Genomic DNA, 112649 nt, shown 5'->3' on the forward strand with positions numbered 1-112649 from the left:
TCCCTATTATGCTCTGGATGATTATGAGGAAAGCGTTTACGAAAACAAAATAAAAATCACCAATGTCCCATCGAAATGCACTGTGACAATTTTCAATCTGAACGGAACTATTGTCCGGAAGTTTGAAAACGATGATCCGCATAAAACATGCATTGACTGGGATTTGCGCAACACCGCAGGGAAACTTGTTTCTGGCGGCGTTTACATCATTCATGTTTATGCACCGGACATCGGAGAACGCAGCATTCGTTGGTTCGGATCGATGAAAACCGTTGTGGAGAGTGAGTTTTGAAAATACGAAATGCGAAATCAGAAATTTTATTTTTAAAGTTTTGATTTTCTGTTTTTCGCCAATCACTGGTATAATCGCACTTCCGGCGAATTAACAACGCATTTTTGTTTCTCGTGAAAATAAATTAGCGTGATTTTTTGACGAAAGATTTTGTATTTTGCCGGGGTTTTTCAACAATGTCGTTTATAAATTATAACCATGAATACACGTTTAACCGCTCTGCTAATAGCTCTTTCATCACTGCTTTTCTGTCCTGCTGCAAATTGCGGTGAGAAATCCATAAATAACCCCGGGCCTGATGCCGGCAAAACGCAGTATCTGAGGTCAGTCGCAGCTGACTGTCTGCCCGCATCGGCTTCGGCGGAGCTGAATATCGGTGGTGTGCGTGCCCGCATTAATAATGGCGGAGACATGTGGTGGGACCTGATTGGTGTGGCTCAATACGAAGTGCCCAAAGGCAGCGGAAGAAATGCGTTGTTTGCCGGAGCATTGTGGGTTAGCGGGACAGACCAAAACGGAAATATAAAAGTGGCTGCACAACGCTACCGGTCATTCGGAAATGACTTCTGGCCCGGGCCACTTACAATCGACGGAATGGCCACTACAGATGCCGGCGTATGTCAGGATTACAATTTTATCAGCACGATTTACCGGCAGGACGTGATTGATTTTGTAAACTATTTTGAGAATCCCTCTTTATTTCCCGGATATTCCATTCCGGCATATTTCTTCGAATATCCCGCGCATGGTAATTCATCCTTGGGACAATCACATTATCTGGCGCCGTTTTTCGACTATAACGAAGATGGAGAGTATGATCCCAATTCAGGCGATTATCCATACTACGACCTCAACAACAATCTTTGTCATCAACCCGATCCCACTGCAGAAGACGTTAATGGAACTACAACCGGTGGCGTTCTTTTCGACCAGGCACTAAAAGGTGATCAGACCTTGTGGTGGGTGTTCAACGACATGGGAAACACCCATACTGAAACCGGCGGAAGCGCTATTGGAATCGAAGTCAGGGCACAGGCCTTTGCTTTTGCTACCGGTGATGAAATAAACAACATGACTTTTTATTCATATGAAGTCATCAACCGTTCCAATCAAACCTTATATGATGCTCATATCGGCATGTATATAGACATCAGTAATGGAGGCAATTACGATGATTTAATCGGATGCGATGTGCCCCGGGGTCTTGGCTATGCTTATGGCGGAGATGATTTTGATGAAAGCTTCAATGGCGAATGGGGTTATGGCAACCAACCTGCTGCCGTGGGTATTGATTTTCTGAAAGGGCCCTATTTGGATCCGGATGGCATTGATAACGGCGCTTTTGTTCAGCATACAGACTCATCGGGAATGCTGTGGTTTGAAAACTGCAACGCCGCTGTAAACGGTAGTAATTTTGGCAACGGAATTATTGATGATGAATGTTACGGCATGAATTATTTTGTCAAAACCATTGAAGGTCAAAACATTCCAATTTTATTTCCTGAAGACGCACATGACTATTACAATAATATGCGCGCCTTATGGAATAACAACACCCACATGATTTACGGCGGGAATGGTCATCCAGCATTGGAAGGCTATGGCCCGGAATGCAATTATATGTTTCCGGGAGAAAGTGATATCTGCGATTACGGCACCGGAGGAATTCCCCCATATGGCCCGAAAAAATGGACAGAAGAAACAGCTGGGAACTTTCCCGGGGACAGACGTGTGATTCAATCGGCGGGACCTTTTACCATGCAGCCAGGAGAGGTAAATTATCTCACCGTAGGTGTTCCTTGGGCCAGAGCTGGCGCTGGTGGCGCTGCCGCTTCACTTGAACTACTGAAATATGCCGATGATAAATGTCAGGTGCTTTTCGACAATTGCTTCCGGCTATTATATGGTCCGGATGCCCCGGACATATCCGCGCAGGAGCTCGACCGGGAAGTAATACTGTATTTATCCAATCATGTGACCAGTAATAATTACCAGGATAAGTTCGAAGAAGTTGATCCCTCCATCGTTTCACCATCGGGATACAGCTATGACTCACTCTATCGTTTCGAAGGATATCAGGTTTTTCAGGTAACGGATCCTAACGTAACTTCGGCCGATGTGTATGATCCGGACAAGGCCAGATTGGTTGCTCAATGCGACATTGACAACGATGCCTCAACACTGGTTAATTATATTTTTTCGCAGGAAATGGGTTTGGTTGTTCCGCAAACTGAGGTGGAAGGCGCCAATGAAGGCATCGTTCATTCTTTCCGCATTCTGGATGACATGTTCGCAAGCGGCGAAAACCAACGGCTGGTCAATCATAAAAAATATTACTACATGGTGCTGGCATATGCACACAACGAATATGAGAAATACAGCGCTGACCCTGCAACGCAGTTTCCCGGCATTATGTCTTCAAACGGGCAAAAAAACCCTTATTTATCCGGTCGAAAAAATATCGATGTTTACACAGCAATTCCTCATGCACCGGCTCCTGAGTCGGGCGGAACAATTATTAACGGCACATACGGCGCGCAACCTGTCATTACACGCATTGAAGGCCAGGGCAACGGCGGAAACATACTTGAACTAAATAGCGCATCCAGACAAAAAATTATGGAGGATGGTTTTTCCGAAGAGCTCACCTATGAAGCCGGATTTGGCCCGGTGACCGTGAAAGTGATCGATCCACTGAATGTGAAAGAAGCCAATTATATTCTGAAACTGGACTCGACAAATGCATCATGGCTCGGAGAGGTCGATTCCTACTCGTGGATATTGGAAGAATATGACATGAATGACAATTTTGTTGCGGCCTGGTACTCTGATCATGACATCAGCAGCCCGTTTGAGCAGATCTTCACCGACCTTGGAATTGCTGTATGTTTTACAAACGGAAAAAATCCGGGAGACCTTTCTCATGAGAGCAACGGCTTTCTGTATGCCGATATCATTTACTCAGACCCTTCGAATAATTGGCTGGGAGGTGTTTCCGATGCCGATGGGCCAACAGCGTATAACTGGATTCGCAGTGGTACTCAGGATTCCGAAAACAGCATGTACGATGATCATGTTTATTATGGACAATATATTGATCCGCTACAATACTACGAAAAAGTCATTGCCGGTACATGGGCGCCATATCGTTTGTGTTCTTATGAGGATAACAATCCGGCATTGATGTCCATCGCGCCGTTTTTATCTACTGCAAATAAAATGTCGAATCTCGCAAGCATTGATGTTGTTCTAACACCTGATAAAAGCATGTGGACGCGTTGTCCCGTACTCGAAACCTGCGATGACGAACTGCTGGCACAAGGAAATGCCAGAAAACTCACACTACGCCATCATGCATCGGTCGATAAAAACGGAAACACACTCACTGCTGAAGCAATCTATGACGGACATGAACAAGGCATGGGCTGGTTCCCGGGATATGCCATCAACGTGGAAACCGGCGAACGACTGAATATTGCTTTTGGCGAAGACAGCTGGCTGGGCTCCGAAAACGGAAACGATATGATGTTCAATCCAACCTCAAATCTCGAAACAACGCTCGGAGAGCCACTTCTGGGAGGCAAACATTTTGTTTATGTTTTCGGACATTTAAATGATGACGTTACTTCCTGTTCTGCCTATGACGAAGGAACCTGGCTTTATTACATGATCGGACAGGAGAGCGGCACAGCATTACGCAATGCATTCGCCAGTGCCTTGTGGTGCTCCATTCCACTATCAGTCGATGGTGAACAATGGCTTGGCAACGAATGTCGTGTTCGGATCCGGGTTTCGAAAGAATATGCAAAAAACTATTCTACATTCGGTTCTGCCTCGCCGCAAAACGGGAACTATCCGATGTACAGCTTCAATACTTCATCACTGATGACTGTTACTAACGATCCAACCACGGCAACAAATGCACTCGACATGATCAATGTAGTGCCCAATCCCTATTATGCTCTGGATGATTATGAGGAAAGCGTTTACGAAAACAAAATAAAAATCACCAATGTCCCATCGAAATGCACTGTGACAATTTTCAACCTGAACGGAACAATTGTCAGGAAATTTGAAAACGATGATCCGGATAAAACAAGCATTGAATGGGATCTGCGGAATACAGCCGGGAAGATCGTTTCAGGCGGTGTTTACATCATTCATGTATATGCACCGGGTATCGGAGAACGCAGTATTCGCTGGTTCGGATCGATGAAAACCGTTGTGACGAATGAGTTTTGAAAACAAAAAAGATGTGAAAATTTGCGCCTACGGCGATGTGGCGCTTCGCGCATGTGGGAATATGAGATTCTGGTGAAGATTGGAAAAGCATAATTCTTGCGTCTAAATGCACAAAGCATAAGTGCCGAAGGCGTAAAATAAAGCTGCGAAGCACCACCAGATACGCCGAAGGAGTTAAATATCAATAGCCTTGGGCGAAGCCCCAGGGACAAGGTGTGCGAAGCACCTTTAAAAGCACAAAATACGTCGCGAAGCGACCTGTCACGATTGCTATCGTGAGCGTTGAAGAAGCCCAATCTCTGCAGCTACGTCTCAGTGCGAAATACTGATTGAAAAGCTATGCACGATTGCTAATCTGATCCTTAACTTTTTTTGTAAGCCCTTTATAAACCAAATCATAACTCCCATCAATCAATTGCTTCAATAATTTTTCATCAAAAGAAGTTGCTTCGTTCACATCAATCCAATGAATCTTGCTCATATGATAAGCAGGTGTAATGGAGGAATGGCGCTCCTGAAGCTCGATTGAATACTCCGGATCGCATTTGAGTGCAATCGTAAATTCGCCTTCAATATCTGTAAGTGCAAACATTTTTCCGCCGACTTTAAAAACAAGCGTAGTTTCATCAAATGGAAATTCCTCGGTGACACCCGGCTTCAGCAGGCAGTATTCGCGGAAAGTTTCAATATTCATTTATCGTGAAATCCAGGATTCGGGATTCTGCGGAACTTTTTCTTTCCATATTTCGAAATGCAGAACAGTAGCGCCTTCCTCATCGGTGTCGATGGCCCCAAGATTCTGCTTCGAACTGACGGTGCTGCCTTTTTTCACAGCGGCAGCCTTAATGTTTGAATAAACGGAAAGGTACTCGCCATGGCGGATCATGATCATGGTTGTTCCATTTGGCGCTGTGATAACTGCACTGACAGTGCCTTCGTAAACGGCGCGCGCACTGCTGCCTTTGGGCGATGAGATATCAATACCGTTATTTTTAACTTTAATATCGGGCAGCACCGGATGCGGATGTTCGCCAAATCTGCCTGTAATTGATCCCTGAGGAACCGGCCATGGAATTTTTCCTTTGTTGCCGGCAAACGTATTTGAAATACGCGTTTCTTCGGGTGTCATCTGATACGCGTTGGGCTTTGGAGTTCCGGACGAATTGGTAGCTTTTACAGTATTCTTTTTCTTTTTGCTGGCCTCAATTTCAGCTTCAATCATTTTCTGAATCTGTCGCTGTATTTCATTTGCTTCTTTCTGCTTTTTCTTTAGGTCAGCACGCAGTTTCGATTCCTGCTTCTTCAGATCTTTTACAACTTTATCTTTTTCTTTCTTTTGAGCAGCCAGTTCGTTTTTCTGATTTTCCTGATCCGATTTGAGACTGAGTTTATCGTTACGCATTTGTTCCAGATCGGACAATGCCAATTCAACAGCAGAGCGGGTTTCCGTAATCCGTCTCACCTGATTTTTTCGGATGGCCGAATACTCTTTGAAATAATTCATTCTTCGCCAGGCCATCATCACACTTCGTGAACTAAACAGGTAAACCAGTCTGTTGGCCGGCTTTCGGGTCAGATATGCAAAATAAACCATCCGCCCATATTGATCTTTTAAGGTCGACAATTCCCTTTTCAGCTGAGTTACGGATTCTTTTTTGCTATCGATTTCCCGCTCCAGCAGCGCCATTTCAGCCCCTGTTTTTGAAAGAAGATTCTCGTAATTACGAACCTGACTTTCGATAAGCTTAATCTGCTGCGTTGTTTTCTTGCTGTTTTTCTGTGTTTCTTTGATCAGCTTCGAAGTATTTGAAATATCTTTTTCAATGCTGGCTTTCTGATTCTGCAGTTGTTTCTTTTTGTTGGTCTGCGCATAGCCAATATTCATACTCAGCACAGTATAAACAATGCAGAACATCAACACCCGAAAGAACACTGAACCTGATTTCATCACTTGTTATTTTGTTGCTGATCCATCGACGAAAAACTTTCAGGAATCATAAATGGCACTGTGATTTCCTCGTCCACACTCACTTTTTCGAAATCGATAATCACCTTCATTTTTTGATCAGCTTCAACATTCACATCGATCTGGTGAGCCAGAAATTGATCATCGAAAGCAACAAATGCGGAATAATCTACAACCAACTTACTATTCTCTTTTGAAATTTCTTTAATCTGCTGTCGAACAATTTTGAAATTATCCGGAGCTATCCACAAATCCTGCACCAGCACACGATCCATGTCGCTCTGATTTGCAACATAGTTCTTCAGTTTTTTTCTGCCCGGTGTTGCAATTTTATAAGTTTTGGCATCTTCACCAACCTTGAAAATATTGTTTTCGTAATACGAGAAATCATTGCCCGTAACCAAAGCCTGCAGCATATCGAAATCAAAGGGCGTTTTGAGCAAATCGTTGATGAGTTGATAATCTCCTTTAAAATAGGTTTTGTTCAGCCGGTTAATCATTTTCACACTGTCGGGAGTAATACTGACGCGAAACGCTTCAATCCCAATTACAGCCGACAAGGAGAGCCAAATCGTACGATCTTTGATAATCCGCATGCTGCCACCAAAACTCAGATTGGTTTTCTCCGATTCAACCTTAGCCTGAAATTTAATATTCATGGTTCGGAAGTCGAATTGAGCATCCTTCATTTTCGAAAAAATAAATTCAACTCCGGTGTCGCGCTTCACGGTTTCCTTAATTTCCTTCTTCGCTTCCCGCCCTGTTTTACAAGCTGAGAAGAAGGCAATCGTAATCAAGAGTACCGGCAAAAGAAATTTACTCATAATACTTTTTGTCAGTAATTTTTTTATCAATCCATTTTCCAGCACCGCCCAATTCGCGCGCCATGAGCCAATAACGCAGTGCTTCATCTGTGTTCTTCAAAAAATACAATACATCGGCATAATGTTCCAGCAATGCTCCATCATCGTCACCTCCCAAACTCATTGCTTTGCGATAAGCTTCGGCCGATTCGGAATACTGTTCAAGCCGAAATAAAACCAATCCGAAAGTATGCTGAAACTCTGATTTGTCCTCATTTCCGCTGAGTGCTTCTGTTATCAGCTGCTGAGCTTTAGCAGTGCTTTCTCCACGCAGTGCAAGTGAATAGGCATATGCATTTTTTGCAACAGCATTGTTCTGGTCGGCCTCGATGAGTTGTTCAAACATTGCATCAGACTCACTGTTGCTGTTGGTTTTCAGATACGCCTCAGCCAACAGATACATCGCTTCGTTTTTCATTTCCTTATTGCTCAGTTGCATATCGGAAGCAAACTCCAGCGATGATACAGCCTCAATAAATTTTCCAGTATGATATTGTGCCGATCCTAGAAAAAACCAGACTTTACTCTGCTCAGGAAATAATTCTGAAGCGTTCGTAGAATAGGCAAACAACGAGTCATATTGCTGATCGTCGTAATATTCATTCATCACAAGATCCCAGATTGCGAAAACGCTTTTGTCCAACACCAGCGATTTTTTCCACATCATCAACGCTTCATCCTTGCGGTCATCTTTGTTTAAAAAATCAGCATACATCGCCCAGGCCTTCGCTTCAGTTGGATGCACACTCACGAGTGTATCGAGCATTGGATAAACAACGGTTGAATCACCATACACATTGCCGGCTCGATAAATATTCAGAAATAAACTAATTTTTTCATCTATGCCTGTTGCAGACGATCCAATGATGGAAAATATTTCATTCACGGCCAGCGAATCGTTGCCTGACAGATGATAATAATCGGCCAGGTAAGCGTGTGCCAGCGGGTTTTCCGGATCAACGGCAAGAACAGAATTTATACTATTCAGCGCAAGTCCTGCTTTGCCGGTTCGCATGTAAAACTCAACCAAAGCCATTGAATACTGAGGGTTTTCAGGAAATTTATCAGCCAGCTTCTGAATTTCATTCATGGCTTTGTCGGGCTTTGCCCAGTTCTGATAAATATAATACTTCTGAATTCCTGTCTGCTCAGAAATGCCAATCAGCAATTCCAGCTGGTTGTAAACATCTATCGCTTTCTGAAATTCATTTTCCTGAACATAACACTGAGCCTCATACTCATACAACTCATATCGCTCAGGATATTTATTTCGCAGGTTTTTGTATTGATCAGCCGCATCCAAAAACTTTCCCGATTTCTCGAAGGCCATGGCGTAGGTGAGTCGGTACCAAATATTATCAGGTTCAACGCGCATGGCCGTTTTCAATAATTCAACTGCAACATCTGCTTCACCCGTATTCATCTTAAGCCGTGCCAATTCGTATAATGATGCATCATGCAGCGGATCCTGCTGAATAATTGATTCATAAAGTCCGATTGCATTGGCAGCGTTCCCTAGAATCTTATAACGCGTGGCTTCGATGAATACACTGGAAATCATGAGGCGCTCACGATCGGTAAGTTTGTTGTGTTTGCGTTGCGCTTTATGAAACGAATTGCAGGCCGATAACATCAGCACTAAAACAAGCAAATATGGTGTCAGTCGTTTTGTCATTGAACAATTACGGTGAAATCTCCAATGTTTAATTCTTTGTACTTCTCACTATATTCAACGAAATTGCCAACCATACTATTGTCGATGTTCGCATTTGATATCTTGCAATGTGATTGAATGATAGAATTGGAAATAATGCAGTTCGATATCACAGAGCCCTCACCAATAGACACGTGCGGGCCAACAATGCTTCCCGTAATGGTCACGTTTTTTCCTATAAAACAAGGCTGAATAATGATCGAATTTTTCTGATTCAGGTCGTGAGAAATTAAGGTTCCGTTTTTAGCGAAATCTAAAATACGCTGGTTTGTATGAATGGTTGAATTTTTATTACCGCAATCAAGCCACTCTTCAACGTTGTAAACCGAGAACTGGCATCCGCGCTGCATCATGTTTTCAAGCACATCGGTGAGTTGATATTCGCCATTGACCAGCACTTTATCGGCCAGAAGTTTCTCAATTTCCGTTCTTAGAACTTCGCCTTCGCGGAAATAATATACTCCAACAATAGCCTGATTTGAAACAGGAGAGGTTGGCTTCTCGATGAATTTCGTAACAACATCCTTGTTGTCCGTTTTCACAACACCAAATGCTGATGGATCTTCAACCTTGTGAACCCAAATAATTGCTTCGCGCGAAATGTCCATCTTCTGTGTTGTACTGAAAAGAGTGTCGGCAAAAGCAACAATGACTTTCCCTGAAATGGATTCAGCTGCACATGAGATGGCATGCGCTGTTCCTAGCGCCTGATTCTGATAATATATTTTACCTTTCGAACCAACACTGGTTGCAATATCCAGCAAATGCTCTTCAACTTCATCTCCAAAATCACCAATGATATAAGCAATCTCATCTACTTTTTCATCCACAAGCTCCATCAGATCTTCAACAAGACGCTGTACAATTGGCTTTCCAGCTATATTGATGAGCGGCTTCGGAATAGTCAGTGTATGCGGTCTCATGCGCTTACCCATACCTGCCATTGGAATTATTATCTTCATAAATATTTTGAATTATTGTTTCCCTGTATGTCCAAATCCGCCAGCACCGCGCTCGGTGGAATCGAGTTCCGGAACAAGTTGCCATTCGGCCCGTTCATGCTTCGCTATGACCATTTGAGCAATGCGGTCACCATTTTTTATAACAAAATCTGTGTCCGAAAAATTGATAAGAATCACTTTGATTTCACCCCGATAATCGCTGTCGATGGTACCTGGTGTATTTAGAACTGTCACACCGCTTTTAATGGCTAAACCACTTCGGGGTCGCACCTGAGCTTCGAATCCGATTGGCAACGAAATAAACAATCCCGTTGGAATCAACTTTCGCTCCATCGGGCGGAGAACAATATTCTCTTCGGTGAAAGCACGCAAGTCGACGCCGGCAGAGTATTCTGTTTCGTATGCAGGCAACGGGTTGTTGCTAAGATTTACAATATTGATTTTCATCCTGACTTTATATAAAGGTGCAAATTTAATCATTTTTGCGATTCCGGAAAAGATTGCCTTGGTTACACAAAGTACCTCGAAGTTGGAGCACGAAGTCCCACAAAGTAGATCACTCAAAAACAAAAGCTTATATCTGTTGCAGCATTACATCTTTGCAAACAAGTTTGCTCAATGCATTACCGCAACAGATATTCACGACTAGGTCGTGAATTTGTCATCAGCTTTTGTTACGAATTTTGAATTTGAACAAAAATTCTTCTTTCAGAGCACAAGTCTTTTAATTCCGTCTTTTAGTGATTTCACATGAAAATGCAAAATCATACACAAGTATTGAGTATGATCGGTTGTGCTATGCTGGATTTCAAGCTTGCTTGAAAAATGCTGCACAACACAACCGATAACGACTTTTTCTTAGTTCATTCTACTTTGTGAACCAAAGCGCATGACATGAGCTGAGCTCATGAGCACCTATAAAGGTAATTCAATGAGCGAATAAACTTCGTGTGCACGTTGTGCTACTTTGTGCACCAAAAGCAAGTTCTATTTAAATGCACTTTCGCTCAGGCCGGGGCCGCTCAGGGCAAGCTTTTCGAAGTATTCAGGAACTGGCTTTGCAGCAAGTTTATCCACATACATCTTGGCCAGATACTGACTCATCATGAATCCATGTCCACGCAGCCCAACAAACAATCCAAGCGACGGATCGATGATGTAGCGCGGCTCAACATAATATCCGCTCCACACCGCCTGGAATCCGACTGAAGCCAATTGCGGAATCCAGTCACTGAAAATTTCGCTGGCGATTTCAAGGAATTCCTTGCTGTTTATTTTCAGGTTTTTATCGGTTTCTTTCGGGTCAGTGAGCGGCGAAGCGCAACCAATGATCTGGCCGGTTTCTTTTAATTGCTGGCCATACACCGAGCTGAATGCTTTGTATTTTCTGCGATCAATCAGCATGTCAAGTGCATCGCCATCTTTGCCGAGCAGAGGAAGTCTGCGTGTGATGAAAGCCTGATGACGTACAGGATACAGACCAGTTTCAATGTTCAGCTTACGTGCAAATTTATCTGCGGTTGGTCCAAGTGCATTGATGAAAACTTCGGTTTCAAATTCTACATACTGCTTGTTGTGATCGCGCACCAATACAATATATTTGGAACCTTCTTTTCGCAGATCAATCAGTTCGCAGTCTTCCATTATGCTTCCGCCCTTCTGAATACCAATGCTGCGAATCAGGTCGATTACGCGGCCAGGCGTAGCCTGCCAGCAGTCGTGTGTAATAAGAGCTGACTGATATGTGCTCAGATTTTTGTTGAAATACGGGCTGATTTCTTTCTGGAAATCTTTCTTATCAACCATGTATGCATCTGACCAGGCGCGTGATGCGTCGAGGGCTTTGTATGTTGCATCATCGTGGGCAAAGCTCACATATCGAATGGGTTTGTAATCAACGTTTTTTATTTTCTGCAGCTCGACAAAAATATCGCGGTTGTGAATGGCAATATCCGAAAGTTCTGGGACGCTGAATGCAGGCCGCCCACCGGCGATATTACGCCACGATGCACCACGGTCATGATTCACGAGAACAGGGCTGAATCCGGCTTCGGCCAGATAACGAAACAGCGCACTGCCACCGATACCACCACCGGCAACCAATGATTTCACTTTTCTACGCTCTGTTTTTACACCAGGCGTGAATGGAACAATAACTTCGTTTTCTTTTCCCGGATACAATTCGCCGATCAGCACCTGATTCGACAAAGGCCCGCGAGGTGTTGCATCGCCTACAATGGTAATACCTTTTGAAGCAATGGTTGTTTTCAATCGGCGGATGCAGCGTTTACCGCGGCAGGCACCCATACCAAGACGTGTGGTATGTTTGATTTCATCAACAGAAATAAACTTGCGGTCGCCAATGCGCTCGAGAATTTCATCAAGTGTGACATCATCGCAATGACATACATAAGTTGCACCCTCCTCCTTGTAGCTTGTAGTCTGAAGTGAGGGCTTTTCAGGATAATTGCTTTTTACAATAAAACCGCGCACTTTTGTGAGATCATCGCCATGAACCGTTGATGATTTCACGCGGGCAACATTGGTTTTATTGGGTTTTGTCAGAATTTTTTCAATCACTCCTTCGCCAAGGACCTTTCCGTTGTTGTCAACAAGGTACACTTCTTCTTTCTCATTTGCTTCGTATTCAATCGGCAAAAACAGCTGATCCTTTTCAATGTTGTAACCAAAAATGGCCAGACCGGGACACTGATAAACACATTGCATGCAGCCGATACATTTATCGAAATCTACCACAGGGACCGTGCTGGTTGATGTTTTGGTGATGGCTCCGTAGGGACAGGCAAATGCGCAGGGATTGCAGGCAAAACCATACAGGCAGTCGATTTGCACAAACGGTTTCTTTTTTCTGTCGCCAACCGGTAGCACTGGCTCTTCTATAACCCGCACCGGGTGCTGCTGAGAATCGATATACTCTTTTGAAACCGCAAGGTAGTCGTCGTATTTATATTTAACCGACATCATATCCAGTACTTCGTATGCCGATTGTTTACCACGCAAAACCGCGGAGGTGCCTTCACCAATCCGGATTGCATCGCCCACACCATGGCAGTTGCGACCGAAAATTTCATTACCCAGCGAGAGCAGCTGATCATCGGGAACAAGGCCAGTACATATATTGATGGCATCGATGCCTTCAATTACTTTTTCAGTTCCCGGAATGGGTTTGAAATTATGTGCTTCGGCAATCACAGCGCCAACAACGCCTGTGTGATCTTCGTTTGGAATAGCGCTCACCAGAATATGATTGAGCATAACAGGAATACCGAGACGACGTACGCGATTGGCCTGAACAGGGAATCCGCCTTCTTTGCCCTGAGCTTCAATAATAGCAACAACTTGAGCTCCAGCTTGCATTAATTGATATGATGTGAGATAGCCAATATTTCCGGCACCGACTGTTAGAATTTTTTTACCCAGCAATGTGAGTTCGGTATTCATCATTTTCTGAACCACTGCGGCGGTATAAACACCCGGAACATCATCGTTCTCGAACGTAGGCATGAAAGGGACAGCACCCGTAGCAACAATCAGATGATTGCAATCGATATAAAATATTTCTTCCGTTTTAATATTTTTAATCGCAATACGTTTCCCTTCGAGCAGATCCCACACGGTACAATTCAGAAAAATTCCTTCATGATTGTCGCCGGCCAGAGCCGAAGCAATTTCGAAACCGCGCATACCGCCATATTTCTTTTCTTTTTCAAAAAAGAAAAACTGGTGGGTTTGCATATTGAACTGACCGCCGATTTTCGCGTTATTGTCGACCACAATATTCGAAACATCGTGCTGATTCAATATTTCTCGCGCTGCAAGTCCGGCCGGGCCTGCACCCACGATAACCACATCGGTGCGGTAAACTTTTATCTGAGGTTGCCTCGAATGTTTCGCTTCCGGCATATAATCCTTGGGCACTTCCATCACTTCTTTCACGCCGTCTATCTGTGTAATACAGATGCGGCGGATCACGCCATCAACAAGCATTTCGCAGGCACCGCATTTCCCGATGCCACATTCGAGTGAGCGGTTACGATCCTGAAGACTGTGGCTGTGAACCGGAAAACCGGCATTGTGCAGCGCTGCGGCAATGGTGAACCCCTTGTCGCCTTCTACGCTGGATCCGTTGAATTTGAATGAATGTTTCTCGCATTCGGGAACAGGCAGGATGGGGTGTTTATCAATTTTTGACATAGTGCAAAGTAAATTTACGATTGCAAAATTAGCGGTAAATTCCTAACAAGGGCTTTTGGATACTTGATTTTTAATACATGCTTTTATGAGATTATGCAATGTACGGATGCAAAATTTTTCAATTTCATACGAAAAATGTAACTTTGCGCAAAAGATTGACTACATGGGCAGAATAACCTCCATTCTCATCGCGTGCATTGCGCTCACAATGATTGCGTGCGGCGGCGGAAAGAAAGACGATGCGAAGACCGATCAGAACAACTCGACGGTAAACAATGACCTGGAAGCAGGTAAAATCACTGTCGGTGCTACCGAAGAGAGCTACGATCTGGCACAGCGCCTGGCTTCGAACTATGTCGCACAGAACACCAACATGATTGTTGAAGTGATTCCATGCAAAACCACTGAATCGAAGCAATTGCTATCCTCAGGAAAAGTGCAACTGATTGTTACCGGCGGCAGCACAAACCCGTTTCCCGATTTTGAATCAAATGCGATTGCAACAGATCTTCTTGTGCTGACGGTGAACTTCAATAACCCCGTTCTGCAGTACCTTGTAATGCGCGGTCTTGACCTGAAAGATTTAAAAGGCATTTTTTCCACAGGCAGTATTACCAACTGGAATCAAGTGGATAAAAAAGCAGCGTCCTCTCCTTTAAAACCGCTGGCTGGGCCAGATAGCACCAGCTCAAACTTAATGATAAGAGCATTTCTCAACTCCGGTTTTGGACAAACAGTGACATCGACATTGAGCGAGAATGAGCTTATCAGCAGTATTTCAGCCGGTCCCGGATCGATCGTATTCATGAGCCACAGGTTGGCCTATAACCAGAATTCAGGATTCAGAGCCAATGGCGTTTATGTAATACCGGTTGATTTCGACGGGAACAATGTTGCGAATGATTCAGAACTGATTTACGATAATCTGAACAGTTTGAAAAAATCCTACTCCAAAGGAGGATTTCCGAAAGGGCTGGTCCGCAATCATTATTTCATCACAACCGGAAAGACCGAGCGGTCAGACATTGTGAAGCATTTCACGAATTACGCACAAAAAGAAGCATCCAATGTGATTTCGGGTGCCGGATATTTTCAACCACTTAAATAACAAATAGTATGAAAAAAATTCTCGTCGTTTTCATCATCGCTGCAGGACTGGCATCGTGTCACTCTTCAAAAAAAGCTTGCTGTGATCAATCTGCCAATACACCACAGGCAACAATCATGACCAGCTTCAAAGATACAGTTAGCTATATGATCGGAACTGATATTGCAAAGAGTTTTTCGCAAAATAAAATTGAACTGAATCTTGATCTTCTGTTTGCTGGAATCCGTGACGGATACAACGGAAAAGACACATTGTTTACACAGCAGCAATTCCAGGAAATCATGGGAAAATTCCAGATGGAAATGCAGCAAAAACAGCAAATGGAAGCAACAAAAGATGCTGCAATCAACAAAGAAAAAGGCCGTCTGTACATGGAGGCCAACGCAAAGAAAGAAGGTGTTATGCAGACCGCATCAGGGCTTCAGTACAAAATACTGCGCGATGCAACAGGTCCGAAACCGCTGGCCACAAACACTGTGAAAGTGAACTACGAAGGACGCCTGATTGACGGAACTATTTTCGACAGCAGTTACGAAAGAAAAGAACCGATTGAATTTGGACTTGGACAAGTGATCAAAGGCTGGACAGAAGGCCTTCAGCTCATGAGCGTCGGATCAATGTATGAACTCACCATCCCGAGCGATTTGGGCTACGGTGACAGGGCTATGCAATCGATACCTGCAGGGTCGACACTGGTCTTTAAAGTTGAATTACTCGAATTCAAATAACAGAAAATTCAAAACTGTATCTCATGAAAAATATAATGATTCTGCTTTTTGTTGCTGCTGTTGTTACAGCATGCAGTACCAGAAAAAACGATACTGAAGGTGACGATAAAACTGAAAACACTTCTGTTGTTACCAAAGAAAATTCAACTCCGGAATATATCACCACGGCCAGCGGCTTGCAATATAAAATCCTGCGTGCTGCTGAGGGTCGTAAACCTGGCCCCACCAGCCGGGTAACAGTAAATTACGAAGGGAAACTGCTTGACGGAACTATTTTTGACAGCAGCTACGACCGTGGCAAACCCAACACCTTTGGCCTGAACGAAGTGATTCCCGGATGGACAGAAGGCGTTCAGCTGATGAGTGTTGGTTCGATGTACGAATTTATTATTCCACCTGCATTGGCATACGGAAACCGCGAATTGCCGGGTATTCCAGCAAACTCAACCTTGAAATTCAAAGTTGAATTGCTTGAAATTAAATAAAGATGTTTGCTTTCTGAAGCCCGCTTTGTGCGGGCTTTTTTATTGATTAATGTACTGCATAAGTTTGTAAAGTTGAAAGTTATCAAGTTCATAAAGGTGCTTCTCGAGTGGTCAGTAGTGAGTTGCCAATAGCCAGTTTAATTTTTACTTTACAATGTTGTTTTGGATTTATTATTACAAACATCTACCATCAAATCTAAAATCAAAAATCGATATTCTTAAATCACAGAGCCTTCGTGTCCTTGTGGCAAACACGCATTGGGCGCGCGTCTCCAGCTTGCAGCATTTTACGTTGACGCGTGACCTTTAATACTTTTTGTGACTTTGTGTCCTCGTGGCGAATTATTGAATTTCACTGCGAACTTGGTGAACTTCTCTTACTTGGGCGCGCGTCTCCTGACGCGTGACCAGTAATACTATTAGTGGCTTTAGTTCCTCGTGGCAAAATTTCTCTGCGTCTTTGCGCCCTCTGCGAGAAACTCCCTGCCATTTTTCTCTGCGCCCCTGCGATCTTTGCGAGAAACGCTCTGCGGCTCTGCGAGCTACTCCTGTGAAAACTCTCTGCGCGCTACTTAAACACTCTGCGTATCCATACAGGCATGACCAGACTCCCCGCAAGCAAATAATAATAGAAAGTCAGCAAGCGCCAGATGAGTGCCAAAACCGGCGCCAGGCCTGCAATTACAAACACGCCCAGATAATCCGAAAAAATCCATTCCGCAATACCACTGGCTCCGGGCGTAGGACTGGCCAGCATAATGACCCACATGTACAACTGACGTGAGAAAAGCTCGAAGTGATCGACCCCGGGCATAAAAGCCATAATGAGGCAATTTATAATAAACAAACGTGAGGTCCATGCGACAAACGTAACCAAAAACAATTTCAACCAGAAGCCAAATGACTTGCCCCGCATTTCCCGGCTGCATAATTTAAGGTCGCGCCCCATGCGGTTTGCACGCCCCTTCCATTTTCGGATAAACTTAAGACTGAATATTCGGCGAAGTAATTTTGCAAAAAATCGCGGTAGAAAAAATATTGAAGCTGAGAGAAACAATGCAAGACAAGAGAGATAGATATAACCGCCCCAGAAAATCCAACCCGGCGTAAAAGCGTCTGGCAGTGCCAAATTACCATATGTTGTCTCTAAATACGCTATCAACAAAATTGCAGGAATCAAAATAATAAAATACAGTTCATCGAGCAAAGAGGAAATCATAACAACAGCTGTACTGCGGCCGAGACCAACACCCTCTTTATGAATGGTAACCAGCGCAACACCAGCACCCCCAATAAAAGCAGGCATAACTGCGTTGCCGAATTCCCAAAGCATGATGTTGTGAAAAGACTGTTTCCAGCTAAGGTTTTGTTGTGTAAGAATCCGCAGCCGGAGCATATTCATAAAATCGCGCAACAGCAAACACAGCACTGCTATAAAAATCCAGAAAATAGTTTTGACACCCCAGTCGAGCTGTGAAAGCATCTCTGCATCAAAGCTACGTCCGATCATATAAGCCGAAATACTGAGTCCCAGCGCGATCGGAATGATTATGCGCCAGGTAGAAAAATATTTTAGAAATGAAATTTTATTTTGAGTCACCATTGAAATACGAAGGTAGTAAAATACGAAATACGAAATCAGAAATACGAGAGAAAATGTGACGCTTCGCGCATGTGTGGCTTCGCCGATGTGGCGCTTCACGTGAGACGTGACACGGTCGCGAATGTGGGAAGATTAGATTCTGGAAAGATTTGTAACGACTCACGCTTGCAGCGTGATAAATTCCACGTGTGACGAAAAAGGATTTGAAGAAAAATTACAAAATAAAAAAAAGTTCATAGCAATTTGCAATTTAATATTCGGCTGCATACATTTGCATTGCATTCTCCGATAACAAAAGAATCAACAATGAAAATGAATCTGTTGAAAGTAATTTTCGGTTTCCTTTTATTAACCGGATTTACCGGGCTAAAGGCGCAAACTGTTCCTGTAACCGAAGGCAATGAAGGCAAGTACAAACCAAGCATCTATGGAACTTATTATGATGCAAAAAGAAGCTTTTTTGAGAGCATGCCCAATGATTCGAACGAGATCATTTTTCTCGGCAACAGCATCACTGATATGTGCGCATGGAATGAGCTTTTCGGAATGGAGAATGTGAAAAATCGTGGAATTAGTGGTGATGTGATTAATGGCGTTATAGACCGACTTGAGGAAGTTGTAAGCTCCTTTCCGAAAAAAATATTTTTGATGATCGGCACCAATGACCTGGCCAGGAAAAGAAGTGTTGATCAGATTCTCACTGATTATGAAAAACTCATCACACTGATTATTCAGAAAACACCGAAAACACAACTGTATCTTCAAAGTGTCTTGCCTACAAAGAATCAGACAACCCGAAACAACAACGACATTATTGAAATCAATAAAGGAATAAATGCACTTGCAAATAAATATTCACTGACCTATATAAACCTTTTTGATCTTTTCAAAACACCAGAAAATGAATTGAATATGGATTATTCATACGACGGGCTGCATTTGAACGGGCAGGGATATTTGTTGTGGAAAGATGCGGTGATTGAATATGTCGTTAAGTAACTTTGCCTACGAAAACGAGCCTGTCTCAAAACCGGGTGTTGTTTCGACATTCCACCGTTCCGGCCAAAATTAACCCTCGAAGAGTTCCGAACTCTTCGAGGGTTTTCTAAAACAGGCCGGAACATGGAACCGTCGGAACAACAGCAAAAACAACGGTTCCATGTCCTTTCGCTCCTTCGTCGCTTTCGGACGGTGGAATGTTGTTTTTGCTCTGGGGGTTTCGTTTTGAAAAATCCTCTTACTATTCATCAACAATTCCCCGTTAATACTATTTTCTTCGCATACGAATTCAGGAGCTATTTTCGTTGTATTTTTGACCTATGTGCCGTACTATGTCAATCCGAAAAGCCCTGATACTGCTGCTGATTCCGGTGGTTTTCTCCTCCTGCGCCGGACTGCGCGAGCATATCCGTGAACGACAGCTCGAGACCCACGGGCCACCGAAAAACATCAGAGACAATCGCAATGATCTCACAGAGCGGAAAGACAAAACACGACGCGACACCCTTTCAAACATCAGCGAAAGAAATGCCCCCACTGGTGTTTATGCCAAATACGGAGAAAAGTGGAAGGTTGAATTAAGCGGAACCGAAGACGCGAAATTTCTTGAAGAAATTGACTCCTGGCTCGGGACACCTTACGTGTACGGAGGTGAGTGTAAAAAAGGCACCGACTGCAGCGGCATGATCCTGGCCATGTACGAAACAATATACAATCTTGCGCTTAACCGCAGCGCCAACGACATGCAGAAAGATGTCCGCTTTATTGATATCGATAAAGCACAACTCGGTGATGTTTTGTTTTTTAAAATCAATGGCGACCGCGTCAGCCATGTAGGGCTGTATCTGGGCAGCCGCCGCTTTATACATGCCACCACCAGCAAAGGCGTAATGATCAGCAGCCTCGATGAAGATTATTATTCGAAGCGATATTATAAATGCGGGCGGATTGTGGCGATGGAGAGACAATAGCACGGAATCCGCGCTATTGTCAGTGGGAAGTTCCTAAAGTTGAACGTTCATAAAGGCACTTTGAAGTGGCCAGTGTTCAGTGGCCAGTTGTGAATGATTAGTTCGCCGCGGCGGATCACCACTGACTACATTACTTCTCACAATAGACAACTAAAATGATTTTACTGCGCGGACATTGCACGTTACATTCTTTGAGTTGTTGTTAACGTCGCCGAAATAGAATTGAAAATAAAAACCATTAGAAGAAGTGTACTCAGTGCTGCTCCAATAATTCAAATCCTTCGCAAGAACTGCTGAGCCTATTGCTCTGGCAGTTTTATTAACGTGATAACGATTATGCCAAAGCAAAATCAATTCGTCAATTGATGGCAAGTACCATTCTGGCCCAAGGGTTTCCACCCAAAGGCGGGCAGTACCAGCACCAGTTGACATTAAAGATGTGTTATAAGCTCCATCTTCAGTTGTATTTGCTCCAATAAATGTCGAGCCACCGTAAATTGCAGTTGTTTCCGTTTTTGAAACAATCAAACCATGCTGCTCACCATCACTTCCTGAATAAATATAATATACAATGCCCCCTAAAGTATCCTGTCCCAGATAGAATTTTGGTTGTGCCACTCCAAATACATAGGGATCAGTAGCCGTTCCGGTTCCGGTAACAGTAATATTATTGCCGGCTGTTATATGTGTTTCCGATCCGTCAGTAACTGGTTTGTCACTCAGATCATTATAACTGCCACTTGTAGCAACTGTTGCCAGACTGTTCCAGCCCAAAACTCCTGCGCCGTTTGTGGTCAAAACCTGCCCACTTGTACCATCTGAATTTGGAAAACCATATGCGTTATTGATATTCAGATTGCTGTAAACTGTCAGCGTTGCTGTGCTGAAATCGCCGTACAGGAGCGGTGTTGAGGTATTGCTGTTTGATATGTACAGTTTGTTGGAGCCGGTTTCGTTTAAACCTGCTTCGTTACCAATAAAAACATTGTAAGAGCCCGTCGCATAAAACCCGGCCGCAAATCCGATAGAAACATTATAGCTACCTGACGCATTATTATACAAACTGCTTGTTCCGATACTCGTGTTTTTATTTCCGGAAGTATTAAAACGCAGACTTCCTCCCCCAATTGCAGTATTCTCAATTCCATCCGCATTATAATTCATAGAGCTCCTACCAATAGCGGTATTTTGCGTTCCGGTTGAATTAGTCAATAATGCTTCCTGCCCAAAAGCAACGTTACTATAGCCAGTAGTATTGCTATTTAATGCCTGTTCGCCAAACGCGACATTCCAGTATCCGGTTGTATTGCTACTTAAAGCGCCATTCCCCATTGCTGTATTTGTCAAAATACTCCCCCCACCTCTACCTACTCTCACCCCATTGATCTGCGCATCAGCAGAGACATCCAGCTTGTAAGCCGGTGTTGTTGTACCAATACCCACATTTGTCCCATCATCGTAAACACCTGATGAAACCAGTGCTGTTCCATTCCATGTGGCAAGATAGTTTGTACTGTTTGTACCAACTTCAGGATCAACTTCAGTAAATGATGTCAGATATCCTGCGTCGTTTGTAAATGAACTCACATTCGTTGGCGCTCCTGTCAGACTGCTGTACTGGCCATCAAACAAAAGTGGTTTATCACTTAAATCATTATAGCTGCCGCTTGTTGCAACCGTTGCAAGACTGTTCCATCCTAAAAGTCCGGCACCATTTGTTGACAAAATCTGTCCATTTGTTCCGTCTGCATTTGGAAATGCATATGCGTTATTGATGTTCAGATTGCTGTAAACAGTAAGTGTTGCTGTGCTGAAATCGCCGTATATAAGCGGTGTTGAGGTGCTGCTGTTGGCAATATAGAGCTTGTTTGAACCGTATTCATTATAACCAGTCTGGTAGCCAAGAAAAACATTGTTTGATCCGGAAATGCCATTGAACCCAGCCTCCTGGCCCAGAGCCACGTTATTGTTTCCTGTTGTGTTCCGCAATAGCGCATCACGTCCAACAGCAGTGTTATTATCACCAGTTGTATTGGCACCTAATGACTGCAATCCTAACGAAGTATTTGAATTACCGTCAATGTTGTTTGTCAATGCCTGACATCCGAGGGCTGTATTCCATTTCCCAATTGTGTTGGCATATAGTGTGTGCTGCCCAATAGCCGTGTTCGTACTACCAGTCGTATTACTGAATAAGGAATAAAAACCCACAGCCGTATTAGCAAAGCCAGAAGAGTTAGTCATTAATGCATAACTTCCAATCATAACATTGCTCGCCTGATTACCACCACCTCTTCCAACGCGTACGCCATTTATTTGCGCATCAGCAGCGACATCCAGCTTGTAGGACGGTGTTGCAGTTCCAATACCTACATTCGTTCCGTCATCGTAAACAACCGATGAAACCAGTGCTGTTCCATTCCATTTGGAAACATAATTGGTTGTATTGATACCAACTTCCGGATCAATTTCTGTAAACGAGGTGAGATATCCCGCATCGTTTGTAAATGAACTCACATTTGTTGGTGCGCCTGTCAGGCTGCTGTACTGGCCATCGAAGCCCGCTGGGAGTTTTACAAAGCCTCCGTTTGTCAGGCGGATAGTGTCGTTGCTGATGCTCAGAATTTGTATTTCATTTGTTACTGATCCATCAACTTCGGTGAATGAGGTGAGATATCCGGCATCATTTGTAAATGCACTAACAGTCGTTGGTACAACAGGGATTGTGGGTGTGTTTATAAGACTGTTGTAATCGCCATCGAAGCCGGCAGGGAGTTTTACAAAACCTCCGTTTGTCAGGCGTATGGTATCATTACTGATGCTCAGAATTTGTATTTCATTTGTTATTGATCCATCAACTTCAGTGAATGAAGTGAGATATCCGGCGTCGTTCGTAAATGCACTAACAGTCGTTGGCACAACAGGGATTGTGGGTGTGTTTATAAGACTGTTGTAATCACCATCGAAGCCGGCGGGCAATTTTACAAAACCTCCGTTTGTGAGACGGATGGTGTCGTTGCTGATACTCAGAATTTGTATTTCATTGGAAATATCACCATCAACTTCAGTGCTGAGCTTGTTATTCCAGTTGATGATATCTGTTGCCGTAATCGTTGCTGCTGCTGATAAATCAAACACCGGATCGGTTTCGGTAATTCCGCCGACAACACTTTCGGCTGTTTTTGCATGCAATGCATAAGGCACGCTCAAAAGCTCACTGGTTCCCGATATCGTGTAAGTCGTGCCACCTGTTATATCAGTTTCAGTTTTTATAAAATACGGACCATTGCTCCAATCAATCGCATCGAAGCCAACACCGTTCCCGATTTCAATACTCACAAGACCATTCGCATTCGTTGTCGGGGTCTGCGTTTCATAATACACAACCGTTCCCGTTGACGAGCCCTGCAAAATGCTGATCTGCATTCCGACAGCTGTATTGGTTACAAGCAGATCGCTGGTATTGCGAATAACTGCCTGATAACTGAGTTTCTGAGGAGCCTGAGCAAATGCAGCTGCAACAAGCATTGTAAACAAAACAACAGTAAATATTCTTTTCATAATTATTGATTTTTGACAATTTTGAATTCCTTTTCCAATTCACCTGCGGCATTTGAAATGCGCAGAAAATACATGGCAGGAGCCAGGTCCCGCATGGGAACATTTGTTTCACCCACATTCAGCTTTCCTTGCCGGACCAACTGTCCGTTGTAGTCAAACAGTTGAAAAATGCAGTCGTCAACATGTGTCTGACTGATGATCAAAAAATCATTGGCGGGATTCGGAAAAACCGAACACTCCCATTCAAGCGCATAATCACTGATGGCGACAACTTCGCTGATTTCGTAGGGCTGCTGAACTCCCTGCGCAACTGATCCATCAGTTCCCGGGTTTGTGGTATAAACTACCTGACCTATGGAATAGCTCACGGATCCTCCTGATCCGGAGGCGTTGCCGCCTGATGTTACAACGCCTGTTTGAGCTGAGACAGCGAAAATTGACATGAAAAACGTACAAACAATAAATATTCTATTCATAACAGTACTATTAATTGACAAATGCGAAAATAATGCAGACGTAAATGTAATACATAAGCAGGAAAGCCTAATAATTTCAAAGCAATTTAACTTTCTTTCCTTTACGATAAAAAGTCCTTCAATAAAAAATTAAGGCCTCAGATGTAAAGCCGATAAAAACCGCACAATATCTGCAATTATGCATAATGTCTGCTGTCGCAGTTTCATTTCTCTCTTTTATAAAGATATACTGCAATGCTGGGTACAAAAAAGATTGAGAATAACACGATGCCTACCAGCAGCAAAATGCCTGTACCAGGCCAATGCATCAATTTAAACAGAATTCCTAAGGATGTTAGGGAAATGGATACTGCCCCGGTAATAAATGCGAATACTTTCATACGAATTCAATTTAAATTTTCCTACTCATTTGGCTTTTCGGATCCGCCCCGTTTTTTCCCGCCTTGGCGGAGTGGAATCTGGGCTCCACTTGTTTTTGAACTATCAATCGTTTAATCAGATTTAACTTTGTTGGCATCCTTGTTCTCAAGTTTATTTACAGCATCTTTGAATGAAAAGCAGCACGGATTTTCACCCGCGCTGCCTAAATCAGAATCGTCAATAATATAATAAACTAATAAATGATTGCCGGTATTCATGTATTTACTTTTGAATAATGAGTTTTTGGGGTTCAATGTGATTAGCTGAAAATATTTCCACGAAATACAATCCATTCGCAAAGTCCGAAACATTGATATGATGCTGATTTTTAGTAATGTCTCCAGCACTCACTAAAAAGCCTGTTGAATTAAAGATGCGATAACTGCTGCCATCAGCAACATCTCCGTTAATACTGAGCACGACATTGTCTGAGGCAGGATTCGGAAATATGGACACTAAATCAGCATTGACATTTTCAGAAATATCCAGATGGAAAGATGGGTTTATATTAATTGGTTTATAATATGTTTCTGATGATTTCCCGGAGCAGTTTAACGTAATACTGATAACATTATTCCCCTCAATCTGAAAACCATAAGTTTCGACAAATTGATTTGTAATAACGCTGTCCTGAAAATTCCAGGTAACCGTAAGCAAACTGTTTACCGTGTCGACAATAATACTATTGACATAATAATCAAAGTAGTCACCCAGACAGGCATCCTCTTCGTTTGCGGGAATTGTATCAACAATGGGATCACAGGATGTGACGTATGCTGACACAAGTGTAGATGTTCCAATCTCATCCGTTGGAAAAATTCTTTGCTCCCCAACCCTTCCCACACCAAATGCATAATATGAATCACCGATATTGGTTATGGTATCATTTACAATATCTGTTTCTCTGATCTGAATACAATTTGTAAAACCTCCGTATACCGCATCAGTGCTAATTACGGAATCAATTACAATGTGGCCTGGTTCCACGGTTTGAGATACTGAATAACCTGTTGTAAAATAATTGTTTGAAAAGTACAGAATAGGGGTTGATAGTATTATTGCAGAATCAAGATCGGGATACTCTTCGGAATATGCCTTCAGATAAACATCCCCATTAAGATCCTTAAACAACCAAATCAGATGGAAAACCTCTGTCTCACAGCATCCGCTGTGGGAATAAAGTTTCCCTTCCTGAAGAAAACACAAGTCGGTATTAATGAAGTCTGATTGTAAATACGTAAAAGTAGCTGTGTGTCCCCAATTGTCAATATCACCATAATCAACCAAGACAGTTTGATTGCCTACGCAAAATGGCATGTAATAATCGGATGCAACCTGAGCAAAAGAAATTCCAATTGCAAAAACATAAAACACAGATATGATAAGTCGTTTCATAATGTTTTGTCAGAGTTTACTGTGCTGACGCTGCACTTTTATTTCTGCATCTAGCAAACAATAGTGATAAAAAGGAAACACAACATACTCCATGTTCCAGCTCCGATAACACTGGTGATTGCCGTCACCTTTGCATTTTCTCTCTTGTGCTGTTTCTTATATCCTTTCACATAGGCCTGACTCACAGGGCCTGTAGCAACTGTTGTTGCTGCCGTCGTATTTGATTCTGAGCCGGAAACATTTACATTGCTGCAATTTTCAAGATTATTGGCCTGCTCAAATACATAAGGCGGAACTTTTGGCTTAACCATCATTGAAATGAGTGTCCCGTAGAATGCGCCGGGATAACCAAATAAAAATCCGGAGAAAAATTTGAAGTTAACTCCCAGCGCGGTAGGATTGTAAGTGTTTTTGGCCAGACAGCGGGCATAGGCCATGGCTTCCTCTGCTGTCATTTTTCTGATGGGTTTATTATTCATTCCGCCAACAGACTTCAATCCGGAAAAATCAAAAGTTTTCGCACTGGTCGAATAATTACCCAATAAGTCTGCTTTGGCCAAACCACCAAAATTTAAAATGGTATATCCATCCTTGAAGAAATCAAATACTGTTTTGGAAAGCTCCGATACTGTGCGGACTCTGATTCTGTCACAAGTAATGACATAACAAATCGAAAAAAGAAGTACTCGTTCTTTCTGTTTCTCAAATTCCGAATTAGGATATATGCCAACGATTCTAATACTGCCACCGTTTGCCTCAGAATTTGCAAGCTTTAACCCAAGCACATCTTCGATGTATTTCAGGGAGTCGATTGTTGGAGTTAATGCGGTATTAACAGTAACTGGTTCGTCTGAAGTTTTGAAAAATTCGATCTCGCCGTTTTCATAACGGATTTTAAATACTTCGTTAGTGCTTATCGAATACAGAGGTCCGTTTAAATTTGAAAATTTTCTGTATTTGATTTCCCCCTCAGTAATCTCAGAAACTTTGGCAGCAATTGTTGTTGTGCCCTTCGTAAAGATAGTATCCTGAGCAAACAGATGCAAAGGGGGAAAAAAAGAGAAGAACAATGCACATGAAAGAAAAACAATGCATCTGAAAATATTGATGTTTTTATTGTTCATAACAGAAGTTTTATATTAGTCCATTCTAATGTAATCTTTTCCACCAATAGTCATAACATCATCTTCAATATATCCGGTCGCTGAACTCGAGCCACTAGATACAGTAACAGTAGAACCCTCGCATTCCCAGGAGCCACTTGCATCATGGTCTTGATAGTAATTGCCCGGGGTTCCCCAATAACTGTCAAAAGAATTTTCTGTGAATTCTAAAGTCCACGCCTGTTGAATTCCCGTAAAAACAACCTCATATCTCCATACGGTACCTTCTAAATCGCAACTGTTTTCTGAGCAACCACAGCCGCCTGCGAGAGTACCCACAAGACCAAAAACACAATCAGTGCAGGAATTTAAACCAATCGATAGTGCAATGAAGATAAAAATTATTCTCATGTTATATTTGCCAGAGTTTACCGTGCTGACGCCGCACTTAATAGTGAAATATAAACGCTAACAAATATACACGACAACAATACTATTGCCGGGAAATAAAACAGGCATTTTTCCGGAAAATTCCGGCAATTATGGGGGGCGTGAAGATTTACTAAATGGCTATCACTTTGTTTTTAATGGCCCATACAACCATTTCAACCATATTCTTGATATCGATATCGTAGGTTTCTTTCAGTTTACGCTTAATGTTGTCTTTGAACGATGTCACCACATCTTCGGTAATGCACATTTTCGAGGCAATTTCTTTCGCACTAAGGCCTTGCGATAATAATTGAATCATCTGAATTTCGCGCTGCGTAAGGCCGAAGTTGTGCTCTTTCTTTAAAATGGAAATCAGCTTTTTCTGATTATTGATGATAACACGTGTGGCTTCTTTGATATTAAAAGTTTCGCCAAGACAAAATCCACCACCTTGCATCACTTCTTCAACTGCCCGACCTATTTGTTCAATTCCGCAATCTTTCAGCAGATACCCATCGGCACCGGCTTCAATGGCATCCAATACATATTCGTAATCGGACCGGCCAATGGAAGATGAGATAAGGCCTGACAGTATGATCACTTTAATGTTTTTGAAATCACCCTGTTTCAGCGACGCAGTAATGGCAATACCGCTTTTCCCTTGCAGGATATTGTCCATTATTAGAATGTCGGGCTGTGTGCCGTTTTTAAGCAGCTGCATCAGATCATCTTCACCGGCAGCTTCCCCGCAAACCTGATAATAGGGATGGTATCTTTCCAGATTCTGTCGTAAACCATCCCTGAAAATCTTATGATCATCTACCAGAATTAAATTTGCTTTCATACTTCATTGGTTTTATCGTTGATTAATAAAGGGATGGTAAAACTAAGGCTGCAACCTGCAGTTGTTGATTGAACGAAAATTTTTCCATTCTGCTGCTCAATAAAATATCTGATTAGTGATAAGCCAAGCTTGCTGTTGCCAGTATTATCAGGTGTTGTACCGGAAATAAATTTTTCCACGGCTTCTTCACTCATTCCTTTTCCATTATCATCAAAAGTAAACCTGAGATTCGGGCCTTCTACCGCGCCGCTGATTTTTATTTCAACTTCGTGCCCTCCATGTTTCAGCGAATTGTCAATCAGATTCCGCATGATCAGCTCCATCATATCAGGGTCGGCCAAGAGTGTTACATCAGGCAATTGGTCAATGATTACGGAAGCACCGGTTTGTTTTGCCGCAAACTGGCAAAAGGAAATTACCTTTTCAATGAGTGGTTTTATTGCTACCGGTTGAAGATTGCATTTCATTGATCCCCGCTGCATGGCAGCCCAGCTCAGCAAATTATCAAGCAACAATTTGCGGCGGCTGTTTTGCATTTCAATTTCTTTGAGAGATGAAACCAACACCTGGTCATTCTTCTCTTCTGCATGACTTATTGCGGGTTTCAGCATGTAGTCCGTGGCAATCAGAGGGCCTCGCAAATCGTGGGCTATAATTGAAAAAAATAGATTTCTTGTCTTATCAAGCTGGTTCAAATATATGTTTGCCTGTTTCTTGTTTTTATTTGAACGATACAAAACAATCCCAAACACAGCAAGAATAATGGCAAGAAAAATAACACCCCATACAACCAATCTGCTTTTCCGCCATTCCACAAAATATTTGTTTCGCTCATGGTCAATAAAAGCCTGATAAGTGCCCTGACGACCCAACTTGTTTATCCAGTGGAGTTCCCGTTCATCGAAAAAAGAATTCACTTCTGCTGTAAAAAGAGAATCGCGTAAGTATATAAAATCAAGCAAAAAATCGACAGCAACATCCTTTTGTCCTGCGTCGACCAACACCAGAGACAGAAAATACAACGCATCGGTTTCTGCAATTTTGTCTTTTTTAATTCTTGCATTTTCCAGAACCAATTTTGCAATCTGAATGCTCCTGGAATATTGATTAAGGGCATAATATACACGCGCAAACTTTAACTGCCCTGACTCGCTGGCAATGGTGTTTCCTGACAAAGTATCCAAACTGTAAGCTTGTTGAAAATCGTCAAGTGCGTTTTGATATTCACAGATGGCCAGATAACCTTCGCCACGGTTGTAGAGCGTTTTAATTAATGATGAAGTGTCCTTTATAATCAAACATTCATTTTCGGAAAGATTGAATTCATTTATGGCAGCCGGGTAATTTCCGGAATAATAATGAGAGCAACCATAGAACAATGCGACCCGACTCAGATAATAATGGTCAGATGCAGTTAAAAAACATGTTCTGGCCTCCGAAAACATGATGCCTGCACCGGCAAAATTCTCTGTATCATAATACGAAATCGCGTTCCAGAACCTGACAATTCCAGCTTCGCGAAACATCTTACGTGACATATAAAAATCATAGGCCTGAGAGTAATAATCAACAGTGCCCCCATGCAACTCTTTTCTGAATTGATGTAATAACCGAAAAGTTTTTCGGTTTACAGCATCAGGATATGTATGAACTACAATCAAAGGCAATTCCTCACTCTGTTTGAAAGATTGCTTCAGCACGGAAACAAAATCCTGCAATCCTTTCTGATAGCCAATCCGCTGACTCATTCTAAACCCTTCATAGCAAACTTCAGGTTGTTTCAGCGAATTCCATGCACCTTCATTCTCTGCGCAAAGAATAGCATACTCATACATCTTTTTAACTGTGTTTGAGTCTTCAGGCAATTCATCAAAATGAACAATCAGTTCATTATACAAAGAATCAACGCGCGATGCTGGCTGTCCGTATAAAACCCCGGGCATTAAAGCAGCCAAAATGCAAGTTGCCAATAAAAAAACAAACTGATTTGTTTTCAAAATAAAGCTCTTCACTATATTGATTTACAAACGTACATAAAAATGCAACTGGTCATGAAAATACAGCTGTTTTTTTTCAGGTATCCAATGGCGTTTTGAATTATCGTATTTTTGCACACAGTCAGGTTCAAAATCAACAGATTGAAATTATAACGGTCCGTCCAACAATGAATAAACGAAAGATAATATTAATTGTTCTGTTAATGCTGATTTGCCTGTTCATCGGAATTTTCATCGGTTATTCGTACACTGTTTTCACAAATAATGACAGTGTCAATTCCATTGACTTGAATTACTATAGCCCTGACAACGATTTAGCAAGAAATGACGGCACCTTCAAATATCCATCACCGATGGAATCTGACAAGGGTTGGGGCGAGGCCGTTTTTCCATGGCATATTGTTGATGGAATCCGCGAGCGTGGAAACTACTGGGGATACGGACTGGCTTTTACCGGCGGGAAAGAAAACTATGAAGACTCCTGTGGCTGGCGGCAGGCCACCATCAATTTTGGAGAACCGCAAACCTTTAACCGTGTAGTTATCTGGCATGCTACAGACAATCTGATTATACCGGAATACTATCTCAGATCGTGGAATATAAAACTCGAACGCTGGGACACACTGGTGTGCAAACATGATATTGTTCAACGCACATCTTCCATAAAAGATAAAAACAAGAAAAGTAACAGCATTCCTGTTGAAGATGTTTTTACAACAGTTTCCTCAAACAAAATTCAGTTACTTTTCAACAATTGCAATGCAAGTCACGGCTGGATCAATGAATTCGAAGTGTACAATGACAAGCCCGGGGACCGACCGGAATGTCTGGTCGTTCAGCCGGAATAGAAGTTTATAAAGTTCCTAAAGTTGAAAGTTTATTCACCCATTAAATTATTTTCAAAAGTGTTCATGAGCTCGCCACTTCGTGTCTCGGTTATAAAGGCGACGTTAGGGCTGAGATCGAGTTCGAGATCAAGGTTAAGGTGGCGAAGCCGTAAAAGAAGCTGCGACTTGTCACGTTTTACGTGAAGCACCTAAATTATTCGCCAGGAGGCGATAAATATTAATAGCCCGCATGCCCGCCAGGGCTCCGGGGGCGAGCAAGCAACGATCCCGTAGCCAGTATTCAGTAGCCAGTAGAATTTTTCTCACAACTGACTACTCACAACTGGCTACTAAGAAGTTGCCAAGTATTCTTAATTGTCTCTCAGAACGAATTCATCATATTCCAGCTCGAAGCGCAGTTTGTGCTTCGATTCTTCCTGAGCCAGATATTGAAAAATGCTGCGGATAGCTTGAGTCGGCGCTTCTGAGGCCAGTTTCGTGTAAAGCTTGAATGCTGCTTTTTCGCGCGCCATGGCCACTTTCAGGGCGTCTTCGTATGTGATATTTTCATCCACATCGGGATAAGCAATATAATCGGCAATTTTCAGGGCAGCGACTTTTTCTTTCGGCAGATTAAAATTTTGCTCTTCTTTTATCTGCGAAATTTTCGCCTTATGGCCAATTTCTTCGCGTGCAAATTCTTCGAAAATCTGCTTCATTTCTTCGTTGCGGCTTTTGGCAGCAAGCTTTGTATAGAAGTCAACAGCACTCTGCTCCTGATTCATGGCAAAGTCGAGAATGTGATCCATCGATTTAAAATTTTCCATAGCCTTAAGTTTTAATTGTTAGTGCTGATTACTTTTTCATTAATTCTGCAACCTGCTTCTGATGCCTTAGAACAAGATTGTCGGCGCCAAAAACAAACATGTTGCGTGGGTTATCGCTGTCGGTAGCATTGAACGAAAATAATTCCTCTTTCTGCGCTGGAAGCAATGATGCGAATTCCAGAAATATTTCGTCCGTTGATCGAAAAGAAATTAAACCAAGTTTTTCTGCCAATCCATTTAATAAATCAATATTGCATTTGCCCGTCTTTGGCTTCATATGAGCTTCGTAGCGTTGAATAACGCGCTGCGTATTTGTATAAGTTCCGCCGGTTTCGAATGGAAATGCCAACGGTAATACCAGCGAAGCCGCTTCGGCTGTTGGTGTCATAAAATAATCCGCAACAACAATAAATGGTGTTTTTGAAAGCAACTCATTCACTTCGTTAGCATTCACCGCAGTCCCTAATGGATCTTCGCCAAAAATGAGCAGATTTTTGATAGCACCATCCTTCAATCTTTGCTTAATACTGAAATCTGTTTCATCAGACAAGCCAGTAACATTCCACAACTTCTCCAAATCTGGGTTTGCTTCCACCAGTTTACGGCCGCCTGGAGCGGTATTAGGACAAATACCATTGTCGCGCAAACCCTGCGAATTATTTTTTGATTTCAGCGAAACCACACCCGATGCGGTTTTCCCGAGCTTGCCGGTAATCATCATCAGGTTCGTAATTTCCATTGCACAATTCGATGAGGTGCCGGCTTCAGCATAAACCATAACAGATTCAGCTACATTATTGAACTCATCAGCAAGTTGTTCAACCATATCCTGAGCAAGGCCGGATGCGGCAATCAACGATGTGTAGTTTTCTTTCAGTAATGCAGATTTATATTCTTCAAATCCTTCAGTACGACCATTTATGAACAACGCATTTTGTTTTCCTGAGGTCAGATAATAATGATTCATCGCTTTAATGAAAGCGTATTTCGATTTCACAGCAATGATTCTGTCGGCCTTATGGTCCATCAGATGGTTGTCGCCTTCAACGATTAAGGTTACCGGAATTTCAGATTTATTTCTGGCAACTTGTATTGCAAACCCGGCAACTCCATTCGATTTTATCATTTCGGGACTTAACACCCAGATAGCTCTTGCACGCTGAAAATCGCTGAAAGAGACATTCTCCATGCTATTTTCAGAATACCCTTTTCCACGCTCCATGTAATGGAATGAAGAAATATTATTTGTCTTGACACCTGCTCTTGCTATCTTCTGAATGTAGTACTGCTCTTCGTTCGAAAGCCGCGCTCCGACCGTGAATGCATTTTCTGAAGGTTGAACCGACGCAATGTTTTTTGAAATGATTTCAAACGCTTCGTTCCATGAAATGTCTTTCCACGATCCGTTTTCTTTTACACGAGGACTGAGCAAACGGCTGCCATCATTCATATACTGATATCCGAAACGGCCGCTGTTGCACAGGTTGCCGCCCTGATTCACCATACCCTTTGCTCCCTGAATCCCAAACACAAATCCACCGCGATGATGCACTTCGAGTTCACATCCAACCGAGCAATAATTGCAGATGGTTTTAAACAATTCGGTCTTCACCGGACCCGGCTTAAACAGCTTGTTTTCGGACATTGCTCCGGTAGGGCAGGTTGAAATACACTGTCCGCAACTTTCGCATTTAGTGTCTTTCAAACTCATTCCCATACTTGGTGCAACATAAGTTTCAAATCCGCGGTTCACAAAACCCAGTGCTGATGCGCCAACCACTTCCTTACAGATGCGAATGCAGCGACCACACAAAATACATTTGTTTTTATCGATCTCAATGTAGGGATGCGAAAAATCAATCAAATGATCATTAAAGCAACCTGAATAGTGAATCTGATTCGCATTATATTCGGTTGCATGTTTTTTCAGATCGCAGGTGTAAAGGGCGCCGCAGCCACATTCAAGGCAACGGGCAGTTTCATGTTTTGCAACTTTTTCAGATGCATAACCGAGTTCAACTTCTGTAAAATTATTTCGATCTTTCGGATCGAGTACCGGCATTTCTTCACGCAGCTGATGCATGAATTTGCCCGCGTACTCTTGCTTTTCCTGCATACGGAAATTTTCTTTACGGCTGTAAAATTCTTTTTCCGGAGGAACGATAGGCAATCCATTCAGATATTGTTCGCAACTATGAACCGCAAGTTTTGCCTGCGCGATGGCTGCAATAGCGGTTGCAGGACCTGTTACCCCATCGCCTGCAGCAAACACCGACGGAATGCCGGTTACAAGCGTGTCTTTATCAGCTTCGATATCGCCCCACTTTGTAATTTTCAGCTGTCCGTTTTCAGAAAATTCATTAATGTCGTTTATGAAATTGACATCCGTTTTTTGTCCGATGGCAGCCAAAATATAATCGCATTCAATTTCAAATTCCGATCCTTCTACTGGAACAGGGCGTCTGCGGCCAGATGCATCGGGTTCGCCCAGCTCCATTTTCTGGCAGACCATGGATTTCAGTTTACCATTTTCATCTTTCAGAATCTTTACAGGCGCCGTCAAAAACATGTAATTCACACCTTCGAGTTTCGACTCGTGAATTTCAATCGGGTTGGCCGGCATCTCAGCTTCGGTGCGGCGATAGACGACATATACTTCTTCCGATCCACAACGGCGCGACGTACGACAACAGTCCATAGCTGTGTTTCCACCACCAACGACAACAATTTTCTTTCCTTTAAAATTGTAACGTTGTCCAGTTGCTTCCATGTTTTTCAGGAAATCAATTCCACTGAAAACACCATCGGCATCTTCGCCTTCAACGCCTACCAGTGCGCCTTTCTGAGATCCTATGGTGAGAATGGTCGCCAGATATTTTTCTTTGATTTCCTTATAAGAAACATTTTCTCCGAGTTTTTTTCCGGTAAAAATATTCACTCCCAATTCGGTGATGGTTGAAATTTCTTTGTCGATCAGATCGTTTGGTAAACGATATTCAGGAATTCCATATCGCAGCCAGCCACCTGCATGCGGCATTGCTTCATAAATATCGACCTGATGACCTTTTTGTGCAAGCCAGTAAGCCGCAGATAATCCTCCGGGGCCAGCACCAATCACCGCTACACTTTTTCCCGTTGCAGGAGCGACATCCGGACGATAATGTTTTTCTGATTTCAAATCCTGATCGGCTGCAAAGCGCTTCAGGTAATCGATTCCGACACCATTGTTTTCTTCGAGCAAATTGCGTCGGCAAGCCAGTTCGCAGGGGCGCACACAAACACGGCCGCAAATGGCGGGCAGCGGATTGCGATCTTTAATCAATCCGATTGCTTCGCTGTACAGTCCTTTTTCGATAAGTGAAATATAACCCTGCACATCGACATTGGCCGGACAAGTTTCTTTGCACGGACCAACGCAATCTGCATAATGATTACTCAAAAGCAGTTCCAGCGCCATTTTACGACTCTTCTTCACATCTTCGCGTTCTGTATCGATAATCATACCTTCGGTCACTTTCGTGGAACACGACGGTTGTAATCCTCTCATTTTTTCAACATGAACTACACACACAAAGCACGACGAAAACGGCTCCAGGCGAGGGTCATGACAAAGTGTCGGAATAGAATAACCATTTCGCGTGGCCAGATCCAAAATGCTTTCGCCAGGTTTTGCCTGAACATTTTTTCCGTTTAAAATAACATTGATCGTATCCATGATTTTCTTTTTACCTGGTTATGACAAAGTGATTGCGTCGAATTTACACTTACTGAAACACACACCGCATTTGATACACAGCGATTGATCGATGAGATGCGGCAGCTTTCTTTCACCCGAAATGGCATTGGTCGGGCAGTTCTTTGCACAAACAGTACAGCCCGTGCATTTATCAGTTTCAACCGTATAAGTAAGCAATTTCTTACAATTATGGGCCGGACATTTTTTGTTGAAAATGTGGGCTTCGTACTCGTTCCTGAAATATTTCAAAGTCGTAAGAACGGGATTGGGGGCCGTTTGTCCGAGTCCGCAAAGACTGCTTGTTTTAATTTGCTCGCACAATTCTTCGAGCAATTCAATATCACCTTCACGTCCCTCACCCTCGGTAATGCGTCTAAGAATTTCAAGTAAGCGTTTTGTTCCAACACGGCAGAATGTACATTTTCCGCAGCTTTCCTTTTGTGTAAAGTCGAGGAAAAAGCGCGCCATATCAACCATGCAGGTATTCTCATCCATAACAACTAATCCACCGGAACCCATAATGGCGCCTGTTGCAGTTACCGAATCGTAATCGACAATGGTGTCGAGTAAATGTTCCGGAATACAACCGCCAGAGGGGCCGCCCATCTGTACTGCTTTGAACTTTTTATTGTTCTGAATTCCACCGCCAAGTTTAAAAATCACATCGCGCAAGGGAATGCCCATGGGCACTTCGACAAGACCACCGTGATTGATTTTCCCGGCCAGGGCAAACACTTTGGTCCCTTTACTTTTCTCAGTTCCAAAGGCAGCATATTTTTCGGGTCCGTTGAGAATAATCCATGAAACGTTGGCCCAGGTTTCAACATTGTTGATGTTGGTTGGTTTTTTATACAATCCGGAAACAGCCGGGAAAGGCGGCCTGCGGCGAGGCATTCCGCGCTCACCTTCGATAGAGGCCATGAGTGCAGTTTCTTCACCACATACAAAAGCGCCGGCACCTTCTTTTACATACAAATCGAAATTAAATCCCTGTTTCCCAAAAATATTTTTTCCAAGAAATCCTTTTTCGTGTGCCTGACCAATAGCAATGTTGAGACGTTTGATGGCAAGCGGATACTCAGCCCGGCAATAAATCACACCATCACTGGCACCAATGGCATATGCGCCAATGATCATACCTTCTATGATGGCATGCGGATCTCCTTCAATGAGACTCCGGTCCATGAATGCACCAGGGTCACCTTCATCGGCATTGCAGATAATATATTTTGTTTCGTTTTGACTGTTGAATGCAAACTTCCATTTCATTCCGGTGCTGAAACCGCCACCACCGCGGCCCCGGAGGCCTGAATCGATAATCGTCTGAATAATATTTTCGCGCGAAATATTATCCGTCATGATTTTCTTCACTGCATCGTATCCACCATGCCGCATGTAATCGTCGAGATTTTCGGGGTCAATTACGCCACAGTTGCGCAAAGCAATTTTCACCTGACCTTTCCAGAAAGGATCATCCTGCGAAGCAAACAAATCAGTACGCACAATGTAATCGCGCACTGGTTCTCCGTTTCGCACGTGCTTATTGAGAATTTCAAGAACTTTTTCAGCATCTACTTCTCCATAGAGATAACTTCCATTTTCGTCAATCACCTCTACGAGTGGCTCACGAAAACACATTCCGATGCATCCGGTTTGCTGTAGCTCAAATCGTAAATGATCTGTATTCTGTAAACCTTTGATTGTATCAAATACTTTACGTGCACCTGCTGCGATTCCGCAACTGGCCATACCAACGCGAACAATTGTTTCAGCCATACCCATGTCTATTTTTGTTTTTCCTGCATTCTAACGTCATTAATAATCTTTACAGCCGACTTGCCTGAAAGTTTTCCATAAGTTTCGCCACTGATCATCATAACAGGCGCCAGAGAACAACAGCCAAGACAAGCAACGCTTTCAATCGTAAACAAGCCGTCTTCGGTAGTTTGGCCATCTTTAATTTCAAGGGCTTCTTCGATCGATTCGCTCACGGCAGTTGCATTCTGCACATGACAAGCTGTCCCATGACAAACTTTAATAATGTATTTCCCAACCGGTTTCAACCGAAACTGCGAGTAGAATGTAGCCACTCCGTAAATGTCACTGGCACTGATACGCAGCACTTCTGCCGCTTTGCGGATAGATTCTGCAGGAAGATAACCATAGGTTTCCTGAATTTTCTGAAGAACCGGAATAACAGCACCTTTATGGCCTGCATAGTGTTCGAGTATTGGATCTATTTGAGTCAGATCGACGCCACCTGCAATAATGCTCTCACTCTCAACCGCCACACGTACAATTCTCATGATTATTTGATTTGAATACAAAATTACTCAATATCTGAAAGGATAAAGCGAGTTTGAAATATATCACAAAAAAAAGCCCCGGTAAACCGGGGCCTTAAGTGAGATAGATGCTGAGGAATTAAACAATTCCCTGATCAAGCATAGCATTGGCAACTTTAAGGAAACCAGCTACGTTAGCACCTTTTACATAATTGATATATCCGTTAGCTTCTTTTCCGTTTTTCACACAAGCTTCGTGGATATTATTCATAATTGAATGCAGACGCTGATCGACTTCTTTGGCATCCCATGAAAGTTTCATGGAATTCTGAGTCATTTCGAGACCTGAGGTAGCAACACCACCGGCGTTAACAGCTTTACCAGGGCCAAAAGCGATCTTGGCAGCGTGGAGAGCTTCAACTGCTTCAGGAGTACATCCCATGTTGGAAATTTCAGCAACCACTTTAACGCCATTGGCGATAAGTACTTTTGCTTCTTCTCCGCTGAGTTCGTTTTGGGTTGCACATGGCAGAGCAATGTCAACTTTAACTTCCCAAGGACGTTTTCCGGCAAAGAATTTCGAGCCGGGGAATTTGTCAGCATATGGTTTTACGATATCCTGGTTGCTGGCACGAAGGTCAAGCAGATAATCGATTTTTTCACCACTGATACCAGCTTCGTCATAAATGTATCCATCAGGACCACTAACGGTAACAACTTTTGCTCCGAGTTCAACTGCTTTAATTGCAGCGCCCCAAGCCACGTTGCCAAAACCTGAGAGAGAAACGGTTTTGCCTTTAAAGTCGGTGCCCATTGTTTTCAGCATCTGTTCAACGAAATAAATTCCGCCGAAACCAGTTGCTTCAGGACGAATGAGTGAGCCACCCCAGTTGATGCCTTTACCAGTGAGGACTCCGGTGTTTTCGCGGGCAAGTTTTCTGTACATACCGTACATGAAACCAATTTCGCGTCCACCAACGCCGATGTCACCAGCAGGAACATCTGTTTCCGGTCCGATAAGTTTCCATAATTCGAGCATGAAGCCCTGGCAGAAACGCATTACTTCGCCGTCTGATTTTCCTTTAGGATTGAAGTCTGAGCCACCTTTTCCACCGCCCATAGGCAATGTGGTGAGGCTGTTTTTGAAAATCTGCTCAAAACCTAAGAATTTCAGGATTGAGAGGTTCACACTTGGGTGAAAACGCAGACCACCTTTGTAAGGTCCGATAGCGTTGTTGAACTGAACGCGGTATCCGCGGTTCACGTTTACTTTACCATCATCGCCTACCCAGGGAATTTTGAACATGAGAGTTCTGTCTGGCTCAACAAGGCGCTCAATGATGCCTGCTTTGTCGAATTGCGGATTTTCATTTACTACTTCTTCGATTGACTCGAGTACTTCGCGTACTGCCTGCAGATACTCAACCTGGCCCGGATTTCTCTGTTCCAGATCCTGCATGATTTGTTTAACGTTCATATTGTAGGAATTTAGTTTCTGATGCAAATGTAAACTCTATTACGTCAACCCAGCAGAAACTTAACACTCAAAATACACCAACAAAAAATGCAATTAATCACCAACTCCATTGACGCAAATCAGATTTTGCCATGATTTATTTTGTACTAACTTTGCAAACTATTAATAAGGTATTGAACTTGCTATTTCACGTAGTCCATTGATAATGAACACACTCGGCTTACACGACCGCGCAAAGGAACTGAACTGTCTCTACAAGGTTGATGAAGTTCTTCAAATTATTGACAAAGAGGTGCCACAGGCCATTTCCGAATTATTGGATATAATTCCTTCCGGATGGCGTTATTCTGATTTATGCGAAGGCGAAATAATCCTCGGAGAACAAATATTTTCCCGTCCCGGGCTGCAACGCACCGAGCTTAAGCAGAGTGCTCTTATTAAAGCCTATGGCGAAATCATTGGCGAGATCAGAGTGTATTACATCCGTCCGGTGAAATCGGAGAAAGGGATTTTTAAGGCCGAGGAAATGCAAATGCTGCTTTCCATTGCAGAGAAAATAGCCATGTTTGTCACCTTGCGAAAACTCAAGCCAAGTCATATCGAAGAAGAAACCAGCGAAGACGAGGCCGAGGTGTTGAAGAATGTGCAGCACGATTTTCCTGAAATGATGGATTGGCTGAAAAACATGGGCCTCAAAAAACGCGAAGCAATTCAAATATTGCGCAATCCGCTCAATTTCCGCAAAGGCGAGACCATTGGCAAACAAGGCGCGTTTACTTCTTATTTCATTCTGCTTGCCAAAGGTGCTACCAAATCTTACATCGAAGGCCCGGGAAGTAAAAGCTATTCGTTTATGCTCACGCTTCCGTTCGAATTCATCGGCATGTCGTCGCTGTTCGGAAATCATTATTATTTTTCAACGGTGGCATTGATTCCTTCCACTGTTTTCCTGATTGAAAAAGAAAGAGTAATCAAACTCATCAACGAAAACCCGAAATTCAATAAAAGCATTGTTGCATGGCTTTGCGACAGCTATAAGATTCTGTTCCACAAAATGAGCTGCCTGAGTCTGAAACAAACCATAGGGCGCATGGCCGAAGTGATTCTTTATCTGTCGAACGATGTTTTCAAAAACGAAACAATTCCGCATTATATTTCAAGAAAAGATCTCGCGGAACTCAGTGGTATGAGTAACGAAAACGCGGTGCGCATTCTCAGCGATTTCAAAAGCGAAAACATTTTACGCGATACACCGGAAGGCCTGCAAATACTCAATAAACATTTGCTGCAAACCATCAGCATTACGGGATAACGCGCGCGGCATGCGGCAAAGGGAATACAAAATACGAGATACGAAAAATGTGAAAATGTGGGGCTTCGCCCATGATCCGCCTTCCGCAGATTAAATTCCAAATATGGGAATATTAGATGGTCACTTTTGTCCCTTCGACAGGCTCAGGACAGAGCTTTATACTTTTATCTTTTGTCTTCCACTGTAATAATCCCCCGCAACCTAATATCATTTGCCGAGGCACCAATCATAATTCGAAAGGTGCCGGGCTCAACCACGCGCTGCATATGCTCATTCAGCATACTGAGCATTTCGGGAGAAATCTCAAATGCGATGTTTTTGCTTTCACCTGCTTTCAGTTGCACGCGTTGAAATCCTTTCAGCTCCATCATCGGGCGGGCAACTGACGCCAGTTCGTCGCGGATGTAAAGTTGCACAACCTCGTCTCCATCAGACTTTCCGGAGTTTTTCAATTTAAACGAAACAATTGTGTTTTCACTACTACTGAAATTTTCTTTACTGAATTTTAAATCAGAATATTCAAATGTTGTATAACTCAATCCAAACCCAAATGGGAACATGGGCTTTCCGGTCAGGTCCAGATAATCGTCGCCTCGACCGGTGGGCTTGTGATAATACACATAGGGCAACTGAGCTTCATCAACCGGAAAGCTTATTGGAAGTCGGCCCGCAGGATTGTAATCGCCGAATAAAACATCAGCGACAGCTGTTCCACCCTGATCGCCCGGATACCAGACATCAATAAGTCCATCAATGTTATTGATGAAATCGGTTACCACCACCGGGCCGCCACCAACAAGAACAACAATCACTGGCTTTCCGGTAGAAGCAATTTTCTGTATCATCTCTTCCTGCCGGCCTGGTAAACGCAATGAAGCGCGATCGCGGAATTCTCCTTCTTCGATGCCAGCAACAACAATGGCAACATCGCATGACTGCGCAGTTTGAACTGCAAAATCTATTTCCTCTTCTTCTGATGTATTCAAACCAGCATCCCACATCAGACTAATATGAGCGCTACCAACACTTTCGCTAAACTCCATGCGTAAAGCATAGTTTTTACCATCTTCAAACCTGCATGGAACTGTTGTTGTTCTGACTGTCTGTTTCTGCCTATTATCAATAATCAAAGAATCATTTATAAAGAGCCGATAACCGTCATCGCCACGCACTCCAAAATTATACATTCGGTTTCCCGGCGATTTCAATACGCCTTCCCAACGCACCGAATAAAAATCATAATTTACGACCCCATGTTCAGGCGAGAACAAAGTCCAGGCGAAATCAATATTGTTATCAATGCGCGACAGGACAGGCTTTCCTCCTAATGAGATATTGTTGAAATATTCTGCTTTAAGCCCCGGTACCTGCTTGCCAGCGTCGGAATGAAACAAAAAATGCGGAGCAACTGCAACCAGTGAATCATCATACGCCCCGCATCCTTCCGCGTATTTCACATTGTCTTTTCCAATTAAATTCTGAATTCCCTCGAGGATTGTCACTTCTGCTTTGCCTTCGCGGGAATAGCCACCAAGGCGCCCTTCGATGGCGTCGGTTCCGATCACAGCGACTGAAATATTTTTTTTCAAGGGCAGAATATCGTGGTCATTTTTCAGCAACACAACCGATTCGCGCGCAGCTTTCAAAGGTAAATCTGGCACCGAAACATCGCGAAGAATTCTCTCATCGACATAAGGATGTTCGAACAAGCCCAATTCAAACTTAGCACGCAATACTCGTGCAACCGCACTATCAATGGCTTTAATATCGATCAGATTCTTTTCAAATGCATCGTAAAAAAGCAGATAATGATCGAACGATGTCTGAAAAATCACATCCAGTCCGGCTTCCAGCGATTGTTTTGTTGCATCGGTGTAATCCTTTGCGGTGAAATGGAGTACATTGGCACCACCTGTTGCGCCTGCATCACTGATGACGAAACCTCGAAATCCCCATTCATTTTTCAACTTTTCTGTAAGCAGATAATGGCTCTGAGAGCAGGGTTTACCGTTAAAGGAATTGTATGCAGTCATGAGCGAAGTTGCTTTACCTTTTTGAATAACCGCTTTAAACGGCGGATAAAAAACTTCTTCCATCATGCGTTCACTGAACTGCACCGGATAGCTGTCGCGGCCGCCATCGCCTGAATTGGCAATGAAATGTTTGGGTGTTGTGATGACTCCCATCTTTTCAAATGCAGTGATGTAGGCCAACGCCATCTGAGTCACCAGAAAAGGATCTTCGCCGTAAGTTTCCTCTACCCTGCCCCAACGCCCATCAACAGCCACGTTGAGCACAGGCGACAAAATCATCCTGATGCCACGTTCTTTAACTTCAAATGCAATTTGCTCCGCGACATCCGCCATCAGTGCGGTATCGAATGTAGCCGCCAAAGCAATGGATTGCGGAAAGGCAGTGGCTCCTTTACGAACAAGCCCATGCAACGCTTCATCGAATGCAATGATTGGAATACCCAGACGTGTATCTTCAATAAAATATCTTTGTGCAGCGTTGATGGCCTTTGCTGTTTCATAAGCTGTGCCGCCACCAGAATAATTCAGCATCTGCTCCGCACTGTTGTTATCGCGCCCCGCAGTGGCAAACTGAAATCCGAAAATGCCATTCGGATATTTTTTCAGATCGACATTTTGATCAGCCGGAATCATATACAATTGCCAGAATTTTTCTTCTAAAGTCATGCGACTCAAAAGATCCGCAACACGGACATCAATACTCTGTTGTGGATTTTTGTATGGCAATGTATCCTGCGCACGGAGCGCGAATCCGAAAATAATTGTCATAGCCAATAGCAACAGAGACTTTCTGTGCATGATCATTTATTTAAGTGTGATACGAAAAACAGAAATGTAAGCGGTTGGCCGCGAAGCAGCATTCTGCAATACTTCCGGGATGATCAAAGTCAATCCATCTTGAGAAAATGACGTTTTGATTTTCTCTTTCGAACCGAGCATTGTCACTTTATATTTTTTCTTTTCGGTGATGCACGGCAACGACAGAGATTTTCCCGGCCAATACAAAGCAAAAACGTACAAATATTTTCCGTCTTTTGATTGTGTAAAACGCACATGATTGCCCTCTTTAAACTGTTTCCAGGGGCGGCTTCCGTAAATAGCACTTTCATTCACCGACATCCACTTTCCGATTTCATACAATGTAAGAATCGCTTTATTTTCGAAAGTTCCCTGCGCTGTAGGGGCAACATTCAATAAAAAGTTTCCGCCTTTTGAAACAACATCAATCATCATTGCAATTAATAATTCCGCTGACTTATATTCTGCATTTGGAACATAGCCCCAGTTCGAAGTCATAGTCATGCAGGTCTCGAAAGGATACGACAAAATGGAATTGGGAACACTTTGTTCAGGCGTTCGATAATCTTCAAAAGGGCCATGAACAGTGCGGTCCACTATAAGAATGCCCGGCTGATTTTCGCGAGCCATGGCAGCAATGCGAGGCATATCAATGTCCTGTTCGTACTTCGGAATGTTGTAGCCCCATGAGCGCACTTCTTCGTTGATTGTGGAATCAGGACGCACCCAGCCACCGTCGAGCCAGAGTATATCAAGCTTTCCGTATTCCGTTGTCAGCTCTTCAATCTGATTGAACGTGTAATTCTGAAATTCTTTCCAGCGACCGGGATATTTGCGTGTGTCGTAATTGCAGTTTCTGTCGGGCGTTGCCAGAAGCGGCGTCCAGTAAGATGGACAATGCCAGTCGGGTTTCGAGAAATAAGCACCTACCATGAAACCTTTGTTGCGGAATGCTTCGAAAACATACTTAGCCACATTGGCTTTGGGATTGCTGTTGAAAGGACTTTCGCCAGATGTGATTTTAAAATCGGTTTGTTTTGTATCGAACATACAAAAGCCATCATGATGTTTTGTCGTAAACACAACATACTTCATCCCGGCTTTCTGAGCTACTTCAGCCCATGCATCCGGATTAAACTGCTGAGGATTGAATTTCTTAATCTGATTAAAATAATGATTTTTGTAATCGATGTAATCCATGCCGTTGCGACTCTGAAAGTCCTGATCTTCCGAACACAATCCCCATGACTCTACCACGCCAAGTTGAGAATACAAGCCCCAATGCATAAGCAAGCCGAATTTCATATCCAGCCAATTCTCCAGCTTTTGTTTCACCAGAGTGTCAGTGGGTGGTACGTAGGTTCCAACCTGTCCCATGACGAAATAAAAATTACAAAAAAGAGAAACAAATATTAAAATTTTCAAGAGGAAATGCATAACTTATAATGTTTCAGCAAAAATATAAAAAAAATGCAGCCCGTAATGGACTGCACTAATTAATAAACATTTTGTCTGTTATTAATGCTCAATATAAGAAATTTTAAAAACACCGTTTGAAACACTGATAACTTCACTGGAGGAAAATTCTTCAAGGCTTGCAGTAAATGTACCTTCAATAATATTGTTGGTTTGATCATGCTTGGAGACAACAATTGATCCAGTTCCTGGCCAATAAGATTCCGCTCCTGAATCCCAATACACAGCTTCTTCACTTCCAGATGTAACTGTAACGGTTCCTGTTGGTACATCATACGATAAAATCACCTGTATTGATCCGGCTGCGTTTGACCCACCAATCTGCAGAAACCCCATTGTCATCTGAGCAAGTGGCATAGACGCGGTAAATTGTATGCCGTCAATTTTTGCAGATAATACATTGGTGTAGGTCGTTGTCGGAGTAACAACTTCGTCGTCGTCCTTTTTGCAGCCGCTCAGCATCAAAGACGATGACACAATCATCAAAACAAAAAACTTCATAACTGATTTCATAATGCAGGATTTATTGGTTAATTATCAGCAAATATAGTATATTTTAATTTTTACTATTAACTTTTTTATATAATATTTTATATACAATAAATTGCATGTGTATGTCAAAAACCTGTTGTTTTTTTACAAACAAGAACAAAACCCAACAAAAAAAACAATCCTACTTCTCGTAAAAAACTGTACGCAGCAAGGTCTGACCGACAACTTTCAGCGTATTGCGATCGATCTGACTCATATCATCTTTCAGAGTGTGCCAGTAAGGATAAAATCCAGTCTTCGAATTATTGACCTGATGAATGATGTCAATCGTAGGAATGTTCGCATATTTATTCACGTAATAATGATCATCCATAATCGGATTGGACTCCGCATTCAGAAAGAAATTTGAATAGCCAAGATCATGCGCATGATTCCAGACTTTAGTAACCACACCAGGCGCATATCGCTGTGAAAATCCTTCTCGATAGAAAGATGCAAATGGAGCTCCTACCATGTCGAGCAGAATTCCATATCGTGCATTGTAGCCCGGTTTATGCGGATTCTTGCTCCAATACTGTGATCCAAGTCCCCAGGTGTCTTCCTTTTCCTGACCTTGCGCGTCTTTGGGCTCGCCGAAATCTTCAACATCCCAGAAAAATATATCGACACCAATCGGCGGATTATTGGTTTTCAAAAGACGCGCAATTTCAAGCAACACTCCAACGCCCGATGCTCCGTCATTGGCGCCGGGAATGGGTTTGCTGTGATTGGCCGGATCCGGATCATAATCTGCAAACGGACGTGAATCCCAATGTGAAGAGAGCATTATACGCACAGATGCGCCGGGGTTAATACTTCCGATAATGTTGTATCCGGAAATAACCGTATTGTTATAAGTCCGCACTGTAATATTCTGCACTGTAGTTTCAGCACCATGACGTTTCAATTCAGACACAAGCCAGTCGCGGCAAGCCAGATGTGCTTTGCTGCCGGGAACGCGCGGACCAAACGACACTTGTTTGTCAACAAATGCATAGGCGCTGTCTGCATTGAACTCAGGCACTTTTATGGTTTCCGCTACTGTTGAATCTTTCGCGTCACCATCTTTCTTTTTACCGTTCCCGCATGCACTAAGCATTGCAACTATTACAGTCAGTATCAGGATTTTTGTTTTCATTTCAATTTATTTGTTCAGACAAATTAATAACGAATCTGAAAGAGTTTTAGTTTTTAATCCACTCCGTTCCTTCCTTCGTGTCTTTAAGTTCCACGCCGGTTTTCTTAAGTTCATCGCGAATGAAATCAGACATGGCAAAGTTTTTATCCTGACGATATTTCAGTCGCAATTCAATGATCAGTTTCATCAAATCATCTTCAATTCCTTTTCCAGCAGCGGCTTCTGATCCCTCCTGCGTAAGTCCCAGAATATCTTCGATAAAATCTTTTCTGATTTTCAGTAAAGCCATTTTTTGTTCTTCCGACATTGAAGTTTGCTTTTCGGCTGCAGCATTGATGAATTTCACTGCATCGAAAAGGCTGGCAATAACCATTGGTGTATTCAAATCGTCGTTCATGGCATCGTAGCAATCTTTCGAAAGCTTGTTTTCATCGAATTCTCCGGCTACGGCAGGAACGATTGCGTCTAGCCGGTAAAATGCTTTCATCAATCGGTCGAATGCTTTGCCCGACGCTTGCAGCGCGGCGTTCGAGAAATCGACCGTGCCACGATAATGTGCCTGCAAAATGAAAAACCGAATCGTCATCGGCGTATAGGCCTGTTCCAGCATAGGATGATTGCCAGTCAAAAATTCCTCGAGGGTTATGAAATTACCAAGCGACTTGCCCATTTTCTGACCGTTGATGGTAATCATGTTGTTGTGTAACCAGTATTTCACCGGCTGAACACCGCTGGCAGCCATCGATTGTGCAATTTCGGATTCATGATGTGGAAACAATAAATCCATTCCACCGCCATGAATATCGAAAGGCGTTCCGAGATATTTCGCACCCATGGCTGAGCATTCCATATGCCAGCCCGGCACACCATCGCTCCAGGGCGACTTCCAGCGCATGATATGCGTGGGCGAAGCTTTTTTCCAGATGGCAAAATCGGCCGAATTGCGTTTTTCCGATTGACCGTCAAGCTCGCGGGTGTTGCTTAAAAGCTCATCGACATTGCGACCGGAAAGAATACCATAGGGATATTTTTTGCTATAATTTTCAACATCAAAATATACAGAGCCTTCCGCTTCATAGGCCATTCCGTTGTCGAGAATTTTCTGCACCATGTCAATCTGCTCAGGTATATGTCCCGATGCGTGTGGCTCAATAGAAGGATTCAGTACATTGAGCTTATCCATGTAGTAATGATAGCGGTTGGTATAATACTGCACCACTTCCATGGGCTCGAGCTGATCGAGTTTTGCTTTTTTTTCAATTTTGTCTTCACCTTCATCAGCATCATTTTCGAGATGGCCCACATCGGTGATGTTGCGCACATAGCGCACTTTGTAGCCAAGGTGCTGTAAATAGCGAAAAACCACATCAAAGGTAATGGCCGGACGCGCGTGACCCAAATGCGGATCTCCATACACAGTAGGCCCGCACACATACATACCTGCGAAAGGCGGGTTGATGGGAATAAAATCTTCTTTCTTTCGCGTGAGCGAGTTGTAAACTTTCAGCGGATGTTCCATGATGAAATGAGTTGCTGCAAAATTAATGAAATTTCGGAAGTCTGGCTGTTTTGCCACAAAGGCACAAAGACACAAAAAAATGCTGATTTGATTTAATGAAAAAGGTCTATTCAGGTTTTCTACGACACCCAGTCCCGGAATTTATCGACCATAGAATTTAATTATTAGTGCTGAAGAAATTTCACTTACTGGAATTTCATTTTCACTTCGACAAAGCTTACCCCACCATTGACACTTCGACGAAGTTTATCCCGCTGTTCGTGCTTCGACGGAGTTTACCCTGCTGTCGACTCTTCGACTCCGCTCAGAGTGACAGTAGCAGGGCTCAGTATGACAGCGGCGGTGCTCAAAGTGACAGAAGCAGAGCTCAGGATGACAGCGGCAGGGCTCAGTGAGTTAACTACATTAACAGGATACAAAGTCTGCAAATAAAAAAATCCAATTTTTTGACTGTAAAAACAAAAACACTTCGTAATAATTGATTCAATTAATTACAAAGTGTTTTTTGTGACTCCGAAGGGATTTCTGCCAGCTGGCGGATAAACTTCTCATCCATTCGGAGAAGTTTTGTTGTAAAAGTAGCTTAAGAGTGACTCCGAAGGGATTCGAACCCCCAACCAACAGAACCGGAATCTGCCATTCTATCCAATTGAACTACGGAGCCGTAATGCAGTGCAAAGATACGATTATTTATTTGCCGTAGAAACCGAGGCCTGAACCTCTAGCTGAATTTTCGCTCACAACCAAAGTCCTGTCTTATTTTGGCAAAGGTGAATCATAGGGCTTCCACTTCTCCACCTTCGGCGAGATCTTTTCGTTTTCGGAAAAAGTTTCTGCTTTATAATCAACGCAGATCCCAGCATACATGGCATCTTCGGAAAAATCATATACGACAATGTAGTTGTTCGGTCCACAGTCATGCGGCTTGCAGCCCTCCGCTGTGAAAATATTCTTTGCGTATTCCATGGGCATGAGGGTTGTCCAGTCGTCTTTGATCAATTTAAAATTTTCAGTTCCAATCAGCTTTTCGAGCCGCTCCGAAAATATTTTCTTTTCGAAAAGGTGAACTTCATCTGCATATTTCCCATCGTATTTTTTGAGGAAATCAAGATTTGTTTCTTCGTTCTGTTGCGCCGATGAATTTTCACTTGTCTGGTTTTTCTGATCAGAATCAGTGTTGTCGGATTTGCCTAACTGACTGCAGGAAGCAATCAAAATAAAAAGCACAATGCCACACGTTGTAAGAATTCGTTTTTTCAGTTTCATGTTCCGTATTATTGAATTAGACCTGATGAAAATTATTAAAACAGAAAAATCTGAATCAGTAAAAATACAAAAATCCAATCAACTACTTTTCTGATGGATTTGCATTTTAACATTTACCGGAACAATTATTGTTGCAAAGCGGCTTCGTTTTTTAAAACCTCTGCGTTATGTTTACAAGACTTTTTGCCAAAGCATTGTCCCTTCTGGGCTTCATGATTGGATTCACCTCTGAAGTACTGGCCCAATACGGAGCTCCGGTATATTTCTTTACGGTGAAAGGCAGTGTGAAGGACATTGAATGCCAGAATCCGGTGAAAAATGCCAAAGTAAAACTGGTCGATCGCAATGGCAATACCGAATATGATGCAGTAACCGATAGCCTTGGCAATTTTACAATTTTTCAGGAATCAGAAGGATACTATCCGGAATATCAGATCAGAATTGAAGATCCCGACGGCAAAGCCAATGGTCTATTTAAAGATATTGAAGGCCCTCTGGATGCGAAAAAATTCCGTAAGACCTGGAACCATAATTCAGACACCATGCCTGGCGATATTTATTTTGTCAAATACATTTCGGGCAATCCATGTAAAAATGAGCCCGTCGTTGATGAACCCGATACTGCCAAAGAACCGGATCCCGAACCAGAAGTCATTGCGCAGGACAGCGCGGTGCTGCCTCAGGAAGAGCCAGTAGTGCCACCTTCTGCAACTGAAGAATATTTTACCAATGTGAATCTGTATCCAAATCCGAATTCAGGCCGTTTTGCCATTGAGTTTACCGCAATGAATCAGGCAGCAACTGATGTTTATATTTTCTCTTCCGACGGAGCATTAATCTACAATATGAGTCAATATGCACAGAAAGGCGCTAATCATTTCGATCTGGAAATAGAAGGTTTGGCACCGGGCACGTATTATATTCAATTGCATTGCTTCGGAAACGACTTTACGAAAACGTTTGTGGTGCAGTGATGCAGACGTCACAACGCACAGAGCATAGGGCATGCGGCTGCGGCGCTTTGCAAGTAGAAAGTCATCAAGTTATCAGGTTCATAAAGGAGACATTTGTGCAATGCAAAAGGCACAACGTTCATGGTCTCCTCTTATCTGATGGATATAGCAAGATAAATCTTAATCGTCATTTTTTTAACTTTACAACTTTTATAGGGCGCGCGTCTCCTGACGCGTGACCAACATTCTATTCCGTCACAGTAAACTTGGCTGACCGAACAGCGCCATCACTGCAAATCACCTGAATGCTGTAAACGCCTGCTGCGAGCGACAATCCACGCACTTCAAAAACACTTGCGCTGCTGAAATCACTTTTTGATTCTATGATTTGGCCCAGTGAATTGATGATTCGCCACGACTTTGCATTATCGCTTTCAGACAGCATTACAGTAAATTCGCCAATGGAAGGATTGGGATACAACAGCATCTGCGAAACACCATATTCATCCATGCCGACACCGTATTGAAATTCATCAGAGAATCCCGAACAGCCGTTTGCGAAAGTTACAACGATATAATAGGTGCCCAAAGCAGCAATGGTTACTGTAGTACCGGTTGCGCCCGGGATCGCGCTGCCATTGTAATACCACTGATAGGACACACCTGCTGTTGTGGTTGACAAAACAAGTCCGTTCACAACAAGATCAATTTCAGGGACAGTATCCATTGTAATGGTGATGCCCGAAGGCGTGCATGACTGCTCATAAACTGGTATGACTGCCAAATGCTTTTCTCCCGCATCGAATGAACCAATTTCGAAAACCTGTTCAATAATCTGCGGAACGAAAACATTTGTTGTTCCGCTGTGACCAAGCTGTCCGAGCTGGTTTTGGCCCCAGCTGACCAGATTGCTGTCAACACGCAAGGCATAAGATGTAAAATTACCAGCCTTAACAGAAGTCACACCGCCACTTACGTCAGACACGAGTGGAAAATATGATCCGGTAACTGAAGTAAGCCCAAGTTGTCCGAAAGTATTATCGCCCCAGGCATATACAATCCCCATGGTATCGCAGGCCAGCGAATGTGCAGATCCGCCATCGAAACTTACAACGCTGTTGTAGAGGTTTACTTTTTCAGGAGTCCATGCAGCAGTAATATTGCCTAAACCAAGCTGGCCATTGGCATTGCTTCCCCACACCCACAAGGTTCCGTCGGATTTCAGCGCCATGCTGTGATTGGCTCCTGCAGCCACAGCTACAACATTATCGAGATGTTTCACCTGCACAGGAATATTTCTGTTTGTCTGCGTACTGTCTCCAAGTTGTCCTGCCTGATTGCGTCCCCAGGCCCAGACATGACCATCGGAAGTGATGGCCAGTACATGATTTTCACCGGTTGCAACACCTGTAACACTATCAATATTCAGAACTGCAAACGGGAAATTGCTGGTTGAGTAATTGCCATAGCCAAGTTGCCCGAACGTGTTGTCGCCCCATGAAACCAGTGTGCCGTCGGATTTCAATGCAAGCCCAAAACGATTACCTGCTGCAATTTTCTGAATAGCCGTAAGACTTCCGACGTTCACCGGAATATTTGAATCGGAGAAATTGCCAGTGCCCAGTGCTCCGAATTCGTTGCGTCCCCAGGCTTTCACAGTTCCATCATCATTTAGCACCATTGTGAATTCAGCACCACAGGCCACTTCCATTGCATGTGTGGTTAATACCGAAGGCTGAAAATACAGATTATTAATCGTTGTTCCGTTTCCAAATTGTCCCAGACTGTTTTCGCCGCATGACCACACATTTCCTATGCTTCCTGCAGATACGACTGAATAATAATTGCCTCCTTCGTATGCCCAGATGCTGGAATCGGTAACGCCGGCAACAGGAATTCCTTCGAAATACCAATGATTGTTTTCTCCAACACTACTGGAAAGCAGCACCGAATCGCCTTCGCAGAAGACATCATCGGGTGAGGCTACAATAACCGGGACTGTGATTGTGTGAACATAAATATCATTATATGCTGTTTGAGTACAACCCGATGAATTCGAGGTTCCATTCACGGAAACAAGCTGTCCATTACTCAGTGAAGATCCAATAAACACATTGGTTGCGGAAGGGCTTCCCTGAGAAACACCGTCAATAAAGAATTCATACAAATCGGCTCCAATTGCAGTAAACTGAACAGGCGAGCCCTCACAAACAGCTGTCGAAGGAAGGTCAGAAGTGAGCGACACGTTGACGTAATTCACTCCTATGGTCATGATGGTATCGGCCCAAAGACCGCACACACCATTGTATCCGAAGAGTGTCACTTCTTGTCCGTTTTGCAAATCGGCAGTCACAAAAAGTGAATCAGCTGAAACAGGATTGCCCTCCAGATAGAAATTGTAATTCTGCGCGCCATTTCCTTCAAAAGTTACTGTATCGCCATAACAGATGTTGCCAGTTGGAATATCATTGATGAATGAGAGAATCGGAAATTCATTTACTGTAACAGCATAGGTGCTGCCTGAATTGCCGGTGCATCCGACCAGTGTTCCTTCTACATACACTACATTACCCGAGACCAATGTATCGCACGAAAACAATGAGTTTCCGGATGCAACACCCCATGGCAAACCATCGACAAAGAATTGATAAGATGTAGCGCCTCCGGCAAGCAACTGAATGGTATCGCCCGTACACACTGAAATTCCGGAAACCGGGTTCAATGTAACATTCGGGATTGCATTTACAATATATTGATAAACATTGGACGAAACAGTCGTGCAATAACCGGTGGTTCCCTGCACGGTGACAACTGCTCCGTTAACAAGGTTGTTTAACGATAGCGAAGAAACCGCTGAAGGAGCGCCCTGCGAGGCACCTGTTACAAAAAACTCATAGGATGAAGCCCCTGAAGCGCTGAATGAAACTGTATCTCCGGCACAAATGGTCAGATCCGGATCAGACTGCAAAACACTGACAACCGGATTGGGAGCCACTTCGACAATGAATGTATCTGCAGCAAATGAATGGCAACCATCGCCAGAAACAGCCTGAACGCTAATGGTGTCGCCATTATTCAGGGCAGTAGTTGAGAACACACTAACAGTTGAATACGGTCCGGGTGCTGTACCGTTCACATAAAACCCATAGGTATCAGAACCTGAAGCTGTGAACAAAATATTCTGCCCCTGACATATTGCGGTATCCAATTCAGAACAAGTCACCTCAACAACAGGAACAGAATAAACTGTTACTTCAAGTGGCAGTGGAGTACACGCATATTGGGTTCCGCTGACTGAAATAAACTGTCCGTCGATAAGGCCTGAAGCGTGATAAATGGAATCATACTGGAGCGGAGTTACTGCAATACCATTAATAAAATACTGATAGACTGAATCCCCATCCGCTTCGAGATCGATGGTTTCGTATGCACAGATCACGCTGTCAGAAAATGTCCATGTGATCTTCGGGCGCACGTCGATAGTGAAAACAGAATCGGCATACGCATAACAATTTCCCAATTTACCCTGCACTTCAACAGTCTGTCCGTTAGAAAAGACCGAGTTCATGGAATTATTTGTATTAAACACTCCGGTCGGAACTCCATTAATATAGAACTGATATTCGGTAGCGCCACCAGCCTGGAAAGTGATCACATCACCTGCGCAGATGCGACTGTCGGCATCGTCGCTAATGAAAGAGAGCAATGGTGTAACTTCGACATGAAACAACAGTGTTCCGGAAGCGAAATTGCGGCAAGCGGATAAAGAAATTCCTTCGACGCTGACAATATCATTATCGGCCAATGTTGAAATAACCACACTGTCAACCGTTGACTGCGGGCCAAGCGGCGACCCGTTGAGATAGAAGATATATTCTGCCGCGCCTGAAGCATGAATGGTTACCTCATCGCCGGCGCAAATCGTCGTATCGGCTTCTGAAGACGTAAGACCAACCATCGGAAGAGGAAATACTGTAAAATCCAAGGCTGTACTGCTGAATGCTTCGCAACCGGTGGTGATATTTCTGCCGAAAACCGTGAATTCATCAGCATCTGCAATGTTCGAAAAAGTCCACGAATTTGTTGTTCCAAGATTATTATACGGAGCACCGTTCAAATAAAGTCTGTATTGATCGGCTCCGGCAGACGTCAACGTTACAGAATCGCCCAGACAAATTAAATTATCCAAATCACTACTCGCAAGAGTAACAACGGGCAATGAATGTACTTCAAACGTAAACACCGTGCTGGTATCAAGACATCCCATATAATCTACCACAGCAAAAATAGTTTCGCCATCTGCAATAGAATCTGTCCTGTATTTTACAGAATCAGCTGATTGAATTATCGGAATACCATTGGAGAAGAAATAAAAATCGGGTGTCGGATTGGGCGAGTTTGCAGTGAATGTGACCAAATCGCCGGAACAAATTGTTGTATCTGCATCGCTCGAATTCAAATTGACTACTGGTTTGTAAATTGTTACCGAGTCAGTATAAGAATCCGAACATCCGTTGGTGAAGGTTGATACAAGTGTGACATCATACTTCTGATTGTTATCGAAAAGATAAGCCGGAGACACCTGTGTTGTTGTGAGGCTTGTATCGACCATATACCATTCAAAAGTCAGGTCGCCCTGATTTCCACTGTATGCACTTGAAGTATTTACGAAATGAACACTATCGCCGAAACAGGTGACTCCCGAAACAATGAATGATGCTGTTGTAGCAGGCACCGCGTCGAAATGCCAGTTAGTATTGTTTGACACATTTCTGCTGAAAACAGCCACTGCCCCATTAGTAGCAGTGATATCTCTCACAACGGAACATTGTATTCTGATGCTGTCACTGGCAAGACTTGTGAGCGTTGCAGCCAAATATTTTTCGGTTGAGGCAATATAAATTGAATCCTGACAAGTACCGTTAGCAACAAAAGCACTATCGAAAGTTTGTTCATGGTTTGCTTCGAAATACAAATGTATTCCGGGATGTACCTTGAAAATGCGAAATGTGTCAGCACCATAGACTTCGCCTGAGTAAACAGCTGTTGACGAATCAGAAAAAAGCGTAAGCATTTCAAGATCGAAAAACCGCTGATTTCCACCATCAAAATAATTTCTGAATGATTTGTTTCCCGGCATTAAAATCGAAGTGGAATCGGCATCAAGCGTAAGTATTGACGGATCCTGAAAAACTGCAGAATATTTAATTGAAATATCAGAATTTTTCAGCAACATCTGTTTCGCTGACGAAGTTTCTGTTTTTAAAAGACCTACGCGCATCGACCATTCATTGGATACAAACGTCCCTGAATTCACAGTGAATGAAACGGTAGAATCGGTCACAAGTGAATCGATCAAAAACAAAGTGTCCGCTGTTGAAAAACCAGCAAGCAAAGTATTAACGCCATAACGACTACACAGTGGATCAAACTCCGCATGTCCGTATAAAGGAGCAAGAATCAAAGCTGGTGTATTCGCATCGCTGGCTGAAAAAAGATCTCCATAGCCAAAATTCAGATTTTCATTCAACAAAACATCGTCGCTTATTTGCAGATTGGCCTCAATTAGCAGCGAAGGAGAAGTAAGCAAAATGCTGCTCCAGTCCATCACTTTGCAATAGGCGTTTTTATAAATGTCGACAGTATCGGATGTAGCTGTTGAAAAATGCAGATCGGTGAATACGACTGTATCAGCGGGACCCGGAACGCAAGTGGCTGCAGAAAATGGCAAAATCAAATCCGGTGTCCAGTTATTGGCGTTATGCCAGTTTTTATCAGCTAAACCAGTCCAGTAATAGGTTTTTCCTGCAACGGCTCCGCTGAAAATCCAACCCGTGGTTATTCCAATCCCAGTCGATGCAATAGCATTGTACTCACGACCACCAGCTGAATCAGCAACCAGATTTTGAATCACCACATCAGAAATATTCAAAGTATCGTAACCGGTTTTGCTGATAGATGCGGTTCCACTTTCGCCAATAAATGCTGACAACGAAACCGGCTGCGTGCACGAGCCACTAGCCAAAAGGCTGTCGAGCGACCATGTTGTAGCTGGTTCAAATTCAAGCGCTGTACCTCCCGAAACATAAAGAAGATCGGAAGAACCTCCGCCGAGAATTCGCGTTCGCGGTGAGTTTACTTTGAGTGTGTCGAATGTGATTCCCGCTGCTTTCATTACAACCATTTCGGTGTTGCTGTTTGAAAGGATTACCGCACCTGAATCGTGCGCAAGGGTAAGCCCTGAGCCAGATGAATTCCATACAGTATCAGCAGCGGTAAGATTAATAATCGATTTGGAATAATCAAGACTGCGTGACAAATTTCCTGACAAATCGAGGCTTCGGCAAATCAAACCTTTCTTGTTCAGATTAAGATTTCCTTTCTGCAAAATCACATTACTGAAAGAATGAAGTGTGTCAGTAAAATTATATGTTCGTGAAGTATTAAATGTGATTTCGCTGTAAATTTCAGCATTTCGCGATGTAATATCTTTGGCAGGAGCAAGCGAAGATGTAAATTCAATGCCGCTTTCGACATCTATTGTAAGACTGTCATGCAACAACATAGAAGAAGAAATAAACAGCGTTCCTTTTCCGGATAAATGAGCCAGTTCATCAATATTGGTCCACAGCATCTGGTTACAGTAAGCTTGTTCATTAATGGTCACTGTATCTTCGGAACTAAATGAATTTAAATCAAACACAACATCATTTCCCCTGACAGGAATACAACCACCGGAGCTGCCTCCCGAAGTGGTGGCCCAATGCGTAGCATCGTTCCAGTTACCTGTTCCGCCAATCCAATACAGAGTCTCTGTATTCGCCGGCTCAACCACGTCCCATCCGCTTACACCATCAAATTCAAAAGAATTAAGTGCATGAATAATATCACCGGAAAGATTATTGTAAGAAATTTTCAAATATGAAACAGTGATGTCGCCACTCACAGCATTTATTTTCGGAATAGCAGCATTGCAGGCATTCATCTCCGTTATAAATGGATTATCGGCGCAAAAAGAAGAAAGATAAATATACTGACCACAAGAACCAGCGGCATTCATTGTATCGACTGTCAGCTCTATTCCATGAGCAAGCTGCACTTTTGACGCCGGCTTGATAATAATATTACCGGTAACAAAAGAAGAAAAAATTCTGGAAAATGCTGTCGGAAGCTCAACTTCACCAATAGCAAATAAGGAATCTTTCCCCAAACTAATATTCACAGTGTCTGAACCTGCATACGTGAATTTAATAAAAGCCTGCGCTGCATCAAGGTTCAGCCGGACATCATTCAGGTAAAGAGCGTTTCCGGAACCGGAGATCTGAACAGCGGAATTGCCCAGGCTGATGGTCTTAGTCAGTGCGGTTGTATTTCTCATTGCCCCAACAAAAATTGGCCATCCTTGTGAATAAAACTGACCTCCTCCTCTGAATTCGAGAATCCCTCCGGTTTTGAACTGGCTCAGCAAATACATTTTCTTGCTGCCGTTCATATAAACATCGCACGCCATCTCATTGGCATAAGTATTAATGTAGTTTGTATCGATGGTCGAATTCTGAAAAAACAAAGGACCAGTATGAGCAAAAATCGTAGGATCAGGCAGTGCAAAGGACCCGCTGACAGTAAGTGAATCAGCGCTAAACCATTTGGGATTAACAACAGGAACCGAAGCCATGAAAGTGTGATCGGTATTGAAATGTCGGCAGGCAATTCTGTGTCCGTTTGAATAAAACACCCCATCGGTATGTAGTAAACGATTGTATGGCAGTTGCAATTTCCCTTGAAGATATAAAGTGTCTGCAGCCATTTGTAGATCGCATTTCAAAGTTTTATCCTGCGTTTCAAAATATGTTGCAGCTCCGGATAATCCGTAAATGCGAATCAATCCGTTATAATTAAACGTAACTTTATCCGATAAATAAATATGTCCATAAACATTTAAAGTATCGGTTGTTGTGGAATTAAATTCCACATTGTATACAATACCAGACCAATCCATCATAGCACAAAAAGCCATAGATGTATCAACCGTAATAATTTTGCCATTTGCGTTAAAGGACGACGCATCGAAATAAACAGTATCGTCAGATCCAGGTATGGTGCTGTGATAAACACTGCCTCCGGAAGAAACAGCCCAGTGGCTGGTGTCGGACCAATAGCCGCTTCCACCTACCCAATAATACTCATCGGCAAAAGCAAAATGTGCTGTAACCAGCATCATTACGGAAATTAACAGTTTCTTCATAGTCACCCAAATTGTTAACGAAAGAATAATTCAAGCGACTAAAATACATAATATATTTGTTTGTGTGACTAATAATGTCAATAAATTTATCTATTCACCATCCATATGTAAAATTATTGTATATTGCACTCCAAATTGAAAAAATATCCGATGAAACATATCTATCTGTTTCTAAGCCTGTTACTCGCGAATTGTTTATCAGTATTTTCACAGAACTACAATGATTCGTTGACGTCAAAGCTTTATATTGAGAAAGATCTTGATACGGTTTATTCTGAAATAATAAACACGGGAGCCCGCCTGAGGCTTCCGCTCTATTTTACACCATTTTCTCAAGGAGAATACCATGGCTACATGCATACTGGAACTGCCACAACCATCATCGGACAAAAAATGGATTCAACAGCGTTTATCAGTGTTACAGCCAATCTCAACAAAGACGTTTTTCTCAAACAGGGTGCAGAACTTATTGAAGAACTTGATTTGGAGACACTGGAGGGAAGGCCTGCAAAAATGTATCTGATAAAATTCATGGCCGACAAGACACCGGTACACCGATTAATGCTGTTTACGGGCGACCTGAACAGCTCTTTAATGCTCACTGCCAATTACCCGGAAATATTTTCAACTTTATTGAAAGATGTTATACTGACCAGCTTTTTAACTGTCCAGTATTAAAGTGTGAAGCCTATGAAAAGAAAAATACTTTTGCTTTTGTTTTCGGTTATTCTGAGTGCTTCGGGCTTTGCTCAAACAAATACCGTGGTTCATTATGTGCCTTTTAAAACGGACACTCAAAGTTTATGGATGCCGGGAGATGCCGGCCTGGTCGATTTAGACATTCCATTCTTTGATATTGGATGGAACAACAACCGCACTTTTGGCGGCATCACTAACGTGGCCGGGTACCCTTTCGGCGCACAGTTTACAGCTGGCACATGGGGCAAAATTGGCTCCGGTCTGCGAATTGAATTCGGAAATGAGCGTGTTGATATCGATTATATAGCCAATGTCGATTTGGAAATGCCGGCAGACGGCAGCTTCGAAAAAGGCGATGAAATAACAATCAACACTTCGCTGAATCCGTTTCCCGACTCTTGTGTAATTACACCGGAAAAATACAACGTGTTATTTCAAATATGGATGGCTGTAGGTTTTGGCTTTGAAATCAGCGGCAGGTTTTGTTTTTTCAGCTGTACAAATGCTACTATCCTTGATATTGATATGCCTGTTGACACATTCGACATTGTTCGAATTGACCCCGTTGGCATCTCATTGCTGGATGGTCAGTATTTTTGGGCCGCTGACGATTATTTTCCTTTTACATGGACCGATAGTCGCGAGATTATCGATCTGATGATCACAATGCCGAGCAACGACAATGCGTCCAGCTCTATGGCCACGGACACACTGATTTCTCGCATCCCACCTTTCTTATATGCCGATGTGTACTTCGATATACCCAATTTCATTGCTGCTCTGAACATTCCTTATGTCAGTGCTTTTTTTGCTAATGTCGAAAATGAATGGGAGTTGGGGCCGATAACGGTTGGTTATTCTCTCATGCATACTGGTTTCGAAATTGGCTTATATCATAACCAAACGCTCACTTTTGTTCCACGGGTTCAAACCACCATGGATTTTCCCGGACTGATTGACTATAAGATTTTAAGTCCCGCCAACACGGTACTCACCTCGGGGACAGATTCATCCATCACATTTACTGTCGGCGACAAAATCCGATTCAGGTACCCATGCAATTATGATTTTATGGAAATTGATCCATACTACAAAATGCGCAACGATTTTAATAATCACACCTACGATTCCATTGCCTTCGATTTTATTTTCCAGATGCTTGAATTTCACATTTCAATGGATGACATTGAAGTAATTCCGCGTATCTGTATTCCCATTTATTATCCCTGCGGGCCATGGTATTGCGTGGTATGCGATTGGTGTTATGATGGCGATATCTGCACCCCTGCTGTTGTTTTTCATGGATTCAATTACTCACTCGGACCTTTGGTTGACCTTCGCCCTAATTTATACAATGTGAAATACGATTGGGTTAACAGTCACTGGGAAATGCAAGGATTCAACGACGTTGATCACCCTAAATTCAGAATCGAACCTGCAAAGTTTGTTGTAACTGTTGCCCCTGTTGATGTAAAATGTTTCGGTGCAAGCACCGGGTCTGCTGCAGCAACAGTTTCTCACGGTAAACCACCTTATCGCTATGAATGGTCAAACGGATCCGTAGTAAATTCTTCCGCAACATCATCAACGGCCAGTAATTTGCCGGCCGGCACACACTATGTGATTGTTACCGATGCCAACGGATGCGTTACTTTCTGCTCGTTTGTTATTGATCAACCCGACAGCCTGCTGGCAGTTTCAGGTATAACTACAAATATTTCGTGTAATGCTACTGCTACGGGAGCAATCGATATCACAACAACGGGCGGTACTTCGCCATACACCTACAACTGGACTGGAGGTATCGCAACCGAGGACCGGACTAATCTAACTGCCGGAACCTATACCCTGACCGTAACAGACAATAATTTATGCACGAATGTATCTTCGTACACGCTTACCCAGCCATATGTACTCGTTTCAACGCCATCATCGGTTAATGTGAACTGTCGTGGTGGGTCAGACGGATCAGCTGCTGTTGATGTAACAGGTGGAACCCCACCGTACAATTATGCATGGTCAAGCGGTGACACCACTCCTGTAATTCAGAATATTTCAGCGGGCGCATACAGTGTTACAGTCACTGATTTCAATGGTTGTCAGAATGTTTTGAACTACAATATTACACAACCCGCAGCAGCACTTAATCTTGCAATCACAACCCAAAATGCTTTCTGCAACGGCGAGGCAACAGGTTCTATTACCATTGCTACCTCAGGTGGTACTGCGCCATACGAATATGCGTGGTTCCGCAACGGACAAACGCTCAATCATTACAGCGCTGATATCAGCAACATTTCAGCCGATGATTATTCTGTAGTAGTGACTGATTCAAAGGGCTGTTCCGTTGACACCAACCTCCATATTTCTGAGCCGCCATCCATTACTTATTCGCTATCAACTGTTGACAATTTGTGCTTCGGCGAAACCAACGGCAGTGTGTCTCTCAGCGTCAATGGCGGGACAGGGACTTACACCTATAACTGGTCAAACGGAGCGTCAACTCAAAACATCGGCGCACTTCCGGCTGGCAACTACAATGTGACAATTACTGATAACAATGGTTGTACACAGTTCGCCCAGACCGTGATTACTCAACCGGGGGCTCCGCTTACAGCGTCCATTACTCCAACTCCGGTGCTCTGCAAAGGAAACGCAACCGGGTCTGTAATTCTCGATACACAGGGTGGAACTGCACCTTACTTCTTCCAGTGGTCTTCCGGATCAACAAACCAAAATCCCGATGGTCTAATTGCCGGAACATACACGGTGACAATCACCGACAATAATGGCTGTGTGGCCTACAGCGGAACAGTAATCGAAGAGCCGGTAAACGCTCTTGCCGTTACCACCACCATTTCGGATCCGCTCTGCTACAACTCTGCAAACGGCAGCATTACAATAAATGCTGAAGGTGGCACAACGCCTTACTATTTCAGATGGGACGACACGGATTATTTGATGCAGAACAACGGACATCGTGTTGAAAATGTAAGCAGTGGTCCTTATCAGATAATTGTGACCGACGCCCATGGATGTCAGTCAACTCAACCCATTTTTGTCAACCAGCCCGACAGCATCACCGCATCAGCGATCGAAGGCATGACCAGCTGTTTCGAAGGAAGTGACGGAACCATCGACCTGAGTGTTTCAGGTGGAACTGCTCCTTATTTGTATAACTGGTCTTCGGGTGAAACCAGCGAAGATATCAGCGGTGCCGGATCAGGATACTACACTGTCACAGTTACTGATGATCATGCCTGCAGCAGGTCGATTACCTATCACATCGCTACGATGACAGAGATCATAGTTGGAGCTTCGGTTGTTCAGGTAAGCTGTTCGGACAACTCCGATGGCGAAATTTATTTGTCAGCAACGGGTGGAACAGGCGACTACACTTATGTTTGGTCAACCGATGAAACCACGCAGCAAATTCTGGATCTTGAGCCAGGCAGCTACAGTGTTACCGTCACCGACAACAACGGGTGTCCGAAAATAATGGAATACACCCTGCCTGAAAGCGAGAATGCCTGCATTGACATACCTTCGAGCTTTACACCCAACAGTGATGGTAAAAATGACAACTGGGTGATCAATAACATTGAGTTATATTCGGGACACCGTGTCCAGATTTTCAACCGCTGGGGCAATCTGCTTTATGAGCAGTCGCCATATACAACGCCCTGGGATGGAAAATTCAACGAAAATCCGGTTCCGGCCGAAACCTACTACTACATCATTGACCTCAATAATGGTCAGGAAGCATTTACCGGAACAGTAACAATAATCCGCTAACCTTTTTTTAATGAAAATAATTGCAAGTGTTTTAGTTTTTTTGTGGATATCGGCGGTTTTCGCCGATAATGGGGATACACCAACAGGGGATGTGCCCGCACCTTGTTTTTCAGTTTCACTGACCGGGACACACAACAACTGTTATGGACAAAGCATGGGAACCGTTCACCTCACAATAATTGGCGGCACCGGACCCTATACTATTTCATGGTCATCCGGCGAAACCGGGGTTTCTGACATTTCCGGAAAGCCCGCAGGATATTATGATGTGCAGGTGATTGATCAGGGAACAGGTTGTGTGGCTTTTGATATTTTTAATGTTACAGAACCGCCACAACTCAGCTCCAGCCTGACACAAGTCGATGTTAAATGCTACGGACAAAGCACCGGCAGTATCGACTTAAATGTTTCAGGCGGAACGCCTGGCTACATATATAACTGGGGGGGTGCAACCACACAGGACCGCAATAATATTGCAGCAGGTTTTTATTTGGTTACCATAACAGACTCGAAAGGGTGTTCTAAAAAAGATAGCACCATTATCACGCAGCCCGCACAAGCACTTGATCGATCAACAACATTTGTCAATCCATTGTGTTTTGCTAATGCAAACGGCTCCATCGATCTCACTGTTTGGGGCGGAACGACGCCATACGTTTATAACTGGAATAGCGGAACATGGGCATCGCAGGATCTTTCCGGAATTGCAGCCAATACATATTCTGTAGTTATTACCGATGCAAACAATTGCACTTCGACGGCTTCTGTTACACTCACAAATCCTCCACAAATGACGCTGGGCGTGACATCGGTCGATAATAACTGCTATGGCGAAGTGCTTGGAAGTATAAATGCTTCTGTAGGTGGAGGCACATTGCCTTATACCTATCAGTGGGCAAATAGCACCTACACCCTTTCCTGGCCCGAAGAAGATCAGGATTCGCTCAGCAACGACACCTATTATGTTACTGCGACGGATGCAAATGGATGTTATCTGAATGATTCAGCCATTGTTTCATCTCCTACTGAACTGCAACTTTCAATAACATCATCCAACGTAACCAGTTTTGGCGGATCGAACGGATCAATAAACACAACCATCAGCGGTGGTGTGCCTCCTTACCTGTTCATATGGTCAAATGGAGCCACCACACAGAATCTCAGCAATATTCCTGCAGGTTGGTATTCTTTGATTGTTACCGACGACCATAGCTGCACCATCATTGACAGTGTTTATATCAGTGAACCTTCAGATCCGCTCACCGTTACGCTGGCTGGTACTGGTGTTACCTGCTTTGGTGGCAGTGATGCTTCTTCCGAAGCCACCGCTTCAGGAGGAACATCTCCTTATACATTTCTGTGGTCAACTGGCAGTATTGATACCTTCGTTGATGAACTACATGCAGGATTTTATTCTGTTACCATCACCGATGCTTTCGGGAACAATGCAGCTGATACCATCGAAATTCTGCAGCCCGCAGCATTCACATATGTTGAAAACATTACGAATGTTTCATGTAATGGTCTTGGCAACGGAGCTATTGACATTACTATTGCAGGCGGCACCGCACCTTATGTCTATGCTTGGTTAAACTCGCAATATGTGCTTGCTGCCATTACCGAAGATATTTCAAATATGCCTGCCGGCCAATACACATTGCAAATAACAGACACGCTCGGATGTACCGGCAGTTACGTAACCACGATTTCACAACCCGATCAGCTGGTTTCAGACATTTCGTACACCGATGCCTATTGCGCTTTCAGCAGCACCGGAACAGCAAGTACAACCGTAATTGGAGGCACAACTCCCTACGATTATCTTTGGTCAAACGATGCCACAACCGCTGATATTTACTCATTACCCGCAGGAACATATGTGCTGACTGTGACCGATGACCATGGCTGCTTTATCATCGACAGTGTTTCAATTTCACAACCCGACAGCATTGCAATAGTTTATTCAACAACACCGGTCACCTGCCGCGATCAGCGCGACGGGACTATTTCGGCGTATGCAACTGGTGGAAACGGCAATTATGATTATTTGTGGAATACCGGTGACATTACTGCATCGCTGAGTGACTTACTTGCCGGAACCTATTCTTTGATCGTCACTGACATGATGGGTTGCACAGGAAATGCAGACGTAGTAGTTGAAATAGTAGAAATTGATTGCATTAATATTCCTTCTTCTTTCACACCCAATGGCGATGGAATAAACGATGACTGGGTAATCAGAAACAGCGAGCTCTACCCCAAGGCTACCTATCAGATTTTCAACCGCTGGGGCCAGGAAGTCTATGTCGTTGATGGTCTCTGGACGCCCTGGGATGGAATGTGGAAGGGAAATCCGATTCCTGCCGAAACCTATTATTATTTCATCCGGCTGACCCCTGACAGCCAAACGTTACAGGGAACAATCACCATTGTCCGATAAGAATACAATTGTTATGAAAAAAATATTTCTACCACTGGTTTTAATGCTGTTTGCGCAAGCCACTTTTGCTCAGCAATTGTCACTGAACAGTCAGTACATGATGAACCGCTTTGTCCTCAATCCGGCCATTGCAGGGAACTACAATTACATCCCCATCAACTTCAACATCCGTAAACAATGGGATGGAATCAACGGGGCTCCGGTTACGCAGTCGCTGTCGGCACATTCATATCTTGGAAGCAATGTAGGTATTGGCGGATATTTTTTCAACGATGTTACGGGGCCAACCCGACGCACCGGAATGAATGTTTCGTTTGCCTATCAGCTGAAACTCAACAGCGACTTTTCGCGCAAACTAAGCTTTGGTCTGTCCGGAGTATTCTTTCAGCACTTCGTTGACAAAGACAAACTCACCACCAATGAACCAGATGATATTGCCATCACCAATGGCTTCAACAATCAGTTCTGCCCCGATGCCAATTTTGGCGTATATCTTTCACAAACCAACAAATACTATCTTGGATTTTCTATTCAAAATATGCTCGAAGTTAAAAAAGACCTGTTTGATATAAACCGTATGGTTGACAATCCTGTTGAAAGAACCTATTATGCAAATGGTGGCTATACTTTTAATCTGAACGATGATTTTGTTTTCGAACCATCATTCCTGCTTCAATTTCAGGAAACTACCCCTGTGCAAATGGACTTCAATGGTCGCTTTGGCTACAAAAACAGGTTCTGGCTGGGTGGTTCGTATCGTATAAAAGATGCTGTAGTAATGATGGTCGGACTTGATTTTGACGATTTCTGCATTGGCTACTCATACGATCTGACCATGAGCGATATCAAAAACTATTCAAGCGGAAGTCATGAAATCAATCTGACTTATCGCATATACAAAAATGGAGCTCTCCGTCAAAACAGCAGGAGCACTCCACTGTTCAACTAATATTCATTTCTCCTATGATGCGATTAATTTTATTTTCTGTTCTGATTTTTTCTTTTTCAATTAATCTTTTTTCTCAATCGGCCAATGCGATAGAGCTGATGAATAAAGGAAACTATTCCGAGGCTGCTGTTTTATTTGAAAAAGCGACCTCTGGGAGCTTGCCTGAATATGCAGACCTCACCAATCTGGCCTATTGTTACATCATGCTGCATGATTTCATCAAAGCGGAAGCAACCTATGAAAGGGTGATGCAGCATTCGAAAAAGGAAAATATCCAACGCTTTTATTTTGGCGAAGTGCTGCGCATAAACGAAAAATATGCACAGGCCAAAGAACAGTACAACCTTTATAAGACAGCATTCCCTGACGATTTCAAAGGTGATCAGCGCATCCGTTCCTGCGATAGTCTGGTGGTTTGGAATAAATACAATTCTAAGTATTCGACCGGAAAAATTCCTGCTATTAATACTACAAGCGACGAGATGTTTCCATGGATGTCGGGTGGAGTTCTGCACTTCAGCAGCAACAGCCGTACATTTCTGACTGCAGCAGGCGAAACCAGCAAATATACTGATGCGCAAATATTCAATATTTTCAGTTTCTCGTCAGGCCTCGTTAAACATAAAAAATTACCGGTCACCGATTCCAGCAGCTTCACAGCTTATGTTCCGGCATATGGAAAAGAAATTCTACTAACGAAAAAAATAAAAATCACACCAGCTGGCGACGAATTGAGTCCCTCAATAATCAGCATTGATCAGAAACACTTTGTTCCTGCTGAAACTCCGACAGGATATGTGTTTTCGCATCCCTGTCTCTCAAACAACGGAAGCCGGATTTATTTTGTTTCAGACATGCCTGGCGGATTTGGCGGCACCGATATTTATTATTCCGATCTCACTGGCGCCACATGGGGAACCGCAGTAAATGCGGGCTCCGCGATAAATACACCCGGCGACGAAATGTTTCCATATGTCACTGCACACGACTCTTTGCTTTATTTTTCGTCGGACGGACATCCGGGATATGGCAATCTTGACATCTTTGTATCGCGCATCAACAATGGGAAATGGAGTAATCCTGTAAATATGAAATCGCCAATCAACAGCATCGGAAACGATTTCTCCATTGTTTACAGCGACTATCCCTGGGAAGGCTATTTGGTCTCAAACCGTTATCCTGACTCAAAAGGCGGCAATGATATTTTTAGTTTCAACCTCGAAAAACCGGTTATTGCAATACCTGCAGATACAACAAAACCATTTGTTTACAATGCTGATCCCAGCCTTTTATATGCATTCTTTGAAACCGGCTCCAGCACTATCGATCCGGAATACACAGGAACTATGGACAGTCTGATTGGACTGATGAAAAAATATGATTATCTGAACCTTTCCCTCATCTCTTTTGCCGATGTTCGGGGCAGCGAAAAAATCAACACCCAACTGGTGACTGATCGTCTCAATGCTGTGACAGAATATTTCACAACGGCAGGGATCAGCGCTTCGCGCATCGTTGGAAAACCCGGAACAACTTCAAGCGATCGCGAACTTGCCAACCTGACATTCCATGCGCAGATTGGCTATGTCGCCAAAGAAAATCAGGAAGATTATTTTGAGTGGAGAACCTACAATAAATACGATGTTGCTTCGCTGAAAAAAGGCAACGGATATTCCTATTTCACCGGAAACGGCAGTCTGAAAGAGATGCAATCATTAGCCAGGGAAATAAATACACGTTTCAATCTCGGCGCATTTGTCATCGTTTCCTACCGCAATAGGGTGTTCGACGATACTGTGTTTGCACCCAATCGCCGCGTTGAAATGAAATTGTACAATAAATAATTTTTACAGCAGCGCCCGCAATTTCTTATATCCTTCACGGCTGGCGCGCAGTTTCTCGCCTGTTTTCAGCGTGACAAGATGCGTGTCCTTTTCATACAACTCAACTTTGTCGATGCATTGAATATTCACAATATAACTCCGGTGAATCCGAAGAAATTCAGCAGGCAGATTTTTCTCAAAATAATTCATTGTTTTTTCCTTCAGAAAATCGCCCTTACTGCAATGAATCAGCACATAATCATCCTGTGATTCGATGAAGCGGATGTCGCTGACCTGAATAACATGCAGGTTGCTTCCAAGTCTCGCAACTACGCGCAAAATCTTTTCGCCGGTTTCTTCGCGCATCGCGTCAGTTTCAGAAATAACTTTTTCATGCACGGAACCGCTTTGTTTTTTTTGAAGAATCAATTTGTCCACAGCTTCATTGAAACGCGCTTCAGAAAACGGTTTCAAAAGATAATCAACCGCACTTTTTTCAAATGCTTTCACTGCAAAATGATCGTATGCTGTGCAGAAAATGACAGCCGGCTTATATTCCAAAACTTCTAGCAATTCGAACCCATCAACTTTCGGCATTTGTATGTCTAGAAAAATCAAATCCGGTTTTACTTCATTGATCATTTTTATCGCTTCGAAACCATTCTGACATTCGCCAGAAATTTCAAGATCATTACGCTGTGCCGCATACGAGGCAATGATGTCACGTGCAGGCTTTTCATCGTCTATAATAATCACACTGAGTTTCATAACTGCGGAATTTTTAAAGTTACTTTAAACACACTTCCGGAATCATTTGTTCTGAACAATGAATCATCCTTATACATCAGACGAATGCGTCCGGCAGTATTGCTTAGGCCGGTTCCTGTACCAGTCCTGGTGCGCCCTTCGGGATCATAACTATTTTCGATATTGATTAACAGAAAAGGTGCGTTGCATTCACAATTCACCTGAATGTCGCTTTGCTTCTCGGTGCTGTACACGCCATGCTTAACAGCATTTTCGATCAGCGGCTGCAAAATCAGAAAAGGCATTTTCATACTTAGGCACTCCTCAGGCGCATGAATAGCCACGTTCAGACGATCACCAAAGCGCACTTTTTCGATATCGGTATAAAGACGAATATGATTGATCTCCTGTTCCAATGTAGAAAACTGCTCATTGTTTTTACGAAGCGAATAGCGCAGAAGCTCACTGAGTTTTATGATCATTTCGCGCGCCTGATGAGGGTTTGAAATAGTAAGCGAGCTTACCGAATTCAGACTGTTGAACAGGAAATGCGGATTGATCTGCCACCGCAAAGCATTAAGCTCGCTCTCCTGAAGCATCGACTGCAAACGCATTCCCTGCTCTGTTTTTTCGCGCAGCACCTGCAGGTTTTTATAAAGTCGGAATGCAAGCAGCATGAGCAACAAAAGCATTGCTGCCACAATCATCCGCGGGATGCGCGAAAGTTCGTAGAGCGAACGGTACACTCCGTTTGATTCCGAAATATATTGCAGCAACGGATCACTGACAATATAAAACAATGACACTGCAACCAGGTATCCGAAAACCATTTGAAAAACGGATCTTGCTTTTGAAAACCGCTTGTGATCTTCGTATTGAAGCATGAAGTACAATGCCAGCCCATTGATAAAAAGCAAGGTAGTGCTGATTACGCTATCGGCGACAGCCCAGCGGAAATCAATGTTGTAAGCCACCCACAATAAAACAGCATAGAATACTGTAATGAGTATCCATGCTGAAAAATAGGAGAAAAAAACGTGGCTTCTGCTTTTCATTTAGTCGAGAATGCTGGTGATTTCACCTCCGCCAAACACTGCGCTGCCTCTGATAACCAATGTCCGAGACATATCAACGGTTCCGGTCATAATTCTTTTGTCAACGATTCCGCCGAAAACATTCGACGATTCAATTTTTACATTCCAGTGAGCAGGAACAATCAGTTTGAAACCGCCAAAAACAGCCGTAACTTCGAGAATATTATCGCCTTCGGCAAGTTCGCTGTCGAGTAAAATCACATTACTTCCACCGAAAACGACTTCTATTTTTCCTCCCTGAAACTGTTTGGATGTCACCCTGATTTCACCTCCTCCAAAGATATTCACCTCATCTAACAGATCATTGGATCTGGCCTGTTTGCGGATGCGGCTTTTAAAAGTATGTCCCGCTTTAAAAAGAATCATAACGCCAGCAATAATAATAAGTGCAGGCCAGAACACCTGTTTGAATTCAACAGGAATTTCATAGATGTGACTGGCCAGATAAAAACCGCCAACAGCCATCATTATAATTCCGAAAATTTTTGAATCGCCGAACAGGGATATAAAACCAATGGCGAGTAAAAGCATGGGCCAGTTGAAAATAATTCCGACCATCTGATCGTCCATCATACCCATATTGCGCAACATCCACAATACGCCGGCTGCTATTACCAATAATCCGAATACGATTCGCTTCATAGTCCTTTGTTTATACGTGCATTGAGTTTCCATTTTTTTGAGTTTTTCAGGTTAGTGCAACAAAGGTATGTTCACTTCACTTCGCCCGAAAACCCAAATCGGTCAATGGCTGTTTTTATCCGGTAAAGATACGAAGAGATGCAAAACTGATGAAAAAGATTCGCCAATGCCCGGAGCTGAACAAGAATGATGGGAGCCAGACACACAATGCGCATTGAGCATTGATCTCTCCGACATTCTACCGTCAGCTTGCACAGGTTGTCATTGCAGCTTTGCTGACGTGGAATCGTCGGGAAGTCAGAGTCAATAACAAGCCAAATACAAAGCAGCTTTTCGACAGAGTATATCCTGCTGTTCGTGCTTCGACGGATTTTACCCCGCTATCAATATTTCGACGGAGTTTATCCTGCGGAACGCAGGGCTCAATATGACAGCGGGGCTCAGTGTGACAGCAGACAGGGCTCATCATGCTGCAGGCGCAAACGTCACCTTTCTACTTTAAAAACTTTGCAAGCTTTCCACTTCAAAGGTGCTTCGCGTCTTCTTGTCCCTGAGGCTGGCGCCCAAGGCTAACTTATATTGCGCCGCCGGCGCATCGGATGGTGCTTCGCAGCTTTCTTTGACGCCTTCGGCTCCTTGTGCGTTGCGCCACAAGCCACTTCGTTCCCTACTCAAGACTCAGTCTGTATTTCAGCGCGTTCACATAGTAGCGGGCGGTTTTATCGCGATAATCGACGTAGGCTTTGTTTGCCCAATCGTAGGCGGCCTGAAAATCGCCTTTCACTTCGCAGGCAACGGCCATATTCAAACAGGCCCTGCCGGCCACTTTGCGCTTCGGGTGATTGGTGAGCGGCCTCCAGATTTCCATGGCGCCCGACCAGTCGGATGTTTCGGCATGACGGAAACCGCGCAGAAATTGCTGTTTGGCATCGGCTTTTCCGCGCTTGTACATATCGCGCCGAACCACATAATAGCTTGGCAAAAAACGACTGATGTATTCACTTCCGGCAGCATAAGCGGTCTGCGGCAACGCTTCGGGCGGCGGTATCACCAGCCCGTTCGGATTGTCAAACATAATATAGGTCTGCGTCTGATATTGGTCAATGATTTTTTTATCCTTCGGGTCGTATAATCTCCAGTAGCTGATCACATTCATGCGAATCTGACGTGGCACTACCGGTTGGCTCTCGCCTGTAATGATTGCTCCCACCTGATTAGTGACAGTCTGAGCAACCAAATCAGAATTGGAATCAAAGGTTTCGAGCACCAGCAACACATCGGCTTTATTGGTGTTGCAAATGGCTTGTACGGTATCCCAGTTGAGCAATTCCGGCGTTTCGCGGGTGCCGGTTCCATACAATCTTGTTTTTTCAGGAATAACAATGCTGATATCCGACCATCCGTTCATGCGGTCAAAAACGGCTTTGACACATTCATCGGAAGCCAGTTTATCGGAACCCGCCACTTCGGCCGAAGTCACCGATTCGAGAATATTTTTATCCTTGTCGTCTTGTTTCACCAACGAGCGATTTACAATAGTGATGGTCTTGATATCATCGGACAGGGTAAGTTGCGGCGGGTTTGGATACTGAAGCGTAACCCAGCCCCATTTGCTGCAACCGGTCGATAAAACAATGATAATCAGCAGTGGGAGTAATAATTTCTTCATAAAAATCCGGATTTGGTGGTTTTTAGACCGCCGGACTTAACAAAAGTTGTACCGAAGCATTTTTTAGATATGCAACAAACTGCATATATCTGACTTACAGTCTTGAATTCTCAAACAGTAAACTCAGATCGGTTCAAAAAAATGATGCAAAGCAGGAACTAGTGCGGATTTCAATTATTAAAACATTAAAAATCAACATTAATATTGACTTTTTTAAGAACATCTTTTTTAATTTGTATATGAAAATCGATATACCTTTGCACAATTTTAATTACCAACGTATGACTGCACAAAATAACCGAAAAGTGGTTAACAAAGACGATGTTGTCATCAAGTTTGTCGGTGACTCCGGCGACGGGATGCAACTTCTCGGAACCATTTTCTCTGAAACCATCGCTTTAGCTGGTGAAGATTTGTCAACATTTCCCGATTTCCCGGCGGAAATCCGGGCTCCGCGAAATACCGTTGCCGGTGTTTCCGGATTTCAGGTTCATTTCGGATTCAAAAAAGTATTAACACCAGGTGATCAGTGCGATATACTTGTCGCATTCAATCCGGCCTCACTGAAAGCCAACCTTAATAACATTAAAAAGGGCGGCACCATCCTTACCGATGAAGACAGTTTTGAAGAAAAAATTCTGGCTCCACTCGGATACACCACAAACCCACTCTACGACGGAAGTCTGGACGGGTTTAATGTTATTCATGCACCCATCACTTCACTTGCCAAGGGCAGTCTGAAAGACATGGGCATTGACAACAAAACGGCAGAAAAAACAAAAAACATGTTTGTTCTGGGTATGTTGTTCAATATGTTCAGCCTCGATTTGAAGGCCACCGATGATTATCTGCAAAAGCGTTTCAAGAAGAAACCAGAGCTGATTAAGATCAACGAAATCGTTATTAAAAACGGCTATGAATTTGCCAACACCATCGAGGCAATTCCAAGCTATGTTGTTCCCAAAACCCAGCTGAAACCTGGCAAGTACCGCAACATTCATGGCAACGAAGCCACCGCCTGGGGACTGATGGCTGCTGCCGAAAAAGCCGGACTACAATTGTTTCTTGGTTCTTATCCCATCACTCCTGCAACGGAAGTTCTGATGGAACTGGCCAAACACCGCGAACTTGGTGTGAAAACATTTCAGGCCGAAGATGAAATCGCCGGCATTTGCTCGGCCATCGGCGCCAGCTTTGCGGGTTCACTTGCCTGCACATCTACTTCTGGTCCTGGTCTGTCCCTGAAATCAGAAGCCATGGGTCTGGCCGTAATCACCGAACTCCCGCTGGTGGTTGTTAACGTTCAGCGTGGCGGTCCTTCTACCGGACTTCCCACCAAAAGCGAGCAGTCCGATTTATTACAGGCATTGTATGGCCGAAACGGCGAAGCGCCTATGTTCATCATTGCTGCTACTTCTCCGGCCGACTGCTTTTATACAGCCTACGAAGCCGCTAAATATTCGCTGGAGCATATGACTCCTGCCATCTGTCTCACCGACGGATATATTGGATTCGGTTCCGAAGTAATCGAAGTTCCAAAAATGGCCGAACTTCCTACTATTACTCCTCGCAAAGCCAAAGCAAGAAAAGACGGCGAAGGCAAATTTTTACCCTATGACCGCGATCCGGAAACCCTCGCACGCGAATGGGCAGTTCCCGGAACCGAAGGTCTGCGTCATCGCATTGGTGGACTTGAAAAATCAAATATTTATGGTGAGGTGACAACCGATCCGGCGAATCATGAATTGATGGTAAATCTTCGTGCTGAAAAGGTTCAGCGCATTGCCAACTATTTGCCTTTGCAGGATTTTACCGGCCCGGCCGATGCCGATCTGCTCGTTGTGAGCTGGGGTGGCACCAAAGGTCAGGTACAAGATGCTGTTGAACAAGCCAGAGCCAAAGGAATGAAAATTGCGCACACCCATTTCCGCTACATCAGCCCGCTGCCGAAAAACACACGCGAACTGCTTGCATCGTTCAAAAAAGTGTTGGTTTGCGAACTCAACATGGGTCAGTTTGCCGGTTATCTGCGCATCAATTACCCAGAAATTCCTTATCTGCAATACAATAAAGTGCAGGGACAGCCATTCACAGCACACGAACTGGTCGAAAATTTCAGTCAAATCTTAAAAGCTTAAAATTATGATGGGCGTTATCAGAAATAGCATAGAAAAATCACCGGTTCCTTTGACTAAATTAGATTTTGTCAGCGACCAGATGGTGAAATGGTGCCCAGGTTGCGGCGACCACAGTATCCTGAATGCAGTTGCCAAAGTGTTCCCGGAAATCGGTTACAAAAAGGAAAACTACGTGGTAGTATCCGGAATCGGCTGCTCATCACGTTTTCCGTATTATGTAAATTCATACGGATTTCATGGTATTCACGGACGTGCGCATGCCATTGCCTCAGGTGTAAAAATTGCAAACCCGGGCCTCAGCGTCTGGATTCCAACCGGCGACGGTGACTCATTGGCCATCGGTGGAAATCACTTCATTCACCTCATCCGTCGCAACATCGACGTAAACGTGATGCTTTTCAATAATCAGATTTATGGTCTCACCAAAGGACAGTACTCACCTACCAGCCCGCTGGGAGCCCAGACAAAGACATCGCCTTTCGGAACCATCGAGCATCCTTTCTCAGTGGGCGAACTAGTTATTGGTGCACAGGGAACATTCTTCGCACGTGCCATTGACACCAACCCGCCAATGATGACCGAAATCATGTTCGAAGCAGCCAAGCACGACGGAACCTCGATTGTGGAAATTCTGCAGAACTGCGTTATCTTCAACGACAAAGTGCACGAATACATCACTTCGAAAGAACACCGCGCCGATATGCAGCTTCACCTGAAACATGGCGAGCGCATGCTTTATGGTGCAGAAAAGAACAAAGGCATCCGCCTGAACGGCCGCATACTCGAAGCAGTTACCATCGGCGAAAACGGAATTACTGAAGAAGATATTCTCATTCATGATATGCACAATCCGGATCCCGGCATGCACCTCATGCTTGCCAAACTGTCGAGCCCGATTGCCTTTGGCGTTATCCGCGCTGCCGCTGCCGCCACTTACGACGACCTGATGGAAGAGCAGATCGAGCAAGTGAAAGCCGGAAGCAAGATAAAATGCATGGACGACCTGTTCAACAGCGGCGACACCTGGGAAATCAAATAATATTTCCGATCACATTTCCTGTAAAACCGGCTCTCAAGGCCGGTTTTTTTATTATCTTTCAGAATTGTTTTACCAATGTTATACTACGAATTTCCAATCATTATTATCTTTACACAAAAAAAGAAGATGAATTTATTGCTACTTGCCATTGCCCCAATTTTCCTTCTGGCGTTTTATCTTTATTACAGAGACAAATACGAAAAAGAACCCATCGGAATGCTCATCAAGGCTTTGATTGCGGGAGCAGTAATTGTGATTCCGATCTTATTTGTTGAAATATTCATCACAAAATATGTGGACAAATATTCCGGTTCAACCGGAGCCTTTTTGGATGCCTTTGCAGTAGCCGGCTTCACCGAGGAAATTTTCAAATGGCTGGCGGTTTATTTGTTGTTTTTTCGCTCAAGACATTTCAACGAGCGCTTCGACGGCATTGTCTATGCGGGCATTGTATCGCTCGGATTTGCGCTGGTCGAAAACATTATGTATGTAGTTGGGAATGATTCTGCCTCAGTCGGCTACTTGCGTGCATTCACGGCTGTTCCGGCTCACATGCTGTTTGGGGTTGTGATGGGATACCGTTTCGGACTCGCCAAATTTCTGCCTGCCGGCAAATCATGGCAGCTGTTCATGGCTTTCTTCATGCCGTTTCTGCTGCATGGAATCTACGATTTCCTACTCATGCTTGAGAAAACATGGGCGCTGATATTGTTTTTCCCATTTGTGATTTTTATGTGGTATTTTGGGCTGGTTCGCATGAAGCGCCACTCACTCAACTCGTCATTCAATAATGCTAAGCTCGGGGATCCCACTGGAGGTTCACCCCTTCAATAAACTACAGCAACACTGTATCGCGCGCCACAAAGACACAACTTGTCACGTTTTACGTGAAGGCACGAAACTCCCGGAAGTTAATTACTTTGTTTATTAAATCCGATTCCGGTGCCTGGCATCATTAAAACATCTGTCCACAGATTAAACAGATTTTCTCAGATTCTCCAGCAGGGCTGATTTACACAGATGTGAATCAGGCTTCATCTGCGATGAATATTGATTCATTATGTACACTTCTGTTTGAAGAAATTGCGCAGCAGTTTATTCAAACCATCTGTGAAAATCTGCGCTTATCTGCGGACAAAATAAGATGGAGCATCTAAAGCGGTTTTGCAGTAAATTCCACAGCGATGTAAAGTGTTGCAATTTGAGAACGGAAATTACTTTGACTGAATTAAATAATACTAAGCTCGGGGATCCCACTGGAGGTTCACCCCTTCAATAAATTTCACTAAATCATCGATTCCCGCTCTGGTTTCCGAAGAAGTAATTACGTGTGCCGGAAGCTCTTCCCAGTTTTCTGAAACTTTTTTCAGCACCGCATCCACATTACGCTTGAGTTCGTTCTTCGTACACTTATCGGCTTTGGTAAAAACAAGTGCCAGCGGAATGCTGTTCTCGCCCAGCCAATCGATGAATTCCATGTCGATTTTCTGGGGCTCAAGGCGGGAATCAATGAGCACAAAAGTGGTCATCAGGTTTTCGCGGCGACCTAAATATTCGCGAATCATGGGACCCCATTTCTCGCGCGTTTTTTTCGAAATCTTTGCATACCCGTAGCCCGGGAGGTCGGCCAGATACCAGCAATTGTCGATGATAAAATGATTAATAATCTGCGTTTTCCCCGGCGTGGAGCTGATTTTAGCCAATTTATTTATTCCGGTCATTGCATTGATAAGCGATGACTTACCAACATTGGAACGCCCGGTAAAAGCGTACTCCGGTAATTTAGCGGGGGGACACTTTGTCCAGGTTGTGCAACCGGCAATATATTTTGCAATCATGGTAAAAGAAACAATTATTCGCGGCCCTTATAGAAAGAAGCCAGGTGCCGATGCTTTTTCGATTCGTAAATATCGGCAATATTAACAAGGATGCCGATTTCCTCTACATCGCCAAACGTATCATTCAGCGAGGAACCGAATGTTCTCATTGAATTGGTGAGATTCATATAAGCATTCACCAGTGGTGGAAAATTCATTCCGCGACTGCGGACAAACCGCATCAACAATGTTTTGTCCTCTTCATACGTTTTTCCGTGGAGAATATTCCGGATGACATCTTCTGTTGTGCGGATAGGACGCGGAACATAAGCCCAAACCAGATTATCGCGATCCGGGAAATGCTTCATCAGAAAAGCCATAATAACATCGCGGGCAAACTGATCATATTTCAGATACATGGTTACTTTGCCATAGAAATATTTTATTTCAGGATGCATGATGATGAGCCCACCAAGTCCGTCCCAGAGATTGTCAAGCGAAAAAATCCCCTTGCGGCTGTCGCGCGAAGGCTGATATTGCGGCTGAACAAATGAGCGACCTAATTCTATGGTGTCCTGAAAATAATCATCCATAAACTTTTCAGAGAACCTGAACATGTGGGTTGTGGCCAAATGATAATGCCCATGTTCATCGGGATGTGTATCTTTCAGCTTGATATAGCGATAACCGCCGATGATTTCCTGCTCAATCGGATTCCACACAATCAGCTGATAATAGGCATTGGAGCCTTTGTCGAATTCGTCAATATCTACAGGCTCGCCGGTACCACCACCTGCTTCGCGGAAAGCAATTTCACGCAGCCGGCCAATTTCCGTCATTAATGCCGGAGCATCATCGCCAAGAAAAATATAAATCTCGTTATGACCGAAATTTGTATAACGGACAAAGCGCTCAGGAGAGAGTTCTCTGAGTATATCTTCGCGTGAAACTTTGTCTATCAGCGGCTTCATAATATCCCTATGTACAAAAAACAAAACAAGGTGGTAAAATTAATCATTTTGTGGCAGACTGTACACAATTTGTTTCACAAAATCTGCCCATTCAATGTCTTTTTTGCTTTTATCAAAGAATGTGTACGGAATCGGATTGCCAAAGGTTATTGTTATCGTTTGTCCTTTCTGACGATACATTTCATCAGACAAAAACATCATTTCGATATTGAGTTTTATGCCCAATCGTTTGCGCCAGTTGGCTATCCGGTAGAACCTTTTTGAATTTTGTCCGCTCACATGCACTGGAATCACAGCCCTCTGATGCTGTCTGGCTTTCTGCACAAATGTTTTTTTCCACTCAAGGTCAACAATTTTTCCCTTGATTTTTCTGGAAGCCAGACCGGCAGGGAAATACAGAATATTGTCATTGGAAGCGAAGGCTTCTTCCAGCGCTCTCACTCCGGACGAGGATTGCCCACCTACTTTGTTTATCGGAATAAACAACTCCCGCATATTGGGCAGATAAAGAAGAAAATCATTCACCGGAAAACGGATGGGAGGTTTAACTCTGCCCACCGTCTCAATTAGAGCAAGTCCATCGAGGCCACCCAACGGGTGATTGGCAACCAGTAAAAAACGCTGCTGACTATTGAGATTCTCAATTCCATTGATGTTGATGCTTACACCAAAATCTTTCAACACTGCGTTTACCAGCTCAATACCCTTCTTCTCGCGGTTTAAAAACAGTGTTTCGTTGATTTCCTTTTCATGCAAAATTTTCCGCAGGTAGCGAATAATACATCCAGGCAAAAGCCTCTCCAGACGCGGATTCTTGTCACGCACCAACTGCCTTACATCAATGGTTCTTTCACTGATGATCAGCGATCCGTTTTCAATTCGATTACTCTGAACTTCCATAATCCCGGTTTTGTTCTGCAAATGTAAAAACTTCCGACCACATCAGCGTTTGAGTGAGTTATTCACCGTTTTAGGGGATTCCCCACAAAAACACATTTTACATCTATCTGTTTTTCAATGTTTTAAAAATTCTTTGTAACCTTTTTCCCTTAAATAAGTAAAAAGTTATCAACAAAGTGGCTAATTGTGGCTAAAAGTGGGGAAGATTTCTTTACTTTACACATTAAAATCCTGAAATGGCAGCGTTTATCGGAGTATATGACTTAAAAGCAGATTCGAAGGGGCGGTTCGTTTTTCCGGCGTCCCTGCGGAAACAGCTTGCGGGTGAGGCCTCCGAGGCGTTTGTCATGAAAAGGAGTGTGTTTTACAAGTGTATTGAGCTTTTTCCACAATCAACCTGGGCCAGAGAAACCGAAGGAATTGCCCGGCTGAACCGCTTTGTTAAGAAAAACAATGACTTTATCCGTTTGTTTATGTCTGGCTCCCGCGTGGTGAATATCGACGATGGCGGCCGATTGCTGATACCCAAAGACCTTATGGTCTTCAGCGGCATTTCGAAGGATTTAGTTCTTGCTTCGGCCATCGACCGGCTCGAAATCTGGTCGAAAGCCGATTACGAAGCGTTCATCGCCGGCGGATCCGCCGATTTTCCGACTCTGGCAGAGGATGTTATGGGAAATGCTGCCAGCAGCCCGGAATAAAAAAATGACGCATCACGTAAGTGTTTTACTCAAAGAAAGTATTGATTACCTGTCTGTGAAAAGCGACGGCAGGTATGCCGATGTCACATTCGGTGCAGGCGGACATTCGCTGATGATTGCAAAGCAGCTGACAACCGGGCACGTGTATGGTTTCGATCAGGACGAAGATTCAGTAAATGGCTTCGAAGGACACCCAAATATCACAGTCATTCGCTCTAACTTCAGGTTCCTCCGCAATTTTCTGCGCTATTACGATGCTTTGCCCGTGGACGGTATTCTGGCCGATCTTGGTATTTCGAGCCATCACATCGAAACACCGGAGCGCGGTTTTTCGTTCCGTTTCGACGCTCCGCTCGACATGCGCATGAACACAGCTTCAGAGTTTAATGCTCAACAAATTATTGCCGAATACAGCACCGAAGAAATTACTCGAGTACTCAGAAATTACGGCGAAGTAGATCAGGCCTGGAAAATAGCGAACGCCATTGTAAAAGCGCGCACCGAAAAACAAGTTGAAACTACTTTCCAGTTAGTGGATATCCTTTCCCGATTTGCGCGCCCCGGCCGTGAAAACAGCTTGTTTGCTCAGGTTTTTCAGGCTTTGCGTATCGAAGTAAATCATGAAATGGAGGCCCTTTCCGAATTTTTGAAACAAAGTTACGATTGTCTCAAACCAGGCGGACGGCTGGTTGTTATTTCCTATCACTCGCTCGAAGACCGCATGGTGAAATCGTTTTTGAAATCGCAAAAAACAAACGATTCATTTGCCGAAAACATCATGGGACGCAAAGACCTGATGTGGAAAGACATTTCACGCGGAGCACTGACACCCTCAGAAGAAGAACTAAACGAAAACCCGCGCAGCCGAAGCGCAAAACTGAGAGTTGCCGAAAAAATATGAAAGAGAAGAAAAACATATCAAATGAAATGAGGGAAAAAGAAGAACCCAAATCCGGAGCTCAAAAAGAGCAGCGGAAAGGCAGGTTTTCGGCAGGTTCGATTTTGACTGGCAGCTTCCTCGAAAAAGAAGGGCTGATTCGTCAGCTTCCGTTCATTCTCTTCGTGTTTTTTCTTTTCATGCTTTACATAGCCAACGCCTATTACGGTGAAAAAACGGTTTTCAGAATTGAGCAATATAAGTCGGAAATGATTGAGCTGCGCAGCGAATACATTTCATCGAAAACCAGGCTGATGACGGGAACCAATATCAGCAAACTGAGTGATAAACTGAAACCCGAAAACATATTTCCATCCCATACGCCCCCGGGAAAAATATTTGTTCAAAAGACGGAAGATGAGTAAAAAAGATACTACAGTTAATAAAACGGTTTTCAGCAGAGCATTTCTGATTTATGCTCTGTCGGGAATTTTTACCATCGCCATCATCTACAAGCTGATTCACATTCAGTTTGTCGAAGGGGAAGAACTGCGGCAAAAAGCGCAAAATCTTTCAGTGAAATTTGTCGACATCCAGGCGCGACGTGGAAATATTCTTGCCGATGACGGAAGCCTGCTTGCAACCTCGGTTCCACGCTTTGATCTGTTTGTCGATCTCAGCCCCAAAACAATTGATGAAAAACTTTTCAAAGACAGCATTGCTGCGCTGAGCAAACACATGAGCGAATTCTTCAAAGACAAATCTGCCGAAGAATACAAGACCCTGCTGAAAAACCAAAGAGCTCAAAACAACCGCTATTTCCGCATTGCAAGAAATCTTGATTTCTTCGACATGAAAGAAGTGGCGTCATTTCCCGTTTTTAACGCTGGCAGATACCGCGGTGGACTCATCGTTGTGCAGAACGACCGCCGCGAAATGCCTTTCGGTTTCCTTGCCAAACGAACCATCGGATATATCCGCGACAACTTCCCGGTAGGAATCGAAGGGGCCTATGAAAAAGAGCTGCGCGGCACCGATGGGAAGCAGCTCATGAAGCGTGTTTCGGGACAAAACTGGGTTCCTGTTGATGACAAAGCCGACATACTTCCGCAGGATGGAAAAGACGTAGTAACAACCATTGATATTCATCTGCAGGATGTAGCAGAAACAGCGCTTGCCACACATCTTGAGAAACACGAAGCGCATCACGGTTCCGTCATTCTTATGGAAGTGAAAACCGGCGAAGTGAAGGCCATTGCCAATCTTCAGCGAATGCCCGACGGAGTTTATGCTGAATCATACAACTACGCCATAGGTGAAGCCTTTGAGCCCGGATCCAGTTTCAAACTAATGTCAATGCTGGTTGCTCTCGAAGATGGAAAAGTAAACCTCGAAGACAAGGTGAATACAGGCGACGGTTCATTCCGTTACGGTAAAAAAGAAGTGATGACCGACTCGCACAAAGGCGGCCATGGGACCATCACAATCAGACAAGCTTTTGAACTATCATCAAACATTGGAATTTCGAGTACGATTGTAAAAGCATATGGTTCAAATCCTCAGCAATTCATTGACGGGCTGTATAAACTTGGAATCAACAAAACCCTTGGACTTGAACTCAAGGGTGAAGGTCAGCCCTATATAAAAAGCAGAAGCGATAAAACATGGTCTGCAACCAGCCTACCTTGGATGTCAATCGGCTATGAACTCCGAATGACCCCCATGCAGATTCTGGCCATATATAACGCAGTGGCAAACGACGGAGCACTGATGAAACCAATGTTTGTAAAAGAGCTGCAGTATGCCGGACAAACCGTGCAAAAATTCGAACCGGTTGTTCTCAATAAATCAATTGCCAGCAAAAAAACCATTAAGCTGGCACAGGAACTGCTTGAAGGCGTGGTTCTGAGAGGCACTGCAACAAATCTTAAAAATGCAGTATTCCCGATTGCAGGTAAAACAGCCACGGCGCAAATTGCCTCTTCCGGCGGCTATAAAAACAATGAGGGACCTGAATATTTCGCATCCTTTGTTGGCTATTTCCCGGCCGACAATCCGCGCTATTCCTGCATTGTGGTTGTAAACAAACCAAAAAAAGGACAATACTACGGAGGTTCAGTCGCCGGACCGGTCTTTCTTGAAATTGCTGAAAAAATTTATGCAACCCGCGTTGAAATGCGGCAGCAAGATACTGTTGATACTCCTGTGAAAAACGAACCGGGCTGCATATATTCGGCTTACAGCAAAGCCATCGACATGTATATGGAGCTTGGCGTAAGTCTTAAAAGTAAAGTAGAAGCCGAAAATGATGATCTGGTGTATATTAATCCGGGTTCTGATTCTCTCACTTACAGAGTGAGCAATCCCGACAAAGCCAGACTCATAAACCTGCGTGGAATGGCAGCTCCGGACGCGATCGCCTATCTTGAAAGCAAAGGCGCGGTGGTCTCACTTAGCGGTAAAGGCTGGGTTGCATCACAGTCTCCTGAACCCGGAACACCCATCAGACAAGGAATGAAAGTTAAACTAACGCTTGGTCCGCGATGATGAAGCTACACGAAATATTGACTAGCACTGATGCCCGTGTTGTTCACGGACGCGATGACATCAACGTGAAAGGAATGACTTCCTCGAGCCGCGATGTCAAAAAAGGATTTGTGTTTTTCGCACTCAAAGGCGTAAAAACCGATGGACACAGTTTTATTTCTGACGCCATAAAGGCAGGTGCAGTGGCCATTGTCTGTACAGATATTCCGGCAGATAAACTTGAAGGAATTACCATTATTAATACTGAAAACGGCAATGAAACCTATGCTCAGGTTGCTTCCAACTGGTATGGTAATCCTTCGGCTCAACTCAATCTTATTGGCGTTACCGGGACCAATGGTAAAACTACCACAGCCACCCTTCTATTTGAATTATTCAATAAAACCGGAATTAAGTCAGGGCTGATTTCAACAATCCGCTACATTGTTCCGGGCAAGGAATATCCTGCCACACATACCACTCCCGATGCACTTGTACTAAACCGCATGCTGCGCGAAATGGCTGATGCTGATTGTGAATATTGTTTCATGGAAGTAAGCTCGCATTCTGTTATTCAGGGACGCATACACGGACTGAAATTCACAGGAGGTATATTCACAAATCTTACGCACGATCATCTGGATTATCACGGCACTTTTGCCGAATATCTGAAGGCAAAACAACTCTTTTTCGATCATCTTCCAACAACAGCATTTGCGTTGTACAACAATGATGATGTAAACGGGAAAGTGATGGTGCAGCACAGCAAAGCAAAATGCTACAGCTACGCATTGAATCGTCCGGCTGATTTTAAAACAAAGATAATTCACAACGCCATCACTGGGTTAGGGCTCAGCATCAACGGTACAGAAGCATGGTTCAAGCTGGTTGGAAGATTCAACGCTTATAATCTCACCGCCATTTTTGCAACCGCTGTTCTTTGCGGAATGACAAAAGAAGATGCGCTCATCACCCTGAGTTCGCTCGATGAAGTGGATGGACGATTCAATGTAATCAGGACTGAATCAGGTATTACGGGCGTTGTTGACTACGCTCACACACCGGATGCTCTAAAAAATGTTTTATCCACCATCGAAGAAGTGAATGAAGGTGGTGGTGATATAATTACTGTTGCCGGTGCAGGCGGAGACCGCGATAAAACCAAGCGTCCGCTGATGGGACAAATGATGGCGCGATATAGTCAGAAAGTTATTATCACCAGCGACAATCCCCGCACCGAAGATCCAGCAACAATCATCAACGAAATAAAAAACGGTATTGATATTTCGGAAATGAAAAAAGTGGTTTGCATTACCGACCGGCGCGAAGCCATAAAGACCGCGTGTATGCTGGCAAAAAAAGGTGACATCATACTTGTTGCCGGCAAAGGTCACGAAACCTATCAGGAAATAAACGGCGTCCGAAATCATTTCAATGATGCCGAACAGTTGAACGAATTTTTAAAAATGTAAAGATATGCTCTACTATTTGTTTGATTTTCTTGACAAGCAGTACGATTTCCCCGGAGCAGGAGTATTTCAGTATCTGTCGTTCCGCGCCGCTCTGGCTGCGGCTCTCTCGCTCTTGATATCTCTTGTTTTCGGTAAACGCATTATTAATTTTCTTCGGAAAAATCAAATCGGCGAAGACATACGCGATCTCGGACTCGAAGGCCAGATGCAGAAAAAAGGTACTCCAACCATGGGTGGTATCATCATTCTTGCGGCGATTCTGATTCCTACATTGCTTGTTGCAAAACTTCACAATATTTATATTATTGTGATTCTGCTCGCAACGGTATGGCTTGGGGCCCTTGGTTTTGCGGATGATTACATCAAAGTGTTTCGAAAAAACAAAGCAGGGCTGCACGGAAAATTTAAAATTCTCGGACAGCTGGGACTGGGACTGATTGTGGGTTTCGTAATGTATTTCAATGACAGCATTGTGATTCGCGAAAAAGTCGACACGTCGCAACACCTCACCGAAGCTGATGTACTCAACAAAGATTGCAAAAAAGAAGCTGCTGACTTTTTCAGAACCGACGAAATAAAATCGCTCAAAACCACCATCCCATTTGTCAAGGACAATGAATTTGATTATAGTGTTCTCACAAGCTGGATGGGCGATGCAGCTACAAAGTGGGGCTGGCTAATTTTTATTCCGATCATCATGTTCATCATTGTCGCAGTTTCGAACGGAGCCAATCTGACCGATGGGATGGACGGACTTGCGGCGGGAACGTCCGCCGTTGTGGGAATTGTACTTGGGCTCCTGGCCTGGATTTCCGGCAACTTCATTTTTGCCGATTATCTGAACGTAATGTATATTCCAAATTCAGGAGAGCTCACCATCTACATCAGCGCCTTTGTTGGAGCCATGATCGGATTCCTCTGGTACAATTCATATCCGGCTCAGGTGTTTATGGGCGACACCGGAAGTCTCACCATCGGAGGCATCATCGCCGTATTTGCCATCATGATCCGCAAAGAACTACTGATTCCGATTCTTTGTTTTGTATTTGTTATCGAATCGCTGTCCGTCATCATTCAGACTACAGTTTTCAAATATCGCAAAAAAAGATTCGGTTATGAATATGCATCTTCTCACCGTGTATTTCTTATGTCGCCGATTCATCATCATTATCACAAAAAAGGATTGAACGAAGTGAAAATAGTCAACCGCTTTATCATTGTCAGCATCTTCGCTGCCATTCTAACCATTGTAACTCTCAAACTGCGCTAAATAAAACCAACTACATGAAAATTGAAACTCTTGCACTGCAGGGAAAACACAATCTGAACAACAACATGGCTGCATCGGTTGCTTCCACACTGTTTGAATTCAGAAAAGAAACATTGAAAAAAAGCTTTCAGACTTTCCAGAAAACGGAACACCGGCTTGAGTTTGTGGTTAAGGTGCACGGTATTGCGTTTTGGAACGACAGCAAAGCCACCAATGTAAATTCGACCTGGTATGCGCTGGAAAGCATGAAAACGCCGATTATCTGGATTGCCGGAGGCACTGATAAAGGCAATGAGTACGACTGTCTGTTTGAACTTGTGAAAAACAAAGTGAAAGCATTGGTTTGTTTGGGCGCCGACAACAGAAAGCTGATTGAAACATTCAGCCCGTATGTTGAAGTGATTGCCGATACTCACACAATGGAAGAGGCTGTTAATGCAGCATATCAGCTCGGAAATCCGGGAGATGTAGTATTAATGTCGCCCGCTTGCGCCAGTTTTGATTTATTCGAGAATTACGAAGACCGTGGAAAACAATTCAAAAACGCCATTCGCGAATTATAAAAATGAAGTTTTTCTCTGAACATATAAAAGGTGATAAAGTAGTCTGGATAATTGTACTCCTGCTGAGTCTGTTCTCCATACTCAGTGTTTACAGTTCCACCGGGTCTCTGGCATTCAGGTATCAGGGCGGGAATACAGAGTATTATCTTTTAAAACATGTTTTCACTATTGTCACCGGATTGTTCATTATGTATCTAATTCATAATATCAAATACACCCGGTTTTCACGAATTGCGCAGTTGCTTTTTATTCTCTCAATTCCTCTCTTGTTCTACACTTTGGTAAAAGGGACAAACGTAAACGATGCCAGTCGCTGGCTTACAATTCCCTTCATTGGCATTAGCTTTCAAAGTTCCGATCTTGCGAAACTGGCGGTCATCCTCTTCCTTGCACGATCGCTGGCACTCAAACAGGATAAAATTGACGATTTCAGAAATTCATTTGTTCCAATCATTTGGCCGATTGCACTCGTAACTGTTTTGATTTTTCCGGCCAACCTTTCAACAGCGGTTCTTGTTTTTGGAACAGCTATGATCATTATGTTTATCGGCCGCGTACCTATAAAATACATTGGTGCAGCGCTTGGAATTCTAATAGTGATCGGTGCTCTGGCGGTGCTCATAATTATGCAGTCACCCGGGAAAGGTCGTACCGGCACCTGGGCAAACCGCATTGAGTCTTTCTTTTCAGACGAAGAAGATGAAGGCGACTATCAGGCTCTGCAATCAAAAATCGCCATTGCCAATGGCGGAATAACAGGTAAATTACCTGGAAACTCAACTCAAAGAAATTTTCTGCCACATCCCTACTCCGATTTCATTTATGCTTTACTGGTTGAAGAATGGGGATTATTTGGAGGAATATTTGTTTTATTGCTCTACCTGATTTTATTATATCGCGGAATTCGCATTGCGACCCGTAGTCCGGGATCCTTTGGCGCATTTCTATCCATCGGTCTCACCATCATGATTGTATTCCAGGCACTCATTAACATGGGCGTAGCTGTCAATCTGCTACCGGTTACAGGCCAGCCATTACCCATGGTCAGCATGGGTGGTACTTCCATCTGGTTTACTTGTATTTCGCTTGGAATTATTTTGAGTGTGAGCCGGAACAAAGAAGAAGAAGAAAAAAAGGAAATTTCAAATGAAAACACAAAAGCCTAAATTCATATTCTCGGCTGGTGGTACCGGTGGGCACATCTACCCGGCGCTGGCTACAGCCGATGCCTTGCGCGACATGCTTCCCGATGCAGAAATCCTTTTTATCGGAGCAGAAAAAAGAATGGAGATGGAAAAAGTACCGCATCATGGCTACCCAATCATCGGCCTTCCAATACAAGGGATTCAGCGTAAAATTACTTTGAAAAATTTTGTAGTTCCTTTCAAAATTACAATGAGTCTGTTGAAAGCAAGTAAAATTCTGAAACAGTTCAGGCCCGATGTGGTAGCTGGTTTCGGAGGATATGCCAGTGGTCCGGTTTTGCGCAAAGCAGCAAAAATGGGTATTCCAACTTTACTTCAGGAACAGAATTCTTTTCCGGGTCTCACCAACCGAATACTTTCAAAAAAAGCAGATTCTATCTGCGTTGCGTACCCCGGCATGGAACAGTTTTTCAGTGCGGAAAAAATTACACTTACCGGAAATCCAATCCGCAGTGAAATATTTTCGCAAAGTATTTCATCGGAAGATGGAAGAAAGTTTTTCGGACTCGATCCGGATAAAACAACAATTCTGGCCATTGGTGGTAGCCTCGGAGCCAGGACAATCAACGAAACAGTTTGCTCAATGATTCCTGAAATCATTTCAAGAGATTACCAGATTATATGGCAAACCGGAAAGTCCTATTCATACAAATCATGTAATAAAATTGATTTCGAAAAAAACAAAAACATTGTTGTTCAGGAATTCATTTATGAAATGCCGCAGGCGTATGCTGCAGCAGATGTTATTATCTCCAGAGCAGGAGCAATAGCCGTTTCAGAAATTGCAGCCGTTGCCAAACCCGTCATATTTATTCCATCGCCCAATGTTACCGATGATCATCAGACAAAAAATGCGATGGTTTTTGTCAACCGCAACGCAGCGCTGCTGGTGAAAGACGATGCGGCTCGTGAAACGCTTAGCACAACATTATTTTCGCTCCTTGATGATAAAAAAACAAGAAGTGAAATGTGTGAAAACCTGAAACAACTTGCCATGCCCGATGCGGCAAAAAGTATTGCGAAAAAAATTGTTGAACTCCGGGAAAAGAAACTGAATGAACGTTAAGAATATACATATTGCATATTTTCTGGGCATTGGCGGAATCGGCATGAGTGCGCTCGCACGCTATTTCAATATGAATGGCGTGAAAGTCTCCGGGTATGATAAAACATCAACGCCGCTGACACGCGCGATTGAAGCTGAAGGAATCTGCGTTCACTACAATGCTGACAATACTGCTGTTCCGGCTGATGCTGACATAGTGGTCTATACTCCTGCAATACCGGCTGATTTCGAAGAATGGGAATTTATCCGACAGTACAATTTGCCTGTAATCAAACGCTCGGCAATGCTTGCCGAAGTTATCAACTCGCTGAAATCAATTGCAGTTGCAGGCACTCACGGTAAAACCACCATCTCGGCCATGATTGCACATTCCATGGAACACATCGGGAAACCTTTTCTTGGCTTTGTTGGTGGTGTTATGAGCGGATACAATAAAAATATTTTTCTTCACGAAAATGCAGAATGGGCTGTTGCCGAAGCCGACGAATACGATCGATCCTTCCTTGCGCTCCATCCGCATATCGCTATCATAAATGCCATTGATGCTGACCATCTTGACATCTACGGAAAAATAGAAGAATTGCACAAATCGTTTTCTGATTTTGCAGCGCAGACAAATTCCGGTGGGCACGTTCTCGTTTTTGACGATACGGATAAAGACAAACTAACTTTACCTTCGAACTCAATTCTATACGGCTTTAAAAATGTCAAGGGCTATTCAGCACGAAACATACATGTCTGCAGCGGCTGTTTTGCATTCGACGTTTATCTCGACAATCAATTGCTGGAAGGCGGAATTCATTTGCCTGCCGCCGGCAGACATAATGTTCAGAATGCAACTGCTGCATTCGCGGCACTGCACATTGCAGGCTGCAATCCGGCACAAATAGCACAGGCGCTCGAATCATACCCCGGCGTAAAACGGCGCCTGGAGCTGGTTGCAAAAAACGACAGAATAATCTATTACGATGACTATGCTCATCATCCGGCAGAAATTGATGCACTCATCAACACCATTCGGGAGTTATATCCTAACAAAACAATCACCGGAATTTTTCAGCCGCATCTTTTCACACGCACACGTGATTTCGGAATTGAATTTGGAAAATCGCTTGCAAAACTTGATGTGCCGGTTGTTACCGACATTTATCCCGCCAGAGAAAAGCCGCTCCCGGGTATTGATTCGGATTGGCTTCTGAAGCTGATTCCAAATGATCAAAAAAAATATATTCCCTACAACAGAATTCCTGAAATCGCAGAGGTCTGTGCTGACGGCATTTTGCTTACCATCGGAGCCGGAGATATCGACGCACATATAGCAACCATTAAATCCTGCATTGAACAATCATGAAGCCGGTCTACAAAATATTGATCCTGTCGCTTGTCATCATTGCTGTGCTGGTGCTTCTCAAATTGTCGAAAGATAATTTTAAAAAGCAAAAAATCAGTCAGGTCAATATCATCATCAACACACAGGGAGGTCCCGAGCTGGTGACTGAAGAAGAAGTGCGTGGTTTGATTTCACAGGGATACGATTCTCTGACCAAGCGGCAGGTAGGAGAAATTGATCTGGAATGGATTGAAAATATTACCCGCACAAATCCTTATGTGCTGACTGCAGATGCGTTTATTAATATCGATGCAAGTCTGACTGTGGATATTCTGCAGCGAAAGCCAATCCTTCGGGTTTTCAATCAGAAAAACGAATCGTTTTTTATTGATTCAGAAGGCAAAATGCTGCCATTGAACAGAGGCGCTTCTCCAGGCCTGATTGTAGCTGCAGGAAACATTCAGGAGCGTTTCCTTCCGTCGCAGTCTTATCAACATTTCGACTCAGTAACTTATGACCAGACCAGAGTATTAACGACCATGCATAAAGTGTTTTTGATTGCTGCAGAGATTTCAAAAGACACGTTTCTCACCCGGCTGATCACACAGATTTATGTTGTCGACAACGCGCATTACGAGTTGATTCCAGTTATCGGAAATCAGAATATTATTCTTGGCGACGTTGATGGATTAAGAATAAAACTTCGTAACCTTCATCATTTCTACAAAAAAGGTTACAGCACCATAAACTTCAACAAGTACAAAAGCTTTGACATCCGCTTTCACAACCAGGTGGTAGCAATTAAGAAAGTGTACGAAACCAACGAGACAAAAAAAGAAAACGATATATGAACGAAAATCACGAAATAATGGTCGGTCTCGACATCGGGACAACGAAAATCGCCATGATTGTCGGTTATCAGAATGAACACGGCAAACTCGAAATTCTGGGATACGGGAAAACAGAGTCGCTGGGCGTGAAACGCGGTCTGGTGGCCAATATCGAAAAAACCGTCGAAGCGATAAAAAAAGTGGTTGAAATCACTGAAGCAAAAAGCAATGTGAATATCCGCACCGTGAATGTCGGAATTGCAGGCCAGCACATCAAAAGCCTGCAGCACAGAGGCAGCATTATCCGCGACAACACTGAATCTGAAATCGGTCAGGAAGATGTTGAACGGCTGATTGAGAACATGTACAAACTCGTGATGCCTCCGGGCGAAGAGATCATTCACGTGATTCCACAGGAATACATTGTCGATGGTGAGCAGGGCATCAAAGACCCGGTGGGAATGGCCGGCGTGCAGCTCGAAGCAAACTTTCACATCATCACCGGACAGATCACGGCAGCACGGAATATCGAAAAATGCATTACGCGTGCTGATATTTCAATGTCCGATATGGTGCTGGAACCTATCGCCAGCTCATATTCAGTACTTAGCGAAGAAGAAAAAGAAGCAGGTGTAGCACTTGTCGACATCGGCGGCGGGACCACTGATATAGCCATTTTCCAGGACGGCATCATTCGTCACTCGGCTGTTATTCCATTGGGTGGAGACATCGTTACAGAAGATGTTAAAGAAGGTTGTTCGATACTGAAAAGTTATGCGGAAACTCTCAAAGTGAAGCATGGATCAGCCCTGGCCAACGAGGTGAAAGATGAAATCTATATTTCAATTCCAGGATTGAAAGGTCGCCCGCACAAAGAAATTTCAATGAAAAATCTCGCACGCATCATTCAGTCACGCATGGAGGAGATCATTGAATTTGTAAATTACGAAATAAAAAATTCAGGCTACGATCGCAGGCTAATTGCAGGCATTGTACTCACAGGCGGCGGTGCGCAATTGAAAGATATCGCACAGCTCTGTCAGTTCATCACTGGCCATGAAACACGCATCGGATATCCGAGTGAACATTTGTCTGCCAACGTTGATAAGGAACTGCTGCTGCCGATGTATGCAACCTGCATCGGGCTTGTGCTCAACGGAATTGAGAACTCGCTTGCTTCTCAGTCAAATTCAAAGAAAATAATTCCAAACCAGGGCAAGAGAGAAAGGGGCGGATTTATCAAGAAAATTTTCCGCGGTGGAATGAACTTTTTCGATGAAAACATCAGTTGAGTAATTAACAATTTTCGTCGAACAGCTGTTGATAAGTTTTTTGCCTACTGCTGAAATTATAAGACAAACAAAACTAATTTTACCCATTAAATTAATCTGTAATATGTCGGAACCGGAAAACAGTATTCATATACAATTTGAAGATGCCCAAAATCTTCCGACCATCATCAAAGTATTTGGCGTTGGTGGTGGTGGCAGCAACGCGGTGAACCACATGTTCAAACAAGGAATCAACGGCGTTGATTTCGTCATTTGCAACACCGATCTTCAATCACTCGGAACCAGTCCTGTGCCCTCTAAACTTCAGATTGGCGCTGGCCTTACAGAAGGTCGCGGTGCAGGAAACTCACCTGAAATTGGTCGTAACGCTGCTCTTGAAAATGCTGATGATATCCGCGATATTCTTTCAAAAAACACCAAGATGGTTTTCATCACTGCCGGCATGGGTGGCGGAACCGGAACCGGTGCGGCACCTGTGATTGCACAGGTAGCTAAAGAACTCGATATTCTGACTGTAGGAATCGTAACTACACCCTTCGGTTTCGAAGGTGGAAAGCGTAAAAATCAAGCCAGTCAGGGAATAGAAGAAATGCGCAAATATGTTGATAGCCTCATCATCATCAACAACGATAAAGTTCGCGAACATTACGGCAATCTGAAACTCAGCGAAGCATTCTGCAAAGCCGATGATATTCTCACGGTCGCAGCCAAGGGTATTTCAGAACTTATTACCATCCCGGGCTACATGAATGTTGACTTTGAAGATGTCAAGGCCATCATGAAAAACAGTGGTATCGCCATTATGGGTACAGGTATTGCCGAAGGCGAAGACCGCGCACAAAAAGCGGTGGAACTTGCTCTCAATTCACCGCTGCTCGACGACAATGAAATTTATGGTGCACGCAATGTTCTGCTTTTCATTTCCAGTGGCGAGGACGAAGTCTCAATGGACGAAGTCAGCGACATTTCTGATTTTATTCAGAATGCTGCCGGCTCAACTGCTGAGGTTATCTGGGGCACTGGCTCTGATCTGTCGCTTGGCAACAGCGTTTCAGTAACTGTTGTTGCAACCAATTTCAGCAAAACCGGATCGCCCGTAAAATCTGTTACCGAAGAACCTCAGGTGATCACGCTGCAACACGACGTGAAACCGGAGCCTCCGATGGCAGAACCAGAGATGGAGATGAAGGTTGTAGTAAAACCCGTTGAAGAAAAATCTGTATTCAATAGTTATCAGCCGCCCGTTATTCCAATAACGCCAATGGTTGAACAACCTGCCGAGAAAATTACCATTCAGCTGAATCAGGAACCAGTTCAGGAAAACAATCCGATAAGTTTTTTCTCAACGGAACCTGAAGTTAAGCCCATGCAACAGCAGGTCATCCTTGATATTGCTCCAGCCGAAAACAATCATGAAGAACATCTTCAGCCTGCAATCAGACCCGAGCTACAGGACGACCGCATGCAAAGTCTGAAGAATTTCAATTTCACCAATCCGAAAGTAACCAGCCTCGACGAAATTGAACAGGTTCCTGCCTATGCACGCAGAGGCGTAAATCTGACGCCAGAGAATCCTTCAGATGAAAAAATAGTCAGCAGGTTCACTTTGGGCGAAAACGGCAGCAATAAGCCCGAAATAAGAGAAAACAACTCGTTTCTGCACGACAATGTAGATTAATTTTCCCCGACCCGATTAAGAACACTTCTATATTTCAATTCAAATGCGCTCTTGCGGGGCGCATTTTTATTTGCTTATTAACTCAGGTAAAAAACTGAATCCGCAGGATATTATCTCTTTGATTCAAAATACCACCATTGATTACGGAACAATAAACATGATGGATTCGGTGAATTCACGTTCAATGACTGATGGAACTGTGATTGAAGTCGAAGATGAAGTATTGCTATCAGTATCACCCAATCCTGCATCCAATCAGATTTCAGTGGGTGTTGTTTCACAATCCGAGGAAAACTGGAACTGGAAGATCATCAGTCTAGACGGTCAATCGGTATTTGCTTCCGGCATCCTGGCCACAAATATTTATGAAACCATTGATGTGTCAAATCTCAACAATGGTGTATATTTGTTCTCGGCAAACAAAGAAAATTACTCTCTGACTAAACGATTGGTGATAGTCCGGTAAAATTAATCCGGGGGAGGGTCGTTTCTCTCCCCCATTTTTTTTCATGAAAAAGATTCTATTCATATTATTTTTAACGGTCGCTTTTAATTCAAAAGCGCAAATCAATCTTGTTGTCGATCCTTCTATGGAGGAATATGACAGTGTTTTGTTGCCTTCTATTCCTCCAAACTTTTGCGATTCGTTTGAAAGAATTCCAAAATTTTGGCGATCCCCGCATTCCGGTTCTCCAGACTATATAGTTGGAGACTCTAATCCTTGTTATTTTTCTTGGTGGCCATATTCTTGTTGTCTACCAAGCAATTATCGAGGAATTCAATGGCCAAAATCAGGTTATGCATATTATTTTTTTGCATCTTTTGCATATTATATTGGATATGATACTACACGTCAAGATGAATCAATAATTGGTGATCTGACTCAACCCCTTGAACCTGGTAGAACATACTGTTTGAGTTTTTATCTAAATCAGTCTGAATATTTTGATTTGCTTTTAGATCAGATTGGAGTATTTTTCAGCAAAACGAATTATTACACACCATGGCCAACCATTGACAGCATCCCGCAATTGGTCATTCATTTCGGCGAATTTTTCAGAGATACGTCTTGTTGGGTTTTGTTCAACGGGAAATTCACGGCTAGCGGCGGCGAGAAGTATATTACATTTGGCACTTTTGAATCACAAAAACCCTATTCATTCGGGAATTTATATCCACCAGAATATGACTGTTCTTATCCTCCTTGCTGGCGATATGCCAGTGGTCTTTTCATAGACATGGCCTCCCTATACGACTGCACCGGTTTCTACTACGAAGCCGAGGCGGGCGAAAACCGCAGCCTGTGCAAGGGCGAAGAAACCACGCTGGGCTGGGATGAAAACACTGCGCGCACTTTTAATTGGAACGTGGTAAGTGGTGATAGCGCTAGCTTAGATAATGACAGTATTCCACGTCCTACGGTGATACCTCAGAAAACCACTGTTTATGCGCTCTATGTAGTAGATGAATATGTGCAGGAACATTTTGATACAGTCACGGTGGAAGTGATTGATTGCGAAAATCCGGTTTTTGTTCCCAATATTTTTTCACCCAACAACGATGGCCAGAACGATGTGCTGTATGTGCGCAGCAGCTATGTGCAGGAATTAACAGCGTTCAGAATTTTCAATCGCTGGGGCGAAGAAGTCTTTTCTTGCCGCACTTCGACTCCGCTCAGTGTGACAAGCTTTGAGTGTGGCTGGGATGGCACCTGCCGCGGCGAACCCGCACCACAGGCGGTGTACACGTATTATGTGGAGGCTGTTTTATTGAATGGCGAGACGGTGGTGAAGAGGGGAAATGTGACTCTTGTAAGATAAAAGAAATCACATAAAGATAAAAGACAAAAGGAAAAAGATAAAAGAGGAAAGATAAAAGAACCCATGATGCTTTTCGCTCTTGCACTGATTTTGACTTCTTTTCAGAGCTGAAAGCTGACGGATGAAATCTATTTGTAACGACTGTAACGATAACACAGCAATCATTCAAATCCGATTTCAAAGCAGAACCAATTTGTGATTTATATCATCGGTCCGTGTGAATGAACGATTTAAAAATTTTCTATCTTTGAATTCAGAAAAAACACAAAATACTATGAATAAAAAAATGGAAAAAGCGCTGAACGAGCAAATCAATGCCGAAATGTATTCCTCATACCTGTACTTATCCATGTCGGCATATTTCAGCGATGTCAACATGAACGGATTTGCCAACTGGATGCGCGTTCAGGCTCAGGAAGAAATGGCTCACGCCATGATGTTTTTTGACTATGTTAATGAACGTGGAGGACGCGTTGAGTTAAAATCGATTGAAAAACCAAAAAAAGAATGGAAAAATGCCATCGAGGTTTTTGAAGAAACGCTGAAACATGAGCAACTGGTGACTTCTCTCATTCACAAATTGGTAGATCTGGCCATTGTTGAAAAAGATCACGCAACCAACAATATGCTTCAATGGTTTGTGAAAGAACAGGTAGAAGAAGAAGCCAATGCTACTGCATTACTCGGCGAAGTGAAAATGACCGAAGGTAAAGGCCCGGGCATGTTTATGATTGATCGGGAACTTAAAACCCGCGTATTTACTCCTCCCGCAATAACACAGGTATAAACAATATTCCTGTTTAAATGAGATCAGTGCCCGGGCTTTTGTTCGGGCATTGTTTTTGGTATTGCGCCGCGAATTTTTTTTATCTTTGAAAAAACAAAGCCTATGAAAACCTTTTTAGCTTTCTTCGTCATTTTCTTCTCCATCGCTCTGGTAGCGAAAAGTCAGGTGGTCTTTTCCTGTTCATACAAAAGCGATGCACAGGTAAAAGTATTTGTAGCAGATTATAAAAGCGATGCGGACCTTGTAGTGTATAAATGCAGCTACAAAAGCGATGCAAGCGGCAACGATGGATTATGGTTCTTCGCCGATTATAAAAGCGATGCGAACAAAACTATTTATTTCTGCGATTACAAAAGCGACGCGGACCTTGTGATTTTTTTCGCCGATTATAAAAGCGACGCCGGCTGGAAAAACAGCAGCAAGAAACATCTGATGTACTAGCACGCAGAAAAGCGGGCATCTTATCAGCGAACAGTGAGCGGTGAATCAAGGGGTCGGGCAGCTTTCAGTTGTCAGTAATCAGTAATCAGCAATCAGCTCTGAGAAGGAGCTTTGAAGGCCAACCTCTCTGCGTCGCGAAGCGACCTGAGTGCGTTGAGCTCATCATGCCGCATGCCCTATGCGTCTTGCCTACACGGTCATAATATCTTTTTCTTTCACCGCAATGATCTGGTCAATCTTCTCAATGCTTTTGTCAGTCAAGGTCTGAATGTCTTTTTCGAGATTTTTCACCTCATCTTCAGGAATGCCATCCTTGGTGAGTTTTCGTGCACTGTCCACCACATTACGGCGAACATTCCGCACTGCAATTTTTGCATTTTCGCCTTCAATCTTCACTTTCTTCACCATCTCTTTACGACGTTCTTCAGTGAGCGGCGGAATAGAAATACGAATAATTTCGCCATTGTTCACCGGCGTGAAACCGAGGTTGGCAGCCATGATGGCTTTATCAATAGCGCCAAGAACACTGCGGTCCCAGGGCTGAATAACAATGGTTCTTGCATCGGGAATATTAATATTTCCAACCTGAGCAAGCGCGGTCATTGTTCCGTAAAAATCAATTTTGACTGAATCGAAAATGGAAGGGCTGGCCTTGCCAGCACGGATTTTGACCAACTCGCGATCAAGATGCGCAACAGCATTGGTCATTCCTTCTTTTGCTTCTTCAAGTAATAATGCAGATTCGTCGCTCATATCAATTTTTCTTCTTATTTGTTCGTTACAATTGTTCCAATTTTCTTTCCTTCGAGAATGGCTGCCAGATTGCCTTTGCCATGAATATCAAAAACAATCACCGGCATATTGTTTTCTTTGCACAAAGTGAAAGCCGTCATATCCATAATGTTGAGATGCTTTTCATAAGCCTCATCAAAAGTGAGATTGTCGAATTTCACAGCACCTGGATTTTTCTCAGGATCGGCAGTATAAATGCCATCAACGCGGGTACCCTTCAGCAAAGCATCTGCTTCAATTTCAACAGAGCGCAATGCAGCAGCCGAATCCGTTGTGAAATAAGGATTGCCTGTGCCTCCAGCCATTATTACAACAGTTTTATTCTTCAGCAACTCAATGGCTGCAGGGCCACTCATTTTTTTGCATAAGGGCGATATTTCAATTCCCGAAAGCACTTCAGCATTTATCCCTCGCTGTTTCAGCGCGTCCTGCAATGCAAGGCTGTTAATCACAGTGGCAAGCATTCCCATATAATCGCCCTGAACGCGCGACACACCTTTCTTTGCGCCACTCAGTCCACGGAAAATATTTCCTCCACCAAGCACAACACCGACTTCTGCACCTTTGCCAACTGCCGATGAAATCTCGTCTGCAAACGATGCAAGCATGTCTGAATCAATTCCTGAGCCTTGCTTCCCTGCAAGAGATTCTCCGCTGAGTTTGAGTAGAATTCTTTTCATAATGCTGCAAAATTAAAAAAAAGGAGGTATTTCAACCTCCTTGTGCAATTAATATTTTTCGACTTTAATTTTTCTGCCGTTTTCATCATAGAATGTCCACTCACCAACCTTCTGATCGTTTTTATACTGACCAGAATAGCGCATTCTGCCATTTTCGTAATACACCCTGCGAAATCCTTCGGCTTTTCCTTCCAGAAATTCTCCCTCGCTCCAGATGTTGCCGTTCTGATACCAGACCCGCCACACGCCATCGCGCTTATCATCCTGAAAGCCGCCTTCAGACTGAAGTTTGCCATCCTGGTAAAATACTTCTTCTTTTATTTTTTTATGATCCTTATCATCGGAATAATAAACGACCACGTTGTCTTTTCCATCCGGATACGTTTTCTCAACCATCCGGACAGTGTTATCGCCGCCGCATGAAATCAAAATAAAAACGATGACAGCAAAAAATAAAACAAACTTTGAACTTCGCATTAGTCTTCGAATTCTTTATTTAAACGGTCGATTACCTTAACCGTAATATTTAGTTTTTCGTTCGCATAAAGGATTCCTGTTCCGCTGTTGTAATCGAGAACATAATCATAGGGGAATTCTTCAGGATATCTTTTAATAACACTTACAATAGAATCCAGTATTTGACTGTTCATATCCAACTGCTTAGTCTGAACCTGGGCAAGATAAGAATCGCGCAAATTCATTACCTGCTCTTGTTCGGCTGCCAGAGCCGATTCCTGGCGACTGTACTCATCTTTCGTCTGAATTTTGCCGTTCTGAACATTTTGCTGGAACAAGTTCACGCGTGCCTGAAAAGTTTCCTGACGTTTGGTGAAATCCTTATCAAGACTATCGTTCAGCTTCATCAGGTCAGCTTTCAGGATCTCGACCAGTTCATACTGTGTCATGATGCTATCGGATTCAACATAAGCAATATTCAAACCTCCGTCAGGCACTACAATACTGCTTTTCGATGAAAACGGATTGTAAAACTGAAAGACCAGAAGAACAAGAATTAACAGACCCGCTGCAATATTAAATATCATTTGCGGGCTGCATAAGCAGCATTTCTTTTTTTTATCAGGCGAACAGCAATTTTCCTGATTTGTTTCGTTGATTTCCATAAGTTGATTTTAATTTCCGATGTCCGACATAAATTTAATGCGCATGAGGCGTATTTCCTCAACGGTGAACTCGTTTTCTCCGAGTTCGGTCAATGCGTCTTCAAGTGCGTCGGTTTCGGCAGTTCTGAAATATTCAAAAATTTCTTCCTGATGATACGTATCTATGTTTTCATTGATGTAGTAATTCAGGTCGATGCGGGTCCCGCTCGAAACAATGCGCTCAAGCTCATCGAGCAATTCTTCGAAAGTTAGGTTTTTCGAAACTGCGAGATCTTCAAGTGCTACTTTCCGGTCGATGGCCTGAATAATGAAAACCTTCAGTTTGCTCTTGTTTACAGTAGATTTCACTACCATATCCATCGGCCTGATGATTTCATTTTCTTCGACATAACCAGCGATAAGCTTCAAAAACGGCTCTCCGTACTTGCCTGCTTTTCCGGTACCTACACCCGTGATATTTTTCAGTTCATCCATCGCCACCGGATACTGGATGGCCATATCCTCGAGCGAAGGATCCTGAAAAATTACAAATGGGGGCAGATTTTCCTTTTTGGCAATCTGTTTACGCAGGTCTTTGAGCATGGCGAATAGCACCTTGTCAGTACCGCTGCTGCGACCCTCACTAGAGTTGGGGCCGTCTTCTTCTTTTTCTTCTTCGATGTTACGATCTTTCGTCAACATAATTGAATGTGGGTTATTCAAAAATTCTTTTCCTTTTTCTGTTATCTTGAGAACTCCATAGTTTTCGATTTCCTTAGCTATAAAGTTCATTATCAACATTTGCCTGATGGCTGAATTCCAAAATCGTTCAGGCTTCTCGCCGCCTTTTCCGAAAACCTCAAGCTTCTCTGCTCTGAGTTGTTTCATCGAAGGCGATTTGCTGCCAAGAATGATATCAACGATACTTTTCGTTTTAAATTGTTCCTGTGTTTCTTCGATTGTATCCAGTACCAGACAAACATCATCTTCTGCTTCGAATGTATCACGTGGGAACAGGCAATTATCGCAGCTTTGACAGTTATCGTGTGTATAATTTTCGCCGAAATAATGCAGTAATTGTTTCCGACGACAAACCGAGCTTTCGGCAAATGAAATAGTCTCGAGAAGTAAATGCTGAGCTATTTCCTGCTCCGCAACTCCTTTATCTTTTGAAAATTTTTCAAACTTCTGCAAGTCATCAATGCAGTAAAAAGCTACACATTGACCTTCACCGCCATCGCGCCCCGAACGGCCAGTCTCCTGATAATAACTTTCGAGACTTTTCGGCATATCGTAATGAATCACATAGCGGATGTCGGGTTTGTCAATACCCATTCCGAATGCAATGGTTGCTATCATTACATCAACTTCTTCCATCAGGAACATATCCTGATTCTGGCGACGTACAGCTGCTTCCAATCCCGCATGATACGGCAAAGCCTTTATTCCGTTCACCTGCAGAAACTCTGCAAGTTCTTCCGTTTTTTTACGGCTGAGGCAATATACAATGCCACTCTTTCCTTCGTTTAATTTTACAAATTTCAGAAGTTCCCTGTTGACATCCTTATATTTTGGTCTTACCTCATAATAAAGATTGGGTCTGTTGAATGAGGAGATGAAAACTTTTGGGTTTTTAAGCTGCAGGGTTTTGAGAATATCCTGCTGCACTTTTGGAGTTGCTGTAGCAGTGAGTGCAATAATGGGAACATTCTTTCCGATGGCTTCAACAATGGGTCGAATGCGTCGGTATTCCGGGCGAAAATCGTGTCCCCACTCCGAAATGCAATGCGCTTCATCAACTGCATAAAAAGAAATGTCGATGCCCTGAAGAAATTCAACATTCTCTTCTTTTGTGAGAGATTCAGGCGCCACATACAGTAATTTTGTCTTTCCGGACAAGAGGTCTTCGTGGACTTCTGCCATTTCGGCTTTGCTCAGCGAAGAGTTCATTACATGTGCAATTCCGTTTTCAGTACCAAAATTGCGGATACTGTCAACCTGATTTTTCATCAGAGCAATAAGCGGAGAAATAATTATAGCGGTTCCGGGTAATACCAGAGCCGGTAGCTGATAGCATAGTGATTTGCCACCACCGGTCGGCATAATTACAAAAGTATCTTTGCCATCAAGGAGACTTTCAATGATTTCTTCCTGCTCGCCTTTGAACTTGTCAAAGCCGAAAATCATTTTCAGAACACCTTTTATATCGTCAGTCTCAATTTGTTTCATTTAGTAGAATCCACCCAAGGGTTTTTCGAAATGCAAAAGTAACATTTCAAAGTAAAGATAAAAATATTTGTGCACATCAAAAATAAATAATTGATTCATTAACAAAAACGCTAATTTTGTTAATTAAACCGACCACCATGTCAAAAGTTAAAGAATTCAAGGAATACCGCCTCAAAATGAACAAAGCTATTCTCGAAGGCGACAATAAAGTTATCAAGCGTTTATTCTCCGTTGACACCATGGCCTATGATCCCGGTGCGCTGAGCACAAAGACCAAAGAGATGCTCGGTCTGGTTTCTTCGCTGGTTCTTCGCTGCGACGATTGTGTGAAATACCATTTGGAAAAATTATGCGAGATCGGCACGTCTGATGCTGAAATCAATGAAATATTCAGCATTGCCATGCTGGTTGGCGGAACCATCGTTATCCCGCACACCAGGCGCGCTGTGGAATTCTGGAAAGAACTCAACAAACCTGATGCGTTATAGAACAATTCTTTACTCATTCCTCGCGCTGACCCTATTCTGCAGCAACCTGCCTGCACAGAATACACGCATATTGGGACATGTAAAGGATTCAACCACAGGACAACCAATTCCTTTTTGCAGCATTGCCCTGAACGGCACAAGCCTGGGCACCACTTCCGATTTCGAAGGATCATTTAAAATCGAGTGCAACATTAGTTGTGACTCAATCCTTATTTCTTGCCTCGGCTACAAACAACAAGCTTTGCCAATCAAACAGAATCAATTTCAGGAATTAAGCATCCATCTGTCTTCAGAAAACATAACATTAGACGAGGTTATTATCACTCCGGGCGAAAACCCTGCGGAGGTACTGTTAAAAAAAGTGATCCGGCATAAAAAAATAAATGCTCCGGATAATGCAGCATTTTACGAGGTCGATGTTTACAATAAAGTTCAAATCGATGCCAACAACATATCCGAAGAGTTCAAAAGTCAGCGGGCACTGAAAAAATTCGGCTGGATATTCGAGTACACCGACACTTCGCTGGTAAACGGGAAAGTATATCTCCCTCTTTTTATCACCGAATCGATTTCAAAAATATATTTCCGGGGCAATCCAAAGTCGAAACGCGAATACATTAGTGCTGTGCAGGTATCGGGCGTTGAGAACGAAAGTATTGGACAATATCTTGGCAATATGTATCAGAATGTCAACATCTATGATGGTTTCATCACGCTGTTTGATAAAAATTTCATGAGCCCCATCAATGATCTTGGTCTGACTACCTATAAATATTACCTGATGGACAGCACCTTTATAGATAACACCTGGTGCTACAAAATCATGTTCAAACCCCGCCGCAAACAGGAACTCACTTTTTCAGGCGAGTTTTGGGTGGCCGATTCCTCATGGGCTGTAAAGCAATACAGCATGCGGGTTGTAAACGATGCCAACATCAACTTTGTAAACGACCTGATTATTGAACAATCGTTTCAGCAAACCGATTCGGGTTACTGGATGCCGGAAAAAGAAAGTCTGGTAATCGATTTTAATGTCATGCAGAATGACCAGAAAAATACCATGGGCTTTTACGGACATAAAACAACATCGTACAAAAATTATATCCTTAAACAAACCAAAGAAAATTCATTTTACAATGAACCAGAGCGAGTTGTAATTGCCGACGACGCCTACGAAAAAGGGCTTGCCTTCTGGCAAAAGGAAAGACACGATTCGCTGTCAAAAGACGAACAGACCATCTATTTTATGGTGGACAGCATTAAAAAAATGCCCACTTTCAACACCGTGTACGACATTATTGATATGTTCATGTCCGGTTATCTCAACTGGGGCAAAATCGACATCGGACCATATGCATCGATGTTGAGTTTTAACGAAATTGAAGGAGCCAGACTCCGCGTTGGTGGCCGTACTTCGGAAAAGTTTAGTAAAAAAATAATGCCTTCGGCCTACGTTGCGTGGGGAACAAAAGATCAGGAATTTAAATATGGTGGTGGTTTTTTGTTATTGCTTAACAAGAAGCCCCGGCGCGGGTTTCAGGTGTTGTTCAAACACGATATGGAGCAACTTGGCATGAGTCCAACCGGATTTCGCGAAGATTTTCTGCTGGCCAGTTTCATCACACGCAACCCTGCAAACAAGCTAACACTTGTTAATGAACTGAAATCGCATTACGAACACGAATGGTTCACCGGTTTTTCGAATACCATACGATTTCTTCATAAAGATATTTTCCCTGTAAGTGATACGGTGTTTAATTTCGGTGAAGGAACCACGCGCGATAAAATTACCACCAGCGAAATCACGCTCGAAATGCGGTTTGCATACAAAGAACGCTATGTTTACAGCGACTTCATACGCACCAGTCTTGGAACTGTTTATCCGATCATACAGTTCAAATACAGCAAAGGAATCAAGGATTTATGGGGCGGAGACTACAATTATCAGAAAGCTGTTTTCTATTTCAACGATTGGTTCAATGTTGGAAATATCGGTTGGTCGAAATACGTAATCGAAGCCGGAAAGATCTGGGGACGTCTCCCCTACCCGTTCCTGAAGATGCACGAAGGAAACGAAACGTACTTTTTCGACGAGACTTCTTTCAACACAATGAATTATTTTGAATTTGTGAGCGATGAATGGGTGAGTCTGTATTATACACATCGTTTCGATGGATTTTTCCTCAACCGGATTCCGTTGCTGCGAAAATTAAAGTGGCGCGAAGTTATTTGGGGCAAGGGTCTTGTCGGAAATTTAGGTGTCGAAAACCGCAGCTACAGTGTGTTTCCGGAAGGCATGCATACATTGGGAAAACCCTATCTCGAAGCCGGTGCCGGCATTGAAAACATTTTCAAATTTCTTCGCGTCGATGGCGTGTGGCGGCTCAGCTATCTCGATCATCCGAACATTGCAAAGTTTCAGGTCATGTTTGGAATGCAGGTCTTTTTTTAATGGTCAGTTGTGAGTGAACCAGAACTGACTATTGGCTACTGACAAATGGCTACTATATTCAGTTCTGCCGTGCCAGTTCCAGCAGCTTTTCCACATATTTTTTCTTTGTAAAATCAGCCGGATTCTGATAGGCCGCAAGCATACCCGTTTCATCGGGCGTACGTTTGGATTCCGGAATCATGCGCAGTTTAAGCTTCAGCAAACGCATTAAAAGTTTGTCCTTCAATCCGAGTTTTGAAAAATCAAAGCCGCCGTGCAGATAAAAAAAGTTGATGTATTCCTGTTGTTCTTCGTTGAAATTGCTTTCGAACAATTCCTGCGTGGTTTCGTTGCGGTCAGGTGTGGCGCCGGTTGCAAATACAATGATGTTCCGGTCACGCAAATAGGGCAAATTGTTTTTGATCAGTTTCACTCCATTGATGCCACCTGCATATAATCCACCACCATAAATAATAGTGTCGTAATCATGTAACATTTCCATATTAATCTTTTTAGAATCCGCCAATTCAGATCCCAACTCTTCGGCAATCCACTCCGCATATTTTTTTGTGAAGCCAGTCTTTGAGCGATAAATTACAATTGTTTTCATTATTTCAACCTTCGTGTCGCAAATATATAATTTATATCAATATGTACGATATGTAATTCCAAAAAATTAAGCTCTGGCTCTCAACTATAATTTAATACAGAATTATCAAGGTAAATATTTTTACATTTGATGAGAAAAACAATTATGTCAGTCATTCGTATCAAAACCTGCAGCGACTCATTCGAAGCCAATATCATGTTGGGTAAAATGAAACAGGCCGGCATTGAGTGTTTCCTTACCAACGAAAATTTTTCGACGTTGATGCCGCGTTACACGGGAGTAATGGATTCGGGCGTACACATAATGATTGACGAAAAAGATACAGAAGTCGCGCTTGAAATATTAAATGAACCCATTGCTGAAAAAGCTGAAGTCTGTCCACATTGCAAATCCACCAACGTGGCTTTTGGCGCAGGCCGCAAATGGGCCGGCAAATACATGCTGCTGTTTCTTTCCATTCTGTTTTTCTTTCCGTTCGGCATGCGAAAACCCGGATTTTATTGCAGGGATTGCGGGAGAGAGTTTTGAGTTGTGAGAGCTGATTTAATTTCATCCAAAGAATTTCAGATATATAGCAATCAACTTGAAAACATGTTACCTCTTGAATAATTTTGCATTTGACAAACGCCTAATTAAATGGTCATTTCTTAACCTTATTTCGAAACAAATCCCATTTAAATTGTTCAAATGCAGATTTCATCATGGAATTCAATTTGTCAGTTCTCAAGGCAAATATTTCTATCAGATATTACAGTAGACTCAAAGCATACCGTCATGGTTGTAAATGAGTTTTGCAGAATACCAAGCTTACAAATACTGACATATTAAAAACACAAGTATTACTTTTCAATAAAAAACACTTGTCTTTTAACTGAATCGTGGCCAATCCATTCAAATAAATAATATCCGTTATCAATACCTATGACATCGACTTTTCCATTGGTGTTTGGACAACTGATCAACAATTTGCCACTCAAATCGAATACACGAAACACTCCGCCGGATAAGCCTTCAATGTTGAGTTCATTACTCGTTGGATTGGGATAAATAATAAACACTTCCGGAATAAAATCAGAAACACCTGTGTCATCAACAATATAAAGAGTGGCAACCGACGAGGTATCAGAGCAGTTCACCGACTTTTCAAAACATCTGAAAATCTGGTTGTCGTTTTGCAGTGATAAACTTAGTACGGTAAGTGTTTCTGTATTTACTCCACTATAAAGAGCTCCATTTGAGATATCAATAAAACCGGTTCCAATGTCACTCTGCCATTGATAAACCGGAGATATGCCTGATGCAGCTGTATGAAAAGTCGCAAATGAATCAATTGGGACATAGACATCTGAAGGTTGAATGTCAATTTCAAAAGGCTCAATAATTAAGTTTAGATTAATCGCTGAATCACATCCACCTGGTAAAGCATATGAAAAAGATGCTGTATTATTACTGCTGTAATAGGTATTGCCATCAATCCATGTGTAGGAATTACAAGCAAAAATACTGTCTGTCATTATATAATCACCAACTACCAAATCCAATTGAACAATTGAGTCGCATCCTGCAGAATTTGTCAGAACATATGTCGCAGTGTTATTACTGGATGTATAGGTCAATCCATCTATCCAAACCAGAGAATCGCAGCTGTGGCGTTGATCAACAACCATGTTATTGCCAATTGTAAGATTTAATGTAATTAAAGAGTCACAGCCAGCAGAATTTGTAAATAAAACTGTAGCCGAATTGTTGTTACTGGTATAGGTGTTGCCGTCAATCCATGTGAAAGGGCCGCATGAAAAAACAGAGTCTACAATATTGTTGCTTAAAATAGTAAGATCAAGAAACACTATAGAATCACATCCTGATGTATCCAAATGTGTGTAATATACAGAATCGACACTGTCAAAATATGTGACACCATTAATCCATGTAAAACTGTCGCACGCAGAAACCACCTGTGTGGAAAAAACAGGGACGGAAGTACTAAACATTCGTACATGCCCGGCATCGGCTCCATTACTGTCATTTCTTAATGCCGAAACAGCTAACACCCGCCCATTTGCACTTAAACTCACAGCCCAACCTGAATTATCTTGACCGGATTCACCATCAATATCAGGACCCCACTTGACCCATGTTCCCGAAATGAAATAGAAAAGTCTCACACTTCCGGAATTTAAGCCATTACCACTGTTCATCGTTGCCCCGACTGCCAATACATTTCCATCTGAGCTTAAACTAACAGACGTGCCAAAATAGTCTCCTGCTGCTTCTCCATATAGGAATTGCCCTTTTTCGATCCAAGTTCCTGCAGAGTCCCAAAACACCCGAACCTGCCCGGTACCATTCCCTAAGTGATCATGAGACTTTGATCCAATTGCAACAACATCTCCTTTTGCACTTAAACTAACTGAATTTCCTGAATTATCATAGTTTGCAACACCATCTATATATGAACCTACTATGTACCAGTACGGTGAATTGTACCTGTAAACTCTTGTTTGTCCAGAAAAGGCAGTCAGTGAATTATGACCTGGAGCTCCGACAGCGAATCTTTCTCCATTGTGGCTTAAAGAAACAGAAGTGCCAAATTGATCCCCGCCTGTCGGTCCGTTTACATCAGAGCCAATCTGTTCCCATGCATTTGAAACGAATTTATAAATCCGTACCTGGCCTGCATTAGTGTAACTACCATCATTTGCTCTGGCCCCAATTGCAATTGTTGTTCCAGCCGAGTCAAGACTTATTGCACATCCTGAAAAATCACCTGCAGCTTCCCCATTAATATCACCACCTATTTGCACCCAGGTTCCTGACGAGTCTTTAAACACTCGTACATTACCTGCATCTACCCCGCTGCCATCAGCATGATCTGCACCTGCAGCCAAAATGCTTCCATCATAATTCAGACTTACTGAAGTTCCGAAGGAATCCTCCGCAACTTCACCATTAATGTCCGAACCAATCTGAATCCAATTGCCCGAAATGTTTCTTAATACTCTTACATGTCCTGAATGAGTTCCGTTTTCATTATTATTTATTGCGCCAATTGCAACAACCATCCCATCACCGCTCATTTCAACGGAAGTTCCAAACCAATCTCCAGGTGCTTCCCCATCAATATCAACTCCTATTTGCGAAATGACAGACTGGGCAGAAACCATCCCGACATTGCATACAATGAGAATAATAAATGAACTGGCAATCTTTTTAAAAGTAAGTCTGCTCATGGTTTTGTTTTTTGTGAATCTCATCAAGAACAAAGAAAATTCTTTTTATTAATGACAAAAATAACAAATATAAACCAATTCAATTTAGTTCCTCATTTTCTTTGAAGAGTACTGATTTCCCTTTTTATTGAACAATTATTCATTCATAGTGTTTTAATTTCCTATAGTTCAGGGAATTAATGGCTAGTCTATCTGAATCAATACAATTAACTATTTTTGCATCAAAATTCACCAGTATGAAAGCATTCGTTTTCCCGGGCCAGGGTGCCCAGTTTCCCGGAATGGGAAAAGACCTCTATGACCGCTTCCCCATGGCTAAGGAGATGTTCGATCAGGCCAATACCATTCTTGGTTTCAACATCACTGACATCATGTTCAGCGGTACCGAAGAAGATCTGCGTCAAACCCGCGTAACCCAGCCGGCTATTTTTCTGCACAGTGTGATTCTGGCCAAATGCATGGGCGCTGCTTATGCTCCCGACATGACGGCAGGACATTCACTTGGCGAATTCTCAGCATTAACCGCTGCCGGGGCATTGTCGTTCGAAGATGGTTTGAAGCTCGTGTATGCACGTGCCATGGCCATGCAGAAAGCTTGCGAAGCCCAACCTTCAACTATGGCTGCCATCCTTGGTCTCGACGATGACAAAGTAGAAGAAGTGCTCAAAGGAATTACCGACGAAGTGGTTGTTCCTGCCAACTATAACAGCCAGGGACAGCTTGTAATATCAGGTTCGGTTCCCGGAATCGAAAAAGCATGCGAAGCTTTGAAAGCCGCTGGTGCCAAACGCGCACTGCCGCTTAAAGTTGGTGGTGCATTCCACAGCCCGCTCATGGAGCCCGCTCGCGTAGAACTTGCTGCAGCCATCAACGCCACTGAATTCAAAAACCCCATCTGTCCGGTATATCAGAATGTGAGCGGAAAACCGTTTACCGATCCTGCACAGATTAAGGAAAATCTCATTGCTCAGCTCACCTCACCCGTACGCTGGACTCAAACCGTTCTCAACATGGTTGCCGATGGCGCTACTGACTTTATCGAAGTCGGCCCGGGCAGTGTGTTACAGGGACTTGCCAAAAAAATCGCTCCGGAAGTAAATGTTGCTGCCGGAAACGTTGAATAAAGAATCATGAACATCGAACACTGAACAAGGAATGAAGAAGTTTTTCTGTTTCAGCCTTACTTCGTAATTCACCATTCCTTGTTCGATGTTCAGTGTTCAAAAATGTTGTTTTAAGTTAGAATTATATGGATTTATCAAAAATCATCGCAGTGTCCGGAAAGCCCGGATTGTTTTCTCTGGTCTCGCAGACCAAGAGCGGAATGCTAGTTGAAAGTCTTCTCGACGGCACCAAAATTCCTGTTTTCGCAACTGATCGCGTAAGCGCTTTGGCCGATATCAGCATTTATACCACCGGAGAGGATATGCCTCTGAAAGACGTTCTGGTGGCCATTTTTAAAAAGCTGGACGGAGCAAAAGCCATTGATGCTAAAGCTGATAAAAAAGAGATTGTTGCATTCATGGACAAAGTGTATCCCGAATGGGACCGCGAACGCGTGTATCCAAGCGACCTCAAGAAACTTTTCGTGTGGTACAACATTCTGATTGAACACAATCTGATCGACGACAAACCCGAAGAAGAAGCGAAGGACGAAGCATCCGAAACGCCCGCCAATGAAGAATAAAAGCAAGGATTTGCTTGTGGTGCTGAAGAACACAAAACTGAACGCTACACATTTTGTGCTCACACTTCAGCTGCCGGAAGGACATCCACAAATTTGGCCCGGACAGTTTGCCGAAATTCTGGTGGAAGGAAGTCCGCAGACATTTCTGCGCAGACCGCTATCGGTGCACGATGTGGATGAAAAAAATCACACGCTGGATATCCTTGTAAAAATTGTCGGAGCGGGAACAGAAAAGCTTTCGCAACTGCGCGAAGGTGATCATGTCGATATTGTATATCCGCTCGGACACGGCTTTTCGATGGTACGCAAAGACGAAAAGGTCTTGCTGGCCGGCGGCGGATGCGGTGTTGCTCCATTATTGTTTCTCGCACGCAAGCTCAAAGAAGCAGGCGCAGACTGTCATGTAGCCATTGGCGGCAAAACAGCGGCGGACATTCTTCGTGCTGAAGCTTATCGCGAACTGGCTCAGATAGCCATTCTTACTGAAGACGGCTCGGCTGGCGACAAAGGTATGATTACCGCGCATACATGGTTTGGTGCGGATTTCAAATCATTTTCAAAAGTATATGTCTGCGGTCCCGATCCGATGATGAAAGCCATTGGAAAACTCGCTACCGACGCAGGTGTGTATTGCGAGGTGTCGCTCGAAAACCTGATGGCATGCGGTATTGGCTCATGCCTGTGCTGCACCGTCAGCACGCACGAAGGCAATGTGCGCGCCTGCATGGAAGGCCCCGTTTTCGACGTAACGCAACTGAAAGACTGGAACCATAATCCCGTGTGCCATGGCTGATCTGAAAGTAAATATCGGTAATTTTGAATTACAGAATCCTGTACTCACAGCCAGCGGAACCTTCGGCTACGGCTACGAATTCGAGGATTTTCTGGATATAAACAAACTCGGCGGCATCATTGTAAAAGGCACCACGCTTGAGCCGCGGCAAGGCAACGCTTATCCGCGCATGGCCGAAACCGCAACAGGGATGCTGAATGCAGTAGGTCTGCAAAACAAAGGTGTGCATGTTTTTATTGATGAGATTCTGCCCAAAATAAAACATTATCAATCGCGCATCATTGTGAATCTGGCTGGCTCGAAAGTAGAAGACTACACCGAAGCCGCCGCGATTCTGAATGAAGTGAACGACGTTCCTGCGATTGAACTCAACGTATCCTGCCCCAATGTAAAAACAGGCGGAATGGCCTTTGGCACCAGTTGCGCATCGCTTACTGAAGTAGTGAAAGCTGTCCGCAACGTATATAAAAAACATCTGATGGTGAAGCTTTCGCCCAATGTGACCAACATTGCGGAGTTTGCCAAAACCGCCGAAGACTGCGGCGCCGATTCCGTATCGGTCATCAACACCCTCATGGGAATGGCTATTGATGCGGAAACCCGCAAACCGAAACTATCCACCATTACCGGTGGATTGTCGGGACCGGCCATCAAACCTGTAGCACTGCGCATGGTGTGGCAATGTTCGAAAGCGGTGAAAATCCCCATCATCGGACTGGGCGGCATTATGAATGCCACCGACGCCATTGAATTCATGCTGGCTGGCGCTACAGCCATTCAGGTTGGCACTGCCAATTTTATCAATCCTTCTATTGCCGAAGAAATAGTAAACGGTATAAACGAATACTGCGACCGTCAGGGCGTGAAACATGTGTCGGAGCTGATTGGAGCTATGAGAGCTTAAGACAAAAGATAAAAGGCAAAAGATAAAAGTAAAAAGCGCCGTCCTGAGCCTGTCGAAGGGACAAAAGTATCCGTGTAAATCAGCGTCGATCCGCGTCTAAAAAAGATAAAAGTTTATAAAGGCTCGTTGTGATGATGGGCCTTTTTGTTTTTCGTTAATTCTAAACATACAGTTCCCGGCCGAAACTGAAATCAGCACAAGAAAAGTTCAAAGCTTGTGAAGAGCCGGGGTCTCCTATGAATAAAACTCCCTTTGTTAGTTGTTGCAGAGCCTATTGAAAATATTTCCTCAAAGCAAGGGCAGTGAATAATACTACCCCTGGCTT

General features: G+C 43.4%; 83 protein-coding genes, 1 tRNA gene and 1 pseudogene. 43 read left to right on the plus strand and 42 right to left on the minus strand.

The genetic code is table 11. The features are described 5' to 3' along the window. Positions 1–292, plus strand: a pseudogene (locus A2W93_08615) (hypothetical protein). Positions 293–490: 198 nt separating this feature from the next. After that, complete coding sequence (locus tag A2W93_08620; GenBank protein ID OFY55195.1) at positions 491–4534, plus strand: hypothetical protein; 4044 nt, start codon at positions 491–493, stop codon at positions 4532–4534. Positions 4535–4871: 337 nt separating this feature from the next. Here the strand turns inward: A2W93_08620 and A2W93_08625 are convergent, their stop codons facing one another. The 7 genes from A2W93_08625 to A2W93_08655 form a co-directional block, all read right to left on the minus strand. Then, positions 4872–5228: an MmcQ-like protein gene (locus A2W93_08625; GenBank protein ID OFY55196.1), complete on the minus strand. Its 357-nt coding sequence runs from the start codon at positions 5226–5228 to the stop codon at positions 4872–4874. Continuing rightward, positions 5229–6482 (minus strand): hypothetical protein, encoded by a 1254-nt coding sequence (locus A2W93_08630; protein ID OFY55197.1) that lies wholly within the window; start codon positions 6480–6482, stop codon positions 5229–5231. It abuts the gene before it with no gap. Then, a complete protein-coding gene (locus tag A2W93_08635) occupies positions 6482–7324 on the minus strand; it encodes a hypothetical protein (protein OFY55198.1) in 843 nt (280 codons plus the stop codon). The genes A2W93_08630 and A2W93_08635 overlap by 1 nt, the downstream gene beginning before the upstream one ends. Beyond that, positions 7317–9038 (minus strand): hypothetical protein, encoded by a 1722-nt coding sequence (locus tag A2W93_08640; protein OFY55199.1) that lies wholly within the window; start codon positions 9036–9038, stop codon positions 7317–7319. Before A2W93_08640 ends, A2W93_08635 begins: the two co-directional genes overlap by 8 nt. Beyond that, positions 9035–10039, minus strand: coding sequence for a nucleotidyltransferase (locus tag A2W93_08645; GenBank protein ID OFY55200.1), 1005 nt, complete (start codon positions 10037–10039; stop codon positions 9035–9037). The genes A2W93_08640 and A2W93_08645 overlap by 4 nt, the downstream gene beginning before the upstream one ends. Positions 10040–10051: 12 nt before the next feature. Continuing rightward, entirely contained in the window at positions 10052–10519 is a 468-nt protein-coding gene (locus A2W93_08650; GenBank protein ID OFY55201.1) for a deoxyuridine 5'-triphosphate nucleotidohydrolase, read from the minus strand. A gap of 507 nt (positions 10520–11026) precedes the next feature. Continuing rightward, complete coding sequence (locus A2W93_08655; GenBank protein OFY55202.1) at positions 11027–14254, minus strand: ferredoxin; 3228 nt, start codon at positions 14252–14254, stop codon at positions 11027–11029. A gap of 106 nt (positions 14255–14360) precedes the next feature. Between A2W93_08655 and A2W93_08660 the strand changes: the two genes are divergently transcribed. The 3 genes from A2W93_08660 to A2W93_08670 are packed head-to-tail and all read left to right on the plus strand — an operon-like array spanning position 14361 to position 16575. Further along, complete coding sequence (locus tag A2W93_08660; protein ID OFY55203.1) at positions 14361–15362, plus strand: hypothetical protein; 1002 nt, start codon at positions 14361–14363, stop codon at positions 15360–15362. Positions 15363–15370: 8 nt separating this feature from the next. Next, positions 15371–16090, plus strand: a complete 720-nt coding sequence (locus A2W93_08665; protein ID OFY55204.1) for a hypothetical protein — start codon at positions 15371–15373, stop codon at positions 16088–16090. A 23-nt stretch (positions 16091–16113) separates the two neighbouring features. After that, a complete protein-coding gene (locus A2W93_08670; GenBank protein OFY55205.1) occupies positions 16114–16575 on the plus strand; it encodes a hypothetical protein in 462 nt (153 codons plus the stop codon). Between the two features lie 568 nt (positions 16576–17143). Here the strand turns inward: A2W93_08670 and A2W93_08675 are convergent. Continuing rightward, the gene (locus tag A2W93_08675) at positions 17144–18178 is read right to left on the minus strand and encodes a hypothetical protein (protein OFY55206.1); all 1035 of its coding nucleotides are present in this window, start codon (positions 18176–18178) and stop codon (positions 17144–17146) included. Between the two features lie 423 nt (positions 18179–18601). Between A2W93_08675 and A2W93_08680 the strand changes: the two genes are divergently transcribed. Further along, entirely contained in the window at positions 18602–19177 is a 576-nt protein-coding gene (locus A2W93_08680) for a hypothetical protein (GenBank protein OFY55270.1), read from the plus strand. Positions 19178–19509: 332 nt separating this feature from the next. Further along, positions 19510–20148, plus strand: coding sequence for a hypothetical protein (locus A2W93_08685; protein OFY55207.1), 639 nt, complete (start codon positions 19510–19512; stop codon positions 20146–20148). Positions 20149–20298: 150 nt separating this feature from the next. Here A2W93_08685 and A2W93_08690 read toward each other — a convergent pair whose 3' ends face one another. Both A2W93_08690 and A2W93_08695 read right to left on the minus strand, forming a co-directional pair. Continuing rightward, complete coding sequence (locus A2W93_08690) at positions 20299–23709, minus strand: hypothetical protein (protein ID OFY55208.1); 3411 nt, start codon at positions 23707–23709, stop codon at positions 20299–20301. 2 nt (positions 23710–23711) lie between these two features. After that, the gene (locus A2W93_08695) at positions 23712–24152 is read right to left on the minus strand and encodes a hypothetical protein (protein ID OFY55209.1); all 441 of its coding nucleotides are present in this window, start codon (positions 24150–24152) and stop codon (positions 23712–23714) included. A gap of 267 nt (positions 24153–24419) precedes the next feature. Between A2W93_08695 and A2W93_08700 the strand changes: the two genes are divergently transcribed. Then, entirely contained in the window at positions 24420–24680 is a 261-nt protein-coding gene (locus tag A2W93_08700; protein ID OFY55210.1) for a hypothetical protein, read from the plus strand. A 147-nt stretch (positions 24681–24827) separates the two neighbouring features. Here the strand turns inward: A2W93_08700 and A2W93_08705 are convergent, their stop codons facing one another. The 5 genes from A2W93_08705 to A2W93_08725 all read right to left on the minus strand — a co-directional run bounded on the left by A2W93_08705 (position 24828) and on the right by A2W93_08725 (position 30376). Continuing rightward, positions 24828–26000 carry a hypothetical protein gene (locus tag A2W93_08705; protein ID OFY55211.1) on the minus strand — a complete coding sequence of 391 codons (1173 nt, stop codon included), beginning with the start codon at positions 25998–26000 and terminating at the stop codon, positions 24828–24830. A gap of 50 nt (positions 26001–26050) precedes the next feature. Beyond that, positions 26051–27124, minus strand: a complete 1074-nt coding sequence (locus A2W93_08710) for a hypothetical protein (GenBank protein ID OFY55212.1) — start codon at positions 27122–27124, stop codon at positions 26051–26053. Between the two features lie 15 nt (positions 27125–27139). Beyond that, positions 27140–27514: a hypothetical protein gene (locus A2W93_08715; GenBank protein ID OFY55213.1), complete on the minus strand. Its 375-nt coding sequence runs from the start codon at positions 27512–27514 to the stop codon at positions 27140–27142. 151 nt (positions 27515–27665) lie between these two features. Next, entirely contained in the window at positions 27666–28379 is a 714-nt protein-coding gene (locus A2W93_08720; GenBank protein OFY55214.1) for a hypothetical protein, read from the minus strand. After that, on the minus strand, positions 28376–30376 hold the full coding sequence (locus tag A2W93_08725) for a hypothetical protein (GenBank protein OFY55215.1): 2001 nt from the start codon (positions 30374–30376) through the stop codon (positions 28376–28378). The genes A2W93_08720 and A2W93_08725 overlap by 4 nt, the downstream gene beginning before the upstream one ends. 95 nt (positions 30377–30471) lie before the next feature. Here A2W93_08725 and A2W93_08730 point away from each other — a divergent pair, with 95 nt between their 5' ends. After that, a complete protein-coding gene (locus A2W93_08730; GenBank protein ID OFY55216.1) occupies positions 30472–31224 on the plus strand; it encodes a hypothetical protein in 753 nt (250 codons plus the stop codon). A gap of 350 nt (positions 31225–31574) precedes the next feature. On the opposite strand, the gene A2W93_08735 is transcribed toward A2W93_08730, so the two are convergent. The 5 genes from A2W93_08735 to A2W93_08755 form a co-directional block, all read right to left on the minus strand. Next, positions 31575–32030 carry a hypothetical protein gene (locus tag A2W93_08735; GenBank protein ID OFY55217.1) on the minus strand — a complete coding sequence of 152 codons (456 nt, stop codon included), beginning with the start codon at positions 32028–32030 and terminating at the stop codon, positions 31575–31577. A gap of 28 nt (positions 32031–32058) precedes the next feature. Beyond that, positions 32059–35745 carry a hypothetical protein gene (locus A2W93_08740; GenBank protein ID OFY55218.1) on the minus strand — a complete coding sequence of 1229 codons (3687 nt, stop codon included), beginning with the start codon at positions 35743–35745 and terminating at the stop codon, positions 32059–32061. A gap of 18 nt (positions 35746–35763) precedes the next feature. Then, entirely contained in the window at positions 35764–37542 is a 1779-nt protein-coding gene (locus tag A2W93_08745) for an NADH dehydrogenase (GenBank protein ID OFY55271.1), read from the minus strand. Between the two features lie 8 nt (positions 37543–37550). Further along, positions 37551–38072: an NADH dehydrogenase gene (locus A2W93_08750; GenBank protein OFY55219.1), complete on the minus strand. Its 522-nt coding sequence runs from the start codon at positions 38070–38072 to the stop codon at positions 37551–37553. A 118-nt stretch (positions 38073–38190) separates the two neighbouring features. Continuing rightward, a complete protein-coding gene (locus A2W93_08755; protein ID OFY55220.1) occupies positions 38191–39528 on the minus strand; it encodes a glutamate dehydrogenase in 1338 nt (445 codons plus the stop codon). Positions 39529–39733: 205 nt separating this feature from the next. Here A2W93_08755 and A2W93_08760 point away from each other — a divergent pair, with 205 nt between their 5' ends. Then, positions 39734–40840 carry a hypothetical protein gene (locus A2W93_08760; GenBank protein OFY55221.1) on the plus strand — a complete coding sequence of 369 codons (1107 nt, stop codon included), beginning with the start codon at positions 39734–39736 and terminating at the stop codon, positions 40838–40840. Positions 40841–41004: 164 nt separating this feature from the next. Here A2W93_08760 and A2W93_08765 read toward each other — a convergent pair whose 3' ends face one another. The 7 genes from A2W93_08765 to A2W93_08795 form a co-directional block, all read right to left on the minus strand. Further along, positions 41005–43671, minus strand: coding sequence for a beta-1,3-glucosyltransferase (locus tag A2W93_08765; GenBank protein OFY55272.1), 2667 nt, complete (start codon positions 43669–43671; stop codon positions 41005–41007). A 6-nt stretch (positions 43672–43677) separates the two neighbouring features. Continuing rightward, the gene (locus tag A2W93_08770) at positions 43678–45048 is read right to left on the minus strand and encodes an alpha-L-fucosidase (protein ID OFY55222.1); all 1371 of its coding nucleotides are present in this window, start codon (positions 45046–45048) and stop codon (positions 43678–43680) included. A 141-nt stretch (positions 45049–45189) separates the two neighbouring features. After that, positions 45190–45660, minus strand: coding sequence for a hypothetical protein (locus A2W93_08775; GenBank protein ID OFY55223.1), 471 nt, complete (start codon positions 45658–45660; stop codon positions 45190–45192). A gap of 160 nt (positions 45661–45820) precedes the next feature. Next, a complete protein-coding gene (locus A2W93_08780) occupies positions 45821–46816 on the minus strand; it encodes a glutamine cyclotransferase (protein OFY55224.1) in 996 nt (331 codons plus the stop codon). A 46-nt stretch (positions 46817–46862) separates the two neighbouring features. Continuing rightward, complete coding sequence (locus A2W93_08785; GenBank protein OFY55225.1) at positions 46863–48335, minus strand: cysteine--tRNA ligase; 1473 nt, start codon at positions 48333–48335, stop codon at positions 46863–46865. Positions 48336–48925: 590 nt separating this feature from the next. After that, positions 48926–48999 (minus strand) — tRNA-Arg (locus tag A2W93_08790). A 92-nt stretch (positions 49000–49091) separates the two neighbouring features. Further along, positions 49092–49601 (minus strand): hypothetical protein, encoded by a 510-nt coding sequence (locus tag A2W93_08795; protein OFY55226.1) that lies wholly within the window; start codon positions 49599–49601, stop codon positions 49092–49094. Between the two features lie 167 nt (positions 49602–49768). On the opposite strand from A2W93_08795, the gene A2W93_08800 reads away from it, so the two are divergent. After that, positions 49769–50575 carry a hypothetical protein gene (locus tag A2W93_08800; protein ID OFY55227.1) on the plus strand — a complete coding sequence of 269 codons (807 nt, stop codon included), beginning with the start codon at positions 49769–49771 and terminating at the stop codon, positions 50573–50575. Positions 50576–50801: 226 nt separating this feature from the next. Here the strand turns inward: A2W93_08800 and A2W93_08805 are convergent, their stop codons facing one another. Then, positions 50802–58799 (minus strand): hypothetical protein, encoded by a 7998-nt coding sequence (locus A2W93_08805; protein ID OFY55228.1) that lies wholly within the window; start codon positions 58797–58799, stop codon positions 50802–50804. Positions 58800–58949: 150 nt separating this feature from the next. Between A2W93_08805 and A2W93_08810 the strand changes: the two genes are divergently transcribed. The 5 genes from A2W93_08810 to A2W93_08830 are packed head-to-tail and all read left to right on the plus strand — an operon-like array spanning position 58950 to position 68526. Further along, complete coding sequence (locus A2W93_08810; protein OFY55229.1) at positions 58950–59477, plus strand: hypothetical protein; 528 nt, start codon at positions 58950–58952, stop codon at positions 59475–59477. 12 nt (positions 59478–59489) lie between these two features. Then, positions 59490–63293, plus strand: a complete 3804-nt coding sequence (locus A2W93_08815) for a hypothetical protein (protein OFY55230.1) — start codon at positions 59490–59492, stop codon at positions 63291–63293. 10 nt (positions 63294–63303) lie between these two features. Beyond that, complete coding sequence (locus A2W93_08820; protein ID OFY55231.1) at positions 63304–65733, plus strand: hypothetical protein; 2430 nt, start codon at positions 63304–63306, stop codon at positions 65731–65733. A 13-nt stretch (positions 65734–65746) separates the two neighbouring features. Next, on the plus strand, positions 65747–66682 hold the full coding sequence (locus tag A2W93_08825; protein ID OFY55232.1) for a hypothetical protein: 936 nt from the start codon (positions 65747–65749) through the stop codon (positions 66680–66682). A 14-nt stretch (positions 66683–66696) separates the two neighbouring features. Continuing rightward, positions 66697–68526, plus strand: coding sequence for a hypothetical protein (locus A2W93_08830; GenBank protein ID OFY55233.1), 1830 nt, complete (start codon positions 66697–66699; stop codon positions 68524–68526). A 3-nt stretch (positions 68527–68529) separates the two neighbouring features. Here the strand turns inward: A2W93_08830 and A2W93_08835 are convergent, their stop codons facing one another. The 4 genes from A2W93_08835 to A2W93_08850 all read right to left on the minus strand — a co-directional run bounded on the left by A2W93_08835 (position 68530) and on the right by A2W93_08850 (position 72657). Next, entirely contained in the window at positions 68530–69273 is a 744-nt protein-coding gene (locus tag A2W93_08835; protein OFY55234.1) for a DNA-binding response regulator, read from the minus strand. Continuing rightward, complete coding sequence (locus A2W93_08840; GenBank protein OFY55235.1) at positions 69270–70307, minus strand: hypothetical protein; 1038 nt, start codon at positions 70305–70307, stop codon at positions 69270–69272. The genes A2W93_08835 and A2W93_08840 overlap by 4 nt, the downstream gene beginning before the upstream one ends. Continuing rightward, the gene (locus A2W93_08845) at positions 70308–71021 is read right to left on the minus strand and encodes a hypothetical protein (GenBank protein OFY55236.1); all 714 of its coding nucleotides are present in this window, start codon (positions 71019–71021) and stop codon (positions 70308–70310) included. Between the two features lie 634 nt (positions 71022–71655). Further along, on the minus strand, positions 71656–72657 hold the full coding sequence (locus A2W93_08850; GenBank protein ID OFY55237.1) for a hypothetical protein: 1002 nt from the start codon (positions 72655–72657) through the stop codon (positions 71656–71658). 281 nt (positions 72658–72938) lie between these two features. Here A2W93_08850 and A2W93_08855 point away from each other — a divergent pair, with 281 nt between their 5' ends. The 3 genes from A2W93_08855 (at position 72939) to A2W93_08865 (ending at position 76668) form a co-directional block, all read left to right on the plus strand. Continuing rightward, complete coding sequence (locus tag A2W93_08855; GenBank protein OFY55238.1) at positions 72939–74795, plus strand: MFS transporter; 1857 nt, start codon at positions 72939–72941, stop codon at positions 74793–74795. Between the two features lie 7 nt (positions 74796–74802). Then, positions 74803–75834 (plus strand): 2-oxoacid:ferredoxin oxidoreductase subunit beta, encoded by a 1032-nt coding sequence (locus A2W93_08860; protein OFY55239.1) that lies wholly within the window; start codon positions 74803–74805, stop codon positions 75832–75834. Between the two features lie 126 nt (positions 75835–75960). Next, entirely contained in the window at positions 75961–76668 is a 708-nt protein-coding gene (locus A2W93_08865; protein OFY55273.1) for a hypothetical protein, read from the plus strand. Between the two features lie 404 nt (positions 76669–77072). Here A2W93_08865 and A2W93_08870 read toward each other — a convergent pair whose 3' ends face one another. From A2W93_08870 to A2W93_08880, 3 genes are read right to left on the minus strand one after another with little or no spacing between them, the layout of a single operon-like run. Then, complete coding sequence (locus A2W93_08870; protein OFY55240.1) at positions 77073–77672, minus strand: YihA family ribosome biogenesis GTP-binding protein; 600 nt, start codon at positions 77670–77672, stop codon at positions 77073–77075. 14 nt (positions 77673–77686) lie between these two features. Then, positions 77687–78622, minus strand: coding sequence for a hemolysin (locus tag A2W93_08875; GenBank protein OFY55241.1), 936 nt, complete (start codon positions 78620–78622; stop codon positions 77687–77689). Between the two features lie 39 nt (positions 78623–78661). Continuing rightward, positions 78662–79480 carry a hypothetical protein gene (locus A2W93_08880; protein ID OFY55274.1) on the minus strand — a complete coding sequence of 273 codons (819 nt, stop codon included), beginning with the start codon at positions 79478–79480 and terminating at the stop codon, positions 78662–78664. Positions 79481–79758: 278 nt separating this feature from the next. On the opposite strand from A2W93_08880, the gene A2W93_08885 reads away from it, so the two are divergent. The 17 genes from A2W93_08885 to A2W93_08965 all read left to right on the plus strand — a co-directional run bounded on the left by A2W93_08885 (position 79759) and on the right by A2W93_08965 (position 97380). Then, on the plus strand, positions 79759–80223 hold the full coding sequence (locus A2W93_08885) for a division/cell wall cluster transcriptional repressor MraZ (GenBank protein OFY55242.1): 465 nt from the start codon (positions 79759–79761) through the stop codon (positions 80221–80223). After that, the gene (locus tag A2W93_08890) at positions 80201–81124 is read left to right on the plus strand and encodes a 16S rRNA (cytosine(1402)-N(4))-methyltransferase (protein ID OFY55243.1); all 924 of its coding nucleotides are present in this window, start codon (positions 80201–80203) and stop codon (positions 81122–81124) included. The genes A2W93_08885 and A2W93_08890 overlap by 23 nt, the downstream gene beginning before the upstream one ends. Positions 81125–81222: 98 nt before the next feature. Next, positions 81223–81525 carry a hypothetical protein gene (locus A2W93_08895; protein ID OFY55275.1) on the plus strand — a complete coding sequence of 101 codons (303 nt, stop codon included), beginning with the start codon at positions 81223–81225 and terminating at the stop codon, positions 81523–81525. Next, positions 81518–83647, plus strand: coding sequence for a hypothetical protein (locus A2W93_08900; protein ID OFY55244.1), 2130 nt, complete (start codon positions 81518–81520; stop codon positions 83645–83647). The genes A2W93_08895 and A2W93_08900 overlap by 8 nt, the downstream gene beginning before the upstream one ends. Continuing rightward, positions 83647–85098: a UDP-N-acetylmuramoyl-L-alanyl-D-glutamate--2,6-diaminopimelate ligase gene (locus A2W93_08905; protein ID OFY55276.1), complete on the plus strand. Its 1452-nt coding sequence runs from the start codon at positions 83647–83649 to the stop codon at positions 85096–85098. The genes A2W93_08900 and A2W93_08905 overlap by 1 nt, the downstream gene beginning before the upstream one ends. Before the next feature lie 4 nt (positions 85099–85102). Further along, positions 85103–86368 (plus strand): phospho-N-acetylmuramoyl-pentapeptide-transferase, encoded by a 1266-nt coding sequence (locus tag A2W93_08910; GenBank protein ID OFY55245.1) that lies wholly within the window; start codon positions 85103–85105, stop codon positions 86366–86368. Between the two features lie 14 nt (positions 86369–86382). Beyond that, positions 86383–86931, plus strand: coding sequence for a hypothetical protein (locus tag A2W93_08915; protein OFY55246.1), 549 nt, complete (start codon positions 86383–86385; stop codon positions 86929–86931). 2 nt (positions 86932–86933) lie between these two features. Next, positions 86934–88097 carry a cell division protein FtsW gene (locus A2W93_08920; protein OFY55247.1) on the plus strand — a complete coding sequence of 388 codons (1164 nt, stop codon included), beginning with the start codon at positions 86934–86936 and terminating at the stop codon, positions 88095–88097. Continuing rightward, positions 88078–89202, plus strand: a complete 1125-nt coding sequence (locus A2W93_08925; GenBank protein OFY55248.1) for an undecaprenyldiphospho-muramoylpentapeptide beta-N-acetylglucosaminyltransferase — start codon at positions 88078–88080, stop codon at positions 89200–89202. Before A2W93_08920 ends, A2W93_08925 begins: the two co-directional genes overlap by 20 nt. Continuing rightward, complete coding sequence (locus A2W93_08930; GenBank protein ID OFY55249.1) at positions 89192–90553, plus strand: UDP-N-acetylmuramate--L-alanine ligase; 1362 nt, start codon at positions 89192–89194, stop codon at positions 90551–90553. The genes A2W93_08925 and A2W93_08930 overlap by 11 nt, the downstream gene beginning before the upstream one ends. Beyond that, positions 90550–91383, plus strand: a complete 834-nt coding sequence (locus A2W93_08935; GenBank protein OFY55250.1) for a hypothetical protein — start codon at positions 90550–90552, stop codon at positions 91381–91383. The genes A2W93_08930 and A2W93_08935 overlap by 4 nt, the downstream gene beginning before the upstream one ends. Next, positions 91380–92654: a cell division protein FtsA gene (locus tag A2W93_08940; GenBank protein ID OFY55251.1), complete on the plus strand. Its 1275-nt coding sequence runs from the start codon at positions 91380–91382 to the stop codon at positions 92652–92654. Before A2W93_08935 ends, A2W93_08940 begins: the two co-directional genes overlap by 4 nt. A 130-nt stretch (positions 92655–92784) precedes the next feature. Next, positions 92785–94332, plus strand: coding sequence for a cell division protein FtsZ (locus A2W93_08945; protein ID OFY55277.1), 1548 nt, complete (start codon positions 92785–92787; stop codon positions 94330–94332). A 43-nt stretch (positions 94333–94375) separates the two neighbouring features. Then, entirely contained in the window at positions 94376–94798 is a 423-nt protein-coding gene (locus A2W93_08950) for a hypothetical protein (protein ID OFY55252.1), read from the plus strand. A 43-nt stretch (positions 94799–94841) separates the two neighbouring features. Continuing rightward, entirely contained in the window at positions 94842–96152 is a 1311-nt protein-coding gene (locus A2W93_08955; protein ID OFY55253.1) for a hypothetical protein, read from the plus strand. A 274-nt stretch (positions 96153–96426) separates the two neighbouring features. After that, on the plus strand, positions 96427–96939 hold the full coding sequence (locus A2W93_08960; GenBank protein OFY55254.1) for a ferritin: 513 nt from the start codon (positions 96427–96429) through the stop codon (positions 96937–96939). A gap of 102 nt (positions 96940–97041) precedes the next feature. Continuing rightward, positions 97042–97380: a hypothetical protein gene (locus tag A2W93_08965; GenBank protein ID OFY55255.1), complete on the plus strand. Its 339-nt coding sequence runs from the start codon at positions 97042–97044 to the stop codon at positions 97378–97380. A 189-nt stretch (positions 97381–97569) separates the two neighbouring features. Here A2W93_08965 and A2W93_08970 read toward each other — a convergent pair whose 3' ends face one another. The 5 genes from A2W93_08970 to A2W93_08990 are packed head-to-tail and all read right to left on the minus strand — an operon-like array spanning position 97570 to position 102181. Continuing rightward, the gene (locus A2W93_08970) at positions 97570–98133 is read right to left on the minus strand and encodes a ribosome recycling factor (protein OFY55256.1); all 564 of its coding nucleotides are present in this window, start codon (positions 98131–98133) and stop codon (positions 97570–97572) included. 14 nt (positions 98134–98147) lie between these two features. Further along, positions 98148–98852 carry a UMP kinase gene (locus tag A2W93_08975; GenBank protein OFY55257.1) on the minus strand — a complete coding sequence of 235 codons (705 nt, stop codon included), beginning with the start codon at positions 98850–98852 and terminating at the stop codon, positions 98148–98150. A gap of 48 nt (positions 98853–98900) precedes the next feature. Further along, positions 98901–99329, minus strand: coding sequence for a hypothetical protein (locus tag A2W93_08980; GenBank protein ID OFY55258.1), 429 nt, complete (start codon positions 99327–99329; stop codon positions 98901–98903). After that, complete coding sequence (locus A2W93_08985) at positions 99329–99973, minus strand: hypothetical protein (protein ID OFY55259.1); 645 nt, start codon at positions 99971–99973, stop codon at positions 99329–99331. The genes A2W93_08980 and A2W93_08985 overlap by 1 nt, the downstream gene beginning before the upstream one ends. A gap of 9 nt (positions 99974–99982) precedes the next feature. After that, positions 99983–102181 carry an ATP-dependent DNA helicase RecQ gene (locus A2W93_08990; GenBank protein ID OFY55260.1) on the minus strand — a complete coding sequence of 733 codons (2199 nt, stop codon included), beginning with the start codon at positions 102179–102181 and terminating at the stop codon, positions 99983–99985. Positions 102182–102318: 137 nt separating this feature from the next. Between A2W93_08990 and A2W93_08995 the strand changes: the two genes are divergently transcribed. Continuing rightward, on the plus strand, positions 102319–102669 hold the full coding sequence (locus A2W93_08995) for an alkylhydroperoxidase (GenBank protein OFY55261.1): 351 nt from the start codon (positions 102319–102321) through the stop codon (positions 102667–102669). 70 nt (positions 102670–102739) lie between these two features. Continuing rightward, positions 102740–105121: a hypothetical protein gene (locus A2W93_09000; GenBank protein OFY55262.1), complete on the plus strand. Its 2382-nt coding sequence runs from the start codon at positions 102740–102742 to the stop codon at positions 105119–105121. 58 nt (positions 105122–105179) lie between these two features. Here A2W93_09000 and A2W93_09005 read toward each other — a convergent pair whose 3' ends face one another. Then, entirely contained in the window at positions 105180–105710 is a 531-nt protein-coding gene (locus A2W93_09005) for a flavodoxin (GenBank protein OFY55263.1), read from the minus strand. A 144-nt stretch (positions 105711–105854) separates the two neighbouring features. Between A2W93_09005 and A2W93_09010 the strand changes: the two genes are divergently transcribed. Continuing rightward, positions 105855–106238 (plus strand): hypothetical protein, encoded by a 384-nt coding sequence (locus tag A2W93_09010; protein OFY55264.1) that lies wholly within the window; start codon positions 105855–105857, stop codon positions 106236–106238. A gap of 311 nt (positions 106239–106549) precedes the next feature. Here A2W93_09010 and A2W93_09015 read toward each other — a convergent pair whose 3' ends face one another. Next, entirely contained in the window at positions 106550–108964 is a 2415-nt protein-coding gene (locus tag A2W93_09015; GenBank protein OFY55265.1) for a hypothetical protein, read from the minus strand. 212 nt (positions 108965–109176) lie between these two features. Here A2W93_09015 and A2W93_09020 point away from each other — a divergent pair, with 212 nt between their 5' ends. The 4 genes from A2W93_09020 (at position 109177) to A2W93_09035 (ending at position 112324) form a co-directional block, all read left to right on the plus strand. Then, the gene (locus tag A2W93_09020) at positions 109177–110064 is read left to right on the plus strand and encodes a [acyl-carrier-protein] S-malonyltransferase (protein OFY55266.1); all 888 of its coding nucleotides are present in this window, start codon (positions 109177–109179) and stop codon (positions 110062–110064) included. A gap of 125 nt (positions 110065–110189) precedes the next feature. After that, a complete protein-coding gene (locus A2W93_09025; GenBank protein OFY55267.1) occupies positions 110190–110627 on the plus strand; it encodes a hypothetical protein in 438 nt (145 codons plus the stop codon). Continuing rightward, positions 110617–111420, plus strand: coding sequence for a hypothetical protein (locus A2W93_09030; protein OFY55268.1), 804 nt, complete (start codon positions 110617–110619; stop codon positions 111418–111420). Before A2W93_09025 ends, A2W93_09030 begins: the two co-directional genes overlap by 11 nt. Then, positions 111413–112324 carry a dihydroorotate dehydrogenase B catalytic subunit gene (locus A2W93_09035; protein ID OFY55269.1) on the plus strand — a complete coding sequence of 304 codons (912 nt, stop codon included), beginning with the start codon at positions 111413–111415 and terminating at the stop codon, positions 112322–112324. Before A2W93_09030 ends, A2W93_09035 begins: the two co-directional genes overlap by 8 nt. Positions 112325–112649 lie beyond the last annotated feature (325 nt).

It is taken from the genome of Bacteroidetes bacterium GWF2_43_63, assembly GCA_001769275.1.
Classification (GTDB): Bacteria; Bacteroidota; Bacteroidia; order Bacteroidales; family DTU049; genus GWF2-43-63.

What these genes read in the sequence shown, in the direction of transcription:
- A2W93_08820 (OFY55231.1), top strand. Translation starts at nt 63,304, where the DNA reads ATGAAAATAATTGCAAGTGTTTTAGTTTTTTTGTGGATATCGGCGGTT.
- A2W93_08655 (OFY55202.1), bottom strand. Translation starts at nt 14,254, where the DNA reads ATGTCAAAAATTGATAAACACCCCATCCTGCCTGTTCCCGAATGCGAG.
- A2W93_08890 (OFY55243.1), top strand. Translation starts at nt 80,201, where the DNA reads ATGCTGCCAGCAGCCCGGAATAAAAAAATGACGCATCACGTAAGTGTT.
- A2W93_08670 (OFY55205.1), top strand. Translation starts at nt 16,114, where the DNA reads ATGAAAAATATAATGATTCTGCTTTTTGTTGCTGCTGTTGTTACAGCA.
- A2W93_08860 (OFY55239.1), top strand. Translation starts at nt 74,803, where the DNA reads ATGGGCGTTATCAGAAATAGCATAGAAAAATCACCGGTTCCTTTGACT.
- A2W93_08900 (OFY55244.1), top strand. Translation starts at nt 81,518, where the DNA reads ATGAGTAAAAAAGATACTACAGTTAATAAAACGGTTTTCAGCAGAGCA.
- A2W93_08740 (OFY55218.1), bottom strand. Translation starts at nt 35,745, where the DNA reads ATGGATACGATCAATGTTATTTTAAACGGAAAAAATGTTCAGGCAAAA.
- A2W93_08770 (OFY55222.1), bottom strand. Translation starts at nt 45,048, where the DNA reads ATGGGACAGGTTGGAACCTACGTACCACCCACTGACACTCTGGTGAAA.
- A2W93_08965 (OFY55255.1), top strand. Translation starts at nt 97,042, where the DNA reads ATGAAAACCTTTTTAGCTTTCTTCGTCATTTTCTTCTCCATCGCTCTG.
- A2W93_08705 (OFY55211.1), bottom strand. Translation starts at nt 26,000, where the DNA reads ATGAAACGACTTATCATATCTGTGTTTTATGTTTTTGCAATTGGAATT.
- A2W93_08865 (OFY55273.1), top strand. Translation starts at nt 75,961, where the DNA reads ATGAATTTATTGCTACTTGCCATTGCCCCAATTTTCCTTCTGGCGTTT.
- A2W93_08710 (OFY55212.1), bottom strand. Translation starts at nt 27,124, where the DNA reads ATGAACAATAAAAACATCAATATTTTCAGATGCATTGTTTTTCTTTCA.
- A2W93_08975 (OFY55257.1), bottom strand. Translation starts at nt 98,852, where the DNA reads ATGAAAAGAATTCTACTCAAACTCAGCGGAGAATCTCTTGCAGGGAAG.
- A2W93_08660 (OFY55203.1), top strand. Translation starts at nt 14,361, where the DNA reads ATGCAAAATTTTTCAATTTCATACGAAAAATGTAACTTTGCGCAAAAG.
- A2W93_08840 (OFY55235.1), bottom strand. Translation starts at nt 70,307, where the DNA reads ATGAAAAGCAGAAGCCACGTTTTTTTCTCCTATTTTTCAGCATGGATA.
- A2W93_09005 (OFY55263.1), bottom strand. Translation starts at nt 105,710, where the DNA reads ATGAAAACAATTGTAATTTATCGCTCAAAGACTGGCTTCACAAAAAAA.
- A2W93_08875 (OFY55241.1), bottom strand. Translation starts at nt 78,622, where the DNA reads ATGAAGCCGCTGATAGACAAAGTTTCACGCGAAGATATACTCAGAGAA.
- A2W93_08775 (OFY55223.1), bottom strand. Translation starts at nt 45,660, where the DNA reads ATGAAATCAGTTATGAAGTTTTTTGTTTTGATGATTGTGTCATCGTCT.
- A2W93_08815 (OFY55230.1), top strand. Translation starts at nt 59,490, where the DNA reads ATGAAAAGAAAAATACTTTTGCTTTTGTTTTCGGTTATTCTGAGTGCT.
- A2W93_08780 (OFY55224.1), bottom strand. Translation starts at nt 46,816, where the DNA reads ATGAAAACAAAAATCCTGATACTGACTGTAATAGTTGCAATGCTTAGT.
- A2W93_08935 (OFY55250.1), top strand. Translation starts at nt 90,550, where the DNA reads ATGAAGCCGGTCTACAAAATATTGATCCTGTCGCTTGTCATCATTGCT.
- A2W93_08995 (OFY55261.1), top strand. Translation starts at nt 102,319, where the DNA reads ATGTCAAAAGTTAAAGAATTCAAGGAATACCGCCTCAAAATGAACAAA.
- A2W93_08715 (OFY55213.1), bottom strand. Translation starts at nt 27,514, where the DNA reads ATGAGAATAATTTTTATCTTCATTGCACTATCGATTGGTTTAAATTCC.
- A2W93_08885 (OFY55242.1), top strand. Translation starts at nt 79,759, where the DNA reads ATGGCAGCGTTTATCGGAGTATATGACTTAAAAGCAGATTCGAAGGGG.
- A2W93_08805 (OFY55228.1), bottom strand. Translation starts at nt 58,799, where the DNA reads ATGAAGAAACTGTTAATTTCCGTAATGATGCTGGTTACAGCACATTTT.
- A2W93_08835 (OFY55234.1), bottom strand. Translation starts at nt 69,273, where the DNA reads ATGAAACTCAGTGTGATTATTATAGACGATGAAAAGCCTGCACGTGAC.
- A2W93_09035 (OFY55269.1), top strand. Translation starts at nt 111,413, where the DNA reads ATGGCTGATCTGAAAGTAAATATCGGTAATTTTGAATTACAGAATCCT.
- A2W93_08755 (OFY55220.1), bottom strand. Translation starts at nt 39,528, where the DNA reads ATGAACGTTAAACAAATCATGCAGGATCTGGAACAGAGAAATCCGGGC.
- A2W93_08735 (OFY55217.1), bottom strand. Translation starts at nt 32,030, where the DNA reads ATGGAAAATTTTAAATCGATGGATCACATTCTCGACTTTGCCATGAAT.
- A2W93_08980 (OFY55258.1), bottom strand. Translation starts at nt 99,329, where the DNA reads ATGCGAAGTTCAAAGTTTGTTTTATTTTTTGCTGTCATCGTTTTTATT.
- A2W93_08765 (OFY55272.1), bottom strand. Translation starts at nt 43,671, where the DNA reads ATGCACAGAAAGTCTCTGTTGCTATTGGCTATGACAATTATTTTCGGA.
- A2W93_09020 (OFY55266.1), top strand. Translation starts at nt 109,177, where the DNA reads ATGAAAGCATTCGTTTTCCCGGGCCAGGGTGCCCAGTTTCCCGGAATG.
- A2W93_08745 (OFY55271.1), bottom strand. Translation starts at nt 37,542, where the DNA reads ATGGCTGAAACAATTGTTCGCGTTGGTATGGCCAGTTGCGGAATCGCA.
- A2W93_08940 (OFY55251.1), top strand. Translation starts at nt 91,380, where the DNA reads ATGAACGAAAATCACGAAATAATGGTCGGTCTCGACATCGGGACAACG.
- A2W93_08990 (OFY55260.1), bottom strand. Translation starts at nt 102,181, where the DNA reads ATGAAACAAATTGAGACTGACGATATAAAAGGTGTTCTGAAAATGATT.
- A2W93_08650 (OFY55201.1), bottom strand. Translation starts at nt 10,519, where the DNA reads ATGATTAAATTTGCACCTTTATATAAAGTCAGGATGAAAATCAATATT.
- A2W93_08850 (OFY55237.1), bottom strand. Translation starts at nt 72,657, where the DNA reads ATGAAGAAATTATTACTCCCACTGCTGATTATCATTGTTTTATCGACC.
- A2W93_08760 (OFY55221.1), top strand. Translation starts at nt 39,734, where the DNA reads ATGAACACACTCGGCTTACACGACCGCGCAAAGGAACTGAACTGTCTC.
- A2W93_08925 (OFY55248.1), top strand. Translation starts at nt 88,078, where the DNA reads ATGAAAACACAAAAGCCTAAATTCATATTCTCGGCTGGTGGTACCGGT.
- A2W93_08640 (OFY55199.1), bottom strand. Translation starts at nt 9,038, where the DNA reads ATGACAAAACGACTGACACCATATTTGCTTGTTTTAGTGCTGATGTTA.
- A2W93_08675 (OFY55206.1), bottom strand. Translation starts at nt 18,178, where the DNA reads ATGGTGACTCAAAATAAAATTTCATTTCTAAAATATTTTTCTACCTGG.
- A2W93_08830 (OFY55233.1), top strand. Translation starts at nt 66,697, where the DNA reads ATGATGCGATTAATTTTATTTTCTGTTCTGATTTTTTCTTTTTCAATT.
- A2W93_09010 (OFY55264.1), top strand. Translation starts at nt 105,855, where the DNA reads ATGTCAGTCATTCGTATCAAAACCTGCAGCGACTCATTCGAAGCCAAT.
- A2W93_08800 (OFY55227.1), top strand. Translation starts at nt 49,769, where the DNA reads ATGTTTACAAGACTTTTTGCCAAAGCATTGTCCCTTCTGGGCTTCATG.
- A2W93_08915 (OFY55246.1), top strand. Translation starts at nt 86,383, where the DNA reads ATGAAAATTGAAACTCTTGCACTGCAGGGAAAACACAATCTGAACAAC.
- A2W93_08795 (OFY55226.1), bottom strand. Translation starts at nt 49,601, where the DNA reads ATGAAACTGAAAAAACGAATTCTTACAACGTGTGGCATTGTGCTTTTT.
- A2W93_08905 (OFY55276.1), top strand. Translation starts at nt 83,647, where the DNA reads ATGAAGCTACACGAAATATTGACTAGCACTGATGCCCGTGTTGTTCAC.
- A2W93_08910 (OFY55245.1), top strand. Translation starts at nt 85,103, where the DNA reads ATGCTCTACTATTTGTTTGATTTTCTTGACAAGCAGTACGATTTCCCC.
- A2W93_08970 (OFY55256.1), bottom strand. Translation starts at nt 98,133, where the DNA reads ATGAGCGACGAATCTGCATTATTACTTGAAGAAGCAAAAGAAGGAATG.
- A2W93_08810 (OFY55229.1), top strand. Translation starts at nt 58,950, where the DNA reads ATGAAACATATCTATCTGTTTCTAAGCCTGTTACTCGCGAATTGTTTA.
- A2W93_08695 (OFY55209.1), bottom strand. Translation starts at nt 24,152, where the DNA reads ATGTCAATTTTCGCTGTCTCAGCTCAAACAGGCGTTGTAACATCAGGC.
- A2W93_08630 (OFY55197.1), bottom strand. Translation starts at nt 6,482, where the DNA reads ATGAAATCAGGTTCAGTGTTCTTTCGGGTGTTGATGTTCTGCATTGTT.
- A2W93_08825 (OFY55232.1), top strand. Translation starts at nt 65,747, where the DNA reads ATGAAAAAAATATTTCTACCACTGGTTTTAATGCTGTTTGCGCAAGCC.
- A2W93_08625 (OFY55196.1), bottom strand. Translation starts at nt 5,228, where the DNA reads ATGAATATTGAAACTTTCCGCGAATACTGCCTGCTGAAGCCGGGTGTC.
- A2W93_08870 (OFY55240.1), bottom strand. Translation starts at nt 77,672, where the DNA reads ATGATTGCAAAATATATTGCCGGTTGCACAACCTGGACAAAGTGTCCC.
- A2W93_08750 (OFY55219.1), bottom strand. Translation starts at nt 38,072, where the DNA reads ATGAGAATTGTACGTGTGGCGGTTGAGAGTGAGAGCATTATTGCAGGT.
- A2W93_08930 (OFY55249.1), top strand. Translation starts at nt 89,192, where the DNA reads ATGAACGTTAAGAATATACATATTGCATATTTTCTGGGCATTGGCGGA.
- A2W93_08985 (OFY55259.1), bottom strand. Translation starts at nt 99,973, where the DNA reads ATGGAAATCAACGAAACAAATCAGGAAAATTGCTGTTCGCCTGATAAA.
- A2W93_08700 (OFY55210.1), top strand. Translation starts at nt 24,420, where the DNA reads ATGCTGGGTACAAAAAAGATTGAGAATAACACGATGCCTACCAGCAGC.
- A2W93_08955 (OFY55253.1), top strand. Translation starts at nt 94,842, where the DNA reads ATGAAAAAGATTCTATTCATATTATTTTTAACGGTCGCTTTTAATTCA.
- A2W93_09030 (OFY55268.1), top strand. Translation starts at nt 110,617, where the DNA reads ATGAAGAATAAAAGCAAGGATTTGCTTGTGGTGCTGAAGAACACAAAA.
- A2W93_08950 (OFY55252.1), top strand. Translation starts at nt 94,376, where the DNA reads ATGCGCTCTTGCGGGGCGCATTTTTATTTGCTTATTAACTCAGGTAAA.
- A2W93_09025 (OFY55267.1), top strand. Translation starts at nt 110,190, where the DNA reads ATGGATTTATCAAAAATCATCGCAGTGTCCGGAAAGCCCGGATTGTTT.
- A2W93_08690 (OFY55208.1), bottom strand. Translation starts at nt 23,709, where the DNA reads ATGAAAAGAATATTTACTGTTGTTTTGTTTACAATGCTTGTTGCAGCT.
- A2W93_09015 (OFY55265.1), bottom strand. Translation starts at nt 108,964, where the DNA reads ATGAGATTCACAAAAAACAAAACCATGAGCAGACTTACTTTTAAAAAG.
- A2W93_08960 (OFY55254.1), top strand. Translation starts at nt 96,427, where the DNA reads ATGAATAAAAAAATGGAAAAAGCGCTGAACGAGCAAATCAATGCCGAA.
- A2W93_08665 (OFY55204.1), top strand. Translation starts at nt 15,371, where the DNA reads ATGAAAAAAATTCTCGTCGTTTTCATCATCGCTGCAGGACTGGCATCG.
- A2W93_08720 (OFY55214.1), bottom strand. Translation starts at nt 28,379, where the DNA reads ATGAAAGCAAATTTAATTCTGGTAGATGATCATAAGATTTTCAGGGAT.
- A2W93_08920 (OFY55247.1), top strand. Translation starts at nt 86,934, where the DNA reads ATGAAGTTTTTCTCTGAACATATAAAAGGTGATAAAGTAGTCTGGATA.
- A2W93_08845 (OFY55236.1), bottom strand. Translation starts at nt 71,021, where the DNA reads ATGGAAACTCAATGCACGTATAAACAAAGGACTATGAAGCGAATCGTA.
- A2W93_08855 (OFY55238.1), top strand. Translation starts at nt 72,939, where the DNA reads ATGACTGCACAAAATAACCGAAAAGTGGTTAACAAAGACGATGTTGTC.
- A2W93_08685 (OFY55207.1), top strand. Translation starts at nt 19,510, where the DNA reads ATGTCAATCCGAAAAGCCCTGATACTGCTGCTGATTCCGGTGGTTTTC.
- A2W93_08620 (OFY55195.1), top strand. Translation starts at nt 491, where the DNA reads ATGAATACACGTTTAACCGCTCTGCTAATAGCTCTTTCATCACTGCTT.
- A2W93_08785 (OFY55225.1), bottom strand. Translation starts at nt 48,335, where the DNA reads ATGGAACATCCGCTGAAAGTTTACAACTCGCTCACGCGAAAGAAAGAA.
- A2W93_08645 (OFY55200.1), bottom strand. Translation starts at nt 10,039, where the DNA reads ATGAAGATAATAATTCCAATGGCAGGTATGGGTAAGCGCATGAGACCG.
- A2W93_08635 (OFY55198.1), bottom strand. Translation starts at nt 7,324, where the DNA reads ATGAGTAAATTTCTTTTGCCGGTACTCTTGATTACGATTGCCTTCTTC.